At 42.7% G+C, this 115,343-nt stretch carries 98 protein-coding genes, 4 tRNA genes and 1 riboswitch (2 of these 103 cut by a window edge); of the genes, 72 read left to right on the top strand and 30 right to left on the bottom strand.

Features of this window, described 5'->3' with window-relative positions; all coding sequences use genetic code 11:
* Together hutU and hutC are read right to left on the bottom strand one after the other, a co-directional pair.
* Positions 1–398: the start of a urocanate hydratase gene (gene hutU / locus HUZ36_RS07210; RefSeq protein WP_176032453.1), read on the bottom strand. The gene continues 1,282 nt to the left of window position 1, outside the view; 398 of the gene's 1,680 nt are visible here — the first part of the coding sequence; the start codon lies at positions 396–398; the stop codon falls past the left edge of the window.
* A 161-nt stretch (positions 399–559) separates the two neighbouring features.
* A complete protein-coding gene (gene hutC / locus HUZ36_RS07205; RefSeq protein ID WP_176032452.1) occupies positions 560–1,276 on the bottom strand; it encodes a histidine utilization repressor in 717 nt (238 codons plus the stop codon).
* Positions 1,277–1,447: 171 nt separating this feature from the next.
* Between hutC and hutI the strand changes: the two genes are divergently transcribed.
* Together hutI and HUZ36_RS07195 are read left to right on the top strand one after the other, a co-directional pair.
* Positions 1,448–2,671, top strand: a complete 1,224-nt coding sequence (hutI, locus tag HUZ36_RS07200) for an imidazolonepropionase (protein ID WP_147390279.1) — start codon at positions 1,448–1,450, stop codon at positions 2,669–2,671.
* A 24-nt stretch (positions 2,672–2,695) separates the two neighbouring features.
* Positions 2,696–4,474 (top strand): EAL domain-containing protein, encoded by a 1,779-nt coding sequence (locus HUZ36_RS07195; RefSeq protein ID WP_176032451.1) that lies wholly within the window; start codon positions 2,696–2,698, stop codon positions 4,472–4,474.
* A 30-nt stretch (positions 4,475–4,504) separates the two neighbouring features.
* Here HUZ36_RS07195 and HUZ36_RS07190 read toward each other — a convergent pair whose 3' ends face one another.
* Both HUZ36_RS07190 and rraA read right to left on the bottom strand, forming a co-directional pair.
* On the bottom strand, positions 4,505–5,554 hold the full coding sequence (locus HUZ36_RS07190; RefSeq protein ID WP_176032450.1) for a formimidoylglutamase: 1,050 nt from the start codon (positions 5,552–5,554) through the stop codon (positions 4,505–4,507).
* An 18-nt stretch (positions 5,555–5,572) separates the two neighbouring features.
* Complete coding sequence (gene rraA, locus HUZ36_RS07185; RefSeq protein ID WP_125252307.1) at positions 5,573–6,076, bottom strand: ribonuclease E activity regulator RraA; 504 nt, start codon at positions 6,074–6,076, stop codon at positions 5,573–5,575.
* A 161-nt stretch (positions 6,077–6,237) separates the two neighbouring features.
* On the opposite strand from rraA, the gene HUZ36_RS07180 reads away from it, so the two are divergent.
* From HUZ36_RS07180 to HUZ36_RS07170, 3 genes are all read left to right on the top strand, one after another.
* Positions 6,238–6,759, top strand: coding sequence for a phosphatase PAP2 family protein (locus HUZ36_RS07180; protein ID WP_125252321.1), 522 nt, complete (start codon positions 6,238–6,240; stop codon positions 6,757–6,759).
* Complete coding sequence (locus HUZ36_RS07175) at positions 6,756–7,808, top strand: MJ1255/VC2487 family glycosyltransferase (protein WP_147390277.1); 1,053 nt, start codon at positions 6,756–6,758, stop codon at positions 7,806–7,808. Before HUZ36_RS07180 ends, HUZ36_RS07175 begins: the two co-directional genes overlap by 4 nt.
* Before the next feature lie 105 nt (positions 7,809–7,913).
* Positions 7,914–9,794 carry a methyl-accepting chemotaxis protein gene (locus HUZ36_RS07170; protein WP_125252305.1) on the top strand — a complete coding sequence of 627 codons (1,881 nt, stop codon included), beginning with the start codon at positions 7,914–7,916 and terminating at the stop codon, positions 9,792–9,794.
* Here HUZ36_RS07170 and HUZ36_RS07165 read toward each other — a convergent pair.
* The 6 genes from HUZ36_RS07165 to priA form a co-directional block, all read right to left on the bottom strand.
* Positions 9,762–10,028, bottom strand: coding sequence for a hypothetical protein (locus HUZ36_RS07165; RefSeq protein WP_176032403.1), 267 nt, complete (start codon positions 10,026–10,028; stop codon positions 9,762–9,764). The genes HUZ36_RS07170 and HUZ36_RS07165 overlap by 33 nt on opposite strands.
* Before the next feature lie 232 nt (positions 10,029–10,260).
* A complete protein-coding gene (locus HUZ36_RS07160) occupies positions 10,261–10,635 on the bottom strand; it encodes a gamma-butyrobetaine hydroxylase-like domain-containing protein (RefSeq protein ID WP_147390275.1) in 375 nt (124 codons plus the stop codon).
* Between the two features lie 446 nt (positions 10,636–11,081).
* Complete coding sequence (gene hslU, locus HUZ36_RS07155; RefSeq protein ID WP_125252303.1) at positions 11,082–12,410, bottom strand: HslU--HslV peptidase ATPase subunit; 1,329 nt, start codon at positions 12,408–12,410, stop codon at positions 11,082–11,084.
* 11 nt (positions 12,411–12,421) lie between these two features.
* Positions 12,422–12,940 (bottom strand): ATP-dependent protease subunit HslV, encoded by a 519-nt coding sequence (hslV, locus tag HUZ36_RS07150; protein ID WP_125252302.1) that lies wholly within the window; start codon positions 12,938–12,940, stop codon positions 12,422–12,424.
* Between the two features lie 70 nt (positions 12,941–13,010).
* Entirely contained in the window at positions 13,011–13,541 is a 531-nt protein-coding gene (locus HUZ36_RS07145) for an SPOR domain-containing protein (protein ID WP_128731805.1), read from the bottom strand.
* A gap of 13 nt (positions 13,542–13,554) precedes the next feature.
* Positions 13,555–15,726, bottom strand: coding sequence for a primosomal protein N' (priA, locus tag HUZ36_RS07140; RefSeq protein ID WP_176032449.1), 2,172 nt, complete (start codon positions 15,724–15,726; stop codon positions 13,555–13,557).
* 214 nt (positions 15,727–15,940) lie between these two features.
* On the opposite strand from priA, the gene rpmE reads away from it, so the two are divergent.
* Together rpmE and HUZ36_RS07130 are read left to right on the top strand one after the other, a co-directional pair.
* Positions 15,941–16,156 (top strand): 50S ribosomal protein L31, encoded by a 216-nt coding sequence (gene rpmE, locus HUZ36_RS07135; protein WP_010607053.1) that lies wholly within the window; start codon positions 15,941–15,943, stop codon positions 16,154–16,156.
* A gap of 748 nt (positions 16,157–16,904) precedes the next feature.
* On the top strand, positions 16,905–18,146 hold the full coding sequence (locus HUZ36_RS07130; RefSeq protein ID WP_125252319.1) for a malic enzyme-like NAD(P)-binding protein: 1,242 nt from the start codon (positions 16,905–16,907) through the stop codon (positions 18,144–18,146).
* 373 nt (positions 18,147–18,519) lie between these two features.
* Here the strand turns inward: HUZ36_RS07130 and metJ are convergent, their stop codons facing one another.
* Positions 18,520–18,840 (bottom strand): met regulon transcriptional regulator MetJ, encoded by a 321-nt coding sequence (gene metJ / locus HUZ36_RS07125; RefSeq protein ID WP_010368921.1) that lies wholly within the window; start codon positions 18,838–18,840, stop codon positions 18,520–18,522.
* A gap of 344 nt (positions 18,841–19,184) precedes the next feature.
* On the opposite strand from metJ, the gene metB reads away from it, so the two are divergent.
* Together metB and metL are read left to right on the top strand one after the other, a co-directional pair.
* Positions 19,185–20,405: a cystathionine gamma-synthase gene (metB, locus tag HUZ36_RS07120; protein ID WP_147389375.1), complete on the top strand. Its 1,221-nt coding sequence runs from the start codon at positions 19,185–19,187 to the stop codon at positions 20,403–20,405.
* Positions 20,406–20,409: 4 nt separating this feature from the next.
* Positions 20,410–22,758 (top strand): bifunctional aspartate kinase/homoserine dehydrogenase II, encoded by a 2,349-nt coding sequence (gene metL / locus HUZ36_RS07115; protein WP_147389376.1) that lies wholly within the window; start codon positions 20,410–20,412, stop codon positions 22,756–22,758.
* A 171-nt stretch (positions 22,759–22,929) separates the two neighbouring features.
* Here metL and HUZ36_RS07110 read toward each other — a convergent pair whose 3' ends face one another.
* Positions 22,930–25,386 (bottom strand): penicillin-binding protein 1A, encoded by a 2,457-nt coding sequence (locus HUZ36_RS07110; protein WP_176032448.1) that lies wholly within the window; start codon positions 25,384–25,386, stop codon positions 22,930–22,932.
* A gap of 129 nt (positions 25,387–25,515) precedes the next feature.
* Here HUZ36_RS07110 and HUZ36_RS07105 point away from each other — a divergent pair, with 129 nt between their 5' ends.
* From HUZ36_RS07105 to HUZ36_RS07065, 9 genes are all read left to right on the top strand, one after another.
* Complete coding sequence (locus HUZ36_RS07105) at positions 25,516–26,595, top strand: pilus assembly protein PilM (RefSeq protein WP_125252296.1); 1,080 nt, start codon at positions 25,516–25,518, stop codon at positions 26,593–26,595.
* Complete coding sequence (locus tag HUZ36_RS07100) at positions 26,583–27,155, top strand: PilN domain-containing protein (RefSeq protein WP_125252295.1); 573 nt, start codon at positions 26,583–26,585, stop codon at positions 27,153–27,155. Before HUZ36_RS07105 ends, HUZ36_RS07100 begins: the two co-directional genes overlap by 13 nt.
* A gap of 16 nt (positions 27,156–27,171) precedes the next feature.
* On the top strand, positions 27,172–27,777 hold the full coding sequence (locus HUZ36_RS07095) for a type 4a pilus biogenesis protein PilO (protein WP_125252294.1): 606 nt from the start codon (positions 27,172–27,174) through the stop codon (positions 27,775–27,777).
* Positions 27,774–28,316, top strand: a complete 543-nt coding sequence (locus HUZ36_RS07090; protein WP_125252293.1) for a pilus assembly protein PilP — start codon at positions 27,774–27,776, stop codon at positions 28,314–28,316. Before HUZ36_RS07095 ends, HUZ36_RS07090 begins: the two co-directional genes overlap by 4 nt.
* On the top strand, positions 28,306–30,372 hold the full coding sequence (locus HUZ36_RS07085) for a type IV pilus secretin PilQ (RefSeq protein ID WP_125252292.1): 2,067 nt from the start codon (positions 28,306–28,308) through the stop codon (positions 30,370–30,372). The genes HUZ36_RS07090 and HUZ36_RS07085 overlap by 11 nt, the downstream gene beginning before the upstream one ends.
* 149 nt (positions 30,373–30,521) lie before the next feature.
* The gene (gene aroK, locus HUZ36_RS07080; RefSeq protein WP_010607062.1) at positions 30,522–31,040 is read left to right on the top strand and encodes a shikimate kinase AroK; all 519 of its coding nucleotides are present in this window, start codon (positions 30,522–30,524) and stop codon (positions 31,038–31,040) included.
* A gap of 25 nt (positions 31,041–31,065) precedes the next feature.
* Positions 31,066–32,136, top strand: a complete 1,071-nt coding sequence (gene aroB, locus HUZ36_RS07075; protein ID WP_176032447.1) for a 3-dehydroquinate synthase — start codon at positions 31,066–31,068, stop codon at positions 32,134–32,136.
* Complete coding sequence (locus tag HUZ36_RS07070; protein WP_147389378.1) at positions 32,137–33,519, top strand: AAA family ATPase; 1,383 nt, start codon at positions 32,137–32,139, stop codon at positions 33,517–33,519.
* A gap of 47 nt (positions 33,520–33,566) precedes the next feature.
* Positions 33,567–34,406, top strand: a complete 840-nt coding sequence (locus HUZ36_RS07065) for a Dam family site-specific DNA-(adenine-N6)-methyltransferase (RefSeq protein ID WP_125252289.1) — start codon at positions 33,567–33,569, stop codon at positions 34,404–34,406.
* Between the two features lie 9 nt (positions 34,407–34,415).
* Here the strand turns inward: HUZ36_RS07065 and HUZ36_RS07060 are convergent, their stop codons facing one another.
* Together HUZ36_RS07060 and HUZ36_RS07055 are read right to left on the bottom strand one after the other, a co-directional pair.
* Entirely contained in the window at positions 34,416–34,610 is a 195-nt protein-coding gene (locus HUZ36_RS07060; RefSeq protein ID WP_125252288.1) for a DUF2970 domain-containing protein, read from the bottom strand.
* A 28-nt stretch (positions 34,611–34,638) separates the two neighbouring features.
* A complete protein-coding gene (locus tag HUZ36_RS07055) occupies positions 34,639–34,941 on the bottom strand; it encodes a hypothetical protein (RefSeq protein ID WP_176032446.1) in 303 nt (100 codons plus the stop codon).
* A gap of 137 nt (positions 34,942–35,078) precedes the next feature.
* On the opposite strand from HUZ36_RS07055, the gene rpe reads away from it, so the two are divergent.
* From rpe to HUZ36_RS07020, 7 genes are all read left to right on the top strand, one after another.
* Complete coding sequence (gene rpe / locus HUZ36_RS07050; protein ID WP_125252286.1) at positions 35,079–35,750, top strand: ribulose-phosphate 3-epimerase; 672 nt, start codon at positions 35,079–35,081, stop codon at positions 35,748–35,750.
* Positions 35,750–36,415, top strand: coding sequence for an HAD-IA family hydrolase (locus HUZ36_RS07045; protein WP_125252285.1), 666 nt, complete (start codon positions 35,750–35,752; stop codon positions 36,413–36,415). The genes rpe and HUZ36_RS07045 overlap by 1 nt, the downstream gene beginning before the upstream one ends.
* 25 nt (positions 36,416–36,440) lie before the next feature.
* Positions 36,441–37,445, top strand: coding sequence for a tryptophan--tRNA ligase (gene trpS / locus HUZ36_RS07040; RefSeq protein ID WP_128732302.1), 1,005 nt, complete (start codon positions 36,441–36,443; stop codon positions 37,443–37,445).
* A gap of 1,035 nt (positions 37,446–38,480) precedes the next feature.
* Complete coding sequence (locus HUZ36_RS07035; RefSeq protein WP_125252283.1) at positions 38,481–39,335, top strand: hypothetical protein; 855 nt, start codon at positions 38,481–38,483, stop codon at positions 39,333–39,335.
* A gap of 71 nt (positions 39,336–39,406) precedes the next feature.
* Positions 39,407–40,675 (top strand): efflux RND transporter periplasmic adaptor subunit, encoded by a 1,269-nt coding sequence (locus HUZ36_RS07030; RefSeq protein WP_217704613.1) that lies wholly within the window; start codon positions 39,407–39,409, stop codon positions 40,673–40,675.
* 1 nt (position 40,676) lies between these two features.
* Positions 40,677–43,793, top strand: a complete 3,117-nt coding sequence (locus tag HUZ36_RS07025) for an efflux RND transporter permease subunit (protein WP_176032445.1) — start codon at positions 40,677–40,679, stop codon at positions 43,791–43,793.
* On the top strand, positions 43,794–44,684 hold the full coding sequence (locus HUZ36_RS07020; protein ID WP_125252281.1) for an EamA family transporter: 891 nt from the start codon (positions 43,794–43,796) through the stop codon (positions 44,682–44,684).
* A 507-nt stretch (positions 44,685–45,191) separates the two neighbouring features.
* Here HUZ36_RS07020 and HUZ36_RS07015 read toward each other — a convergent pair.
* From HUZ36_RS07015 to HUZ36_RS07005, 3 genes are read right to left on the bottom strand one after another with little or no spacing between them, the layout of a single operon-like run.
* Positions 45,192–46,838, bottom strand: a complete 1,647-nt coding sequence (locus HUZ36_RS07015) for a class I adenylate-forming enzyme family protein (protein WP_176032444.1) — start codon at positions 46,836–46,838, stop codon at positions 45,192–45,194.
* Between the two features lie 10 nt (positions 46,839–46,848).
* Positions 46,849–47,682 (bottom strand): class I fructose-bisphosphate aldolase, encoded by an 834-nt coding sequence (locus HUZ36_RS07010; protein WP_125252279.1) that lies wholly within the window; start codon positions 47,680–47,682, stop codon positions 46,849–46,851.
* 29 nt (positions 47,683–47,711) lie between these two features.
* A complete protein-coding gene (locus HUZ36_RS07005; protein WP_147389386.1) occupies positions 47,712–49,001 on the bottom strand; it encodes a 3-dehydroquinate synthase II in 1,290 nt (429 codons plus the stop codon).
* A gap of 372 nt (positions 49,002–49,373) precedes the next feature.
* Here HUZ36_RS07005 and HUZ36_RS07000 point away from each other — a divergent pair, with 372 nt between their 5' ends.
* Positions 49,374–50,270 carry a LysR family transcriptional regulator gene (locus HUZ36_RS07000; RefSeq protein WP_125252277.1) on the top strand — a complete coding sequence of 299 codons (897 nt, stop codon included), beginning with the start codon at positions 49,374–49,376 and terminating at the stop codon, positions 50,268–50,270.
* Between the two features lie 141 nt (positions 50,271–50,411).
* Here HUZ36_RS07000 and HUZ36_RS06995 read toward each other — a convergent pair whose 3' ends face one another.
* Both HUZ36_RS06995 and HUZ36_RS06990 read right to left on the bottom strand, forming a co-directional pair.
* A complete protein-coding gene (locus tag HUZ36_RS06995; protein ID WP_128732298.1) occupies positions 50,412–51,782 on the bottom strand; it encodes an aspartate kinase in 1,371 nt (456 codons plus the stop codon).
* Between the two features lie 10 nt (positions 51,783–51,792).
* A complete protein-coding gene (locus HUZ36_RS06990) occupies positions 51,793–52,242 on the bottom strand; it encodes a carboxymuconolactone decarboxylase family protein (RefSeq protein WP_125252275.1) in 450 nt (149 codons plus the stop codon).
* Between the two features lie 318 nt (positions 52,243–52,560).
* Here HUZ36_RS06990 and HUZ36_RS06985 point away from each other — a divergent pair, with 318 nt between their 5' ends.
* The 16 genes from HUZ36_RS06985 (at position 52,561) to speD (ending at position 71,472) form a co-directional block, all read left to right on the top strand.
* The gene (locus tag HUZ36_RS06985; protein ID WP_147389388.1) at positions 52,561–53,403 is read left to right on the top strand and encodes an SGNH/GDSL hydrolase family protein; all 843 of its coding nucleotides are present in this window, start codon (positions 52,561–52,563) and stop codon (positions 53,401–53,403) included.
* A gap of 9 nt (positions 53,404–53,412) precedes the next feature.
* Positions 53,413–53,865: a GNAT family N-acetyltransferase gene (locus HUZ36_RS06980; RefSeq protein ID WP_206644516.1), complete on the top strand. Its 453-nt coding sequence runs from the start codon at positions 53,413–53,415 to the stop codon at positions 53,863–53,865.
* A 4-nt stretch (positions 53,866–53,869) separates the two neighbouring features.
* Complete coding sequence (locus tag HUZ36_RS06975) at positions 53,870–54,403, top strand: nitroreductase family protein (RefSeq protein ID WP_128732296.1); 534 nt, start codon at positions 53,870–53,872, stop codon at positions 54,401–54,403.
* Between the two features lie 2 nt (positions 54,404–54,405).
* Positions 54,406–54,951 (top strand): nitroreductase family protein, encoded by a 546-nt coding sequence (locus HUZ36_RS06970; RefSeq protein WP_125252272.1) that lies wholly within the window; start codon positions 54,406–54,408, stop codon positions 54,949–54,951.
* A gap of 12 nt (positions 54,952–54,963) precedes the next feature.
* Positions 54,964–58,290 (top strand): non-ribosomal peptide synthetase, encoded by a 3,327-nt coding sequence (locus tag HUZ36_RS06965; protein WP_176032443.1) that lies wholly within the window; start codon positions 54,964–54,966, stop codon positions 58,288–58,290.
* The gene (locus HUZ36_RS06960) at positions 58,290–59,903 is read left to right on the top strand and encodes an NAD(P)/FAD-dependent oxidoreductase (protein WP_176032442.1); all 1,614 of its coding nucleotides are present in this window, start codon (positions 58,290–58,292) and stop codon (positions 59,901–59,903) included. Before HUZ36_RS06965 ends, HUZ36_RS06960 begins: the two co-directional genes overlap by 1 nt.
* Positions 59,904–59,931: 28 nt before the next feature.
* Positions 59,932–61,110 carry an iron-containing redox enzyme family protein gene (locus HUZ36_RS06955; RefSeq protein ID WP_125252269.1) on the top strand — a complete coding sequence of 393 codons (1,179 nt, stop codon included), beginning with the start codon at positions 59,932–59,934 and terminating at the stop codon, positions 61,108–61,110.
* 627 nt (positions 61,111–61,737) lie between these two features.
* Positions 61,738–62,748, top strand: a complete 1,011-nt coding sequence (locus HUZ36_RS06950) for a sigma-54-dependent transcriptional regulator (protein WP_161972763.1) — start codon at positions 61,738–61,740, stop codon at positions 62,746–62,748.
* A 567-nt stretch (positions 62,749–63,315) separates the two neighbouring features.
* Positions 63,316–63,897 (top strand): anthranilate synthase component II, encoded by a 582-nt coding sequence (locus HUZ36_RS06945; RefSeq protein ID WP_128732293.1) that lies wholly within the window; start codon positions 63,316–63,318, stop codon positions 63,895–63,897.
* A gap of 372 nt (positions 63,898–64,269) precedes the next feature.
* Entirely contained in the window at positions 64,270–65,445 is a 1,176-nt protein-coding gene (locus HUZ36_RS06940) for an HDOD domain-containing protein (protein ID WP_176032441.1), read from the top strand.
* A gap of 356 nt (positions 65,446–65,801) precedes the next feature.
* A complete protein-coding gene (locus tag HUZ36_RS06935) occupies positions 65,802–67,013 on the top strand; it encodes an aspartate aminotransferase family protein (protein WP_176032440.1) in 1,212 nt (403 codons plus the stop codon).
* A 67-nt stretch (positions 67,014–67,080) separates the two neighbouring features.
* Complete coding sequence (gene astA, locus HUZ36_RS06930) at positions 67,081–68,094, top strand: arginine N-succinyltransferase (RefSeq protein ID WP_147391182.1); 1,014 nt, start codon at positions 67,081–67,083, stop codon at positions 68,092–68,094.
* Between the two features lie 15 nt (positions 68,095–68,109).
* Entirely contained in the window at positions 68,110–69,582 is a 1,473-nt protein-coding gene (gene astD / locus HUZ36_RS06925) for a succinylglutamate-semialdehyde dehydrogenase (RefSeq protein ID WP_147391183.1), read from the top strand.
* Positions 69,583–69,721: 139 nt separating this feature from the next.
* A complete protein-coding gene (locus HUZ36_RS06920; protein ID WP_176032459.1) occupies positions 69,722–70,057 on the top strand; it encodes a DUF3802 family protein in 336 nt (111 codons plus the stop codon).
* A gap of 106 nt (positions 70,058–70,163) precedes the next feature.
* Positions 70,164–70,577 (top strand): OsmC family protein, encoded by a 414-nt coding sequence (locus HUZ36_RS06915; RefSeq protein ID WP_125252260.1) that lies wholly within the window; start codon positions 70,164–70,166, stop codon positions 70,575–70,577.
* An 85-nt stretch (positions 70,578–70,662) separates the two neighbouring features.
* Positions 70,663–71,472 carry an adenosylmethionine decarboxylase gene (gene speD / locus HUZ36_RS06910; protein WP_125252259.1) on the top strand — a complete coding sequence of 270 codons (810 nt, stop codon included), beginning with the start codon at positions 70,663–70,665 and terminating at the stop codon, positions 71,470–71,472.
* A 134-nt stretch (positions 71,473–71,606) separates the two neighbouring features.
* Here the strand turns inward: speD and HUZ36_RS06905 are convergent, their stop codons facing one another.
* The 3 genes from HUZ36_RS06905 to HUZ36_RS06895 all read right to left on the bottom strand — a co-directional run bounded on the left by HUZ36_RS06905 (position 71,607) and on the right by HUZ36_RS06895 (position 72,978).
* Positions 71,607–72,263 carry a hypothetical protein gene (locus HUZ36_RS06905; RefSeq protein ID WP_176032439.1) on the bottom strand — a complete coding sequence of 219 codons (657 nt, stop codon included), beginning with the start codon at positions 72,261–72,263 and terminating at the stop codon, positions 71,607–71,609.
* Positions 72,264–72,350: 87 nt separating this feature from the next.
* Positions 72,351–72,518, bottom strand: a complete 168-nt coding sequence (locus tag HUZ36_RS06900) for a hypothetical protein (protein WP_176032438.1) — start codon at positions 72,516–72,518, stop codon at positions 72,351–72,353.
* Positions 72,519–72,672: 154 nt separating this feature from the next.
* A complete protein-coding gene (locus HUZ36_RS06895) occupies positions 72,673–72,978 on the bottom strand; it encodes a helix-turn-helix domain-containing protein (RefSeq protein WP_176032437.1) in 306 nt (101 codons plus the stop codon).
* A gap of 377 nt (positions 72,979–73,355) precedes the next feature.
* Between HUZ36_RS06895 and HUZ36_RS06890 the strand changes: the two genes are divergently transcribed.
* The gene (locus HUZ36_RS06890; RefSeq protein WP_128731284.1) at positions 73,356–73,589 is read left to right on the top strand and encodes a hypothetical protein; all 234 of its coding nucleotides are present in this window, start codon (positions 73,356–73,358) and stop codon (positions 73,587–73,589) included.
* A gap of 265 nt (positions 73,590–73,854) precedes the next feature.
* On the opposite strand, the gene HUZ36_RS06885 is transcribed toward HUZ36_RS06890, so the two are convergent.
* On the bottom strand, positions 73,855–75,933 hold the full coding sequence (locus HUZ36_RS06885) for a TonB-dependent receptor (protein WP_176032436.1): 2,079 nt from the start codon (positions 75,931–75,933) through the stop codon (positions 73,855–73,857).
* 112 nt (positions 75,934–76,045) lie between these two features.
* Here HUZ36_RS06885 and HUZ36_RS06880 point away from each other — a divergent pair, with 112 nt between their 5' ends.
* The 8 genes from HUZ36_RS06880 to HUZ36_RS06845 all read left to right on the top strand — a co-directional run bounded on the left by HUZ36_RS06880 (position 76,046) and on the right by HUZ36_RS06845 (position 83,805).
* Positions 76,046–76,435: an acyl-CoA thioesterase gene (locus tag HUZ36_RS06880; RefSeq protein WP_176032435.1), complete on the top strand. Its 390-nt coding sequence runs from the start codon at positions 76,046–76,048 to the stop codon at positions 76,433–76,435.
* A gap of 96 nt (positions 76,436–76,531) precedes the next feature.
* Positions 76,532–76,951 (top strand): META domain-containing protein, encoded by a 420-nt coding sequence (locus HUZ36_RS06875; RefSeq protein WP_176032434.1) that lies wholly within the window; start codon positions 76,532–76,534, stop codon positions 76,949–76,951.
* Positions 76,952–77,031: 80 nt separating this feature from the next.
* Positions 77,032–77,162, top strand: a riboswitch (TPP riboswitch).
* Between the two features lie 118 nt (positions 77,163–77,280).
* Complete coding sequence (thiC, locus tag HUZ36_RS06870) at positions 77,281–79,233, top strand: phosphomethylpyrimidine synthase ThiC (RefSeq protein WP_176032433.1); 1,953 nt, start codon at positions 77,281–77,283, stop codon at positions 79,231–79,233.
* Positions 79,234–79,501: 268 nt separating this feature from the next.
* A complete protein-coding gene (locus HUZ36_RS06865) occupies positions 79,502–80,515 on the top strand; it encodes an FAD-dependent oxidoreductase (RefSeq protein ID WP_176032432.1) in 1,014 nt (337 codons plus the stop codon).
* On the top strand, positions 80,512–80,709 hold the full coding sequence (gene thiS, locus HUZ36_RS06860; protein WP_176032431.1) for a sulfur carrier protein ThiS: 198 nt from the start codon (positions 80,512–80,514) through the stop codon (positions 80,707–80,709). The genes HUZ36_RS06865 and thiS overlap by 4 nt, the downstream gene beginning before the upstream one ends.
* Positions 80,710–80,712: 3 nt before the next feature.
* Positions 80,713–81,510: a thiazole synthase gene (locus tag HUZ36_RS06855; protein ID WP_176032430.1), complete on the top strand. Its 798-nt coding sequence runs from the start codon at positions 80,713–80,715 to the stop codon at positions 81,508–81,510.
* Between the two features lie 35 nt (positions 81,511–81,545).
* Positions 81,546–83,069, top strand: a complete 1,524-nt coding sequence (gene thiE, locus HUZ36_RS06850) for a thiamine phosphate synthase (RefSeq protein ID WP_176032429.1) — start codon at positions 81,546–81,548, stop codon at positions 83,067–83,069.
* A complete protein-coding gene (locus HUZ36_RS06845; protein ID WP_176032428.1) occupies positions 83,062–83,805 on the top strand; it encodes a HesA/MoeB/ThiF family protein in 744 nt (247 codons plus the stop codon). Before thiE ends, HUZ36_RS06845 begins: the two co-directional genes overlap by 8 nt.
* A 135-nt stretch (positions 83,806–83,940) precedes the next feature.
* Here the strand turns inward: HUZ36_RS06845 and HUZ36_RS06840 are convergent, their stop codons facing one another.
* The 3 genes from HUZ36_RS06840 to rsgA all read right to left on the bottom strand — a co-directional run bounded on the left by HUZ36_RS06840 (position 83,941) and on the right by rsgA (position 86,520).
* Positions 83,941–84,261, bottom strand: a complete 321-nt coding sequence (locus HUZ36_RS06840; RefSeq protein ID WP_176032427.1) for a hypothetical protein — start codon at positions 84,259–84,261, stop codon at positions 83,941–83,943.
* A 253-nt stretch (positions 84,262–84,514) separates the two neighbouring features.
* Positions 84,515–85,381 carry an archaetidylserine decarboxylase gene (asd, locus tag HUZ36_RS06835; protein ID WP_128731277.1) on the bottom strand — a complete coding sequence of 289 codons (867 nt, stop codon included), beginning with the start codon at positions 85,379–85,381 and terminating at the stop codon, positions 84,515–84,517.
* 86 nt (positions 85,382–85,467) lie between these two features.
* Entirely contained in the window at positions 85,468–86,520 is a 1,053-nt protein-coding gene (gene rsgA / locus HUZ36_RS06830; RefSeq protein ID WP_147391243.1) for a small ribosomal subunit biogenesis GTPase RsgA, read from the bottom strand.
* Positions 86,521–86,681: 161 nt separating this feature from the next.
* Between rsgA and orn the strand changes: the two genes are divergently transcribed.
* The 19 genes from orn to alr all read left to right on the top strand — a co-directional run bounded on the left by orn (position 86,682) and on the right by alr (position 98,358).
* Positions 86,682–87,227, top strand: coding sequence for an oligoribonuclease (orn, locus tag HUZ36_RS06825; protein ID WP_125252243.1), 546 nt, complete (start codon positions 86,682–86,684; stop codon positions 87,225–87,227).
* A 162-nt stretch (positions 87,228–87,389) separates the two neighbouring features.
* Positions 87,390–87,465: transfer RNA gene (locus tag HUZ36_RS06820), tRNA-Gly, on the top strand.
* Between the two features lie 48 nt (positions 87,466–87,513).
* Positions 87,514–87,589 (top strand) — tRNA-Gly (locus tag HUZ36_RS06815).
* Between the two features lie 128 nt (positions 87,590–87,717).
* Positions 87,718–87,793 (top strand) — tRNA-Gly (locus HUZ36_RS06810).
* A 206-nt stretch (positions 87,794–87,999) separates the two neighbouring features.
* Positions 88,000–88,075, top strand: a tRNA-Gly gene (locus tag HUZ36_RS06805).
* A 206-nt stretch (positions 88,076–88,281) separates the two neighbouring features.
* The gene (gene rpsF / locus HUZ36_RS06800) at positions 88,282–88,623 is read left to right on the top strand and encodes a 30S ribosomal protein S6 (RefSeq protein ID WP_010368810.1); all 342 of its coding nucleotides are present in this window, start codon (positions 88,282–88,284) and stop codon (positions 88,621–88,623) included.
* Between the two features lie 38 nt (positions 88,624–88,661).
* Positions 88,662–88,991 carry a primosomal replication protein N gene (gene priB / locus HUZ36_RS06795; RefSeq protein WP_088531731.1) on the top strand — a complete coding sequence of 110 codons (330 nt, stop codon included), beginning with the start codon at positions 88,662–88,664 and terminating at the stop codon, positions 88,989–88,991.
* Between the two features lie 11 nt (positions 88,992–89,002).
* Entirely contained in the window at positions 89,003–89,230 is a 228-nt protein-coding gene (gene rpsR / locus HUZ36_RS06790) for a 30S ribosomal protein S18 (RefSeq protein ID WP_002962753.1), read from the top strand.
* A gap of 35 nt (positions 89,231–89,265) precedes the next feature.
* Positions 89,266–89,718: a 50S ribosomal protein L9 gene (gene rplI / locus HUZ36_RS06785; protein WP_099640397.1), complete on the top strand. Its 453-nt coding sequence runs from the start codon at positions 89,266–89,268 to the stop codon at positions 89,716–89,718.
* Positions 89,719–90,043: 325 nt separating this feature from the next.
* Positions 90,044–90,454 carry a type IV pilin protein gene (locus tag HUZ36_RS06780; protein ID WP_125250983.1) on the top strand — a complete coding sequence of 137 codons (411 nt, stop codon included), beginning with the start codon at positions 90,044–90,046 and terminating at the stop codon, positions 90,452–90,454.
* Positions 90,441–90,899, top strand: a complete 459-nt coding sequence (locus HUZ36_RS06775) for a GspH/FimT family pseudopilin (RefSeq protein WP_128731275.1) — start codon at positions 90,441–90,443, stop codon at positions 90,897–90,899. Before HUZ36_RS06780 ends, HUZ36_RS06775 begins: the two co-directional genes overlap by 14 nt.
* Entirely contained in the window at positions 90,890–91,309 is a 420-nt protein-coding gene (locus HUZ36_RS06770) for a type IV pilus modification PilV family protein (protein ID WP_147390762.1), read from the top strand. The genes HUZ36_RS06775 and HUZ36_RS06770 overlap by 10 nt, the downstream gene beginning before the upstream one ends.
* The gene (locus tag HUZ36_RS06765; protein ID WP_176032426.1) at positions 91,309–91,788 is read left to right on the top strand and encodes a PilW family protein; all 480 of its coding nucleotides are present in this window, start codon (positions 91,309–91,311) and stop codon (positions 91,786–91,788) included. The genes HUZ36_RS06770 and HUZ36_RS06765 overlap by 1 nt, the downstream gene beginning before the upstream one ends.
* A 4-nt stretch (positions 91,789–91,792) precedes the next feature.
* Positions 91,793–93,526, top strand: coding sequence for a DUF7305 domain-containing protein (locus HUZ36_RS06760; protein WP_176032425.1), 1,734 nt, complete (start codon positions 91,793–91,795; stop codon positions 93,524–93,526).
* Between the two features lie 257 nt (positions 93,527–93,783).
* Positions 93,784–94,335 carry an RNA polymerase sigma factor gene (locus tag HUZ36_RS06755; protein WP_125250988.1) on the top strand — a complete coding sequence of 184 codons (552 nt, stop codon included), beginning with the start codon at positions 93,784–93,786 and terminating at the stop codon, positions 94,333–94,335.
* Complete coding sequence (locus HUZ36_RS06750; protein ID WP_128732447.1) at positions 94,328–94,807, top strand: hypothetical protein; 480 nt, start codon at positions 94,328–94,330, stop codon at positions 94,805–94,807. The genes HUZ36_RS06755 and HUZ36_RS06750 overlap by 8 nt, the downstream gene beginning before the upstream one ends.
* A gap of 10 nt (positions 94,808–94,817) precedes the next feature.
* Complete coding sequence (locus HUZ36_RS06745; protein WP_128732448.1) at positions 94,818–95,756, top strand: DUF4097 family beta strand repeat-containing protein; 939 nt, start codon at positions 94,818–94,820, stop codon at positions 95,754–95,756.
* Between the two features lie 123 nt (positions 95,757–95,879).
* Entirely contained in the window at positions 95,880–97,259 is a 1,380-nt protein-coding gene (gene dnaB / locus HUZ36_RS06740) for a replicative DNA helicase (protein WP_125250991.1), read from the top strand.
* 19 nt (positions 97,260–97,278) lie between these two features.
* Entirely contained in the window at positions 97,279–98,358 is a 1,080-nt protein-coding gene (gene alr / locus HUZ36_RS06735) for an alanine racemase (RefSeq protein WP_128732449.1), read from the top strand.
* Positions 98,359–98,390: 32 nt separating this feature from the next.
* On the opposite strand, the gene HUZ36_RS06730 is transcribed toward alr, so the two are convergent.
* The 4 genes from HUZ36_RS06730 to HUZ36_RS06715 all read right to left on the bottom strand — a co-directional run bounded on the left by HUZ36_RS06730 (position 98,391) and on the right by HUZ36_RS06715 (position 102,376).
* Positions 98,391–98,819, bottom strand: coding sequence for a secondary thiamine-phosphate synthase enzyme YjbQ (locus HUZ36_RS06730; RefSeq protein WP_176032424.1), 429 nt, complete (start codon positions 98,817–98,819; stop codon positions 98,391–98,393).
* Between the two features lie 22 nt (positions 98,820–98,841).
* Positions 98,842–99,315 carry a chemotaxis protein CheX gene (locus HUZ36_RS06725; protein ID WP_125250994.1) on the bottom strand — a complete coding sequence of 158 codons (474 nt, stop codon included), beginning with the start codon at positions 99,313–99,315 and terminating at the stop codon, positions 98,842–98,844.
* Between the two features lie 79 nt (positions 99,316–99,394).
* Positions 99,395–99,829 (bottom strand): zinc uptake transcriptional repressor Zur, encoded by a 435-nt coding sequence (zur, locus tag HUZ36_RS06720; protein ID WP_125250995.1) that lies wholly within the window; start codon positions 99,827–99,829, stop codon positions 99,395–99,397.
* Between the two features lie 72 nt (positions 99,830–99,901).
* Positions 99,902–102,376, bottom strand: coding sequence for an EAL domain-containing protein (locus HUZ36_RS06715; RefSeq protein ID WP_176032423.1), 2,475 nt, complete (start codon positions 102,374–102,376; stop codon positions 99,902–99,904).
* A gap of 451 nt (positions 102,377–102,827) precedes the next feature.
* Between HUZ36_RS06715 and HUZ36_RS06710 the strand changes: the two genes are divergently transcribed.
* Both HUZ36_RS06710 and HUZ36_RS06705 read left to right on the top strand, forming a co-directional pair.
* Positions 102,828–104,843 (top strand): amidohydrolase family protein, encoded by a 2,016-nt coding sequence (locus HUZ36_RS06710; protein ID WP_176032422.1) that lies wholly within the window; start codon positions 102,828–102,830, stop codon positions 104,841–104,843.
* Positions 104,844–105,829: 986 nt separating this feature from the next.
* Positions 105,830–115,343, top strand: partial view of a non-ribosomal peptide synthetase/type I polyketide synthase gene (locus tag HUZ36_RS06705; protein WP_176032421.1) — the 5' portion only. 413 nt of this gene lie beyond the right edge of the window; only the first 9,514 of its 9,927 coding nucleotides appear in the window; its start codon is at positions 105,830–105,832; its stop codon lies off the right edge, out of view.

Below are 115,343 nucleotides of genomic sequence, written 5' to 3'. Positions count from 1 at the left end.
ATTTGGCCATACATCATCAGACCTTTTTTATCCAGCTCGTTGAAGTGATCCCAGTTCGCCCAATGTGGTACTAAATTTGAGTTAGCAATTAAGACACGAGGCGCATTACTGTGAGTTTTGAATACGCCGACCGGTTTACCTGATTGCACCAGTAAGGTCTCATCTTCTTCTAAGCGGTCTAACGTTTCAACGATTTTATCAAAACATGCCCAGTCGCGAGCGGCACGACCAATACCACCATAAACCACCAGTGCATTAGGGTGCTCAGCCACTTCAGGGTCAAGGTTGTTCATCAACATTCGCTTTGCGGCTTCGGTAAGCCAGCTCTTTGCGGTGATCTCTGTTCCCCGTGGTGCGCGGATCTCGCGATTTGTGTCTAATCTTGGGTTTTCACTCATTCTGCTCTCTCCTGTTGTATATACAACCTAAGTGAGAAGTCTAGTGGAAAGCATAGTTGAACTTCGCTTCGTTAGGTTGTGTGCTTATTTTTTACATAATAAGCGCGTTATTATGTGTGTTGATGATGTTGCCGTAGCGCTTTAGCCACGGCGTATTGTATTTATTGTTTCTGTTTAAAGGTGAGGTGCCCACCTAGTCGGTATTTACTGCCCGGTGAAATGAGGCGTGCAAAGCTGACAATCCCTTTTGCTGACCAGGTTCTGCGGATCATTTGCAGACAGGGTTCCTCATTATACAGTCCAAGCCATTGGCAAACTTCTTGTGATGGCATAATGGCTTCCACCGTATGCCTTGCTTCAGTCAGCGGTGCAACGTGAGATAAATACTCATGTGGTGTGATCTGTTCAAAGTTTTGGTCAAGATATTCAGGCGCTGACAGCGGGTTAACAAAGCGCTCTTCAACTTGCAGCGGTTGCTCATTTTCATTATGAACGATAACGCTTCTATACACAGGTGCATCAGCTTCAACACCAAGAGCGATAGCAATAGGTGCAACGGCTGCAATTAATTCTAGCGTTAATACTGTACAGGTGTACTTGCCATTACGTGCATTCACCTCATCAGCAATGTTTCGGATCTCCAATAGGGAAGACTGAGATTTAAAGCTTGCTACAAAAGTACCTAACCCTTGGCTACGAGTTAAAATTCCAGCTTCAGTGAGCTCGCTTAGTGCACGCCTTGCAGTCATTCTACTCACTGTAAACTGATCCGCTAATTCATTCTCCGAGGGAACCCGGTCGTTCTCGTGCCAACGAGCTGCACGAATGTTGTCGATAATATACTGTTTTATCAACGCAAACTTTGGAAGATCGGCCACTGTTGTTATCTCGAGTTAGTATTTATGTAAATAAAGATGGCACATTTATCTTGTATATACAAGTATGCCTGTTAGACTCAGGGCATAAATTTATGGTCTCTATACTTCTCTTATTGAGCAATTGCGGACTGTTTCACCTCAGAGTATTCAGGTTTAGATAGGAAAACGATAATGTTAGAAGCTGATTTATTGATTATTGATGTTAACCTCGCAACCATGGATCCCGCCCTCGATAACCCTTATGGAGCAATAGAAAACGCGGCTATAGCTATCAAGGACGGTAAAATCAGCTGGCTTGGCCCTCGTTCATCACTGCCTGAAATCGATGCGCTAGCGACGCCCATTCACAAAGCGAATGGCCAATGGTTAACACCAGGGTTAATTGACTGCCATACGCATATTTTATTCTCAGGATCTCGAGCCAACGAATTTGAACAAAGGTTACTAGGCGCATCCTATCAGGAGATTGCAGCGCAAGGTGGAGGGATCGCAAGCACGGTCAAAGCAACGCGTTTAGCCGATAGAGAGTCCTTATTTGTAAATGGCAAAGACCGTCTCAACAGCCTTTTAAGAGAAGGAGTGACCACAGTTGAGAGTAAATCTGGCTACGGTCTTGATGTTGATAATGAACTGAAATTATTGGAAATCAATCAACTACTGAATGATCACCACCCAATTGATGTCCATAGCACATTTTTAGGTGCGCATGCGCTACCGCCGGAATATAAAGATAATAGCCAAGCTTATATTGATTTAGTATGCGATACGATGTTGCCTTTAGTTGCGGAGCGCCAATTGGCAACTGCTGTGGATGTATTTTGCGAGAATGTTGGGTTTTCATATCAGCAAACCAAACAAGTTTTTGAACGAGCACAAGCTCTGGGACTAAAAATAAAGTGTCATGCCGAGCAGCTATCTAATCAGCATGGGAGTGAGCTGGTTGCCGACTTTAAAGGGTTATCTGCTGATCATATTGAGTATCTGGATGAAGCGGGGGTTAAGGCGATGGCGAAAGGTGACGTGACAGCTGTGTTGCTGCCCGGCGCTTTCTATTTCTTGAGAGAAACACAAAAGCCCCCGATTGAATTACTCAGAAAACATCAAGTGGCTATGGCAATAGCCAGTGATTTTAACCCAGGGACTGCACCACTTTGTTCACTTAGGTTAATGCTAAATATGGCCTGTACCTTGTTTAGAATGACGCCAGAAGAATCCCTCTGTGGTGTGACGAGAAATGCAGCCAAAGCACTGGGTCTTAAAGACCGCGGTATTTTAAGGATTGGTATGCGTGCAGATTTAGCGTTATGGAATATTACTCACCCTGCTCAGTTAAGTTATCAATTTGGCATAGCTGACCTGTCAAATTTGTGGATCTTGGGTAAACTTAGTCAGTAATGAAACTTTTATAAGCAGTTAATTATGCTCTCAATTTCAACAGCAAATGGCAGTGTCACAGAAATATTGCTGTCTGAAGGAATCGTGCTACTCATTACGCCATTGACGGCGGGGATCGTTGGCGCAGTGCTAATGGGAGCACTTGCTCTATTACTCACGCGCTCCAGCGCAACGCTAAAAATCGCGCATGTGACAAGCGCGATTGTTGCTGTGTTACTGGCCCTGACTGGTGACACCACTTTTTTATACCTGCTGACTTTGGTATTGCTCTTATATTTGTTCGAAGGCTTACAAACTCACAGAAGCGGCATGCTATTAATTAGTATGACGGCTATCATTGCGCTTATTACATGGGTTGTGTCTGAATATGTGTGGGTTAGTGCTGCTCAATATAGTGCTATTGCTATTGTTGTTATGTACGTTTTGCTGCTGATTTATCAGACATATCAACAAACAGAGATGCTAAGTCGGGAGGAGGAGGATAGCGATGACATTGAGCATGAAAGCTTAGGGTTGCCAGGAAGACAAAGTTTTAAGCGTGCGTTTAATGAATACAGGCAAACGAATGGCCATTCTTGCATGCTTGTACTAGTTCGACTGATGGGCTTTGAACAGGTTAACTTTCACTTAGGTCGTGAGTTTGGCGATCTGCTTTTAGCTCAGTCAGCGAACCGTGTTGCTCAATGTTTGCAGTCCGGCGACGTGATGGCGATCACTCATGGTAATGAAACGGCTAAAATGGCACATTTGGGCGGTCTCAACTTTGCGTTTGTATGCTCTTTGCAACACGGCAATCATTTACACGAGCAGCTTATCGAAGAAATCGCAAACAGCACCTTAAAGCCATTTAATGTTGGTAGTTGTACTTTAGAAATCACAATGAGAGCAAGCTATGTCAATTGTGATGAGGAAATGGGTCAATTAGAGAATTTGATCTCCTGTGTATTTTTGGCACTCGATTCCCAAATTGCAACCCACCAACAAAGCCTTCAACAGGTAGTGCCTTATCAACAACGCATGCAGATCCATCGCCTTGAGCAACAAGTTAGGTTATCGGAGCTTGCTAAGATCAATTTTAGATCTGAGTTTGAGCTTTATTTTCATCCAGTTATTCGCCATGAAGATAATGGGATCGAGTTTGTTGAGTTGTTACTGCGCTGGCAACATCCCAAACAAGGGATCTTAAGTGCACATGAGTTTATTGATGATATTCGTTTAGTCGGGCTTGCCATTCCTGTCGCTCAATATGTATTGGAGCGAGCATGCGAGATAGCATTGGCGCTCAAGATGGAAGGGATCGCTGTACCGATCAGTATTAACGTTTTTGGTGCTGAGCTGTTAAGTGAAAGTTTTATCGAATTTATTGATTATACCTTGCTACATCATCAGTTAAGTCCAGGGGCTATTATTATTGAATGCCCAGCGAATATGCTTGCTGAGTTAAATGAGCAAGAGATTGCGATGATCAGTAGGTTGAAAAACCTTGGCGTAAAAATGTGTGTTGATAGCTTCGGGGATGCTCCGCTTGTTTTGGCTAAGGTACCCGCATTACGATTTGATTATGTGAAACTCTCTCGAAGCATGACTCAGGAGCCTGAGTCGATGGGACATACAAAATCTTTGGTAAAGGGAATTGTTGAAATGCACCAAGAAAAAGACTGTTTAGTCATCGGTGAGGGGATTGAATCTGCGGGGCAGCTAGAGTTTGTTAAGAGCATCGGAACAATCGCAGCTCAAGGTTTTTACTTTTCTAGACCACAAAATAGTAATGTATTGATTAGTTGGCTGAAGCAAAACCTGTAATACCAATTTACTTGCTTCAGCTAATTGGTATTACGTGTGTCGCGTGCTGATGTAGGCGTTAGCAAGACTAGTTAACACTTGGCCACAATGCGCTAACCCAGTACGCTCTCCAAGTGGATGCTGGGCCGGTGCTGCTTCACAGAGGTGGACGTACTTTGTATTCGGATGCTGAGCTAAACGGTAGACAAAATACTCTGCATCATCACAGGTAAAGCCTTGATAAGTAAGTGCACTAGCTGGCATTTCAATAATTGCATCGACATCTAACTCGACACCCAGAGGGGCATGATGAGGAAGTTGTGCGAGTGCTTTGTCTAGCGCCTCAGGCAAGCTCAAAGTTCGCCGTGTTTTTATTGCTTGATAGCTCGAAAAACCAAACCCAGCTTTACCTAACTGCTCCAAAATCGTTTGATTATTTTTATGCTCATGCAAGCCGATAACATGATAACTAGATAAACTGCCTGCTTGGTACGCATAGTTAAAGCCATTTCCGCTATGCCTTCCCTCACATGCTCTAAAATCGGCGTGAGGATCAAAGTTAATAGCGCACGCCGCTTGTTGAGTTGCACCGTGATATGCCTGTAAAATACCATAAGCGTTGTTGTGGCCACCACCTATGATAATAGGCTCCAAACCGGCTGCAAAAATCGGAGTCAGTGCGCTAATCACTTGCTTGTCGACCTCTGAGCACAACTGTCTTAATCTATCTAGCTGTTCAGTATCTTGATTACTTAACTCGCAAGAGGCTGCTTGTATTTCTTCTATATTCACTTCACCGAGTAGAAGAATTTTATCGCCACCAAGAAATTGGTTATTAGGTTGGTTGAGAAAACGTTGGAGGAACGCCTGCCAGCCAAGTGCCGCGCCACCTAAACCGCAATTAGCTCGAGGGCCAATGTCTTCGGGAATACCGAGCAATACGTAGCGGATCCCAAATTGTGCAGCATCTTTTAGTGATGCTGCATAATCATGCTCACATTGTAAAAAGCTGATATTTTGCCAAAGGCGCGTTTCCCCAGCTCTGGCTTTTACAAATTGTGAGATATGGCTTTCATCATATATACGAACTGCAGTATTCATGACTTATTCTTCTGATGTTTAATCTACTTCGTTTTCGTCTTCTAAGACCAGCTCTTCTGCTGAGATGATGATGCCTGTCGAGTCGGCATAGACGAAGTCATCTTCATAAAACGAAACACCAGCAAAGTTTACAGGGATCCCGACTTCACCACTGCCACTACTGTCTGCTGCCACTGGAATAGATGCGATCGCTTGAATGCCAATATCGCTCTCTTCTAATTCATCGACATGGCGAACAGCACCATAGACAATAATACCTTGCCAATTATTCTCAACAGCGAGCTCTGCTAAATCAATATCAATTAAGGCGCGTCTGGTAGAGCCGCCACCGTCAACGAGTAAAACGCGACCTGTGCCATCTTGTTGCAGCACATCTTGGATTTGCTCGTTATTCTCAAAACATTTGACGGTAGTGATTCGACCACAAAATGATATTTGGCCGCCAAAGTTGATGAACATAGGCTCTAGCACGTCCACCACATCGGCAAAGTGGTCGCAAAGATCAGAAGTGCTGTATTCCATATTGGATCCTCGAATATTGATTATCATTACCCAGTATACTCTCATACTTGTGCTTAGCAATGCTTTGATTCAACTTACATATTTGTGTCTTAAAAGTGTCACCGATTTGTTATTTTGCTCTTCTATGCTGATATTGTGAGCAATTAAGCGTGACCCAAGTAATGAAGGCAAAATTAGCAGAGTTAGACACTGCACTTTATTTTGTGGTGTTTTGCCCAAAACCGAGAAATTGGTTTAGGTTAATAGCATTAGGCTTATCGAAAAGTGGTAATGGTGGGCTGTATGTGTTGGTGGCGATTGCATGTGCGCTCTTTTTAGAGCCCCTGGGTCAGCAGTTTGCGCTAACGGTAATGGTGGCTTTTGTAATAGAGAGACCGCTTTACTTTTATTTTAAAAATCGCTTTGCTCGACTGCGCCCCTGTGATTGCTATGCAGTAAAAGCATTACTCACACCAAGCGATAAGTTTAGCTTGCCATCAGGGCACAGTGCAGGTGCTTGGCTATATGCGACTTGTCTAATAGAACATCTTCCTCTGGCTACTTTTCCGTTAATGATATGGGCAACCGGAGTGTCTTTGTCACGAGTGATTGTTGGCGTGCATTACCCGCTTGATGTCGTACTTGGTGCCATAATGGGCATTGCATGTGCAAGTGTAGCGATTTTGATGTTAGGAAGTTTATGAAAATACTATATGGTGTTCAAGGAACAGGTAATGGCCATACCACTCGAGCACGGGTGATGGCGAATTGCTTTCGCGACATGGGTGTGTCAGTGGACTACTTTTTTACCGGTCGCCCGTCGAAGAACTATTTCGATATGCATGACTTTGGAGAATACCGTAGCTGTCGTGGTTTATCGTTTGTGACTGAGCATGGCCAACTGAATCGTTTAAAAACATTGCAATCGCTTAAATTTGGAGAGTTTATTCGTGATGTTAAGCAGCTTGATGTGTCAGGGTATGACCTCATTTTTAATGACTTTGAGCCAGTGAGTGCTTGGGCTGGAAAAATGGCAAAAGTACCTGTTCTTGCGATGAGTCATCAAGCTTCTTATCTATATAGTGCGGTGCCACAATTCGCTATTCAACCTTGGCACCGTGCGTTGATCCGCTATTTTGCACCTGCTGATATCCATTTAGGAGTACATTGGCAGCCTTTTGATAAGCACATTATTCCTCCCTTCATTCCGTACGAAGCAGAGCAAGAGCAATGTGCATCAATCGCCAATAAAGTACTAGTTTACCTTCCATTTGAAGCGCTTGAAAGTGTGATTGAATTGCTAAAAGACTTCCCTGACAAAGAGTTTTATTGTTATCACCCAGAAGCCCAAAATAGCTCACGGCAGCATATTCACCTTAGAAAGCCAAGTAGAGCGGGGTTTATTCAAGACTTAAAAAATACCAGCGGCGTGATTGCGAATGCCGGATTTGAACTTTCAAGTGAAGCGTTAAAGTTAGGCAAAAAACTATTATTAAAACCGCTAGAAGGGCAGTTTGAACAACAAAATAATGCCCAGACTTTAGCCTCGCTTGGGTTGGCGCAAGTGATGAATTATTTAAATGCTGGCGCCTTGGAAGAATGGCTGAACTCATCAATGGAGCATTCGATTTTCTTTCCATCAGATCCTCACTTCCTAGTTGAGTGGTTGGTAAAAGGACAATGGCATGACGTCGCATCGCTACATCAGCATTTATGGCGCGATGTTAATTTAATGTTTAAAAAGGTGGCTTGAATATATTATTTTGTAATATCAGCCCAGAATAACTAATTAGAATGAGGTAATCCGTTTCGGCTTCAACTATACTGACTGTGATCATTTCATATTGTAGGTAAGCCAATGGCGGTATTAGAAAATCTAACTATCAGACGTCGTTTGCAATTGAATGCATTAGTGGTAGGGATGGCCTTAATCGTAATGTTATTTATGATCATGTTCGAAGCTCGAACTATGCTCAAATTGAATGAGTCAATTCAATATGCAGAAGAGCTCGAAATTCATGAATTAGCAATGCGTAAGCATGAGAAAAACTTCCTGTTCTATAAAGAGGAAGAAGCGCTAGAAAAGTTTGAGGCAGAATATCGCCTACTACAGACAAAACTTGATTTACTTCAAACTACTTTTACTGAGTTTGGTATTGATTTAAGTGAAACCAATCAGCTTGAGGCGATTACGAAAAGTTACTTTACCGACTTTCAAAAGGTTGTAGAGCTTCAAAGAACGATAGGTTTGCACCCAAAAGATGCGCTATATGGCGAGCTCAGGGGAGCAGTGCATGAAGTCGAAACTTTGCTAAAAGAGCAGCAAAATTATCAGTTGCTTGCGACTATGCTGCAACTTCGCAGAGCCGAAAAAGACTTTATGCTTCGCCTCGACACGAAATATTTGACACGATTTAATGACCTAGTCACCCAGTTTGCTAAAGAGATCCGTGCAGCTGGCTTTAGCTCGCAATATCAATCTCAGCTACTTACTCTCCTTAATACTTATCAAGTTAAATTTGCAGGTTTAGTCGCAGCTCAAGAAAGGCTTGGTTTAGATCTGGATAGTGGGGCATTAGGGAAGATGAAGGCAATCGTTGAGAGAAGCGATGCGATTGTGAATGCTGTGGTGGAGCAAGCCAAAAGCGCGATTAAGGAAAACGTCGATCAAACACAAATGGTTGCGATAGGTGTGTTTATAGTTGCCAGTATCATTGTAATGACATTGGTGCTTTCAACCAGCCGCTCCATCATTCAACCAGTTGAACGGGTGTATCAGACGATTGAGCGGATCCGTCGAGATAATAATTTAAGTTTGCAGATCGAGCAAAGTGGTAACGATGAAATCACAATTATGACGCGAGACTTCAATAGCTTAATAACGGACTTTAGACATTTAATCGCGGATGTAAACGGTGCGTTGGCGACAATAAATGAAGCCACCAATCACCTCACCGAGACGACGGCACAGACCAGCGCTGGTATGTCTGAGCAACTTCATGAAGCTGATATGGTGGCAACCGCAGCAACTGAAATGCAAGCGACAATTCAAGATATCTCTCATAATACAGGTGAGGCCGCACATAAAGCAGAAACCACAAACGAAAATGCCCAGCAAGGCCGTCGTGAAGTGACTGCTACAATTGAGCATATTATGCAGTTATCTGAGTCACTCGGGGGGGCTTCAAGCGTTGTTGCTCAACTTGAGCGTGATGGTGAGACTATTGGCTCTGTACTGGATGTTATTCGTGGTATTGCCGAACAAACTAATTTACTTGCACTCAATGCTGCCATTGAGGCTGCGCGAGCTGGCGAGCAGGGGCGAGGCTTTGCGGTTGTTGCAGATGAAGTTCGCTCTCTTGCTCAGCGTACCCAAGATTCAACACAAGAGATTGAAAGTATTATCTCCACGTTGCAGCAGCGCACACGAGAGGTAGTTAACATCATGGATCAGTGCCGTGAACAGGGTAATGAGAGTGTTTCTCAAGCTGAAAAGGCCGGCGAGCTACTTAGTATGATCACGCAAGATGTGCAAACGATCATGGAAATGAGTACGCATATCGCCACTGCTATTGATGAACAAAATCAAGTTGCTTCTGAAGTGAATAAGAATGTCGTTAAAATTAGAGATATTGCACAGAGCGCTTCCGAGCATGCACATTCTAATGCACAAAGTAGTGAAGAAGTGGCAGAGCAAGCGCGCGTGTTACATGAGGCGGTTGCGAAGTACACAGTATAAACGCTGAAACCACAGCTTATTTATACCAAATCCCCACTTATTGATAGTGGGGATTTTTGTTTTTGACTCTAAGGTATAACCTGAGCTGCGGATAATTAATGCCTTTTTAGCAGCCAGTTTTAGCGTTAACTGCGTTGAGCTCACTTCCAATAGCCATAAACTGGTGTGTAAATTCGCCTTGTCTACAGGATGAGGTACCATAGCGAGAGCAGGACGCGGAAGCGGTGTTTCCACTAAAACTCTCTAGCTACACAAGGTGGTAAGTTAAGCTGTACTTTAACAACAAAGAGCTAGAGCATTCCTTATCCAAACCTCAGGTTAATTACATTTTCAGATATTGCGAGGCAATATGCTAGGGTAAAGCAAGAAGTTGTATACGTCTGTAATCAAAATATGGAGACGTACATTGTATTTCAGAAGACTTTACTCAGTACCATGAGCTGCAGGCATTGTTATGGAAGTTTGATTAAGGCACAAACTTGATAGGTACGCTGTCCTTTTTGGCGTGATGCTTTTCTACCGCATCCAAGTATTCCTGCCATAATTTATCGTGTTGTGTGGCTATGGTATGTAGGTATTGCCAACTAAAGAGCCCTGATTCATGACCATCATCAAAAATAAGCCGTGCGGCATAATGGCCAATGGGTTCAATCGCTTTGATGCTCACACTTTGTTTGTTTAGTACCAACTGTTTTTGTGCAGGAGTGTGCCCTTGAACTTCTGCAGATGGGGAATGTGTTCGTAAGTATTCGGCTTTTAGGCAGTAGTAGCTGCCATCCTCAAAATAAACGTCGAGTACTTTGCTTAGCGTGTGATAGTGAAGTTTAGTTACCTGATACATACTGTTCCATACCAATGAAATTAACTCTTCAAGCAATATGAAGGGTAGTGCATTATACAGCCATTCCTGAACCAAAATAGCTGCTACCAATTTACTCAATACTTGTTTAATTTGAAGGCGTAAGTCTGACGCTAACTACGTTGAATTCACTTCCAATAGCCATGCCTTGCCTACAGGATGTAGATACCTTAGCGAGAGCAGGACGCGGAAACGGTGTTTTCCCTAAAACTTTCTGGGTAGACAAGGGAAAAACTAAGTTGTGCTTTAGCAACAATGAGTTGAAACACTCCCTATCCAAGCCTCAGACTAAATAGAGAAATTCTCCCTAGTTATTGAGAAGGTTTTCTCGCCTCAAAATAGGCCAATCAATTAAGATAATCGGTATAACTTAACCTGTCTTTATTCATAAAAAAAGCGGAGCTTTGCTCCGCCTTTTTGACTTTCTTTTACAAGATGAAGCGGCTTAGGTCTTCGTCTTGAACAAGCATATCTAAATGTTGTTCAACATAAGCAGCATCAATCGTTAAGGTGTCACCGGCCTTTTCACTGGCATCGAATGAAATCTCTTCCATCAGCTTTTCCATCACAGTGTGAAGGCGACGTGCACCGATGTTTTCAGTTTTCTCGTTGACCTGATATGCAGCTTCAGCCAGTTTGGTGATGGCATCATCGGTAAAGTCGATAGTAACGTCTTCAGTTTTAAGTAGTGCCTGTTGCTGCTCTGTAAGAGAAGCATTTGGCTCAGTTAGAATACGTTTGAAGTCACCAGCAGTAAGCGCTTCTAGCTCAACGCGAATGGGTAAACGACCTTGTAGTTCAGGGATTAAGTCCGACGGCTTAGCCATTTGGAAAGCACCTGATGCGATAAACAAAATATGGTCAGTTTTTACCATACCGTGCTTTGTATTAACCGTAGAACCTTCGATAAGTGGTAGCAAGTCACGTTGTACACCTTCACGGCTAACATCAGGCCCTGAAGACTCTCCGCGCTTACAAATCTTATCGATTTCATCAATAAACACGATACCGTTTTGTTCAACCGATTCAATAGCTTGCTCTTTAAGCTCCTCTGGATTAACCAGCTTTGCAGCTTCTTCTTCAATTAGTAGCTTAAGTGCTTCTTTGATTTTTAGCTTGCGGCTCTTTTTCTTATCACCTGACATATTTTGGAACATGCTCTGTAGCTGATTGGTCATCTCTTCCATACCAGGAGGTGACATAATTTCAACGTGAGGAGCCGTTTCAGCGATGTCTATCTCAATCTCTTTATCATCTAACTGTCCTTCGCGTAGTTTCTTGCGAAATACTTGACGTGTCGATGAGTTTTCATTTGGTTGAGACTCACCCCAGGCATCTTTTGCAGGTGGTAAAAGTGCATCTAAAATACGCTCTTCTGCTGCTTCTTCTGCGCGAAACTTAAACTTTTTGGTTTGCTGTTCACGGGTCAGTTTAAAAGACACTTCAACCAAGTCACGAATGATGGTTTCAACTTCTTTACCAACATAGCCCACTTCAGTGAATTTGGTGGCCTCGACTTTAATAAATGGTGCATTTGCCAGCTTTGCTAAACGGCGGGCGATTTCAGTCTTACCAACACCGGTTGGGCCAATCATCAGAATATTTTTTGGTGTAACTTCTGCACGCAACTCTTCATCAAGCTGCATACGACGCCAGCGGTTACGTAGTGCAATCGCAACGGCTTTTTTAGCTTTATCCTGACCAATAATATGTTGATCAAGCTCGTGCACAATCTCTCTTGGAGTCATAGCTGTCATGACGAGTCCTATTACAATTCTTCGATAGTTTGGAAATTATTAGTAAATACGCAGATGTCGCCTGCAATCTTTAGGCTCTTTTCTACGATCTCTTTCGCACTCAAGTCTGTATTCTCAATTAGTGCAGTTGCTGCCGCTTGTGCGAAATTACCACCACTGCCGATAGCAATAAGGTCATGCTCAGGCTGGACAACATCACCGTTACCAGTGATGATAAGTGAGGCGGTTTCATCGGCTACTGCAAGCAAAGCTTCAAGCTTTCTCAGTGCTCTATCTGTGCGCCAATCTTTTGCCATTTCTACGGCTGCTTTGGTGAGATGGCCTTGGTGCATCTCAAGCTTAGCTTCAAAGCGTTCAAATAATGTAAATGCGTCTGCTGTACCGCCAGCGAAACCAGCTAGTACCTTACCATTGTATAGGCGGCGTACTTTACGCGCGTTGCCCTTCATAACTGTGTTACCAAGTGAAACTTGGCCATCACCGCCGATAACCACTTTGTCATCTCGACGAACGCTAACGATGGTAGTCATAGTAATCCTTATCCGGGTTTGTACCCGTGTAACTCAAGATTAGTAAGAAATATGGGTAGACTGATAAAAATCAAGTCCAGCCCCAAATCCCACAGCCAAATATCCCGACTCGCTGTAGCTTGTTTTTGTCACTTTCAGCCAAACGCTTAGTATCATAAGGCCCTAAACGAACGCGATACCACACACCATTGCTGCCTTCGGTACGGCGGATCTCAGCGATTAGACCCGCAAATGCCACTTTAGCCTTCATTGCTTCAGCTTGAGCATGGGTCTTAAATGACCCGCATTGCATTTGATAGGGGCCTTTACTTTCGATTTCTTTGACTTCTACCTTGATTTCATGATTTTTGATTTCTTCGATGAACTCAGGTGGGCGCGGTTTTGGTTTAACCACGGTTTGCTCTTGAGCAGGGTGTGGATTTTTAGCTTGCTCTACTTCTTTAGGATCCGCATTGGTCTTGATAAACCATAGACCATAAGCAAAGCCACCAATTAACAGTAATGCAGCGATAGTTGCTACAACAGGAAATTTTGTGGTTTTCTCGGGTTTTGTTTTGCCTTTCCCTTTGGGTTTTTTATTGATGTAATCGTGCTGTGCCATGAGTCATTGGTTTCTAATAGCTATCCATTGGATCTACATCTATGCTCCAGCGAACTCGGTTGGCAGACTCGTGCGTTGAAATATAGCGCGCAAGTTGCGAAAGATAGTTGCGAAGCACAGTGCGTTGTTGTGCGTGTATATGTAACTGATACCTGAACTTTCCTGCAATTCTTTCAAGCGGCGCAGGAATTGGACCTAGCAATTGTATACCAGGATAGGGGGTAGCTGGAACCAAATCTGATAAAAACTGCAACACAGTGTTGATGTTTGTGGCTTCGGCGCGAATGATAGCCAGGTGTGCAAAAGGAGGGAGCATGGCTTCTTCACGCTCTTTTAGTGCATATCTTGCAAAGTCACCGTAACCATTGTTGATTAAATCTTGTAATAGTGGGTGCTCTGGAAAATGGGTTTGTAGTAGCACGGTTCCTGCTTCACCGGCTCGACCTGCACGTCCTGCAACTTGCGTGATTAATTGAGCCATCTGCTCAGTCGCTCTGAAATCACAAGAATACAAACCAGAATCTACATCTAAGATCACGACAAGGCTGACATCGGCAAAGTGGTGCCCTTTGGCTAGCATTTGCGTGCCAACTAATATACGTGCCCCTCCTTGGTTTATGTCTTCTAGTGCACTTTCAAGGCTACCTTTGCGGCGTGTCGAATCGCGATCAATCCGAGTGACGGGAATATCCGCAAAGCGTTCGGTTAAAAAGCTTTCTAGCTGCTCAGTACCTAGCCCAGTAGGCATAATTTGAGTACTACCACAGTCAGGGCATTGCCTTGGCACAAAATCTTGTTCACCGCAGTGATGACATACCAAGCGATTCATATTTTTATGATATGTGGCGCTGGTGGAGCAGTGTTTGCAGGTGTTAAGCCATCCACACTCATGACACATTAATGTTGGGGCGAAGCCGCGTCGATTTAAAAACACCATCACTTGCTTTGCGCGGTTAAGTGTTTTTTCTATCCAATGTAAACTCATTGGTGAAAACCCGCCTTGCTCTGGTTGACCTTTCATATCGACTAGGTGAAACTGGTTATCATGTTGAGTTTGTGCGCGTTTACTTAGCGTCACCAATTGATATTTGTTATTAATGGCTTTGTGTAGCGTTTCCAATGCGGGCGTTGCTGTTCCTAAAAGCAGAGGGCAGTTTATTTGGTGAGCACGAAATGCAGCGAGATCTCTGGCGTGGTAACGAAGACCTTCTTGTTGTTTAAAAGAGTTGTCATGTTCTTCATCAACGATGATCATACCAAGACTCTTAAACGGTAAGAAAATGGCTGAACGAGTGCCGATTACTAATGCGCTTAATCCCTTTTCGGCGCGTCGCCACGTATGTAGACGTTCGTTATCGGTTAAATTGGAGTGCCATAGATCGATAGGAAGATCAGTAAAACGCTTCTTAAAACGGTTAACGGTTTGCGGTGTGAGGCCAATTTCTGGGACCAATACCAGCGCTTGTTTTCCAGCCTTAAGTATATTTTCAAGACTTTGCAAATACACTTCGGTTTTCCCGCTGCCCGTTACCCCTTCTATTAAGAAAGTCCGGTAGCCAACTTGTGCATTAATTGCACTGCAAATGGTAGCCTGTTGATCGTTTAGGCGTGGCTTGTCACCTAGGTGCAATTCGTTTTGTGCCCAGTCGCTGTCATGTTCAATAGACTGTACTATTAGTGCTTTGGTCTCGAGCGCTTTGATGGTTTGACTCGCAAACCCAAGTGCCTTGAGTTCGCTTAACTTTATTGCGCCACCTTCATATAACTGAGAAAGCAAAGCTTGTTGTTTTTTGGCGCGTAGTGTAGGGAGTGTTTGCCCTTTTTCCGTTAATCTTACCACAGGGATCTGGGTTTTATCTGGGTGGCCACCATCTCTTAACACGGCAGGGAGTGCTGTGAATAATGTATCACCAATCGGATGGCAATAGTACTGTGAGACAAAATGCAAAAAATGTAATTGTGCCTGATTTAAAACAGGCTGTTCGTCGAGTACTGCGATAACCTGTTTAAGTTTCTCTTGTGGCACATCAGTGCGCTCTTTTATATTGAGTGCGATAGCAGTACAGCGACGGTTAGAAAAATTAACTGTTACTCTCATCCCAGTTACAACGTGCATCGTTGCTGGTAGCAAATAATCGAATGTGCGGTGTAATGGTAGCTTCAAAGCTACTTCAAGAATGAGCATATATTTCAATCCCATAAAGTGAGCGCAGGCTCGAAGTATATACCTAAGATTATGGTATTGGAAAACAGCCCCAGCAATGACGATAAAAAACTCTGAAATATTGCTTGTAGATTGTCCAGTTAACCACTAAAATACGCCTCCACAATTTTGTATAACTACGTATGGTGCCAGACTTCGGGTTTGGAGAGCGATACGGCCTTAACTAGAGGTTGCTATGAAAGAAGGTATTCACCCTAATTACGAGACGATCACAGCATCGTGCTCTTGCGGTAACAAGTTCGAAACTCGTTCAACGCTTTGTAAAGATATTCACCTAGACGTATGTTCTGCGTGTCACCCGTTCTATACAGGTAAGCAGAAGATCCTTGATACAGGTGGCCGTGTTGATCGCTTCAACAAGCGTTTCGGTGCACTTAGCAGCAAGAAGTAATCTTGCTGGTCTAGTCGAAAAAAGCACCCTAGGGTGCTTTTTTTGTGCCTACGGTTCAATAGCAATTATAATAATGTATACAAATAGGCAGTGTTTGATTGCTTGTGCTTGGTACACCCCCGCCTTTTAAATCTTAAAATCAACTGATTTGGCAGCAAATCTTTACTGTAACCTAGAATAGAGTAATAGCTCTATTTCGCATGTTAATATTGGCTATTAATGAGCTTAAGTTGTGCCTAGGCAGAAAACGAATATATTTAATTATATTACTAGACACTATGCTTCGTAGTGGTAAATCGTGCTTTGTGCTTCTAAATGTCTCAATTGTGCAGTTAAATTTAGTAATAATTATAAATATTGCTCTTTAGTCATGGTATTTTACGCTAGTGCTATTTTTCATCACTTTGACTTGTCTTTAACCACTTACTTGCTTACTTTTGCAGGTCTAAATTGTGAAATTTTTCTTAAAATTGAAGAGAACGTCGAAGAAAATACGAATAAATACCGTGTAAGTGGATAGACCTGATTTTACTTGAATAATGAAGAAAACTCGGTATTGTGTGATGACGGTCGATTACCTATATGTCCTATTGACATCTGCTTAAAGCACTGTGCTTTTGAGTACTTTTATGTCGTCGCTCATATAGTTAATCGCACTGTTTGTGGTTGTAAATATGGAAGCAACCGACACTCAGAATGCGAATGTTTAGCACACTCTCACATTAACTTCGTAGGAAAATATCGCGCCATGACAGATTTTCGTCAACAAGCTCTAGATTATCACGAGAAGCCCGTTCCAGGTAAAATCAGCGTAGAGCTGACTAAGCCTGCCGAGACCGTAAAAGACCTAGCACTCGCATACAGCCCTGGTGTTGCCGAGCCAGTACGTGAAATCGCGGCAGATCCTGCGAATGCCTATCGTTATACAGGTAAAGGGAACATGGTAGCTGTGATCAGTAATGGTACTGCTATTTTAGGACTAGGTAATTTAGGTCCTTTGGCTTCGAAACCAGTTATGGAAGGTAAGGCTCTGTTATTTAAACGCTTTGCTGGACTGGACTCGATTGATATTGAAGTTAAACATAACACCACTGAAGACTTCATCAATACAGTAGCGAATATTGCAGATACTTTTGGCGGGATTAACCTTGAAGATATCAAAGCGCCTGAGTGCTTTGAAATTGAGCGCGCGCTTATTGAACGCTGTGATATACCCGTTTTCCATGATGATCAACACGGTACTGCAATTGTGACTGCGGCTGGTATGCTCAATGCACTTGAGATCCAAGGTAAAGATATTCATGATGCGATCATCGTGTGTTTAGGAGCAGGTGCCGCTGCAATAGCGTGTATGGAGCTACTTATAAAATGTGGTGCACAAAGAGAGCATATTTATATGCTAGATAGAAAAGGCGTGATCCATACTCGTCGTGACGATCTTAACGAATACAAAGAGCTGTTTGCAAATAATACGGATAAGCGCACGTTACAGGATGTGATTGCAGAGGCTGACGTATTTGTTGGCGTTTCAGGCCCAGATCTTCTATCTGCTGAAGATTTAAAATTAATGGCTGATAAGCCAGTTGTATTTGCATGTTCGAACCCAGATCCTGAGATCAGCCCCGATGTTGCACATGGTGCTCGTGATGATTTGATTATGGCAACAGGTCGTTCTGATTATCCAAACCAAGTGAACAATGTGCTATGTTTTCCGTTCATCTTCCGTGGTGCACTAGATGTACGTGCTACAGCGATCAATGACGAAATGAAGATTGCGGCAGTTGAGGCTATTAGAAGTATTGCAAAAGAGCCAGTACCTGCAGAGGTGTTAAAAGCAGCTGATGTCGACAGCCTTGAGTTTGGTCCGCAATACATTATCCCTAAACCGATGGATCCTCGCTTGTTACCTCGAATAGCAAAAGCGGTTGCTACTGCTGCGGTTGAATCTGGCGTAGCGCAAATCGAGATGCCCTTGGGTTATATGGAATAAAATAACCTAAACTGGGTTAATAATTTGTTCTCTAGCAGTTGTTATCCCTTACTTCTGCGGTAAATTTGTTTGTAATAGGCCAGCTATTGACGCACAAATTTGCCTTGTATTAAGAAATAACTGCTTGTAGCGATTCCAGCTTAAGTATGAAAAAAGCCTCGATTGAGGCTTTTTTGTGTCTTTATTTCCGTGAAAAATGAAGAGTCGATATTATACCAATTTGACTTAATACTTGCTCAATTTGAAGGAGTAAATCTGACGCTAACAGCGTTAAAAATTTCTCATTTAGAACAACTAAATAGCAAAATTTTTGCCTAGTTATCGACAAGATTTTCTCGCCTCAAAATAAACCACTTAATTAAGAAAATTGGTATTATTCTTCGTTTATTTCAGGGATCTCTAAACCACGCTCTTCCATTATTTGTCTTACTTCTAACGGAATACGTTCTGGGTTGTCTTTTCTCAGGTCTTCATCACTTGGAAGTGGTTGACCCGTGAAAGCATGTAAAAAGGCTTCACATAATAGCTCGCTGTTTGTTGCATGGCGCAAGTTATTTACTTGACGACGCGTACGTTCATCAGTAAGTACTTTGAGCACGTTCAAAGGGATACTCACTGTGATTTTTTTTACTTGCTCTGCTTTTTTACCGTGTTCTGCATATGGGTGAATATACTCACCATTCCATTTTGCCATAATTGTGTACTTGCCTCAGTTACATCAATGCCAATATGACTGGGTTCTGATTGATATTGTTCAGCTAAGCATGTGGAGCAGGGAAATCTTTAAAGAGTAAAGATAAAACCTGAACTTGAATAGTTGAGCAAATTAATCCGCTATGGCGAGAACTATAGATCTCTGCCATAGTTTTCAATAACTCAGTCGTATTAGCAACGCCTTAAGTGGCGAAATTTTATCGGTTTAAAAAAGATAGTCAAATACTAGTTATTTAGCCATTTAGCAGTATAAATGTTTTGACTTCTAGTTGTCGTTGCTCTAACCTTTTAGACGTCTAAACATCCAACTATCTAGGTGACCCTATGAGTCAAATTAACAAATCGACGGTTGCAGTGCGTCACGGTATAGAAGCTGATAAAGCACATGGTGCAGTGGTTCCGCCCCTTTATCTGTCGACGACCTATTCATTTGCAGATTTTGATACCAAGCGTGATTATGACTATGGCCGCAGTGGTAACTTTAATCGTGATGTGTTGGCACAAGCGTTAACCGAACTTGAAGGAGGTCAACGTGGCATTATTACCGCAACAGGTATGTCGGCTATTCACCTAGTAACTCAATTATTAAACCATGACGACACTTTAGTGATCCCCCACGATTGCTATGGTGGCAGTTATCGTTTATTTACGTCATTGGCAAAGCGTGGGCTACTCAAAGTAGAAGTAGTGGATTTAACCCAGCCAGAAAGCCTTGAGAAACTAGAAAAAATCCAGCCTAAACTTGTGTGGATAGAAACACCAAGTAATCCAATTTTACGATTAACCGATATTGAAGCAGTTGTAACCGCTGCGCATGCGGTCGGTGCTTTAGTTGCGGCAGACAATACCTTCTTGTCACCAGCATTACAAAACCCTATCGCTTTTGGAGTCGATATTGTTGTTCACTCAACCACTAAATATATTAACGGTCACTCCGATGTGGTAGGTGGTGCAGTGATAGCGCGCACGCAAGAGCTAGGAGATGAGTTGGCTTGGTGGGCAAATAACATTGGTATTACGGGCGCGCCTTTTGATAGTTATCTGACATTGCGTGGACTGCGCACACTTAACGTACGCTTACGCCAACATCAAGAGAATGCGCAACAGATTGCTGAATACTTAGAGAAGTCGCCATATGTGAGTCAAGTATACTATCCCGGTCTCAAGTCGCATCCACAGCATGAGCTAGCAAAAAAACAACAACTAGGCTTTGGTGGTATGGTGAGCTTTGATATTAAGGGTGATCTACAGACATCGGCTAAATTTTTAACTTCGTTAAAGCAGTTCTCGCTCGCCGAATCACTAGGTGGAGTTGAAAGTTTAATCTGCCATCCTGCGACCATGACACACGCAGGAATGGAACCTCAGGCACGTCTCGAAGCTGGGGTTGGCGATACCTTAATTCGCATTTCAGTGGGCATTGAAGATGTGCAAGACTTAATCGCAGATCTTGAAGCCGGATTTTCCAGTATTGATGACAGCCAGGCAAGTGATGACGCGAAGTCATTTAAGCTTACGCCTGCACATACCGTTGCGTTGTGGTGAGTAAATGGCAAAAGTAGTACATAAGTTTGGTGGTTCTAGTTTAAGCTCTGCAGAGCGCTATCAGGCTGTTGCTAAGATAATATTAGAGCAGTGTCAGTTAGGTGATAGCGTAGTGGTTTCAGCTGCGGGAAAAACAACCAATACTTTGGTGAAGCTATGGCAGAGTTTTGAGCAGCAAGATGTGCGCGCTTTTAACGACGTCTTGTTACAAGTTGAAAACCATCAACGTGAATTAATAGATGCGTTGTTTACCGGCGATAGGCATGCTGCTTTGCTCAAGCAGCTCGTGAACGAATTGCAGGCCCTTGCGCAAGCGCGTGAAGCACGCACACTTCACTATGCCAGTCTACTGGCGCATGGGGAGTTGTGGTCGGCTCGTGTCCTAGCCAATTACTTAAGCTCACAAGGTATTGAAGCTCGGGATATTGACGCTAGAAAACTATTTGTGCAACAGGATGGTGTATTATTACATGCGTTGAATAAAGAGGTGTGTTACAGCGCAATTGGTGACAATGCTGTGCATATTGTTACCGGCTTTATTGCAGCAGATAGTCAAGGTGAAACTGTGACTTTGGGGCGCAATGGAAGCGATTACAGTGCGACTTTACTGGCCAATTATATTGATGCCACTCAGGTATCGATTTGGACAGATACCACAGGCGTATTTAGTACCGATCCACGTAAAGTCAGTAGTGCAATAAAATACGCTAAAGTATGTCGAAGTCAGGCTGAATTATTAGCACGTTTGGGGAACCCTGTCCTGCATGCAAAAACACTCTCTCCCTTGAAAGGTACTGATATAAAACTACAAGTGCGAAGTAGTTTTGACTCAGACGCACTAGGCACTGAAATTGTTAAAGCAGGTTATAGTAAAGAGAAGCGCTTTATCACTACTTTTGGACAACTAGATTTACTGCGTGTTGAAAAATTAAATAGTGGTGAAGTAAAACAGCTTAGCCAACTAATACAGCATAGTATTCATCATTTTATCAAAGGTGGAGAGGCGCATTTATTGGTGCCATCCGAGTTTAGCCATCTGGTTATCAATGCCTTAGAGCCTCGTGCAAATATCATTGAATCACAAGTGCAAGGCTTTGCTGTCGTTGCGCCAAGCCAAGATATCGCAGGGTTACATCTGCAAGCTTTAGAATTGCTAGACGACAATGCGATAGTGACCCGTTTTGTATTACAAGCACAAAACTATAGTTTAGTGCTGACTGATCAGTCTATTGATAGTGATGTTTTGGCAGTATTACATGAACGGCTTGTCAATAAAGGCAGAGAGCTCGCGGTCATCGTTGCAGGTGTTGGCAATGTGGGTGAGGTTTTTATTGAGCAGTGTAAAGATCAGTTTGACAAACTGAGTGAGCACTTTGATCTGAAGTTGGTAGGATTGTTGCGCTCAAAACAAATGTTGTTTTGTCCAAGCGGATTAAACTTAGCCCAATGGCAGCAGCAATGGCAAAATGAAGCCATAGAATATAACGAAGCTGAATTATTTACTCGCATCAAAGAGCTTGATTACGAACATAAAGTAATTATTGATATTACCGCAAGCGAGCGCTTTAGTGCATTATATCCACAGTTTGTAGAACATGACTGTCATCTGATCAGCGCCAATAAATACGCTGGTACAGCGAAGCACAGCTGGTACACACAACTACGGCAAAAACTGCAAGAACGTAACTTATTATGGCGTTATAACACCAGTGTTGGAGCTGGGTTGCCTGTTAACTTTGCCTTAGCGGATCTGCAAAATAGCGGCGACGAAATTGTGAGAATCGAGGGGGTTTTCTCTGGTACTCTATCTTGGCTGTGCAGTCGTTATGACGGCTCTGAGGCTTTTTCTGAGTTAGTACTGGGCGCACAAGCGCTTGGGTTTACCGAACCTGATCCAAGAGAAGACCTGTCTGGTCGTGATATGCAGAGAAAGTTGCTAATTTTGGCAAGAGAGTTGGGTATTGAACTTGAGTTAGATGAGATTGAACTAGAACCATTAATGCCAGATAACCTGGCGCAAGGCTCGTGGTTACAATTTTTGGAAAATCGCCAACAGCTTGATGACTTTTACGCTGAACACGACGCCAAAGCCCGTGAAAATGACGCTGTACTACGTTACACAGGGGCGCTGGAAATTGCGAACAATGGTCATGTCTGTGCAAAAGTTGGGATTGCACATGTACCCAATGGTGCCGCCATTGCTAATTTAACGCCCGGTGACAATATTTTTGTGATCCACACAAAATGGTATGAGCAAAACCCGCTGGTGATCCAAGGCCCTGGTGCCGGTAAAGAAGTGACCGCTGCTGGGATCCATTCAGATTTGTTCTGGTTGACGCAAAATTTGAAATAACCTGAACTTCAGCTAGTTATACCAATTTGCTTAATTAAGTGGTCTATTTTCTCGTCTTATAATAGACCAATTGATTAAGATAGTTGGTTCTAAATGTAATCCGTCAGTCCACTCTGTATCCTGGTCTTAACTACTAACAAAAATGCCGATACAGGCATCGGCATTTTTTGTTTAGAACAATTCTTCGTGTGTTGGTAGCGGCGCACTATTGTCAAATGGTGTGCTGCTATCAGTATCTAACACGTACTTAGTGGGAGCTGTACCTTGCTCGAAATATTCAAAGCGAGAGGTATGATCGTTCTTGCGAGACAAAAGCCCAGTTTTTAAATCAATGCGGGTTGAAATAAGACCCGGTGGCGGCTCTATTGGTGCTAAAGGTTCATCTTTGAGTGCTTCGCGCATAAAGTTTATCCAAGCCGGCTGCGCTGAAATCGCCCCAGCTTCGGCACCAACGAGCTGGTTTTTACCCAGATTAGCATTATACGCAGCGCGACCTAGTGATTTGCTAGCATCATCAAATCCAACCCATACTGTGGTGAGAACATTTCGATTAAAGCCGGTAAACCATGTATCAACTGAGTCATTCGTTGTACCTGTTTTGCCTGCAAGATCACGGCGCTTTAGCCACTGACCACGCCAACCTGTACCACTCCATCCGGTCTTGTGTTTCCAGCTACCACCGCCCCAAATTGCACTGTGTAAGGCATCAGCAATCAAAAAAGCATTTTGTTCAGAAATAATTTGTGGCGCACAGCGCTCAGGCTGCTCTTCTAGTTGTTGCTCATCACAAACAATCAGTGGTACTGCAGAGCCTAATTCAGTTCCAAATGAATCTGTGATCTTATCAATAAAATACGGTTCAATCAGATGCCCACCGTTAGCAAAAGTTGCCATTCCTCTTGCCATTTCAATGGGAGTGAGTGCTGCGCTGCCGAGCGCTAACGACTCGCTACGATTAATATCAGCATCTTGAAACCCAAATTTGAGTAGATGGTCTGCGGCCGTATTGATCCCAACACCTTTGATGAGACGCACCGAGACAACGTTTTTGGATTGAGCCAAAGCACGGCGGATCCGAATAGGTCCATTGTAGACCTCCGGGCTATTTTTTGGTCTCCACGCGACACCAACACTCTTATCCCAATGGTTAATTGGCGCATCATTGATAATAGTAGCAAGAGTGTAGCCCTGCTCTAATGCTGACGAGTAGATAAAAGGTTTAATATTTGAGCCAACTTGTCGTTTAGCTTGGGTTGCTCGGTTGTATTGGCTAAGTTCAAAACTATAGCCACCGACGATGGCTTTTACACGGCCATCATTAGGGTCGAGCGATACAAGCGCACTGGAAGCTTGAGGCAACTGACTTAGCATCCAAAGATTGTCTTGCTTGCGCACAAATACTTGCATACCAGGTGCAAGAATATCCGCTGTCGTTTTTGGTGGTAAACTTTGTCGTGTCTCGCTGATGTATTGTCGTGCCCAGCTTAAGCCTGGCCATGTTAGAGTTATTTGTTCACCACTTTTAAGCAGGACTTCAGCGCTTTGTTCAGTAATACTTAACACCACCGCAGCTTTTAATGATCCGATTTCATTGACTTTTCTGAGGCGGCTTACAATTCCTCCATGGCTTAACGGTGATTCACTCTGTGCGTTCCAGTAAATGGCTTCTGGGCCTCGAAAGCCATGACGCATGTCATACGCATGTAAGTTGTCGACTAACGCATGCTGCGCTGCTAGTTGTACTTCTGATTCAACACTTGTGTACACTCTCATGCCCGAGTTATAGGCTTTGTCTGTCCCGTAGCGCTCTACCATGTACGCGCGAACCATCTCTGAAATATAAGGGGCATACAGCTCGATTTCTGCACCATGAAATTTTGCCGTGATAGGGGCTTGAGTCGCTGCATGATATTCTGCTTGGGTAATATATTTTTCAGCTAACATACGGCCTAGTACAACATTGCGACGACTTTTTGCGCGCTCTGGATTACGAATGGGGTTCAGTGCCGAAGGTGCTTTGGGTAACCCTGCTATCATGGCCATTTCAGGTAGAGTTAGTTCAGAAAGTGTGCGGCCATAATAAACTTGGGCTGCCGCACCAATACCAAAAGCACGATTTCCCAGCTCGATTTTGTTCAAATACAGCTCGAAAATTTCATCTTTTGTTAATAACTGCTCAATATGCAACGCAATAAAGATTTCCTTAACTTTACGAATATAGGCTTTCTCTCGTGTTAAGAAAAAGTTTCTCGCAAGTTGCATGGTCAATGTGCTTGCCCCTTGTTTCTTTTGACCGGTTGTGATCAGTACTAATGCTGATCTGACAATTCCTATTGGGTCTATTCCGAAATGATCATAAAAACGGTTATCTTCTGTGGCCAAAAAAGCGTTACGCATCGGTTCAGGAACATCTTGTAGACGTACAGGTATTCTGCGCTTCTCACCGAATTGATTGATTAATTTGCCGTCCCGTGTGAAGACTTGCATAGGGGTTTGTAATTGAACATCCTTCAAAACCTCTACACTTGGTATGTCAGATTTGACATAATAATAAAGGCTGATAAGTGTCAATACGCCTAAAAGGGTACAAACAAAAGCGAATTGTAAAAATCTTTTCAATAATTTCACGGAATTATCCCTAGTTAGACTCCCAATTACAGGTAGACACTGCTAGTATATCTTGATTAAAAAACGATTAATATTTTTGTGTGCTAAATTTTTATAGAACACAAACTGAAAAGGAAACGAGCGCTTCACATGCTGAGCAAACTACTAAAAAAACAAGCACCTCTGATGATTGGGATCGACATTGGTTCTCATTGTGTCAAAGCGGTGTTGCTGTCTAAAACCAGTTCCAGCTATCGTGTCGAAGCCGTTGCCATTGAGCCTATTCCTAAAGGCGCAGTAAATGAAAGAGCCATTCAAGATATTGAGGCTATTGGCAATGCGATCACTAAAATGAAGCGGCGCATTCCAAAACTTACACAATCTGCTGCAGTTGCTGTATCTGGTCAGACTGTCATTACCAAAGTGATCTTTATGGACGTGTCATTAACTGATGCTGAACTTGAGTCTCAGATAGCAATTGAAGCAGATAGCTTAATTCCATACCCATTAGACGAAGTAAGTCTAGACTTTGAAAAGATAGGTGTAAACGAAGCGGATCCCTCTAAGGTAAATGTCTTGTTATCAGCAGCACGAACTGAGAGTGTGCAGGCACGAGTTGGTGCTTTGGAGGAGGCTGGATATAAAGCGAAAGTCGTGGACGTTGAAAACTATGCGTTGAGTCGAGCGATGGATGTAATTTACCCTGAGTTACCAAACGATGCTTTTGATAAAGTCGTGGCGATGATAGACATTGGTGCTGTACTTACGCTCATCAGCGTTATTCAATCAGGAAAAACGATTTATACCCGAGATCAAGTGTTTGGCGGAGAACAGTATACCAATAGTATCGTGGCTTATTATAATAAGACATACGATGAAGCTGAACTTGCGAAAACGACAGGGGATTTGCCTCCTAACTATACGTTCGAGGTTCTGGCCCCTTTTCAAACCTCATTACTTCAACAGATACGTCGCGCAGTTCAGATGTTTATGACCACTAGTGGTAAAGATCACATTGATTATATTGTGTTAACTGGGGGGACGGCGCTGGTGGAAGGGCTAGATAAACTATTGATCGATGAGTTAGGTATCCACACGATTGTGGCTGATCCATTCACAGAAATGGAGATCGCACCTAAAGTGGACAGGCATGTTCTACAAAAGCACAAGGCTCAATTTGCGTTGGCTACGGGCTTGGCACTACGGAGCTTTTCATCATGCCACATATAAATCTACTTCCCTGGCGAGAGCAACAAAGACAAGCATCTCAGCAGATCTTTTTGACCATTATTGCGGCGATTATTGCAACTTGTTTACTTTTTATGTATCTAGCCGGTAGCTTCTATGATGGTTTAAAAACAGGACAAGAAATAAAAAACCGTTATCTAGAAAGTGAAATATCATTATTGGATACGCGTATTGTAGAAATTAATGATCTAAACAAGCAAAAAGAAAACTTGCAACGCCGTATTAGACTAATCGAAGAGTTGCAGCTAAATCGCAGCTTAGGGACACAAATCATAGATGAAATTGCTCGGGTTGTGCCCGCTGGGGTCTACCTCACTAGTCTTGATAGGCAAGGTAATATGATTAAAGTGATAGGTCGCAGTGAGTCTAACAACCGTTTGTCACAAATGTTAAGACAAGTTGAATCATCATACTTGCTTGAACGGCCAGTGATCCAAGGGATTGTAGCTGGCGAGCAGAGTTCAAAACTATTAAGTGATTTTACGATGCACTTTTATGTCAAATCTCATGATGACATTAGCCTAGCTGATAAAGCGAAATAGGGTGGAGGGTAAGTAGATGAGCTTTGACTTAAATAGTTTAAAAGAAATAGATTGGAATGAATTAGAGCTTGATAATATCGGTCACTGGCCGTTTCCTGTTAAAGTTTTATGTTCTATTTTGGTGGTCATTTTGATGATCATTCTAGGGTATAACTTGATGGTCTCAAGCTCCATTGATCGATATGAACAAGCGCTGAAAAAAGAGCAAGAGCTTAGAACGAGTTATCGTATCAAGTATGCAAGAGCAAATAACTTAGAGTTATATAAACAGCAAATGATTGATATGGAGGCGCAATTTACTGAGTTGTTACGACGCTTACCAAGTTCAAATGAAACCCCAGGATTACTTGACGATTTAACTTATGTTGGCACTTCTAGCGGTTTAACGTTTTTAAAAATCGGCTGGATGCCTGAAATACGTAAAGAGTTTTACACCGAATTACCCATTAAATTAGAAGTTATTGGTAAATACCATGAGTTTGGTGAATTTGTCAGTAAAGTGTCAGAATTACCTCGAATTGTTAGCTTACATGACTTTAGAATTGAGAATGCTGGCAATGGGGAGCTGGTTTTTAGCGTGGTGGCTAAGACGTACCGCTATGAACAAGGAGGCCAGAGATGATCCGACTGTTGCTCTGTACATTGTCGGTGTTGTTCATGTCAGGATGCAACGATAGCACTGCTGAACAAAAGGAGTTTATCGACCAAGTTAAGGCCAGCTCGATACCAAAGATAGAGCCTATTCCTGAAATGCAAAACTACGAGCCTTTTAAATATAGTGCATCTCAATTACGTAGCCCATTTGTAGCGCCGCAACCAGAAGTGATTGAGAACAAGATGGTTCAGGTCAAAAACTGTTTACATCCAGATCCTGATAGAAATAGATACCCACTAGAAAAGTATCCTTTAGACAATTTAAGAATGAAAGGGATAATTGCAAAAGAGAATGGTCGTTGGGCGCTAATCGAAGCGGCAACACAAGGCTTATATAGAATACAGCGCGGTGAATATATGGGACTTTACCATGGTAAAGTGCTCAGTGTACAAGCGGATCATTTAGAGCTGTTAGAATTAATTCCTGATGGAACGGGATGTTGGAAAGAACGACTAACCAAAGTGGAAATGTTAGAGGCAGAACAAGGTGGCTCGAGTGAATACTAACAATAATCAAAGAACATTAACGTATAGAGGCACTCGAACGATAATTCAGTCAGTGCTAGGAGCTGCATTTGTTGGCCTGTCATCAATTGCTCAGGCTATTCCAATGTTATATGACATTCGCTATAACCCGGTTCCAACTGGGGAAACTCAGCTTCAGCTGGTATTTGATGAAAAGCTGAGCGGTGAACCGAGTGTGAGTGTTAATGGTGAAAACACAAGTCTTGAACTGTTCTTTCAGCAAGCTGAATTTGAAGAAAGCTTAAAGATGCTGGAAATTAACAAAGCAGGTATCAAAGGTATCACCAGTCAACTGCGCGATGGCGGATTTACTGTTGCGATTAATATGGACGAACTCAAGCTCTACAAGACGGAAGTGAAAAATAATTTGGTGATTGTAGAGGTTTCTGGTCAACCTATTGTTTCAGAGCAAGATCAAAGCGAAAAAGTAACCTCTTTTATCAATCAAATTCAAGCGATTGACTTTCGCCGTGGTGAACAAGGCGAAGGTAAAATTTTAGCTTTTCTTGAACATAATCAAGCCGCTATTGATGTCCAAGAGCGTGGTGGCAAAATTATCGCTGATTTCCATCATATTGATATTGCAGAGGATCTGTTATACGAACTAGATGTATTAGACTTCGGTACTGTGGTGTCGCGCATTGAGACTTTCAAAGAAGAGAATAAAAGCCGCATCGTCATTGAACCAAATGCGGCATTTAAGTTCTCATATCAGCAGCTTGATAATATCTTTACATTGGCCGTAGAAAAAGATGAAGGTAACAAAACGTTTGGAGATCAGAAAGAGTATAAAGGTCAACCTATTACTTTGAATTTTCAAGATATTCCTATTCGTTCTGTGCTACAAATTATCGCCGACACTAATAACTTTAACTTAGTCACCAGTGATACTGTTTCTGGGAACATCACACTGCGCTTAGATGGGGTACCATGGGACCAGGCGCTTGATGTGGTGTTGCGGGTAAAAGGGTTAGATAAACGCATGGACGGCTCGATCTTAATGGTGGCACCATCGGAAGAGCTAGCTGCGAGAGAGGCGAAAGAGTTACAAGCACGTCAGCAAGTTGAAGAGCTGGAGCCATTATATAGCGAATATATTCAGCTCAATTACGCAAAAGCGGAAGAATTTGCTGATTTGCTGAAAACCGACATTAACTCTATTATTAGCCATCGAGGCAGTGTCTCTGTGGATAAGCGTACCAACACCCTATTGATAAAAGACACATCGCGTAGTATTGAAAGCATCCGCCGTATGGTTGAAACTCTGGATGTACCTGTGAAGCAAGTGCGGATTGAATCGCGAATGGTGACGGTGGATGATACCGTACAAGAAGATTTAGGCGTACGTTGGGGGTTCAGCGATCAGCAAGGGAGTGATGCTATCTCCGGTACACTCGAAGGGGCCAACTCACTTTCTAATGGCATTATTCCTTCGTTAGATAACCGCCTAAATGTAAACTTGGGGGTTAAGGGGGTACCTGCAGGTAGTATCGGTATGCATATCGCAAAGCTTGCTGATGGCACCTTGATTGATTTAGAGCTGTCAGCCCTAGAACAAGAAAATAAAGGTGAGATAATCGCAACCCCAAGCATTACAACGGCGAACCAGAAAAAAGCGCGGATTGAGCAGGGAACAGAAATACCCTATGTGGAGGCATCTTCTAGTGGAGCGACCACGGTTAGCTTTAAAAAAGCGGTACTCAGCTTAGAGGTAACACCACAAATTACCCCTGACAACAAAATAATTCTCGACTTAGTGATTACACAAGATACTAAAGGTGATACTGTGCAGACGCCAAATGGCCCAGCAACAGCAATCAATACCCAAGAGATCCAAACACAAGTTCTGGTTGAAAATGGTCAAACTATCGTTCTTGGTGGTATTTATCAGCAAGAGGTAAAAACAGCAGTAAGTAAGATCCCGGTGTTGGGCGATATTCCATATTTAGGTCTATTGTTTAAGAATTCTCGTGATATTAACGAGAAGCGGGAACTGTTGATATTTGTAACACCTAAGATCATTCAAGACAGTTTATAGGCCCGTAACAATAAAAGTATTGCGCTTTTTGCGCAGTTTGACTTGAAATTGTTCACGGATTACTGAGATAATCCCCTCCTTAATTTTGGGGCCAGGTCGTTAGGCGGGGTTTTATTTCAAATTTTAGAGTTCGTTTGTACTAAAAAGATATGGCTGAGAAACGTAATATATTTCTAGTAGGCCCGATGGGGGCTGGTAAAAGCACGATTGGTCGTCACATTGCAGATCAATTACACCTTGAATTTTTCGATTCAGATCAGGAGATAGAGCGTCGTACTGGTGCAGATATTTCTTGGGTTTTTGATATCGAAGGTGAAGAAGGGTTCCGCAAGCGTGAAGAAAGCGTCATCTCTGATCTGACAGAAATGCAAGGCATTGTGTTAGCGACAGGTGGCGGTTCAGTGATCAGCAAAGAAGTGCGCAACAAATTGTCTGCGCGTGGTATTGTTGTTTACCTAGAAACGCCAATCGAAAAACAGGTAGCTCGTACTCAGCGTGATAAGCGTCGTCCATTACTACAAACCAGTGAAGACTCACGTGACGTACTAGAGCGCTTAGCCGATGAGCGTGAACCACTTTATAGAGAAGTGGCCGATCACGTTGTTCGAACGGATGAGCAAAGCGCGAAAGTAGTTGCAAACCAAATTATTGAAAAGTTAGATTTCTAATTAAAACACCGTAGGAGGGGAAGCCATGCTTGAATTAAAGGTTGATTTAAACGAGCGCAGCTACCCCATCTTTATTGGTGAACACCTCTTATCTGACGAAGTGCGACTTAAGCAATATGTCGGTCAAAATCGTCCTGTTATTATCACTAACTCTACTGTTGCTCCTATATATTTGGACAAGCTACTTGGTGTTTTTGATACACAATCTCCGCTGCACTTCATTATTCCGGATGGCGAGCAGTTTAAATCGCTTGAGTGGTTTGAAAAGATTTCCGCTTTTTTACTCGAGCACAATTGTGGACGAGATACGTGTTTAATTGCACTCGGTGGTGGTGTCGTTGGTGATTTAACGGGCTTTGTTGCCGCTTGTTATCAACGTGGAGTCGCGTTTATACAAATACCAACGACGTTATTATCACAAGTCGACTCTTCTGTCGGTGGCAAAACAGCAGTAAACCATCCTCTTGGTAAAAATATGATTGGCGCTTTCTATCAGCCAAAAGCTGTTTTTATTGATACCAAGACGTTATCTACTTTGCCTGCAAGAGAATTTGCTGCGGGTATGGCTGAAGTCATCAAATATGCGTTGATTTACGATGCTGCGTTCCTTGATACGTTAGCTGCGCAGCATAGCCAGTTAAACGCATTGGATACAGAAACCCTACAGCAAGTGATTTATAAATGCTGTGCAATAAAAGCTGAAATTGTAGCCAAAGATGAAACAGAGGCAGGGCTTCGCGCATTACTAAACTTAGGTCATACCTTCGGTCATGCGATTGAAGCGCAAATGGGTTATGGAAAATGGTTACATGGCGAAGCGGTTGCTGCAGGCATGATGATAGCTTCACGATTGGCATGTCGACGAGACTGGTTGAACAGTGAAGAGGTAGAAAAAATCGCTCAGGTCATTGCCTTATATCAGTTGCCAATAGAGCCACCAAGCGAAATGACCGCAGAGCAGTTTTTACTCCACATGCGTAAAGATAAGAAGAATAAACAAGGTAAAATTCGCTTTATACTGCCAACACAGCTGGGACAATGCGCTTTGGTTGATGACGTAAGCGATGAAGATGTGGTCACTCTGATAGGGCGTTAAATGCAGTCGCAAATTTTACCAAGCAGATCTGCGTTGGTAGATAGAATTGCTATGCAGTTCGATTATGGGCAAAACCTGATAACCTTAGTCGGGTCGTCTGGTCTTGGCAAAAGCTATCTTGCTGAGTCATTTCTTACTGATAAATACCCAGAGTTTAATAAAGCTTTTGTAAAACTCTCTGCCAATACCAAAGAGTTTGATGTTATACATCAGCTACTTGAGCATAGTTTTCGCAGTCCTCTTATCGATCAAAAACTTTCTCTTAGCGAAAACTTTATGTTGCTTCATGACGAGCAGCCTTGTGGGCCATGCTTATGGGTTTTAGACAATGCTCGGCATTTGACTGAAGAGTTGGCGCTACAGTTACAAAAACTAGCAACAACAGCCCGAGAAACTATTTATATTTTAGCGACAGCACAGCAACCACAACTCCTTCCAGGTAGCCTAGACATTCATATAGAGCCACTTTCATTACTTGAGAGTAAGCGCCTGATGACGATGTTTTACAAAGATCTTCCACCTGATGAAGATCCTATTTTCAACACCTTTGTAGCAGAAGCACGGGGTAACCCCAGTGTTTTGTTATCGTGGCAACCGGAATCGCAGCGTTTGGATCTACGTGAGACGGGGTCAAAAGATCGCGTAAAAACACAGTGGCAGTGGTATATCATCGCACTATGCTTAGTGTTGACAGCTTCTATGGTCGCTTTGGTCTATCAACAAGAAATAAAGCAATATTGGGCACCGACGCAAACGAACACGCAAAGCGTCGCAACAGCGCTCAATGCACAATCTGTTTTTGAACCGTCGAATACGTCTCAAAAGGAAAGTGAAGTGCCAGGCACGACATTACAGGAGCAACCACCGGCTGCCCTTAATACTGATGAAGGGGAAATCGCTGCCGTTGGGAGTATATTGTCGGCGTTAATGGAAGCTGAGAAGAAAGAGAAAAAAATGCTACACAATGAGGCGCAAGTTAACCAAAGTATGGAGCCTCAAGATGATGAGCTCAAGGTTGGCACCTCTGAAAATACCACCGCTATTGTTAGTGCTGAGCGCCAACCGGTAGCATCTGAGCCTATTTCAGGTAATGAATGGTATAGCAATCGAACGGATGAAGAGTGGGTCATACAACTACTTGCAGTGACTGAGGTTGGGATAGCCGCTGCATTCATGGCGGAGCATAATGATGTGGTTATGCGGCAGTTTTCAGTGATAAGAAATGGGCGAACTTGGTTTGTTGTTACATCAGATGTGTATCCTAATTTAGACATGGCAAAGCAAGCGAAGGCTGAATTGCCCGAAGCATTGCGTAAAGGGCAACCGTTTTTTAAAAGAGTCAGTAAAATTAAGCAAGAAATTGCTCAGTCTCTCGGTAATTAGCCACATTTAGTGTAAAATCGCGCAACCACTCACGACATAGAACGAGCATGCAACAAAAGACTAGAGCCTTCTTAAAATGGGCAGGCGGAAAATACAGCTTAGTAGAAGATATTTCTAAGCGCTTACAATTAGCCAGTTATGAAGCTGATACACTAGTTGAGCCTTTTGTTGGAGCGGGATCTGTTTTTTTGAATACGCAGTTTAAACACTATGTACTCAACGACATTAACGCAGATCTGATTAATCTCTATAAAGAGTTAAAGCGAATTCCAGATGAGTTTATTGCTGATGCTAAACGTTTATTTGTCGATCTAAATAATCATCCAGATGCGTATTACGCCTATCGTCAACAGTTCAACGAAAGCATTGATGTATATGAGCGTGCAATCTTATTTTTGTATATGAATCGCCATGGCTATAATGGTTTGTGCCGCTATAACCTTAAAGGTATTTTTAACGTACCCTTTGGTAAGTATAAAAAACCTTATTTTCCAGAGCATGAACTATACGTGTTTGCTGAGAAGGCGCAGCGTGCGACTTTTACTTGTAAGAGCTACAGTCAAGTATTTGAGAATATACCCAAAAATGCGGTAGTGTATTGTGATCCCCCGTATGTTCCATTGAGTAAGACGGCTTCTTTTACGAGTTACGCAAAAGGTGGATTTAATTTGGACGATCAGGCTGAGCTTGCAAACTTAGCGGAAACAGCGGCTTTTGAGCAGCAAACGCCTGTGCTCATATCAAATCATGATACAGTGTGGACTCGGAAGATTTATAATCAGGCCAGTTTAGATGTGATTAAAGTAAAACGAACCATCAGCCCCAAAGGCAATGGGCGTAATAAGGTCAACGAGCTAATGGCGCTGTATCACCAACCAAAAAAATAAGCCGGTCAGCTAGGCTAAAACCACGCCATTAACAAACCAAATAAGACCTACCACAAACAAAAAGACAAACAAAACACCAGCCAAAGCAAATGGCCAAAAGCGCTTTTTACTAAAGTCATACTCTTGTTTTTGGCCACTCTGCACACCAAACATTGCTGCGCATACACTTTGGACTAGTGCGAGTTTATTAGTAGAAGAAGCCATAGTGTTTACCTCTCAGACCAATGGTCGATTAATAAGGAGATGAAACTTTACTACTGCTTTGATTGTCCTTAGAACCAATTAATAGCTCTAACAGATCTAAGTAATGAAATTGACCATTGGCACTGCCACCTGTCAGCCACGCAGCCCAACTTGTATGTGCTTCACGTTGACACTCTGAAGTACTAACACGTTGGCTTAAACTATTTGAATTACATACACATGCGTTGTAGTTGGTGGCAAACTCTTGGCTATTATCAAAAGAAAGTACCCCTGCTGATACGGCGAGCACTGCCGACAGCAGAGCAATCCGTGCTTTATATCTAGAAACCATAACCCTATCCCCAGAAAATAGATATTGGATAATAATACACAATGTTCGTTTATTGCACAATCTTAAAAGGTCGTAATTCGCAGACTTTCTAGCCAATTTACGGTACAGTATCGGGGTCTTACGTTTAGGGGTAAAGTATGTCTGATTTTTTAATTGCACCGTCGATTCTATCCGCAGATTTTGCAAGGCTTGGAGAGGATGTTGAAAAGGTATTGGCAGCAGGCGCTGATGTTGTCCATTTTGATGTGATGGATAACCACTATGTACCTAACTTAACTTTTGGTCCAATGATTTGTGAGGCACTGAGAAATTACGGTGTGACTGCGCCAATTGATGTGCACTTGATGATTAAACCTGTCGACAGTTTGATCCCTGAGTTTGCCAAAGCAGGTGCAAGTATTATCACTTTTCATCCTGAAGCAAGTGATCATATTGATCGCAGCCTAGCATTGATCAAAGAATCTGGATGTAAAGCGGGCTTGGTGTTTAACCCAGGTACGCCGCTTCATTATCTCGATCATGTTATGGATAAAATAGATCAGATCTTATTGATGTCGGTAAATCCAGGTTTTGGTGGGCAAAGCTTTATCCCGCACACGCTAGAAAAGTTAAAAGAAGCGAGGGCACGTATCGAGTCTTCTGGTCGTGATATTCGTCTTGAAGTTGATGGTGGCATTAAAGTCGATAACATTGCTGAGGTTGCGGCTGCAGGTGCTGACATGTTTGTTGCTGGTTCTGCGATTTTTAACCAGCCCGACTATAAAGCCGTTATCGATGCAATGCGTCAAGAACTGGCAAAGGTAAAATAATGCGTTTTGAGGGGATTCTATTTGATCTCGATGGCACACTAGTTGATAGCGTCGAGGATATGTACATGGCGCTCAATTTAACGCTTTCTGAGCTTGCCCATCCTATTGTTAGCCATGCGCTGGTTCGTGAATGGGTCGGCAATGGTATCGATATGTTGGTAAAAAGAGGTCTCAGCGGTAGTAATGAGGTCAGTGAAAACTTATCGGAAAGTTTGGTGCACACCGCCGTTGAGCGTTTTAAAGTACACTATGATGAATTAGTGGGTCAGTATGCTGGATTATATCCACATGTTGAAACGGGACTATCTGCATTTGCGAATGTGCCAAAAGCCGTAGTGACCAATAAAAACCGCGCATTTACATTAAAACTGCTGGATAAATTAAACCTCACATCGCACTTTACTTGTATTGTGTGTGGTGATGATACAGACAAAAAGCCCTCACCAGCACCACTAATGCTGGCAGCAGAACGCTTAGGGATACCGACAGATAAGTTGATTATGGTAGGCGATTCCAAAAGCGATATTTTAGCGGCACAGGGTGCCAACATACCTGTGATTGCGCTTAATTATGGGTATAATCAAGGATTCGATTTGAAAGAGTTCAATCCACAGTACCTTTGTGATGGATTCTTAGATATTATTCCCATTATCAATCAACGTTAATTCAATGAAAAAATAAAGGAACGACATGAGTAAACCTGTAGTATTAAGTGGTATTCAGCCAACCGGTGGTATGACAATAGGCAATTACGTAGGTGCCATAAACCAGTGGCTTAAACTACAAAATGACCATGATTGTCACTTTATGCTAGTTGATTTACATGCTATTACTGTGCGTCAAGACCCTGCTCAATTACGCGAGCGTGTACTTGATGGTGTTGCGCTTTATACCGCATGTGGAATAGATCCAGATAAATCAGCGCTGTTCGTACAGTCACAGGTACCAGAGCATGCGCAGTTGGGTTGGGTGTTAAACTGCTATGCCCAGATGGGCGAGTTAAACCGTATGACGCAGTTTAAAGATAAGTCAGCAAAACACTCAAACAACGTTAATGTAGGATTATTTGCATATCCTGTTCTACAAGCGGCAGATATTTTATTGTATCAAGCTGATCAAGTGCCTGTGGGCGAGGATCAAAAGCAACATCTTGAACTGACACGTGATATTGCGACGCGCTTTAATAACCTATACGGTGATGTGTTTAAGGTACCTGAACCTTATATTCCTGAGGTTGGCGCGCGAGTGATGAGCCTGCAAGATCCGTTGAAAAAGATGTCAAAATCGGACGATAATCCAAACGCTTTTGTGATGCTGCTTGATGAGCCGAAAAAAATTGAGAAAAAGCTGAAAAAGGCTGTCACCGATTCTGATGAACAAGCGCGTATCTACTTTGATCGTACTGAAAAGCCGGGTGTATCTAATTTATTAACTTTGCTGAGTGTTGCAACTAAACGTTCTGTTGAGGAATTAGTTCCGGAGTACGAAGACAAAATGTATGGACACTTGAAAAAAGATACAGCAGAAGCCGTTGTTAATATGCTAAACCCAATACAAGCCCGCTTTAAAGAAATCCGTGAAGATCGTGCTTTGTTGGACGAAATTATGCGTAAAGGTGCTGAGAAAGCAGGCGCTCGTGCAGAGCAAACGTTAAAAGCGGTATATAACGCGGTCGGGTTTATTCCAAGAGGCTAAACCTATTTTCACAATGGTGTGATTGGTATTGAGAGAAGCTAGGGTCTGCTTAATGTAGGGCTTACTGTACATGAGGGTACAATTCTACTGCAATACCAATCATATACTACCTTGTATGCTTAGTGCATTTACATTTACTATATTTAATCAATACTTGTTTGTTGTTTTAGTTGTAGGGGTGCTTGCGACTAACAATGAAATAGTAAACTTACCCTCATCAAGAATTATTCTAAAAAAATACATAAAATCACCTGTAAAGGACTAAATCCTTAATTTTTCATTAACTTTTAATTTGTATTAACAATTAAAATAATTTGAAATTTTGTATTTTTAATAATGTCTATTAGCAATAAGTCTTATATAAATTTATGGTTTTTATATAGTGATAATCTTATCCTTTCAGTTATAAAACTTTATATTACATAGCTATTTTTATTCTTTTATACAATAAAAATATATCAAAAAGTTCTTATCCTTTTCTATCAGGCTATGGCTAAAGAAGTTCGCTATACTCTATGGCCGACAATACGAAATCCCCAAAGTGCACTTACAGCATAGCTCCTCTTGCTTTTTCAATTGATATTCACGTGCAGCCACTCTATCAAATTAATAAAAACTCAAAAAGCAAATAATAATTATTACTAATTGAGACTTGTTTAGTCTTTTTTAGAAAGCGCTGTATAACCTGAGAAATAAATACTCTGGATTAATAAAGTATTCCAAATTTTACCTCATGTACCAGAAATATTTCACTATGTACTACTTTTGGTACATCACTGAGAGGGATATGAATAATTTGCTATCTACAACGTGAGGAAATTTTAAAAAGTGCTAATAAAGTCTTAAGAATGACTCTTAAAGTTAATAGAGTAAGGTGGTCATTTATGTCGGATTTCATAAGTAATTCAATATTTAAATAGATAAATTTTCTCCGTTAAGAATGAATAATAGCTAACAAAAATTAGTTTTTTATTTACATGGCGTGGTTTTTGCTGCGGCGAGGTTGGTTTTAACCAAAAATAAGGAAAATTCAGAATGAATTTAAAATCTCTAGCATTAATCGGACTAATCTCAACTTCTGCTTCAGCAGCAACTCAGTTAGTCGAAAATAAATATCCAGTAACAAACCCTGAAGTATTCGGGAAGCAAGTCTTCGATGATGGCATGCATACTCTACGAGTATATGGTGAAGTGATGCACCTTGGTGGTGGTACTGTTAATACATGGATTTCTCTTGCAGCAGGTGGATACTATAAAATTGGTATGACTTTCTCACCAGAAATTCTTGATATTAATAATCTGCCTACTGAAGCGACGCACCATGATGCTTACTTAGACTTTCCTCGTCTAGCTGGAAGCCCATTCAAGCATTCTTATTTCTCATGGAATCCAGCGGGTCACGCGCCAACCAACATCTATGACATTGCACACTTTGATATTCACTTATCATTCTTTGAAAAAGAAGAGTTAGCAGCTATTCAGTTTGCAGATCCGGAAGGTCAAATTCTGCCTCCAGCAGAATACATGCCACCAACATCAATTGCGCAAACTTTCCCTGACGGCAGCTATATCAACGTGCCAAGTCAAGGTGTTCACTGGTATTACGAAGATACACCTGAATACAACGGTGGCGTATTTACAGAAACTATGTTGTGGGGTTCGTACAACGGCAAGCTTAGCTTTGTTGAGCCAATGATCACGTTCGACACAATTATGACTGAAACGTTCTTTGAAAAAGAGATCGATATGCCATTGTGTGTAGAAGCTACAGGCTTCTATCCAAAAGTGTACGGTTGGCAGCATAAGCAAAATGCGGAAGGACAAACATACATTGACGTGTATATGAAGGACTTCGTATTTATGCGTGCTAACGCACCTGGTTGTAGATAATAGGTGTAAAGGTGGCCGTTAGGTCACCTATTTTCACTTCAATGTTCCATCTTGATTAAAGTGCAGTTTTTATGAACAAAATATTCCATTGGATAGTCGTGATCTTAGTATTTATTTTAATAATGAGTACTTCATTCTTAGTTTATGCTTTTTATTCCGATACTTCAGATATTGATGAGACACTATCTACTCCAAAAGTTGCTAATAACGTTGTAACAAAGCAACCCGTGTATATCTGTCCGATGCACAGTCACATAATAAAAAACCATCAAGGTGAATGCCCGGTATGCGGCATGAAGCTAGAAGCTGTAACTCATCAACACGCAGAGGCTGATGCAAAAGCTGAAATTACCCTCTCAGGTTTAATGCAAGCCAATGTTTCTCTCTCTACCTCCAGTGTAGAACGTTCCACTCTATGGAAATATATCGAGACACTTGGTCAGGTGGATTATGACCGCAATCGTGTACTTGACCTACACACTAAAGCGAAAGGTTGGATTGAAGCTTTAGCAGTAAACACAGCGGGGGAGAGAGTTTCCAAAGGACAGTTGCTGTATAAAATCTATTCGCCCGATTTAGTGGCTGCTCAGGATTATTATCTCGGTATTTTTAATAGTACCCGAATGAATAAGAAGCTACTTGAGCGCGCGTATTCTCGTCTGCTTTTATTGGGGATCACTGAAGATATAATCAAAGAAATAGAAAAGCTTGGTGACTCTATCGATATTTTACCGTTTTATGCGCCTTTTGACGGTGTCGTTTCTTCAATGAATATGCAAGAAGGCTCTTACGTTATCCCAGAACAAAAAATGATGACACTCTCTGATGCCTCAAATGTATGGGTAGTCGCTAATGTCTACGAACATCAAATCGACTGGGTGCGCTCAGGCAAGTGGGCAGAGGTTGATATACCAGCGTTAGGTATCGAAAAGCTAGAAGCTAAAATTGAGCACATCTATCCTGAATTAGACCCTGTTACTCGAACGCTGCGTGTGCATCTCTCGTTGGATAACGCCGAGAATATTATCAAAAAAAATATGATAGCGAATGTTCGTATCTATGGCGGTGGTAAAAAAGACGCAATCCATGTTCCTGAAAGTGCAGTGATCCGAACTGAGCATGAAAATAGAGTCATAGTTAAAGAAGGTGATAATCGTTTCATTCCCAAAGTCGTTAAAGTTGGCATTAGTACCCAAGGAAGAGTAGAGATATTACATGGGTTACAAGACGGAGAAAAAGTCGTTACCTCAGGGCAGTTTTTAATTGACTCGGAGTCTAGTATCAAAGAAGCCATATTACAAATGGCTCAAAGAGACGATTTAAGTAGTAACGAGAACTAACATGTTAGCGCAAATAATAATTCAAAGTTTAAAAAATAAATTTCTTGTTATGCTGGTGTTTTTGGGGCTGGGCTTAATGGGCTTTCGTGCACTAGATAAAATCCCATTGGACGCAATCCCTGACCTTACTGATGTTCAAGTCATCATTAAAACTTCTTATCCAGGTCAAGCTTCCGAAATTGTTGAGCAACAAGTGACTTATCCACTGTCAACTTGGTTACTGTCTGTGGCTAAAGTGAAGGCTGTGAGAGGATGGTCATTCTTCGGTGACTCCTATGTCTATGTGATCTTTGAAGATGGAACGGATCCTTATTGGGCAAGAACGCGGGTACAGGAATATTTAAGCCGTGCAGAAACCATTTTACCTGACGCTGCAAAACCTAGTATGGGGCCTGATGCTTCAGGTGTAGGTTGGATCTTTCAATATGTACTAAAAGACACAACAAACTCTCGTGACCTTAGTGAAATGAGAGAGTTGCAAGATTGGTTTTTAAAATTTGAACTGCAATCTGTGCCTGGTGTAAGTGAAGTTGCCACCGTTGGTGGCATGGAAAAGACCTATCAAGTTGTGCTTGATCCACTTAAATTGATGCAATATGGGCTCACCATAGCGCAAGTAAGAAGTGCAATTCATAATGCCAACAGTGAGCAGGGTGGCTCTGTGATGGAGATCGCTGAGGCGGAATACATGATCCGCGGCCGAGGATATTTAAGCACATTAGATGATTTCGATAACATTGCATTGGGCATTGTAAATGATGAAGGTATGCCGCTGACTTTGAAGCATGTGGCCACGATAAAAACAGGCCCACAGTTGCGTAGAGGAATTGCAGATCTTAACGGGCTAGGGGAAGTGGTTGGTGGTATTGTTATCATGCGAGATGGTGAAAATGCCTTAACGACCATCAATCATGTAAAAGCAAAGATTGCACAGTTAAGCTCAGCGTTACCTGATGGCGTTGAGTTTGAAGTGGTGTATGACAGAAGTAAGTTAATCACAGCCTCGGTCGATAATTTACAATCCAAAATACTTATAGAAATGGCTGTAGTCGCGGTTGTTTGTTTTGCCTTTTTACTACACATCCGCTCGACCTTAGTAGTGGTGCTGTCTATTCCCTTTTCGTTATTAATTGGCTTTTTAGCGATGCAGTGGTCAGGATTAAATGCAAATATCATGAGCCTTGGCGGGATCGCGATTGCCGTAGGTGCCTTGGTCGATTCGGCCATTGTGATGGTTGAAAATGTGAATAGACATCTACTAAATCATCAAAAGCGTACAGGCATACAACCTTCAAATCGAGAGAAATACAAAATAATTGAAACCGCAGCGACAGAAGTCGGGCCTGTTTTATTTATTTCACTGCTGATTATTACAATTGGTTTTTTTCCGGTGTTTGCCTTAGAAGGTCAAGAAGGGAAGCTATTTACGCCATTGGCACTGACGAAAACATTTGTGATGGCAGCTACCGCATTGCTCAGCGTCACTTTAGTGCCGGTATTAATGAGCTTGTTGATCAAAGGGCAGATCCCAGATGAAACTCGCAATCCACTGAATGCCATACTGATCCGCGGTTATACGCCGTTTATTAATTTTGCTTTGGCATCTCCCAAGCTTGTGATGTTTATTGGCGGAGTAGTAGCAGTATCAATGGTATATCCATTGATGAAAATGGATAGCGAATTTATGCCTGATCTATACGAAGGAGACTTGCTGTATATGCCCTCGACATTACCAGGGGTATCTATCGCCGAAGCGGGATCTATCTTACAAAAAACAGATCAACTGATAAAAACTGTCCCTGAGGTTGAGTCTGTTTTCGGTAAAGTTGGCCGTGCAGATACCGCAACCGATCCTGCACCACTCACTATGCTAGAAACGACAATTCAATTAAAACCTGTAGAGCAATGGCGTGCAGGTATGACACTTGAAAAGATCATTGCAGAGCTGGAGAGCAAAGTTAAGTTGCCTGGCGTGACAAACACTTGGGTACAACCGATTAAAACTAGAATTGATATGTTGTCTACTGGCGTGAAAACTCAGCTTGGTATAAAAATATCCGGTGAGAGTCTGACCGAGCTTACCGCGCTTGGTGAGCAGATAGAAGGGCTACTCAATCAGCTTGAAAGCACAGGATCTGTGTATGCAGAACGTACTCAATCTGGCAGGTATATAGATATTGAGCCAAATAGAGTCGAAGCTGCGAAATATGGCTTAATGATCTCAGATATTCAAGATGTCGTTAAATTTGCCTTAGGAGGCGCGAATATTTCAGAAGTAGTCGATGGACGCACGCGTTTTCCAATTAATCTGAGATACCCAAGAGTCTATAGAGATAATATAGATGCCTTAGAAACGGTGCCATTTCTGACTCCAACTGGGGCTTGGGTGACTCTCGGGCAGGTTGCAAGCATTGAGGTCAAAGACGGACCTGCGGTAATAAAAAGTGAAAATGGCTTAATGAGCGCATGGGTGTTTATTTCTGTTACCCCGGACGTTGCTATTAGCGATTATGTCGATGAAGCAAGTGCTCTATTGGCAAGTAACATTGATTTACCTGAACGTTATACATACACGTTTACAGGCCAATACGAGCACATTGAACGACTAGAGAAAAAGTTACTAGAAGTTATCCCTCTGACGGTATTGGTTATCTTCGTGTTGCTTTACATTGCGTTTCGTTCGAGCGCGCAGGCTTTGCTGGTGCTCTGTACATTGCCTATCGCAATTTCAGGTGCACTTTGGTTTGTTTACTTTTGTGGTTATCCAATATCTGGCGCGGTCGTTGTCGGAATGATTGCACTAGGCGGTGTTGCAGCTGAGTTTGGTGTGGTGATCACCTTGTATTTAAATCAGGCTCGCGCAGAGCAAAGTAACCTGGTTGAAGCTGTTAGAGAAGGTGCATTATTGCGCATACGGCCAAAAGCGATGACTGTTTTCACTATTGTTGCAGGGTTGATCCCCATTATGTTTAGTATGGGAAGTGGGGATCAAATTATGCAGAAAATTGCTGCGCCAATGATAGGTGGAATGTTGGTCAGCCCAATCATGTCTATGTTGGTTATTCCTGCGGGATACCTAGTTTTATATAGATATAAACAAAGGAAATTGGAGGAATAAATGAAACTAAAAGACTTTGCATTGGCCATTCTCGTCACTGCGATTTGGGGCTGGAACTTTTCCATTATTAAGTTGGGACTAGATACTTTAGACCCGTTCATGCTGGCAGGACTGAGGTTTTTATTTTGTGCTATCCCATTGATTTTTTTCATTGAAAGACCGAATACCTCAATAAAGGCCATTGCTTTTTATGGGCTGTTATTTGGCACCGGCGTTTGGGGAATGGTGAATCTAGGGGTTTACCTTGGCGTCTCGGCAGGTGTTGCTTCATTGTTGTTACAGTTTAGTGCTTTCTTTACGGTCTTCTTTGGGATGATCTTTTTTAAAGAAAAAGTTGGATTACAACAATGGATAGGTTTCTCGTTAGCAATGCTAGGTTTGCTGTTGGTATTAAACTTGACCGATGGCAGTGTTTCATACCTTGGTGTCGCTTTTGTGTTACTGGGTGCGCTGTGTTGGGCGTTAACGAATGTAGTGGTGAAGCAAGTGAAACCGAACAATGTGTTTTCATTTGTAGTGTGGGCGTGTCTGTTTTCTGCTTTCCCGCTATTTTTGTTAGGTTATTTTGTCAATGGTGCAGAGGCAATGCTATTAATGACCAAAAATATCAATAGCATGGCGCTATTTTCTATTTTCTTCCAAATATATCCAGCCACGCTGTTTAGCTTCTGGATCTGGAGTTCATTAATGAAACAATATCCTATTTCTACGGTTGCACCGATCTCTTTGGTTGTACCTTTATTTGGATTGATGGGGTCAATGGTGATCTTTAATGAAGAGATAAATGCGGAAAAGATCATCGCATTTGCCTTGATCTTGACAGGATTGATCGTTGGACTATTCGGTAACAAGTTTTATCGCATGTTGGTGCCAGCACCAAAACAAGCATAAGCTTCACAAGAAGCTTTCACACTATGAAAAACCTTTGAAACAGTATGCTAGGCAGCTTAAATAAGGTTTTCAAGCTACCTTTTAAAAGCCATTGATCCGATAAGCATCAATGGCTTTTTAGTTTTTATTAATTCGTACTTTATCGTTGCTGGCGCGAATGACCCCGTACTCGCGTAGTCTTCACTCGATAAAAGTGGGTATCGGATAATCATGAGCATGCGCTGAGTTTAATTGGCTGTGTAACTCCCCCAAAAATGAAACGGTTCATAAGTAGAATTTTCTATTACCTAATATAAGAAAGAGCCGGGAATTCAACTCCGAAGTACACCCCCGTTAAAGTTGGCTGTCTGAGAGTATCAATTATCCGATGCTCAGGTTTTATAGGTGTAGGTACTTTAGTGAATGTAGGGCGCGGGTAACTTTGATGGATTAAAGGCTGATATTATAAGCGAAAAAGCCACAGCAAAGAGTAGGCTTTGTTGTGGCTTCAGCAGTTAGAACTTAAAATTAAATAAAGACTTTTATTTCACTTTGGTCGTCATGACGAAGTACACGTTTAAGTACTTTGCCAGTTACCCCTTCTGGCGCATAGGCATTAGCGTTGGATACCACAGAGATACTGTTGAGTGATATCACGTTGTGCGCTTGTAACCAGGCATTTATTTGGGCTAACAAATCATACAAGTATGATTCTTGCGTATTTTCAGTGACCAAATCAACTCGGATTGCGACCTTAGTTGCTTGTTTGTCATCTAAGTATGTATAGATTGAGCAGTCAAAGATCTCATCAAAACGTTTGAGGATCAGCTCTTCTGTTAATAAGCTATACAGTGTTCCATCTTGGGTTTCAATTTTGTCGGTGATCCTATCTAAATGATAGAAATAACCAAGTGTATCCTTACGCACCAGATCGCCCGTGATCCAGTAGCCATTGACACGTGATTTCTCACTGATCAACGAGCTATTCCAATATCCAGGTGTAAGCGAAGGAGATTTAATACCAAGCCGGCCAACTTGACCTGCTGGAAGTAAATTACCATCATCATCCAATACCTGTGCATCAACCCAAGGTTGTGGCTTACCAACGCAACGATCATAGTCGCGCTTACCGCGGTAATGATTTACGGTGAAAAGGGAAGATCCCATTTCTGATGAACCCAAGCCGTCAATGTAAACAGAGCCAGGCTTTCGCTCTGCATTGTTAAAGTGGCTGCCCCATTCAGTTAAATGCTTTACATGTCTCTCATGTGCGGCATCTCCTGTACTACGCCAGTAATTAACGCTTTGTAGCAACTCAGGGTTGGGCTCATCTCTTACTAGTTCAACGAAAATCTTTGGAAATGCAACAACAAAGTTTGGCTTAAAGCTATCAATTTGCGCCGCTAAGCTCTTTGGTGATTTATCGCTCAGTACCAAAGTTGGACAACCGCGCATGCTGGCTTCCATTAGGTATGCCAATCCCGAATTATGGGAGTGTGGCAACGCCGTTAAGTAACGGTCCAAATTGTCGATTGGATTACCCAACCTGAATCGAATACCATGAAAATATGGCTTATGTGCAGCGATAACAGCCTTTGGAATACCAGTCGTACCTGAGGTATGAGTTAGGAGTACAGGATCTAACGCATTGTGTACAAAAGGATAAACCGTAGGCAATTGTGTTGTCGCTTTTTGTTTGACTACTTCATCAATGATGAAAAACTGAATATCATCATGTTTATCAACAGCTGTGAGCTCTGATAATCGATTCTCAGTAGTTAACACAAGTTTTGCTTCAATATGTTGAATGTATTGAATGGCAATACTTGGTGCAAGCTTACTGTTGATCAGTGCTGGAACCGCACCTAAGCTTGATAGCGCAATAAACTGGATGAAATAGTCTATCGTATCATCAATAAATACCGCAATTACATCTTTAGCAGTAACCCCTTGTGCATGATAAAAAGCAGACCACTGCTTTGCAGTATTAAGCAAACTCTGATGTGAGAAGCTAAAAATTTGCGTATTATCAAAACCAATAATTGGTCGCTCTAAAAAGATATAATCATGATCTTTATAGCTGTTTTCTCGCAGTAAATAGTGCAGGAAATTACCTGCACCTAACTGATCATTTTGAAGTAATTTGCAAAGTTCAAAAGGATCTATTTGGCTCATTGATTACTCCTTAACCGGCATAACTAACAGACTCTTGCTCATCCACAACGCTCATAGATGGTTGTGAAGCGCAAGGAGTGTTACGCAATACTTTTGCGAGGCGAGAGAGTAAAAAGTCTTTGTTATCGCTTTGGAATACACCTCTACCAATACATAGACCTTTCGCACCATATTCCATCGCTGATTGTGCCTTATGCAATAGAATATTTTCGTCACCTTTCTCGCCGCCGGCAAAAAATATTGGTGTGCCATCGTCAGAAGCACTCAGAAGATCAGGAAGGTACTCATCTTTCTCAGGAAAGCCAATTTTGAGTGCATCACTACCAAGCTCAACACCCATGCGGATAAATGAGCGCATGCGATCAACAGCCTCAAGACCTTGAGCATTTGCTTTGTCATATACCATGCTTAGCAAAGGGATCCCAAGGGCGTGTGCTTTATCAGCAACAGCGCCGAGTAATCGCGTATTATGTGCAGCGTTGCTTTCGGTAAAGTTAACCTGGATTGATACCGCATCTGCTCCCAATTGAACCGCATAGGCCAAATCAGTAACTAGTTGCTTAGTATCAGCATCCTCAAATAGGCTATTCATACCATTCAAGTGAACCATCACTCCCGTTGAGGAGGGGATTGCATCCGCTAAGATTAGCTTCTCAATCATCCCTTTATGCGCGATGATTGCACTAATATTTGCATTGCTTACCCAGCTTTGAATTGCTTGAGTAGACTCAATTCCTTTGATAGGACCTACAGTAAGGCCGTGATCAATGGGCACAATAAGCCCCGCAGATTGCTCTGGATAGAGCAGTCTGCTTAAACGTAACTTTCTTCCAAAATAACTCATATTGACTAATCCTTTGAGTTGAGCTGTGATTACTTCTCTATGATGTTTTCATCTATTTTGATACCAACGTGACGACCAACTTCAGTGGTGTAGCCCAGTACTTTGTCACCAGCTTTTAGTTCAGAAATGTTCAGTGGTTTAGCATCTGCAGAGAAGATACGAACATGCCAGTCATCCTGCATGATGACGTTCACTTGTTCACCATTAGGGAACTCGACTTCAATGATACGTAGTGGGCGTTTTTCGATTTTTACACGACCTACAGGTGCTGTTCTTACGCGACCTTTAGAATTTACTAGCATGACATTAGAGCCTGCTTTTAGCTCTGACATGTAATCTGTTCTGTCGTTGGTGTTATAGACATAGCTGTGTACGGCACCAGCATTAACTCTAAATGGACGTAGCTCCATATATGGTAGGAAGTAAACTTCAGGACAACATAAAATACCGCCTTGAGATGTTGAGCCAACTAACATACCTTCATCATCATCAAATAACGTACCAGTGTCGATACATGCGCGGTAACCCATACCTACCGGGTAGCTTGCTTTTACAGTACCAACTTGGATAGGTAGATTATCTTGCTCACGATGTTCAATACGAGAGATAAACTCGTCTAAATACGAGTGTTCTTCAGGTGAGTAAATAACACCTTCTGCACCGTATTCCATTACACCTAATGTAACAATTGCGTCATCAACATCTCTTGGCGATGAGATTTGCTTCATTAGAATAGTGTTGGTTTTTTGCAAAGATGCGATCACAAGTTCGAGTGGAATATTCGTTGGATCTTTAAATAGGATACTTAAATAATCTGCCTTTAAACCATCATATACTGAACTGTGTAGGCTATCGTTGTCATCTACATAACAGTGATAACATACTGAAAAACCCTCTTCTTTTAGAGGTAGAATCATCTGGTTATCAGTGTAGCTAACGACCAATCTTTTTGACTTATCTTCTTTAAACTGTTTACAAAGCTTGCTCTTCTTAAATTGCTCAAGCTCTTTTTTATCAGATAGCTTTAAGATAACTAACATTCTGTTAGGAATGTACTTAATTAAATTCTCGATATTATTTAAATAAGTAATAATACCTGAATACTGTAAATTAATTATTCTTGCAAACATGTCGTCATCCGGAGACTGTTGCTTTAGATTTTTTGTATCAAACCAGATGATAGGTCCATTCAGCTCGGCTCTTTTATCATTTTTACCTTCGCCGATATTGCTTAATTTAATCGCATTACGGCGATTAATATTTTCAGCTGTTTCATACTGTTCAGTTACCTGTTCATCTTTTTTGACGGTAGCTTCCATTTTCTTGTCCTTAAATTATTGAGTAGTTGATTTGGTCGACATAGGTAGAGCAAGAAACGAACCATAATAAAACTTCTTTTAAATCATGCGCTTGATTGTTCGTCTAATAGGGGCGGGATAGAAAAAAGTACATGGTGTATTTTTTTTGTTACTGATCTATTAGATAATTTACAATGTAACATATTGTTAAAGGTTTTTAGTTGATTTAGCAGTCTGGATGGTTGCTTATATATGTAAATGTTGTGTTTCTTTTGTTTTTAAGTGGTATATGTATTTAGTGTTTTACATATATGTATACAAATGTATTGTTTTTGTTTTGTTTGAAGTGGTGTATCTTCCTCAATTAGGAATGGATAACAACAGGTGGTAGTAATGCTGAAAAAGGTATCGACATTTTTAAAAGTCGTAGAGTGTGGAAGTTTTAGTAAAGCAGCCGATGTATTAGGAGTTAGCCCTTCATCTATTTCACGTCAGATCAGTCAACTTGAGGATCAAGTAAAAGGTAAACTACTTAAAAGGACTGCAAGGTCTATCGCATTAACAGAAGTAGGGAGAGAGTATTATAAACAGGCTGCTAAAATCATTCAGGACATTGAAAGTTTAAATTCAATAGGTCAATCTCAGTGTTCTGAGGTTGAGGGTACGCTTAATATATCAGTATTTGAATCATTCGGTCTCAAGTATATCGCTCCATTATTACCTAAGTTTTTACAACAGCATCCTAATTTATCTGTGGAGTTAGACCTGAGTAATGATGTCGTCGATTTATATCGAGAACGTTTTGATGTAGGTATTCGTTTGGGCGTGCCAAAAGACTCTCGTCTTGTTGTTAGGCCGTTGCTCAAAAATAATATGGTGTTGTGTGCATCACCTGAATACCTAAAACAGCACGGTACCATTAAACATCCTAACGAGTTGACGCTACACAATTGTTTGTCACTATGTCGCAATGGTAAGGGCGTAAAATGGAGTTTTTGCCATGAAGGAGAAAAAATTAATGTTGATGTAAAAGGAAACCTTATTTCTGCTGGTGGCCAGGTGTTAATTGAAGCGGCTAAGCAGGGGCTTGGGTATGTTCTATTGCCTGAATGGGCATTACTAAAAGATTTACAAAGTGGTAATTTAGTTCAGTGTTTAGATAACTGGGAAGCGGATATTGGTCGAACACAAATTTATGTGTTTTATTTAAAAGATAATTTTACTCAAAATAATATTCAGGCGTTTTTTAATTTTCTCAAACAAGAATTACCAAGTCAATTTATCATTTAACCTGCTAACCTATTACACATAAATTTGACGTAGTGGTTAGGGATAACCGTCGCTAGAGAGCAAGTTATTATCTTTAGTTCAGGTTATTTAATCTACACCACATATTGGAAGCAGGAGCAATTGCCCCTGCTTTTATGGCTACTATAGCTGAGTCACGCTTTCTGTGGCGATAGCCAGATGCAGCTCTTGTAGCAATGCCAACAAGTGTTGAGGTTCGACGACAAAGCTCATCACGCTCTCATGACCAAGGCCAAAGGTTCTAATCACTGGGTGCTCATCAAGCAAGTTAGTTACGTAGGTGGTAAAGCGGCTGGCTTGATTTAATTGACTACCCACGATAGAAGCTAAAGATAAGTCTTGTTCACATTGGATCAAAATATCTTCAAAACCGTTAGAGATCAGGTATTGATCAATTTCATTGAGGCGTGCTTCGTCCATATTTTGGGTGATCAACACAATGCTATTTGCATGTAACTCGCAGACTTGAAAATGAAGTCCCAATTGTGTGATCAATGCAAGTAGTAATTGGATCCGTGTTAGCTCTGCAAGACCGCTTTGATTGATCGTTAACAATGATACATTATTCAAATAAGTGACAGAGTATGCACCTGTTGGTTCATTGATATTATGGATCAACGTATGCTTCCCTGAGGGTTTAAAAGTAGAAGCTACTTTAATAGGAATACATCCTTGCATTGCCGGTTCAATAGACTTTCTGTGAAGCACTTTTGCTCCCAAGTTTGCCAGCATAGCAGTAGCACGATAGCTCAACTCCTCAATCGCAAACGTATCAGCAATAATACGCGGATCTCCTGAATATACACCTTCGACATCAGTCCAAATTTGTAACTCTGTTGCTTGGCTTGCTTGGGCGATGATTGCTGCACTAAAATCACTGCCGCCACGACCCAAAGTAACGAGTTCGTCAGTCTCGATGTGTTTTGCAATAAATCCCTGAGTAACGATAAGTTGCTCTGAAGGAAGTAACTCAAGTTGTTGCTGACAAGCTTGAGTGCACAATGCAATATCGACTTGATAGTCATCATACTCATCACCGCTAACAGAAATGAGTTCTAACGCACTGCGCTCTTGATTTTGCAAGCGACAGCTGGCAAAAATCATTGAGACTAGCTTTGAGGAAATGATTTCGCCCATCGAAATAATCGTGTGATAGTCGCTGTTATTTCGAGTGTGAAAGAAGCGGGAGGCTTTCCTTGCCAATTGTTCAAGCCATATTGAGATCGCTTCATTACATACCTGTTGCAGTGGTAAGCCGTACATTGGTAGTGTGAAGTTTTCATAAAATTGGGTGATCTCAGAATGGATCAAGCTGATGTGCTCTAAAGAACGAGAACGGGTCAAAGCAACCAGTTTTTCAGTGATCCCTGCTTGGGCACTGACTACAACCACTTTCACTGATTTATCATTTTTGACTATATTGGCGCACTGCAAAATAGATTCAAAAGAAGCTACACTTGTTCCGCCGAATTTCGCAACCTTTAAAGCACTCATGGAATTATCCTTATACGTTATATGTTCCTGCAACAGTTCCAATTGACAATACCAAGCGGTTCCAGCTATTGATACCGATCACAGCCAAGCTTAGCTCACCAATTTCACTGTTTGAGAAATAGGCTCTGACTTCTTCATACACGTGGTTTGGTACCTGTTCTGTTGAGATGTTAGTGAGCGTTTCTGTCCATAATAAAACCGCACGCTCTTTCTCATCAAAGTAAGGCGTTTCTCTCCAATTTTGCACATTGATTAATTCATGAACATCAAGCCCATCTTTTTGCGCATTTTTGAAGTGCATATCAACACAAAATGCACAACCGTTAATCTGCGAAGCATACAATTTGATCAGGTGTAGTAATTTCTTATCAATTGAGCTTGACTGGATATTCTGCTCCATATTCATAAGAGAATTGAAGACAAACTCAGGCATATCTTTATAAGTCATTCTTTCTTTCACGGTTGTTCTCCTTACATTTAGTATGTTAACCAGAATGAACAAGGCAAAATTTAAGCCAAGGTTAATTTGTTTTTTTAATATTATGATATTTATAGGTTTTTTGTTGGTTTTTGCTGGGAGGCATGGTTCCAGCATGGAGAAAGATGAAATTATGTTTTGCTCTGAGTACCCAATGTAATCAATCTAGTACTTCGCGCCACTGAATAGCTAAGTGAAAGTTTAAAAATCCATAGTTATCAATGTGTTGGATGTTTGGCATGGAATTTGGTTATTACCCTGTAACACGAGAGGATTTGAATTTTATTTGAGGGTGTGGCCATGTCACAAGACGATTTAGAAAAAGCGAAAAGGATTATACGATTTTTTCATCCGGAAAAACGTTTCAGTTTTATGTCGGGTGCGAATGACCCTGCGGTATTAGCAGCAATGTTTGGTGTACCCCAAGACACCTACCTTGCGATCCGAAACGAGTTTGAACTTAACGTCAACCTTGCTGCGCGAGAGCTGCTTAATGAACCTGATTACCTAAAAAGCATTCAACAGATCCCGCTTGTAGATAATGCCACTATTGCAGTGATCGGTGATAGTTTGACGGATGATTATCAATCTTGGTTTGAAATCTTGCAAAAAAGTTTTCAGATTGCCCGTCCTGAAGCCAATATCACTTGGGTAAACACGGCATTGTCTGGTGATACCACAATGCAGCTATTTTCAACATTAACTCAAATAGAAGCGGTAAAACCTGATTACCTATTTTGCTTGATTGGTACCAACGATGGCCGAGTTCATGGTGATGGCAAAAAGTCATGCACTGGATTTAGAGAGGTGATTGATAACCTGTCTGAAATCGCTACGCGTGCTGAATCTTGTGTGCAAAAAGAGTTTATCTGGATCACTCCTGTAGGTGTTCAAGAAGATTGGATCAAAGAAGATTGGCTACTGAATAAGTTTAACGCTTCTTGGAGTCATCAACAGATCTTACAAACCGCTGAGCTGATCCGTACTCGCCCAGAAAAACACATCGATATTACCGAGATTTTTGCAGGTGAAAGGCGTGACGCCATGTTCCTTGAAGATGGCTTACATTGGAGCCTACAAGGACAGAAATCGGTAGCTAGAAGTGTTGTCACAGGTTTCCATCGCATTTTGATGCAGCGCTAAGGAGTGCCCGTGAGTATTAACATAAAAGTAGCTAGCCTCGAAGACAATGCCCAAGTTGCAAACTTGTTTGATTTATATCGTCAGTTTTATAAACAAGATAGCGATCTAGATGGTGCTGCGAGCTTTATTCATCAGCGCTTGATGAAAAAAGACTCAACTATTTTTCTCGCAACGTCAGAGGAAAGCGAACTGGGATTCCTACAGGTTTATCCAACATTTTCTTCCATTTCAATGGCTAATGTATGGCTTATTAATGATCTGTATGTATGCAGTCGTGCTCGAGGCCAGGGAGTTGCAAAACAGTTATTGCAGCAATGTGTTGAACAAGCTGAGCAACTGCAAGTTAAGTTAATTCGCATCTCAACTGAGTTTAGCAATACCGCAGCGGCGCAGCTATACGAGCAATTTGGCTTCGAAAAAGATACTCGCTTTCAACATTATAACTATTTCTTAAAAGGATAATGAGATGGATAGACAAGAAACGTTACATCAGCTTATTAGCGCTGCTTTTCTAGCGCCAACGTCTTTCAACTTGCAGCACTTTAGGTTTATTGATGTGCAAGACAAAGATAAGCAACAAACACTACTTAGTGCAGCTGCTAACTGGGCTGATGAAGGTGAACCTGAGTTTGTTATTGCACTTTGTGGTGATAACAACAGTTGGCAAGAGGCAGCGAATTTTGCCAAGCACGTAAGTGATGAATTTGTCGAAATGTCGCAGCAAAAAGCCACTATGGTTTATAGCAGCAACGAAGTAACACGACGTGATGAAGTTAACCGCACCAATGGCTTTGCATTTACCAACATGTTGGTGAAAGCACATCAATTGGGGTTAGGTTCTCGTGTACTTGAGATAGACAGTCCATCTTCAGTCACTGATTTATTGAATATATCTGACGCCTATTCGCTGTCGGCTGTGGTGGTGTTTGACAAAGCATTAGCCAAGCCACTACTTAAATGCCAACCGGATTTAAACCTAATCTCTGAAGATGGATTTTAATTATGAATATGTTTTCTAACGAAAGACTGGCTGTTGCCATGCGTGAGCGCCGCGCAATCAAGCACTTTGAACCAAGCTTTGTTATTCCTGAAGGTGATAGAAAGCACATCCTTTCATTCGCTACGGAGTTAGACCTTGGCTTTAATATGCCACCACTTAGGATCTGTCGTGTATCAGACATGGCATTAAGAGAGCAAATTAAAGAAGTCGGCTTTCAGCAGCCACAACACACCGGTGCAAGTGAGCTTTGGGTTGTATGTATTGATACTAAAGCGCTTTCAACTAAAGAAGCAGAGCACGCAAGAACGCAAGCGATGTTTTATGGTGCTGCATATTCACAAGCCTTGATGCTTGGCGCAGCTAGCCTAGGTTATGACTCATGCCCAATGATAGGTTTCCAGTTTGGCCCTGTTGGTGAGTTGATCTCGCTGCCAGAGTCTTACGTGCTGTGTAACTTTGTGGTGATGGGTAAGCGCAAAAAAGCCCCGCTTACACGCGGCTCAAAACTCGCTATCGAAGATGTTTTATTTACTGATGAATTAGTGTAAGGCGGCAGTAAGATGGCTTTATCCTCGTTAAGTTTTCCAGTTTCAGCTGAACTACAACCGGTAGCTAGTACAGGTTTTGTAGCCGCATTGGCACAAATATTACAACGTGTACTAAAAGTAGAACAGTTGGCGATTACACTAGATGAGTGTTATCGGTTGATAGCGCTCAATGCAGAAAGTGAACGTCGCGATATTGAGCTGCAACTTAACGAGGTATTTACGGATCAAAACTGCTTTTCTCAGCTAACGATTGAGCCGCGGACAGCTGAGCATGGTGGTGCGACAGCACAGTTAGTTTTGGCGCTAGGCGACGGGCAAATCAACATTACATTTGATGACTCGATTTTTCCAGAAGCGCTACTTAACACCATACTTGAAAGCGCCTTAACCCAGTTAATGGACGCTCAAACAAGAGCCACGGCTGCGCTACATATACAGCGTCAACATTTTTCGGGTACTGAAGCGGCATGCTTAGCTGATATTAATCAGCAGTTTCTGCATATAGTTGATCAATATCCAATGCGACAAGCCATTACTGATGGTGATATTTGCCTCACTTATGGTGAGCTAGCGCAACAAGTAAGCATACTTGCATCTCGCTTGGCTAACCTTTCAGTGCAAGGTAAACGAGTTGCAGTGGTATTGCCTCGCGGCCATAAAACCGTTATTTCAATGCTTGCAATTAGCTTTGTTGGGGCAACGTATGTCCCGATAGAGACGTTAAACCCAGTTTCTTATATTTGCGAGCAGATCAATCATATTGCAGCGGCGGTGGTTATCTGTGATAAGACTGATGATAGTTATCAAGACTTACCAAATAGCCATCATTGGGACTCACTGATTGCCTCAGCTGGTACAGAGTTTGTTCCAGAGGTGATGCACCCAGACAGGGAATTTACGGTGTTGTTCACCTCTGGATCAACCGGTAAATCTAAAGCTGTGGTTCATGCAGAGCGCTCTTTTTTAGCCCGATTTGATTGGCAATGGCAAGTCTCGCCAATTACCGCTGAGGATGTTGTCGGACAAAGAACCAATGTTGGCTTTGGGCCACACATTTGGGAAATCTTAGGAGCCATCTTAAAGGGGGCGCACCTGGTTATCTTGACTGATGCTATTGTGGCAAATCCAAAGCAGTTAATTAGTTATATTCAGCAATATGAAATAACTCGGCTTGCTCTAGTGCCTTCGATAGCGAAATTGTTGGTTGAGACCAAAGGGGTGCAAGCAAATTGTCGCTCTTTACAAGTTTGCTCGTTAGCGGGTGAAGAATTTGGCATGCAGTTAGTTGAAAAACTAAGGAACACATTTGTAGGTTGTCAGATATTTAATGACTTCGGCTCTACTGAGTGTAATTGCATGTTCTTCCATCCAATCAGCAATGAAGTCACCTTGGGTAGACCTTCTAGTGCCGCATCGTTAACTATTATCAATGATGCTGGTGAGCCTTGTTTACCATTTGAAGCCGGCATGCTGCATGTAAATGGAAAGACGTTGGCCAAAGGGTATGTCAACGAGCAAGGAGAAATTACTGAGCTGCCACAATCACAATATGGGTATGTCACAGGAGACAATGTTTTTTTTGACGAAAAAGGCTATTTGTATTCTCAAGGACGCAAGAATAATGTGGTTAAAGTGCGGGGAATGCGTGTCGACATCGTGAATGTTGAACAGCAATTACAAACATTATTAGAGATAGACAAACTCAAGTTAGTCGCTCGCAAAAAGTCAGATGGTGAAACCCAGCTGATCGCTTTTTACCAGTCTTCGCATCTTGCTGTTGAATTGCTACGACGTTGTAAAGATAAATTACCAGTGCATTACTGTCCGGCATTTTTCTTTTCAGTCAGCTCTTTTCCGCGTTTACCAAACGGCAAGTTAGATCGAATGCAGCTGTTGAAAAAATTACAAACGCACGCTGACCATAACCAAAGTACAGCCAAAGATAAGCTTATCAAGATCCTTGCCGATATTACGGAGCTGCCGTTATCAAGTCTTGATATTGAAGCTTATTCACTGGTTGAACTAGGCGTGGATTCATTAGGACTAGTGAAAGTCGCGCATGCTATAGAATCGGTGTTCTCGCGCTCTGTTTCTTTGGCGCAGGTGGCTGCAATTACTTGCTTTTCTGAGCTAGTGGAGTTAGCGCAAGGGCGCTTTGTCACACCAACACAGAAATTAGTACATCAAGATGTAGATCATTTATTGACTTACTTTACGACGTTGCAGCCACAGTCTAACCCCGCAGGTAACAGTGTATTGCTCACCGGTGCCAGTGGGTTTATCGGGGCATTTATGCTAGCCGAATTAACTAAGCATCATATCGTTTATTGCCCGGTTAGAGCGCAAAACTCACAGCATGCACAAGCCAAAGTTCAGCAAAATCTACAAAAATATGGTTTATCGGTTGAAGTACCTGAAAACCTTCGCGTAGTGGCTGGTGATATTACCAAACCCAACTTTGCCTTATCAAAAGTACACTTTGAGCAACTCATTGACGAGGTTGGCACTGTGTATCACTTAGCGGCAAATGTGAACCATGTACAAAGTTATGCAAACTTACGTATTGAAGTGCTGCAAACATGGGAAAACTTACTGCCATTTATCAACCGTGCTGGTAGTCAGTTTCATTTTTTCTCCTCAATTGCGGTATGTAAATTAATTGATGGGCATTGGCGTGATGAGGCTGTGCCTGAAAACCCAGACTCGATAGCTTCTGGCTACGGTCAAAGTAAGTGGCTCGCAGAGCAGTTACTTACAAGCTGCCAAGCTGCAGCATCCATCAACATTTATCGACTTGGTGAAATAGGTGGCTGTCGAACGACAGGGCAAGGCCGAAGCGACGACTTTGTACATAATTTATTGGCTGTGATGTCGGCTATTCCTTTTTACCCAGCAGAATTGGCGGAGTCGACTCTGGTGGTGGATGTGTTGCCTGTGGATTGGTTGGTGCAATTTACTCAGCTGGCGATGGCGCAACAAAAAGTGACCTTGTTTAATTTGCAAAACCCAAGTCCTACGCCGCTTAGTCGCGTATTGGACGATTTGGGGTGTAAGCCATCAACAGAGGTCAGTTGGCAACAATGGCTAACAGAAATTCACCAATGCGTAATCGACAACGCCGATAGTTTACTAAATGTTTTACCTTTTTATACCACACCTAATGATCCTAGTTGGCTCAATTACTTTTCATCTTTGGAAATGGACTGTAGTGCAATGACGCAGATCTTAGGTGATCGTCTAGGAACACCTGAGATCGCTCAATTGCAGTGGCGCGCGTATGCGCAAAATTGGCGTAAACACGGATTAGATTTTAACAAAAACAAAGGAGCACAGTTCTAATGAACGGAGCAGACAATACCATAGTGATTCTGGGTGGGGGGCTTGCAGGATCAACATTAGCTAAACAGCTGATCATGATGTATCCCAACTTAGATATTAAGATCTTAGAGTTTAACTCTTACCCAGTACCACTGGCTAAATTTAAAGTTGGTGAGTCAACTGTAGATATGGCAGGGCACTATCTTAGAAATGTATTGCAACTTGAAGCACATTTAGAACAAGAGCAATTACCTAAATATGGGTTACGGTTTTTCTTACCTGATAGTGACAATACGGATATTACCACTCGCGTAGAAGTTGGTAATGGTCAGCGTCCTGTATCCAAAAGCTACCAGCTAGATCGCGGTAAATTTGAAAACTTTATGCATGCGACGTTGCTTGAGCAAGGCGTTGATTTTATTGACTCTGCAAAAGTGGTCAACATTGCTATCAATGAATCATCTCACCGTGTCACCTATGTTAAGGACAGTGGTTCAGAACATACGATAGAAGCTCGTTGGGTGTTAGACGCAAGTGGTGGTGCGCGACTATTGCAAAAAACACTTAACCTTGAAGCGGTGCATACCAAAAGTCACCACTCAGCATGGTTTAGGGTTGCTGGCAAAGTGGAGATCAACGATCTATCCACCGATCCACAATGGTTAGCACGAGTTCCTGAAGTTGCTCGTCAATTATGTACTAACCACCTGATTGGCAAAGGTTACTGGGTGTGGATCATTCCACTATCAGGAGATAACACCAGTATTGGTGTGGTGGTTGACCCTGAGTACCACGATGTGGAACAGCTTAAGACATTAGAGTCTACGCACGCTTGGTTAAGCCAGCACGAGCCACAATTGGCAGCGCTATTACAAGCTAAACAGTTTGAGGTTATGGATTACAAAGCGATGGGCAACTTTACTTATCGTTGTGAATCATTGTTTAGTCCAAATCGCTGGGCGTTGACCGGTATTTGTGGTTCGTTCACAGATCCATTCTATTCACCAGGCACTGACTTTATTGCCATTGCAAACACACTGATTTGTAAATTGGTTGGTGAAGATCTTGCTGGAAACGATCTTAAAGCGCCATGTATGGCTTCCGAGCAGATGTACTTTGCTGGCTACGACTCATTAATCAGCACAGTAGAGAATCAATACGGCATCTTTGCACATAATTTGGCAACCAGCTGTAAGCTGCTGTGGGATGGCACATTAGCATGGTCAGGCGCAGGCTTGATGTTTTGTAATGACCGATTTACAGATGCAAAAATTGCCATGGAAGTATCAGATGAACTGATGCTAATGGGCAAACTGCATACCACAATGCAGCAAGTATTCCGTCGCTGGAGTACCTCAATTCCTGACCGCGAGCTGCGCAAAGACATTATTGTCGACCAGCTAGATAATTTTGGCCAACGAGCACAAAGAGCGTTAGTGCAAGATTATTCAGATGAAGCGTTAGTGGCGCAGGTCAAACAGAACTTCAATACGTTGTGCACATTGGCTGTCGCAATGTTCAAACTAGTAGAAGATAAACCCGTTACAGATTCAGAAGTGGCTTTATTGGTATCCGGTTACCGTCATGAGCCTGAGGTAGAGACTGAGCTGAACAATTTACTTTTCAATCATTAATATTAAATAATAAAACTTGGAGTATATCATGCAAGGAACAGTAACTAGCGTATCAAAAGCTCGAGTTGGTGAGCGTTTTGAAGAACTAGTCTCAAAACATCCACTGTGGCAAAACCCACTTCTAGTGGCATGTTCTAAGAACGAATTAAGTCTTAAAGACTATGGCTACTTAATTGCTCAACACTTTTACTATTCAAGAGGGTTTACACGACTATTGTCAGCCCTAATGATGCAGTGTGACGATGATAAGTTCAGAGCTGAGCTTTCTCATAACTTATGGGAAGAAGCTGGCGAAGAAAATATGGAAGAGCGCCATTCAAATTTACTACGTAAAATGATGAATGATGTTTTTGATATTGCAAATCCAGACGGAACCGATTTTAAAACCTACACCGTGACGTATTTTGACGAGTGCCTACGTTTTCTTAAAAACACGAATAGCATCGGTGCTGCGGCATTCCTTGGTTGGGGTACTGAAGGGGTTGTTGCCAATATTTATGAATATTGGTTCGAAGGCCTAAAAGGTTTAGGTGTAGAAGAAGAAGCGCTACGTTATCTAAGTCTACACATGGAGTGTGATGATGAGCACGCAGAAGTTATTGAAAATATCGCACTATCACAGTGCAATGATGATGTGTCTTCACATGCACAAGAGATTGAGGCAGCGATCAACAAAGCGCTCGATTTGCGTGACGAGTATTTCCGTGCAATCTACCAAGATATTACGACAGCGAAGATTGAACCGCTAGTATCGGCTATTTGTGGTAAGCAACCGTACTATAAAGTTGAAGATGTGCCTTCGTTTAGTAGCTCATTAACGCAAAATAGCGGTGTGAAGTTATATAGCAACCAACAACAAGATGATGGCATTAACTTTGAAGTAAGCCGTTTTAATATTGGTTGTGAAGTGATGGACCCAAGGTTACTTGAGATCCCTGAAGGCTGTCGCAACGAGTGTCATAAGCATGCTCACGAATCAATGTTCTATGTTGTATCAGGCGAGGGTCGAGTGCATATTGCTGATGAGCATATTGAAGTGTCAGCAGGTCAACTTGTTTACGTACCACGCTGGGTTGATCACTATAGTGAAAACACCGGAGAGGGTAAACTGACTATTCTTGCAATCACCGACTTTGGTTTGACTAAACACTTTCCAAATAACACTGACTTTAGCTATAGAAAAAAGCAACAAGAACAAGTTGCTTAATTATTCCAAGTTCTGGTTAGTTAGGCTCAGAGTCAAGGGTGCTTGCACTCTGAGCTACTCATCCTTTCGTTTTTTGACTATTTATTACTGTTGACTTGCAGTTTTTTCAACTTCTCACTCATTCAAGTACATATATAACGTTGCACGTTGTTTGTAGCTTTTTGATTATTATTAATTTTTTCTTTTTCTCTTCACATTCTCATGACTTTTTTTAGCGTGCAATTAAGGTTGCATCTGATGCAATCATAGTTTGACGTATTTTGTATTTTAATCATTGTTAAACTGGTTAATAATGTGTTTTAAGGAATGTTCATAATGTTACAACAAGGTTGCATTTCGCTATTTTATCTTATGGTTTTCTCTATTTTATTGAGTATTTTAAAACACTCAATAGGTGGTAAATAGCAGCGTAAAACCCCGTGTAATAACTAATACCAACAGTTCTTTATAAGGCAAAAAACGAAATAACAAAGTAAGGAGATGTTTTTGTTATTACTTTTTTACCTTTCTCGTCACACAAAGAAAGTTGGAGCCATGGTGCACTGGGTGGGCAATACCATTGCAGTAAATGATTAATGAGCGTTTTCCTGTAGTAAGTTGCGTCGGATGTTCATAAAGAGGGGAAGTATGGATAAGTATAATAAAGTACTAAACGGGGTCGGAGCTGAAAATCTAATTATTGATAGAGATGAAGACTTCAAAGCCTGCATCTTAGCTAAAAATGAAGAGCTTGCGAGTATTATTCAAGGTGAAACGGGAACAGGTAAAGAAGAGTTTGCTAAATTAGTGCATCGCAAACGTATTTATCTGCAAGGAGAAGAGGTTCCTTTCGTTTCTGTTAACTGTGCAAACTTTAATAACGAATTATCGTTATCGCTTTTATTTGGTCATGTGAAAGGTGCCTTCTCAGGGGCTGAAAAGAGCACAGATGGCTTTATCGCAGAAGCAAACGGTGGGATTTTATTTTTAGACGAGATCCACACCTTGTCTATCGAGACCCAGCAAAAATTACTGCGGGTACTCAATGATGGTTCTTATAGCCGTCTAGGAGATACCAAAACGCTCTACTCTAAATTCCAAGTTATCGCTGCGACGACTAAAGACTTGGATGAAGAAGTTGAAAAGGGCACTTTTTTAATGGATTTAAGGTTTCGGTTACTGGGCATCGAGTTAACCATGAAGCCACTGCGTGAACGCAAAGACGATATTCCTAAACTGATTGATGTTTTCCTTAAAAATAAGGACATTATGCTCAGTCCTGCACAATATACTGAGTTAGTCAGCTTATGTAAGAAGTATTATTGGCAAGGCAACATTAGACAGCTTTTTGGGGTTTTGAACGCCTGGATTGCGATGTGCGATGGTAAAGTGAATATTGCTTATTTTCCACAATATAACAACATGCTAAAACCATCAGCAGTGTCTAAAAGTGACAAAGGTGGGTATGGCAAAGTCATGTCGGTATTAGAGCGTGCTATTAGCCTAGATATCTCCTTTTCCGAAGCAATAGAAGAAGTTGAATGCTTCATTATCGAAGAAGCAATGGGTCTCAATCCCAGCGTTTCTGACGTTTATCAAGGTTTACAGCTAAGTAGAAATAATTTTTACGTAAAAAGACGAAAGTACGGCTTAACGTAATAAAAGACCAATCAGCCTTAATACTTGCTCAATTTGAAGGAGTAAATCTGACGCTAACAGCGTGCTCGACAAGATTTTCTCGCCTCAAAATAGACTACTTACTTAAGACAATTGGTATAAATCACTTTCTGAGGTGGCAGACAGTTACGCCGCCTCTGCACTTCTTTATAACCGCTGTTCTTTGGCTTAAATACGCGCTATCACTTTTACCAAATTCGTTTTAAGGCTGCTGTATCTTTGCAGTCCGTGCTACACTCCTGCCGTTTGTAATTTGGCCGTCGTGATTTGCCCATCATCGTACTGAGTGAGTTTTACTCATTATCTCGATGTACAAAGTCGATGCTCAAATTTAAGAGCCTGATATTCGTATAATGAACGCTAACCCATTTTGTCTGATGCTTGCTCAACTTGAGGGCGTAAAATAGTCGCTAATGATGTAAAAAGTTGCTTATTTGGCATAACCAAATAGTCAAACTTTTGCTGTGTTATCGATAAAATTGTCTTACCTCAAAATAGAGCAGTTAATGAGGCAAATTGGCATAAGCTATGGTGTGGAGTAAAGCTTATATGCTGTTAATGATCGATAACTACGATTCTTTTACGTACAATTTAGTACAGTACTTTCAACGTTTGAATATTGAAGTATTGGTTAAGCGTAATGATGAACTTAGCATCGCTCAAATTAAGCAGCTTCGACCAAAGTATCTAGTGTTGTCTCCAGGACCTTGTACGCCGAATGAAGCAGGTATATCACTGCAAGTAGTGGAACAGCTTCAGGGCAGTTTGCCTATTCTGGGGATCTGTTTAGGTCATCAGACAATTGCGCAAGCGCTAGGAGGTAATGTGCGCCGTGCCAGACAAGTCATGCACGGTAAAACTTCTCTTGTATATCACAATAATAAAGGGGCATTTAACGGGCTTCCTTCGCCTTATGAAGTCTGCCGATACCATTCACTTATTGTAGAAAAAAACGCCTTGCCAGCAACGCTTGAAGTGAGCGCATGGACACAGTCCCCAGAGGGTAAGTTTGATGAAATTATGGGACTTGTCGCACCAGATAGGGCGCTTGAAGGAATACAATTTCATCCTGAAGCAATCTTGACCGAGCATGGGTTGGCATTACTTGATAACTTCCTAAAACGCTTCTAAAGTTTAAACAAAACCAGCTCTGTTTTGTAATTGTGCAAATAATCTGCACGCTTGAGGTCGTGTGGGTATAATACCAATTTGACTTAATACTTGCTAAATTTGAAGGAGTAAATCTGACGCTAACAGCGTTAAAAATTTCTTATTTAGAACAACTAAATAGCAAAATTTTTGCCTTGTTATCGACAAGATTTTCTCGCCTCAAAATAGACCACTTAATTAAGAAAATTGGTATAAGCTTGGAGATGATGTTTCTGTCAGTGCTTTAAGATACGCACAATAAAACTTTAATATTGCCTTTAGTGGTATAATATCGAACAATACGACTATCTGTTGAGTGCTAAACTCATTGTTTCCTTTAGATAAGTAGCATGCATGACGCAAGAAAATAAGCAAATTAGAATGGCACAAGCGCTTTCTGAGCGCGCCCATGACCTTCTTATCAGCCTTAACTTTGCCCAAAAGCAAATCGGCTATATCCATACTTTTGATATTAGTTATGGAGAAAATATTGCCCAGCGTACCATGCTTGAGGTGGAGATTGCTGCGGCTGCAAAACGACAGGAAAGCAGTACGACTCATCATAAATACATAGCTAAAGCAAGTAAGCACTTACATTCAGTTATTGAAGAGGCAATTGCAAAACAATTACATGATCTTGATACCATTTACCATGAAGTGGTTGGCATTCAAGATTCGGTTCCTGCCATTTTTGATATTTTGGCCGTGCGTTCAGCGTCAGTAGGGCGATTAGAACCACTCGTAAATGATCTCAGTTGGTTAGGGCGAGAGCTTGTATCTTTGGTGAATTTGCCGCAGTATCGCAAGAAAAATAGCAAAGGCACATCGATTAAAGTCGATACCCCTGCGCTGGCACTGAGGTATTTGGGCTTAGAAAACCTGCAAATGGTGATCCCGACGATGGCGGTGAGGCACTGGATGCCCCATGCAACAGAACCGTTTGGCTTAATGAAGCGTAAAATGCGGGAGCTAAGTATGAGCACTGCAATTGCAGCAAAGGAGCTTGCCCCATTTTTTGGTGTTAAAGAACAACATGCCTTTACCTTGGGAATGCTACTTGAACTGGGCAAAATTGCGTTAGTCAGACTGTATTTACGTACTTTTGAAAGAGTATGGCAAGCCAAAGTACAAATTGCCCGTGATAAAAAGCAAAAAGATCTACATACCGCGCTAATGGAGCTATCTCCAGATCCCCTATTTTTGCGTAACTTGCTGTTAGAACACTCCGCAGATATATCTCGAAAACTAATAGAGAAAATGGAGCTGCGTTACCTTCCCTTTAATGCGGTAATGGAAGAGTATTCGCAAACTTATTTACCAAAATCGCATAAAAAAATAGCGGATCCGTTACCACTGACACAAGTGATGCAAAAAGCCTATGGCTATGCTCAAATGCTTGTTTTAAAAGACAGTCAGTTGATAGAAGATGACGAAGCTGAGATTTTACTCAGTCACCTAGAACTCACTGAAGAAATGCGTCAGCAATTGGCAAAATGTGCATTCCATAACCTTCAGTTGACGATTTTGTAAAAAAAAACGGAATTTTTTTTGCGACTATTCATTCAGAACCTAACCTTTAATGATCAGTGCAAGGCTGCATCATGCTTGCTTTGCCCTGAATATCAGCCCTAAATAGTTATTCACTTGAGTTGAGAATATATGTTAAACCCTTGAATGCAAAGGGCTGGGAACATGCTATAAGTGAGACAAATGGCGCTTTTTCTGAAATAATGAGCGTATGAATTTTGTGCCATCAAGGGGCGGGTCAAAATACATAGCACCTAATTGGTGTGAATAAATATCCTATCAAGCGGTGGCAATGCGCCAACCTTCAAACGGAATGACTCCTTGTTTGCACTTTCACTCACCAAATATGAGGAAATAAAATGACTATCAATCGTGAATTGTTTGACGACGTAATGGTACCTAACTACGCACCTTCTGCTGTGATCCCAGTAAAAGGCGAGGGCTCTCGCGTGTGGGATCAAGAAGGTCGTGAATACATCGACTTTGCTGGTGGTATCGCAGTTAACTGTTTAGGTCATTGTCACCCAGCTTTGGTGGGCGCATTAAAAGAGCAAGGCGAAAAAATCTGGCATTTGTCTAATGTAATGACTAATGAGCCTGCACTACGTCTTGCGAAAAAGCTTACTGATGCAACATTTGCAGAAAAGGTCTACTTCGCCAACTCTGGTGCAGAAGCGAACGAAGCGGCACTAAAACTTGCGCGCCGTTGGGCACTTGACAAGTTCGGTGCTGAAAAATCGCAAATCATTTCATTTAATCAAGGTTTCCACGGCCGTACATTCTTTACGGTTACTGTGGGTGGTCAAGCTGCGTATTCGGATGGTTTTGGTCCAAAGCCTGGCGATGTAGTTCACACAAACTACAACGACTTAGCAGCGTTTGAAGCTCTTATCTCTGACAATACTTGTGCAGTGATGATGGAACCGCTACAAGGTGAAGGTGGCATTATTTCACCAACCGCTGAGTTTGTTAAAGGTGTGCGTGAACTATGTGATAAACACAACGCGCTACTTATTTTTGACGAAGTACAAACTGGTGTTGGTCGTACAGGTGAACTATACGCATACCAAGGCTTAGGGGTAACACCAGACATTCTAACCACAGCTAAAGCACTAGGTGGTGGTTTCCCTATCGGGGCAATGATCACGACCACTGAAATTGCAGTGCACCTAAAAGTAGGTACTCACGGTTCAACATACGGTGGTAATCCATTAGCTTGTGCGGTTGCTGAAGCTGCATTTGATACCGTTAACACAACAGAAGTGCTTGACGGTGTAAAAGCAAAAGAACAGCTTTTCCGTGAATTACTTAATGACATCAACGAAAAGTACAACGTATTTAGTGAAGTACGTGGTAAAGGTCTATTGCTTGGTGGCGTAGTTACTGAAAAGTATCAAGGCAAAGCAAAAGAGTTCTTGGTTGAAGGTATCAAACAAGGCGTGATGTCACTTGTGGCTGGTGCAAACGTGGTACGTTTTACTCCATCTTTAGTTATTCCTGATGCTGACATTCGCGAAGGAATGGCACGCTTTGAAAAAGCGGTTGCTGCGGTAGTTGCTAACAACGCCTAATACTGATTGCAAGGTCACCTTTTGGTGGCCTTGTTGTTATCCACATTTTTGAGGAGTAAGCGGGCTCATGATGATCCTTCGCCCAATCCAAGAAAGCGATTATCCAGCGCTTTTAAACATTGCTCATGAATCAGGCCACGGTTTTACCTCTTTGCCTGTTAACGAAGAGCTATTACAGAAGAAGATTGCACGTTCAGTTGCTTCATTTGGTAAGCAAGCAGACAAGCCTTTTGATGAAGGGTATTTATTTGTATTAGAAGATACAGAAACTGGCGAGGTGGTTGGTACCAGTGGTATCGAAGCTGCGGTTGGTTTGGATGATGCGTTTTATCATTACCATCTGAGCAAAGTGATCCACTCTTCTCGCACGCTGAATGTTTACAAAGCAGTGGATATTTTAACGCTATGTAATGATTACACTGGCGCAACGGAACTATGCACGCTGTTCTTAAAGGATGGTTATCGTAAGGGAAGCAACGGCAAACTCTTATCTCGCTCTCGCTTTATGTTTATTAATCAACATCGTGCGCGCTTTGCCGAAACCGTGATTGCAGAAATGCGCGGCGTGTCGAATGAACAAGGTGAAAGTCCATTTTGGCAGTGGCTTGAAGAGCATTTCTTCTCTATGGACTTCCCAACTGCTGATTACCTCACGGGTATTGGCCAAAAGGTCTTTATTGCAGAGCTAATGCCAAAATACCCAATCTACGTCAACCTGCTCAGTGAAGAAGCACAAGCGGTGATTGGTGAGGTACATGACAATACTCGCCCTGCGATTGAGCTATTAAAGAGTGAAGGTTTCACCTTTAACGGTTACGTTGATATTTTTGACGCAGGCCCTACTGTTGAAGCCAAAGTGAGCAATATTCGCACGGTATGCAATAGCGAAAAGCGCACAGTGAAAATAGGCGATAGTCAAGGTGGATTCCCTGTTATGGTCGCAAATGATAAACTTGTGGACTATCGCGCAGCGGTCATAGAGTTAACTTTGTCTGATGACAATGAGATAACGCTTGCTCCACATGTTGCTGCGGCGCTAAAAGTAGAAGAAGGCGATCAAGTAAGCCTAGTGAAGATTTAAGATTGGGAACAGATTATGACAACACATGCAGCACAACTAATTAACGGTGAGTGGATTGCAGGACAAGGCGAAAGCTTTAGCTCTGTAAACCCAGCAAACAACGACGTAATTTGGACAGCAAACGCAGCAACAGCAGCGCAAGTTGATAGCGCAGTAAAAGCAGCACGTGAAGCTTTCTATTCATGGAGCGACATGAGCTTTGCAGCGCGCTTAGAAATTGTTAAGCGTTTTGCTGAAGTACTAAAAGAAAATAGCGAAGAGTTGGCTATCGCAATTGCTAAAGAAACGGGCAAACCACTTTGGGAAACTCGCACCGAAGCGGGCGCTATGGTAGGTAAAATCGCAATTTCTGAGAAAGCTTATCAAGAGCGTACTGGCGTGGTTGAAAATCCAATGCCTGTTGGTCGTGCAGTTATTCGTCATAAAGCGCACGGCGTGGTTGCGGTGTTTGGCCCATATAACTTCCCAGGCCATCTACCTAATGGTCACATTGTACCTGCGCTACTGGCTGGTAACACGGTTATTTTCAAGCCGTCTGAACTCACACCATACGTTGCTGAGTTAACACTTAAGTACTGGCAACAAGCAGGTCTTCCTGCGGGCGTGATTAACTTAGTTCAAGGTGAAGTTGAAACTGGTAAGGCACTTGCGTCACATGCTGGTATCGATGGCTTATTCTTTACTGGTTCTTCTCGTACTGGTCATTTATTACATGAGCAATATGCAGGCCAACCAGGTAAGATCTTAGCGCTTGAAATGGGTGGCAATAACCCACTCATCGTAAAAGACGTAGCGGATACCAAAGCGGCAGTGCATGACATTATTCAATCAGCGTTTATTTCAAGCGGTCAGCGTTGTACTTGTGCTCGTAAGCTATTCCTTCCGGCAGGTGAGCAAGGTGACATCATCCTTGAGCAACTGATCAAAGCGACTAAAGCGATTAAGGTTGGCAACTTTGATGATGCAGAACAACCATTTATGGGTTCAATGATCTCAAATGCAGCTGCAGCCGGTATGGTAAAAGCACAGCAACAGCTTGTTGAGTTAGGTGGTGAGTCGCTTATTGAGCTGACGCACACAGAAGGCACAGGCTTTGTGACGCCAGGTATCATCGAATGTACTAACATTGCAGACTTCCCTGATGAAGAACACTTTGGCCCGTTATTAAAAGTATTCCGCTACACAGACTTTGACGCGGCAATTGAAAAAGCAAATGAAACAAGCTTTGGTCTTTCAGCGGGTCTACTCGGTGACAACGAAGCGGATTACGACCGCTTCTTACGCCGTATTCGCGCTGGTATTGTTAACTGGAACCGTCCAATCACAGGTGCGTCAAGCGCTGCGCCATTTGGTGGTATTGGTGCTTCAGGTAACCACCGTGCAAGTGCTTATTATGCAGCAGATTACTGTGCATACCCAGTTGCTTCAGTAGAATTAGAGAAGGTAACATTACCTGCAAGCTTGAGCCCAGGTTTATCTTTAGATTAAAATAGCACTATCAATTTTATTGATAAAAAAGCAGCTTCGGCTGCTTTTTTGTGTCTAGTTGTCTACAAAAGTAGCAATCGAAAAAACTTTCTGCTTAAATCAATAGGAGATGTCTTTGATAGGTTCAGGTGAGCAAAGTATGGTTTTAGATAAACAAGGATATGATGATTTAGTCATGTATTTGACGCAAAATTTAGCCTTGTTTGAGAAGTCCGGGACGGTAGAGCCTGGTGCTCCAACAGTCTTGGAATTGATCGAAGATGTGATTGCTGAAAATGTTATCCGTATTTGCGAGCAACACAGTGAGCTTTCTACAGAGCAGCGTAGCATGATTGTGCGCGAGGTAGACGGCATTGTGTATGACTTGCAAGAGGTACTGTCGAGCGTTGTTGATAGACGTGTCACCATAGAGCAAAAAGAGTTTATTGAGGAATTTGCCGGCTTGGTGAAAAACCTGTTTGACTCAGCGGTATAGGTTGGCACAATTATCGTTAATAGAACCACACTACACTGTAAAGTGAAAAGTGGAATATAAAATACACCGCCTCGTGGCGGTGTTATTGCTTTTATAAAGGATAACTATGTTAGCTTGCGTTAAATGGGTTGAAGGCGATACCTTCATTGGGCGCTCAGCGTCAGGGCACAACGTGGTATTTGATACCGGCGCCGACAGTGCAGCACCAAGCCCAATGGAAATGGTGTTGATGTCAGCTGGCTGCTGCTCGTCGGTTGATGTGGTCAGTATTTTACAAAAAGCGCGTCAGGATGTTACTGACGTCGAGGTAAAGCTTACCGCAGAGCGCGCTCCAAGTGCGCCACGGGTTTTTACAAAAATTAATTTACACTTTGTGGTAACGGGACGAAATGTCTCTGAAAAACACCTAGCAAGAGCCATTAGTTTGTCAGCTGAAAAGTACTGCTCCGTGGCTTTAATGCTTGAAAAAGCAGTAGAAATTACGCATAGCCATGAAGTGATTGAAATTGACGCGAAATAACGCTTTTTCATGGCGTTATTTTCGTATAAAATCCGCGAACTTTTGTTTCTGCAACGCAGATTTTTTGTATTAAGGTGGGTCTATCGTGAACAAGCCCTTTGATAAAATTAAACTCCATGGCTTTAACAACTTAACTAAGAGTTTAAGCTTTAGCATTTACGATATTTGCTACGCCAAGACCGAGCAGCAACGTAAAGAGTATCTAGAATATATTGATGAGCAGTACAGTGCTGATCGTTTGACGGATATTCTCAAAGACGTGACAGATATTATTGGTGCAAACGTATTAAATATTGCACGTCAAGACTATGAGCCACAAGGGGCAAGTGTGACGATTCTAGTATCAGAAGAGCCTGTTGAACAACAGACTTTTGATAGCAACGAAGCACCAGGTCCATTACCTGATTCGGTGGTTGCACACTTAGATAAGAGCCACATTTGCGTGCATACTTATCCTGAAGCACACCCTCATGATGGTATTTGTACGTTCCGAGCAGATATTGAAGTATCAACGTGCGGTATTATTTCACCACTTAAAGCACTGAACTTCTTGATTCACTCGCTAGAGTCAGACGTAGTAACAATCGATTACCGCGTACGTGGTTTTACTCGTGACGTAAATGGCGTGAAGCACTATATTGACCACGCTATTCACTCTATCCAGAATTACATGACGGAAGACACTAAAGATGCCTACCACATGGTAGATGTAAACGTGTATCAAGAGAACTTATTCCACACTAAGATGATGCTTAAGGAAACAGATTTAAATGCGTATCTGTTTGGATTGAGCACCGATGATTTAGACCAAGACGAAGAAGAAGAAATTCGACAAAAGCTAAATCGTGAAATTCAGGAAGTGTTCTACGGTCGTAATTTACCTGAGACGGAATAATCCGTAGTATCAGGATAAGTAACAGTAAAAGGCGCTTTGGCGCCTTTTTTAATGTCTGAAATTCCTTGTTAAGTCATCATATAAGCGCATAGAGCACGACTGTGCCCGCTTATAAGGTGACAATTATAAAATCACTAAGATTCGCTTTCTAATTCCTCATCTGGCGTATCAGGACGCTGACGTTCAACAAAGATAGTGGCCAGTAGGGTGGTGATGACGCAAGCTAAGAGAATAGACTTCAAGTACTCATAACTTTTATAGACCCAGCCCCAACTCCAAAAGGTTTTCGAAGCTTCTTCTGAAACACCAAAAAAAAGATCCATATTGCGAATCAGGTTTTCACCAAATGCTGCTAAATCAACAATAATAAAGGCGAAGAAAATACCATAAAGAATGGGATCTGCATGGGTCATGTAAATAGATTGCCAATTCTCTGGGGTTGTTTTTCGTATATACTTAAGGGATAAACGCACACGATACTTTAGCAATATCATAGTTACTAAGTCCAAAATAAAGTGAGTACCAAAGATAAAGGCGTTATTAAGATATGGAGGGAACTCATTAGGATTATACTTAAGTAAGTAAAGGATCGCCAAGTATTCAACCAATATCATGAATAACAAAATAAAAGTGATGTGCTTAATATTCTCAAGGTTCTTACCAAAAATACTTATGATAAAAATGCTGATTAACCAAATACTATTAATATATAGTTCAAAGCGTATGTATGCTGCTGAAAGCAAAATAGCTGTCACAACTCCAAATAATAAAAAAATCCATGATAACTTCATTGCTTTTCCTGATATCTCCAGCGTTTAGCCTACGCACTCAAGAGTCGGCAGCATGACTCTCAGCTGCCGGTGAGTATATTTGCTCGCCTAGTTGTAAGGCGGCTTTTTATAAACTGCAGTTCGTTTCTCTGTTTCTATTTTGGGGTCTTTGTCTTTATTTGGACCGCTGCCACCCGAAACCATTTTTGTTTCTTTGAGGTGAAGCTGGTAAGTATCTGAAAGTTTATTAGTGGTCTTTTTTAGTAAAAAGCGCATAATGATGTCCTTTCTAAGTTAAGTTTTGCGGTGTTTTGATTACACCCTACTTTACTCTTTAATAAACAAGTTGAAAACATCGTGCAGTAAATATACGTGATACGTAACGTGATTGTTTGATATATGTGATTATAAGGACAAAAGGCTTGGGCATTCATTTGCGGCTACCTTCTTTACTTGGTTTGTCACGTGGGGTTGGGGATTTACGCCAAAGTTTAGCATCATCAATTTTATCTCTAAGCGCTAAAATTTGTTCCCTTAATGGGTTTAGGTTAATCCCACAAGCGTCACACCACACTTCAAAATACTCGTAAGGGAATTTACTGACTCCCTTTTCATAGTTTTCATAAGTGCCGCGCTCTACACCGACTAATTTAGCCATTTCGAGTGTTGTTTTACCGGCCACTTTGCGCATACGGCGCAAGTCATCTGCGGTAAAGCGCTTGTCAAATTTACCCACCAACTCAATCCTTTTTGTTTGCCGCTTGTGCGTTACAAATAGCGCAACGTGCTTTTGCGCTGATTGGTTATATTTATTAGCTTAACCAGGTTGCATTTTTGTATCTAAACAGTAAACGCGAGTTTATCTTAGAAAATTTATTTTTCAAGCTTTGTCAGACCAAAAATGTATATTTTGTTTCACTGTTATTTGCTTCGCATAATTTTTGTGCGAAGCACATCAAGTTTATTTTAATTCAGCACCGCTATGTTGTTATTTAGCTTGTGTGTTTACTGATAAATTTAACAGTAAATTTAAAAAATTTTTCTTCGCGCAGATTTTTGCTCAAAGCTTTTGTTACTTTAGTGTGAAATAAAGTGAACATGTTAGAGAGCAATATGGATTATCTACGCCAATATCATGACTTAACAATTTATTACGACGCACTAAAAAAAGCATCAAAACAGTGCAATAACGTACCAGATACTACCACCAAGTGGTTATCGTTAGTGGAGTCAACCTTGTTTGAATTACAAGAGCTTGCTCACATGGAAAAAGCGTATATGCAGAAGTCAAAAACCATGAATAACTTGGTTGAGCTAGTATATTCCAGCGCGCCCAGTATGGAATAGCATAGCGCGTTTAGGTTTTGCGGTGAGGGGGAGCGTTTTACTCTAATTTTACGCTTCCCCCTTTTTATTATTTAGTATTAACTGCTGTGACAATACTGTAATGTACGGTGCGACGTTATCGTATAGTCATGCTGGTAGATATAGCAATTAATTAAGATAATTGGCCTGTTTTTTTTCATAGTTATTTGAAGATAAATAGAATATAAAAAAGGGGTAGCGTATAGAATATACTTCCCCTTTTTTAATAAGTATAAACGTAAGTTGATTACAGTTCGTAGGTAAAACTTAATCCGTATACGCGTGGTTCACCGTACTGCACGTAGGTATGTGGCTGCCAACCGTCTAATGGGTTGTTACCAAATCTAAAGCCGCGTACCACAATATCTTCATCCGCTAGGTTTCTGCCCCAAGCTGTGAGTGACCAGTTATCACCGTAATAGCTTAAGCTGGCATTGATCAGGTTATGATTACCGGCTTGCTCGTTGTGACTATCCGAGAGGTAATAGTTGTCTTTACCTTCAACGCCAAGCGCTACTACTAGGTTATTCATTAGCTCGTAATTAACAGCAAATGAGTATTGATAGTTTGGTGCTTGTGCTTGATCGCGGCCGTCTAAGCTAATGCCACTTGCTGCAACAAAATCTTCTATTTCTGTTTCCAAATAGCCAGCGCTATAGGTAAAGCCAAGGCGCTCGTTGTAACTAAAGGTGCCTTCTAGCTCTAGTCCATAGTTGCTGCCTTCACTGGCGTTATCGATATAGCCTGCAAATTGCTGGTTAGATACTTGCCACTGCTTTAGTTGAATGTCATCACGCTGCATATAAAATGCAGTAACACGTACAAGGTGACGCTTATCTTCAGATTGCCCTTTCACGCCGAACTCGGCATTCCAGACATACTCTGGGTCAAAATAATGGTGCTCTGTGGGAATGTTTAACCCTTCGTCTTTGGCCTTTGCTAATGCTTCACCATTTACGCCACCAACCTTGTAACCACGAGATAAGCTGGTGTAGATCATAGTACGAGGGACAGCTTGGTATTCAAGTGCGACTTTACCGCCCCACATCAAGTCATCGGTTGCGATGGTAAAGCCATTGCTGTCTAAGTAATCAGCGTCGTATTGTTCTGCGCGTAGGCCGCCAATCAAGCGAGTTTTATCTGATAGGTGATGCACGTACTGGCCAAATATAGCTTTGCTTTCGATTGAATAGGCAGAAGTAAACGGTGTAGCAAGCCAAGTATAGTGGCGGGTTAGATCAACGTCGTTACGCTTGGCATACATGCCAACTACCCAGTCGCTCTGCTTATCTTTGATTAAAAACTCAATATCGCCTTTTTCATAATTACGGGCATAAACATCGGTTGAGCTATATCCTTCAGGGTGTAATCCCGCGCCGCAGAGTTCAGGTTTACTTGGATCGTTACACACCCAGTCTTCATCAAAACTATAGAGGGCATCAGCGTCTAATCCTGATACTTTAAACTCAACATCAAACAAGTCTGAGCGTGTATATTTGCCACGAAAAGCAAAAGCGTCAGACTCTAGGTTATCTTGCCCAGGTTCATCAGCGACACTATTGCGTGAATTATCTAAGGTAAAGCCATCATAACCGTTGTCAGTATCGATATGATGGAAAGTAAACTCTAGGGCAAGATTGTCGCTGACCTGAGAGTTAAGTTTTAGTCTAGCGGCTTGCTCATCTTGCGTCTGCGTGGGCTTATTGAGATAAAGATTATCAACATAGCCGTCGGATTCTCGTTGATATAAGCTCACTCGTGCAGCAGTGTTATCGCTGAGCCCAGCGCCTGCGGCAATACCAGCTTCATAACTGCCATAGTTGCCTGCGCCAAGTTTTAGTTTTAGTGAGGGTGCAGTTGTTGCCATTTGAGTATTTACTTCAACAATACCTGCCAAGGCATCAGAGCCAAACTTGGTACCTTGAGGGCCGCGATACACAACGACTGATTCGGTATCAAATAGTAGCGCGCTGCCACCTAATCCCGAGTAGTTAATGCCGTCAATCAATAAACCGACGCTAGGATAAATAGGATCAACAAATTGTGAACGCAAACCCACGCCACGAATTTGCATAAAACGGCCACGAGACGCGCCTGCGGTAAAGTTAACATTGGCAGTTGCACCAAGGATCTCATCTAAGTATTGGGCACCACGCTTGGTGATGGTTAGTTCATCAACAACCGAAGCGCTAGCACTGAGTGTTTGGATGGTTTCATTTTGAAAGTCACCAGTAACAACGATGGTTTCCAAGTCATCATCGGCAAGTACATGATGAGAGAAAAGTGGCAATAGTGCCAACGTGATCGTAGAGAGTTTTAACTTCATGCTTAATCTTTGTCCCATTTTTAATTGGGCACAGTTTAGCAAAAGCCAGACCAGTTAACAGTGAAATTATGTTATATCTTAGCCCATTAATTTTAATGCAATAGGTGTTGATATGAGTTTTAAGCTTGATTTTAAAGTGCGTGACTATGAATGCGATTTACAAGGTATCGTCAATAATAGTGTGTATTTTAATTATTTAGAACATGCAAGGCATGAGTTTTTGTTGGCCCATAACGTTGACTTTGCAGCACTTGCTGAGCAAAAAGTGAACTTGGTGGTGATCCGCAGTGAAATGAATTACAAAGATTCATTGCGCCCAGGCGATGACTTTTACGTTGAAGTAAGCCTTGAGCGAGAAAGTAGGGTGAAGTTTGCGTTTAAGCAAAAAATAATCAGAACCCATGATAATAAGTTGATGTTAGATGCGCTAATCACTGGCACTTCAGTTAACGAACGTGGCAGACCTTTTTTACCGGATGCTATCACTCACTTATTTGATTAAATTAATGCCGAAAAAGTCATTTTTACAGAATTTTACTGCAATTATTGCCCAATGAAACGTTATAATAAGTATTGGGCATAAAATAGATGGTTTACCATGAAATTCATCAGCATAATTTGCGCAGTTATTGCGCTTAGTGGATGTGTCTCAACAGGGAAGGTAGACACGCAAGCGCTTAAGTATTCTAGTTGGCAGCTTCGCAGCATAAATGGCCAGCCACTTACACAATCACAGGACGCATCTTCAGAGAGTATGCAAGCGATTGACATTCGTTTTATAGACGCGTTGCAAGTCAATGGGTTTGCTGGATGTAATCGCTTTTTTGGTGAAGGTGAAATTGTTGATGGGCAATTAATCGTCAAAAATCTAGGGATGACCCGTAAGTACTGTGGTGAGGATGTGGCTAAAGTTGAGTCACAGCTGATTAATCAGTTACAAATCGGCGTATTACTTGAGGTTAAGGCTAATATACTGACCTTAAAGGGAAAACCTGAATTTACTTTTGTTAAACAATAAGCCAAAACCCCACATACCAGTGTGAATGCTGGCGACAATACTTGCGAGCGTTGATGTAAGTAAGTAGACTGGCGCTAATTCGTTACTTGTCGGAGTGCCTCGAATTTTTACAGCAAGCCAGCTGCTAATCATTCAGGCTGAGATCGCATTTTGCGGGATCCGTGGACCTGATCAGGTTAATGCCTGCGTAGGGAACAAGACAGCAAACGTGTTGCGTTTGTCTGTAGCAATAGTGGTATATTGCTATCCACCTTACCCGAGGACTATCCTCGTCTCCTCCTTTTTTGGAGATCTGACAAGACACCTTTGATGAAAGTAAGAGGAACGTCATGTCAAACAATAGTAGCAAGTTAAGTCGTCGTGAAGCACGAGCAGCTGCGGCAGAATTTATCCATAATCTTAAAGGTCAACCTTTCCCCAATTCTCATAAAGTCTATGTCGACGGCGACCAAGCCGGTGTGCGCGTTGGTATGCGTGAAATCACGCTAAGTGATTCGTTTGTTGGTGGCACCGAAGACAATCCGGTATTTGAATCAAACGACCCTATTCGTGTTTATGATACTTCAGGTCCATACACAGACCCTGAAGTACCGGTTGACGTTCGTGCTGGTCTTCCTAAATTTAGAGAGCAGTGGATAGTTGAGCGCGATGATACCGAAATGCTAGAGTCGGTGACGTCACAGTTTTCCCAGCAGCGTATGGCGGATGAAGGGCTTGATCATATTCGCTTTGAACACCTACCTAAAATTCGTCGTGCCAAGGCGGGTAAAAATGTCACACAAATGCACTACGCACGCCAAGGTATCGTGACACCAGAAATGGAATATGTGGCCATCCGTGAAAATATGGGGCGTGCTAAATTACGAGATGAGTTATTAGCACAGCAGCACAAAGGGCAATCGTTTGGAGCCAGTATTCCTGAGTTTATCACGCCTGAATTTGTCCGTGATGAAATTGCTCGTGGCCGTGCTGTACTGCCAAACAATATCAATCACCCTGAGACTGAACCGATGATCATCGGACGTAATTTCTTAGTTAAAGTTAACGCCAATATCGGTAACTCATCAGTGAGCTCTTCTATCGAAGAAGAAGTCGAAAAGATGGTATGGTCGACTCGCTGGGGGGCAGACACGGTGATGGATCTATCGACAGGGCGCTACATTCATGAAACTCGTGAGTGGGTGGTACGTAACTCGCCTGTGCCAATTGGTACGGTACCAATCTATCAAGCACTAGAAAAAGTCAATGGCGTTGCCGAAGACTTAACGTGGGAAATCTTCCGCGATACGCTAATTGAACAAGCTGAACAAGGGGTGGATTACTTTACCATCCATGCTGGCGTACTGCTGCGTTATGTACCAATGACGGCAAAACGCGTCACCGGTATTGTGTCTCGCGGCGGTTCAATTATGGCGAAGTGGTGCCTAGCGCACCACAAAGAAAACTTCCTCTACACGCATTTTGAAGAGATCTGCGAGATCTTAAAGCAATACGATGTTTGCTTTTCATTAGGCGATGGCTTGCGCCCAGGCTCTATTGCCGATGCCAATGACGAAGCACAATTTAGTGAGCTACGCACTCTTGGTGAATTGACTAAGTTGGCGTGGAAGCATGACGTACAAGTATTTATTGAAGGCCCAGGCCATGTACCGATGCACATGATCAAAGAGAATATGGAAGAGCAGCTAAAGCATTGCGATGAAGCGCCATTTTACACGCTTGGTCCGCTTACCACAGATATTGCTCCGGGTTATGATCACTTCACTTCAGGGATCGGTGCGGCGCAAATTGCTTGGTATGGCTGTGCGATGCTGTGCTATGTGACACCAAAAGAACACTTAGGCTTACCGAATAAAGAAGATGTAAAAGAAGGTTTGATCACCTACAAGATAGCAGCACATGCAGCGGATTTGGCAAAAGGCCATCCGGGTGCTCAAGTTCGTGACAATGCGTTGTCTAAAGCGCGCTTTGAGTTCCGCTGGCATGATCAATTTAATCTTGGTCTAGATCCTGACCGCGCCCGTGAATATCACGACGAAACATTGCCGCAAGAGTCGGGTAAAGTTGCGCATTTTTGCTCTATGTGTGGGCCAAAATTCTGCTCAATGAAGATCACGCAGGATGTACGTGACTACGCAAAAGCGCTAGAAGCACGAGGGATTGATCCGAATAATGTAGGTGAAGAGATCAGCATTAAAATGGTGGATGTTGAAGCTGAGATGAAAGCAAAGTCTGAAGAATTTAAGCAATCAGGCTCAGAGCTTTATCACAAAGCGATATGATACCACTTTGTCTTAATACTTGCTCAATTTGAGGGAGTAAATCTGACGCTAACTGCGTTAAAAGTTTCTTATTTAGAACAACTAAATAGCAAAACTTTTGCCTTGCCTACAGGACGTAGGTACCTCGGCGTGAGCAGGACGCGGAAGCGGTGTTATCGACAAGATTTTCTTGCCTCAAAATAGATCACTTAATAAAGCAAATTGGTATCACTCATCCCATCGTAGCCACTTTGATGTCTGTGAGGTGGCTCATTTTAGGAGTGTAGCGATGTCTACTCAAGCACGTGTTGCTATCTTGGGTTTTGGTTTAACTGGGCGTATCGCCGCATTGATGCTTGCAAAGCGCTATCAGATCAGCGTATTTGAGCAAGCAGAGCAAGGTGCTGAGTCTTCAGCTGGGAGTGTCGCAGCGGCTATGTTAGCGCCGTTGGCTGAGTCTGTGATATGTACTGAAGCTTTGGCGTTACAAGGGCTTGAGTCGATGAGGTTATGGCCGCAAATACTTGCTAAACTCGACAGCCCAGTCTTTTTTCAACAGCAAGGCTCACTAATTGTTGCCCATGCGCAAGATCGTGGTGACTTGGTGAGTTTTCAGCAGCGCTTAAAGCCGTTAAAAGAGCATCGTGCGGAAACGGTGAATGGTGCTCAAATAGCCGAACTTGAGCCGGAGTTGGGGGGCGTGTTCCACCAAGGCTTGTATTTACCTTGCGAAGGCCAACTGGATAATCAGGCGTTTTATCAAAGTAGTACTACAACACTACTGAAGCAAGGTGTAGAAATTAATTACGGGGTTCATTGTGATGAGGCGAAAAAAGCGCAGCTGAGTCACTCGTATGATTGGGTTATTGATTGTCGCGGTCTTGGTGCAAAAGTAAAATGTGAAGGGCTTCGTGGCGTGCGTGGAGAAGTAGCGAGAATTTTTGCCCCTGAAGTGACCTTGACTCGACCTGTGCGTTTGATGCACCCAAGGTATCCTATTTATATTGCACCAAAGCCGGATCATCAGTTCGTGATTGGTGCGACGGAAATTGAGTCGCAAGACAGTGCAGAGATCACTGTGCGCTCTACACTTGAACTACTCTCTGCTGCTTATTCAGTGCATCGTGGATTTGCTGAAGCGCGAGTATTGTCCTTATTAGCCGGACTTAGGCCCGCATTTAAAGATAATCACCCCAAAATTGACCAACAAGGCAATGTGATCAGTATCAATGGTCTTTATCGGCACGGCTATCTGCTGGCACCACTTATTGTGCAACAAGCACTATCTAAGGAGTTATTATGAAAGTCGAATTTAATGGCGAAACGATTAATATCGACCACGAGCAAACTATTCAGGAGTTTATCACAGCCAAAGGTGCGAGGCCGCCTTTTGCCGTGGCACTCAATGGTACCTTTGTTTCTCGCACAGAGCTGCCAGGCGTGACACTGAACGACGGTGATAAGGTTGAGCTTTTATCACCAATTCAAGGAGGGTGATTTATGCAGTCTTTGGCTGATACGCCACTTACCATTTATGGTGAACAATTTACGAGTCGAATGCTAATTGGCTCAGCGCTTTATCCTTCTCCTGAAGTCATGCAGGCGGCTATCGCCACCTCGGGTGCTGAAATTGTTACTGTGTCGCTGAGACGCCAGCAAACAAAGCAGGCTGGTGATGACTTTTGGTCGCTAATCAAGGAGATAGGACTACGCGTCTTGCCGAACACCGCAGGTTGTCACAGCGTAAAAGAAGCGGTGACACTGGCACAGATGTGTCGAGAAGTGTTTGCCACTGATTGGATTAAACTTGAACTTATTGGCGATGAATATAACCTGCAACCAGATCCAATTGCATTACTCGAAGCCACCGAAATCTTATTAAAAGACGGTTTTAAAGTGTTGCCTTATTGCACTGATGATTTGGTGTTGTGTCAGCGCTTGGATGCGTTAGGCTGCGAGGTTTTAATGCCTTGGGGCGCACCAATTGGTACAGGGAAAGGGCTGTTAAACCCATATAACTTGCAAACTATCCGCACACGTTTGCCTCATCAAACCTTGATTGTCGATGCCGGGCTTGGCCTGCCGTCTCATGCTTGTCAGGCACTTGAGTTGGGTTATGATGCGGTATTACTTAATTCGGCGGTGGCTGGGGCGGGTTGTCCTATTACTATGGCAAAAGCATTTGAAGCCAGCACAGTCGCAGGGCGTCTATCTTATTTAGCAAAAGCAATGCCGCAAAAAGAGGTGGCATCGCCCTCTACACCAACCCTTGGGATGCCTTTTTGGCATGCAAATTAACTTGAGTTGCGGATAACTACATAGGGAGCTTTTTTATGTCACATATTGTTTGGAGTATAGCAGGCTCTGATTCTGGTGGTGGCGCAGGCATTCAGGCTGATCTCAAAGCAACGCAGAGCTTTAATGTCCATTGCTGTACAGTAATAACGGCGCTAACCGCGCAAAATAGTTTAGGAGTTGAGGCGTTAAATCCTGTTTCTACTACAGTTATCGAATCTCAACTAACAGCACTTTCGCAAGATATGCCTGCGACAGTGATAAAAATTGGCATGCTTGCCAATGTGCAACAAATCCAACTTATTGCTGAGCATTTAACACATTACAAAGCAACATGGGTAAAGCCGCCAATCGTGGTTTACGACCCTGTTGCCATTGCGACCAGTGGGGACGCGTTAACGGAAGAGGATACGGTTGATGCGTTAAAAACCCACTTGTTACCGCTGGTGGATGTTATAACGCCCAATACGCATGAAACTCAGCTGCTGACTGGCGTGTATTTAATTGGCCCGGAGGCGGTAAAAGAGGCGGCTGCCAAACTGCGAGAGTTCGGTGTAAAGTCGGTGATCATTAAAGGGGGACATTGGGATTACCCGAAAGGTTACTGCATTGATTATGGCGTAGAAGCGGATACTGAATATTGGCTCGGAAACGAAAAAATTCAAACCCCACATAGTCATGGCACGGGGTGTAGTTTATCGTCAGTTATGGCATCTTGTATCGCTAAGGGCTACCCGTTTAAAGATGCCTTTATTCTTGGTAAAGCCTATATCAATGCGGGATTAAAAGCGGCAATACGATATGGGGAAGGGGTGGGACCTGTAGCGCACACGGGATTCCCTGTGACGCTCAATGATTACCCTCAAGTGGTTGAAGCGGGATCTTGGCTTGCGGACGAATTAGAGTTTACCTTACCAGAGGAGTTTAACTTTGCCGCAGGTTTTGCCAGCATTGACGACCCCATTGGACTTTATGCTGTGGTAGATAGCACGGATTGGGTGGAAAAGTGCCTCGCGATGGGGGTCGATACGGTTCAGCTGCGGATTAAAGACCCAGAGCAAGCCAATCTTGAAGCAGAAATACAAACTGCCATAGCACTTGGACAAAAGTACGGTGCAAAGGTGTTTATTAATGACTATTGGCAGTTAGCAATTAAACACGGTGCGTATGGCATTCATTTAGGCCAAGAGGATATTGATAAAGCAAACCTAGCTGCTATTCAAGAAGCGGGGCTGCGCTTAGGTATTTCTACCCATGGTTTTTATGAAATGCTCCGAGCGCATAACTATCGTCCCAGTTATTTGGCTTTTGGTGCAATTTATCCAACGACAACCAAAGACATGACAGGTCAAATCCAAGGGCTTGAAAAGCTGACGCACTTTGTTCCTTTGATGGAGCCTGTCTATCCAACCGTCGCCATTGGTGGTATTGATCTTAGCCGAGCACAGGAAGTGGTTGCAACAGGCGTCTCTAGTATTGCGGTGGTCAGAGCAATTACTGAAGCCCAAGACCCACAGCAAGCTGTACTTGAACTAAAACAGGCGATGACACAGCATGACTGAGCTGAGTGACAAAGAGCGGCTAAGATACAGTCGCCATTTGCTATTAAAAGAGGTCGGCGAACAAGGACAGTTGGCTTTAAAGCAGGCACATGTTGCCGTTGTTGGGTGCGGCGGGCTGGGAAGTCCAGCGCTGTTTTATCTTGCTGCCAGTGGCATTGGTAAGCTTACATTTATTGATCACGATGAAGTTGAGTTGTCTAACCTACAGCGGCAAATTTTGTATAAAGTGAATCACTTAGGCCAGCAAAAGGCTAAAGCTGCGGCAAAGGTGCTGGCGAGTCTCAATAACGACATAACACTTACACCGATTAATGCACGCTTGACCCAAGAAAATATAGCTGAGTTGCTTAGTGAGGCCGATGTTATATTAGATTGTAGTGATAACTTTACTACCCGTTATTTGCTCAATAAGTACTGTTATCAAACAAATAAGGTGCTGATAGCAGGCGCAGCTATTGCCACCCAAGGGCAATTAATGTGCTTTGATTTTAGAGCCAAGTCACCTTGCTATGCTTGTATTTTCCCAACAGACTCACAAGCTCCAACGGAAAACTGCGGTAACTTTGGCGTATTGAGTCCAATACTTGGGATCATTGGCGCGCAGCAGGCATTACTTGCTGTAAACGTGCTACTTGGACATCATCAAGGGAGTTACTTTTCTTACATAGATGCGCTGACACTAGTTCAGCACCAATTACTACTAGTCAAGGAAGATAGCTGTAGCGAGTGCAGCTAATCATAACCGTTGTATAAGGTTAAATAGTAATACATAAAGCCAAAAAAACCCCAATTATTAAAATTCATTTAATGATTGGGGTTTATTTAAAAATGAAGTTTATTCTAAGCTAAAGCAATTTTACTTTGAACGGAGCTATTTCCGAAGCCAAACTGTGCCATTACTAAATTCAATTTGCTGGCAATTGTTCGTAATCTTAAAGGTAATATTGTTAGCAGTGCCCTCTAGCTTAGATATAACCCCAGGTGTTTTTTCTAAAGCTTCATTAATGAATAAAAGCTTTTCTCCTTTTTGTGTGACATAAGCTTCCTTTCCTTCACTTTGACAAACGCTAGTACAGATGTAACTACCTGAAACATTGGCATAACCTTGCTCATTCATAATACATTGAGCAACAGAGCCTGTAGCAGTAAAAAGTGAAACAAGAGTGAGCACTGATTGTAGAGTACTTTTCATTTAACTATCCTTTTATAGGTCAAAACCTATAACTACGAAGTTATTTCAACGTTGTCAATGCTACTTTCTCTGTGCTGTGGAGTTACTTTAGATAAGGGGAAAAGTTAAAATTTAATATTGTTTCTAAGTACCGCACTTTAATTATTAGCTGCCCAAATATTTGAGTTCTAAAAAGTGGTCTAAACGACATCTTTGAAAACTTAAATATGGAAGCCTGTAGTGAGGAAAAACAGGCCGCCACATTCACAGTAATTTACTCTGCTATTTTTGCAAACGGTGTACCCATACGTGTTACTGTTTCTGGGTTTTGACCGTCAAGGAAGTCCGCTTTTTCAGCGCCCCACGCTAAGATCACTGTTGAGCCGAGCTTAAAGCGACCCATTTCTTCGCCTTTTTTCAGCTTAATTGCATTGTCACCAGTCTCTGGATATGTCCAAGTAAACACATCTCTACCCGCAGGCGGAGTGACGGTCCCTGCCCAAATAGTTTCAATACTGGCAACTATGGTTGCACCTACCAATACCATAGAAAGAGGTCCAATTTCAGTATCAAAAATGGCAACTACACGTTCGTTGCGCGCAAATAAGTTAGGCACATTTTGTGCAGTCAAAGGATTTACCGAAAATAAATCACCAGGCACATAAATCATCTTGCGCAGTGTGCCATCAATTGGCATATGAATACGGTGGTAATCTTTTGGTGCAAGATAGATAGTGGCAAACTTACCACCTATATAAGGGGTAAAATCTTCCTCTTTGCCGCCAAGTAAAGTTTGCAGGCTATAGTTGTGGCCTTTAGCTTGGATGATTTGACCATCGACAACGTCACCTAACTGGCTAATCGCACCATCAACAGGGTGAGCTAAAATATTGCTTTCTTCAGCAAGAGGACGGATCCCTGGTTTCAAAGGGCGAGTGAAAAACTCGTTGAAGGTTTTGTAGTGAGCTGGATCTTCGTGCAGAGCTTCACTCATGTCGATTTTATATTGTTTGATAAATAGCTTAATAAGCTTTGTTGTTAATGCACCGGCTTCTGCTGCTGCAAGCTTACCAACCAAACGAGAAACCGCATGTTTAGGTAATGCATACTGCATGGCAATTTTTAGTTTATCCAAATTCACTTTTAACAGTTCCTAATTGTAGTCTTGCCACTAAGGTACTTAGTAGCCGTTGGGCTCAACGGGTTGAGCCAATTTAGCAAATATTATCAGACTCTCGGAGCTCGCGCACCTGCGCGACCATCTGCCATAGACTCTAAAATGCGGTGGTAGCTTTCAAAGCGCAGTTCGCTGATTTTTCCTTCATCGACGGCTTCTTGGATAAGGCACCCGGGATCATTGAGGTGTTTGCAGTCTCTAAAACGACAACCTCCAATAAATTCTCTAAACTCTTTAAAACACCAAGTCACTCGCTCAACTTCTAGATGCCATAAGCCAAACTCACGGATCCCCGGGCTATCAATTAAGTTTCCGCCAGAGGGGAGGTGATGTAAGCGTGATACTGTTGTTGTATGTTGCCCTAAGCCGCTATTTTCGGAGACTTCTTTGGTCAGGATATCGGCATTTGGGAGTACAGTATTAACGAGCGTCGATTTACCCACACCAGATTGACCAACAAAAATATTATTTTTGTCTTCTAAGATATGTTTCAGCTCATCTATGCCTTCACCTGATTTGGTGCTGACTAACAGCACGCGATAACCAAGCTCACGATAGATATCTAACACTTCATCAACGTAATCCAAGCTTTCTTGGTCGAGCAAGTCAATTTTGTTTAGTAACAAAATTGGCTCAATCCCCATGTCTTCACAAGCAACCAAATAGCGGTCAATGATCTGTGGGGTAAACTCAGGCACAACTGCTGATACCATCAATATCTGGTCGATATTGGCAGCGACGACTTTTACACCATCATAAAAGTCGGGGCGAGTAAGTTGTGTACGTCTTTCATGTACAGCCTCAATGACTCCGGCTAGGTCGCCATCACTGACCTTGGCACGACGAAAAATAACTTCGTCACCGCAAACCAAGCTGCTCACGGTGCGGCGTATATTACAACGCAAAATCTCTTGCTCTGTGGTTTCTATATCTGCATGTTGCCCGAAGCGGCTGATCACCACTGCCGCTTCTGTTGGTCCTAGGTTGTCATTTTGCCATGAAACATCAGACACTTCTGTCCCTTTCGCTTTATCGATACGCTTCTGATGATTAGCTCTAATCCGTCGGGATTGGCCTTTACTGAGTTTCTTTTTCTTTGCCATGTCTATAATCTGTTTAAGCTTGAGCGTGCAGAGCGTTTAAATTTAGGCTATAAATCAATAAAACGCCGTGCATGGTAAAAAAAGCTTTAGGTCGAGTGTTTAAACTAATATGATATATCTAATTGCATTGGATCTAAAGGAAAGTACCGCTAAGGTAATGTATGTCTTTTCATGAATCAAACTTGATCTGGCTCGATCTCGAGATGACGGGGCTGGAACCAAAAACAGATAAAATCTTAGAAATCGCGACGGTGATAACAGATGGTGATCTCAATATTTTAGCTGAAGGTCCTGTAGTGGCAATTCATCAAAGTAATGAGCTCCTTGATGGAATGGATGAGTGGTGTACTAATCAACACGGTCGTTCAGGTCTTACCGATCGCTGTAAAGCCAGTAAATACACAGAAGCCGATGCAATCAAGCAGACGTTGGACTTTTTGAAAGAGTGGGTACCACCAGGTGCTTCACCAATGTGCGGTAATTCGATTGGGCAAGACCGTCGATTCCTCAACAAATACATGCCAGAGCTAGAAGCTTACTTCCACTATCGCAACCTAGATGTAAGTACAATAAAAGAGCTAGCAAGACGTTGGAAACCTGAGTTATTAGGTGAAATTAAAAAGAAAAGCTCCCATTTAGCCTTAGATGACATCAAAGATTCCATTATGGAATTAAAGGTGTATCAAGAAAAATTCTTCAAAGTTTAAAAAAATACTTGCAAAGCAAATTTTATCTTGTAGAATCCTGCCCCGCTTGAGACGACAAGCTCTGCGGGGTTTTTAGCCCAAGCGTGGCACTAGCTCAGCTGCTGTAGGTAATCAACGCGACCTAGCGTGGTTATCAACAAATCCAGAGCTAAACATTGTGATGCGGCACTAGCTCAGCTGGTAGAGCGCGACCTTGCCAAGGTCGAGGTCACGAGTTCGAACCTCGTGTGCCGCTCCAAACTTCTCAGTTTATATTCGACTGAAAAAATAAAGAATATAATGTGATGCGGCACTAGCTCAGCTGGTAGAGCGCGACCTTGCCAAGGTCGAGGTCACGAGTTCGAACCTCGTGTGCCGCTCCAAACCTCTCAGTTTGTATTCGACTGTAAAAATTAAAGAGTATATTGTGATGCGGCACTAGCTCAGCTGCAGTAGGTAATCAACGCGACCTTGCGGAGTTACCAACAAATCCAGAGCTAAAAGTTGTGATGCGGCACTAGCTCAGCTGGTAGAGCGCGACCTTGCCAAGGTCGAGGTCACGAGTTCGAACCTCGTGTGCCGCTCCAAACCTCTCAGTTTATATTCGACTGTAAAAATAAAGAATATATTGTGATGCGGCACTAGCTTAGCTGCAGTAGGTAATCAACGCGACCTTGCGTAGTTACCAAAAAATCCAGAGCTAAATATTGTAATGCGGCACTAGCTCAGCTGCAGTAGGTAATCAACGCGACCTTGCGTAGTTACCAATAAATCCAGAGCTAAATATTGTGATGCGGCACTAGCTCAGCTGGTAGAGCGCGACCTTGCCAAGGTCGAGGTCACGAGTTCGAACCTCGTGTGCCGCTCCAACTCTTCTAAATTTCTATATTCATCAAACACTTCCTATTCGCTTTTAAAATACACCCATATTCCACCAAATTTTTGCAATAAACTGATTGCTTAATTTTAGTTCGGCACGTAAAATACGCGCTCTTTCGGCCCTACTATTATCGTTCCTTGCCTTACCCCGACTGGCCGAAACGGGACAAGGCTATACTAACCGTAAGGAATATCCATGCGTCATTACGAAATCGTATTCATGGTTCACCCAGATCAAAGTGAGCAAGTACCTGGTATGATCGAGCGTTATACTGGTGCTATCACTGAAGCTGGCGGTACTATCCACCGTCTAGAAGACTGGGGTCGTCGTCAACTGGCTTACCCAATCGAAAAGCTTCACAAAGCACACTATGTTCTATTGAACGTTGAAGCACCAACTGAAGTAATCAACGAGCTTGAAACTTCTTTCCGCTACAACGATGCAGTGCTTCGTAACCTAGTTATGCGTACTAAAAATGCAGTAACTGAAGCATCTCCTCTTGCAAAAGAAGAGAAAAAAGAAGCAGCTTCTGCTTAATCGTTGTTGATTTCGGATTTGACTAACCTTTCGAGGTAATGGTGAGTACTCAGGTTGACCTGTATACCAATCAATATCTGCTCTCGGGCGTGATTTGTAAAACACCTAAATTTAGTCAAAGCCCAGCTGGGATCCCGCACTGTATATTTGTACTTGAGCACAAATCAATGCAGCTAGAGGCTGACCTAACTCGAAATGCCTACGTGCGTATTCAAGTGGTTGCCAGTGGAGAACAGTTCCGAAACCAAACTGAGCATTTATACGTTGGGCAAGCATTACAAGTTCGCGGTTTTATAAATCGCCACGAGAGCCGAAATGGCTTAAGTCAGCTAGTATTGCACGCACAACATATTGAAAGAATTAATTGAGGAAATTACTCATGGCACGTTATTTCAGACGTCGTAAGTTCTGCCGTTTCAAAGCGGAAGGCGTACAACAAATTGATTACAAAGATCTGGCTACTCTTAGAAACTACGTAACAGAAAGTGGCAAAATCGTACCTAGCCGTATCACAGGTACTAGCGCTAAATACCAGCGTCAGCTAGCAACTGCTATTAAGCGTGCTCGCTACCTAGCCCTTCTTCCATACACTGACTTACACAAGTAAGCAGCTGATTACTAGTTTTTAAAAGGTGTAGAGACATGCAAGTTATTCTACTAGACAAAATTGCAAACCTAGGTAGCCTAGGTGATCAGGTTAATGTTAAATCTGGCTTCGCACGTAACTTCTTATTCCCTAAGGGTAAAGCAGTTCCTGCAACTAAAGCTAACATTGAAACTTTCGAAGCACGTCGCGCTGAGCTTGAAGCGAAAATCGCTGAAGAGCTAGTTGCTGCACAGGCACGCGCTGAAAAACTAGAAGCACTAGCTGAAGTAACTCTAGTTTCTAAAGCGGGTGACGAAGGTAAGCTATTCGGTTCTATCGGTACTCGCGATATTGCTGATGCTATCTCTGCAGTAGGTGTTGAGGTATCTAAGTCAGAAGTTCGTCTACCTCTTGGTACTATCCGTGAGACTGGCGAGTTCGACGTAGCTATCCAAGTACACTCTGACGTTACAGCTACGATCAAAGTAATCGTAATCGCTGAAGCTTAATTTTTAATTAAGCCCAAAAAAGCCGTGTGTTTTTATACACGGCTTTTTATCACTTAATTGACCTATATTAAGTGCCCCTTCAAAAAAAATCATAATAATAATCTTATTCATACCAATTTCAGGTATGACATGGATGATCCTCTCGCTAACGGATACCTCGAAAAACGAGGTAGTTCAGTTGTAATATGGTGTAATAGGTTTCCTTTCTAGAAACTTTTGCTTCATGTTATGTTTACATATTATAGGCTTGTCCTTTTCTTTGTCTTTTGTCTGTCATAAAGTAAGTCTAATGACAGCGCTATCAAATTGGTGGTGGAATATATAAATGCCTGTGAATAAAGGTTTTACATTAACTGAGTTGTTAATAGCAGTGGCTATCGTGACGATTACAGCAAGCTTTGCATATCCGTCGTATGTGCAATACGTTCAAGATGCAAATCGTTCTCAAGCACAGCAACAATTGCTAGAAACTGCTGCTGTGATAGAGCGCATTTATAGTCGCAATGGTGGCTACCCTGATGCGGACTTGATGCCTAATTTGCCACAATCAGATCTGTATTCCTTTGCTTACATTCCACTAGATAAACCTAATGGTGCTGTTGGTCAGTACCGAAACTTAAGCTATCGGCTCACTGCCACACCAATAGCAGGTAAAGCACAAGCAGCAGATAGATGTGGTGTGTTAAGTATTAACCATCAGGGAAACCAAGGAGCAAATAATAATGACTGTTGGTAAGTGTCGCCGCGGCTTTACCTTGCTTGAGCTGTTAATCTCTATGGCCATTTTAGCCATTTTGGCTTCAGTAGCTGCACCTAGTTTTATTAAGCAAATTCAGCAAGATAGAGTGACTACTCATGCCAATGAATTACAGGCCATCTTTCGTTTAGCTAGGAGCGAAGCCGTCAGACGTGAACAACAAGTTGCTTTGGTTATTGAAAGTGGTGATTGGGTAATTAAAACGACAGAAAATGGTCAGTTAACAGAAGTGGGCCGTTTTACGATTAAACACAGCTCAATAGAAGTGGCATTGGCAGACCAAATAGTACGCGAAAGTGGTGAAGTATTAGCGACAAATAATATACTTATTACAGATAACCTGACAAATACGCAGGACTACCGGTTGTGCGTACTGGTGAGCGGTCAGAGTTGGTTAGGTGAGGCAGAGCAAAATTGCAGCTAAATAAAGGGTTTTCACTTATTGAGGTTGTGGTGTCGATGTTAGTGGCGGGGTTGATGCTGCTAGGCCTTGCTGCAACACAATTAAAGTCACTGCAGTTTGCATCCAATAGTTTTCAATACACTATGGCATTAATACATGGGCAAAACGCGATTGAAAGAATGTGGCCTTTGCTGTGTGAGTTACAGCACAATAATGGTGATATGACTGCGGCAAACCCTTTGATCCAGCAACTACATCCAATTGATGATCGTTTTACGCTAATTCTGCCTGCGATTTATAGTAACAAAATGCAGATTACGGTGAGCTGGCAGGATAACAGAGTAGACAATCCTGCAGAAAATCAAGTTTCTTTAACTGCTAGCTATCCAAATGTTGCGAATACATGCCCACCACCGCCAGGAGGTAGCTGATGAGCCATAAAGGATATACTTTGCTTGAGCTGATGATTGCTATGGTGGTTGGCCTGATATTAGTTACAGGAATAGCGGCGTCTTACACGTCAATTAAAGAGACTGTAACAACAAGCCAGGGACTTGCTGCTTCACAAGAAATCATTCGCTATACCAATCGGGTAATGATGCGCAGCATTAAACAGACACAAAGTATCCCTACAGTGTCCGCGACAGATATTCGTATCGATCAGTTAGCTGGTGTCCCTGCTTGTGATGGTAGCGTTCCATCAACTGATTATACTGAGCGTTACTTTTTACAAGGTGAGTATTTAGTATGTGACCGTGGCAGCGGAGATGTGAATTTATTAAAAGGCGTGACAGGGTTGGCATTTACCATCAATGGCCAGCTGATCACGGTGACAATCCAAGGTAATCGTTTTCCTTTGCAGTATGGTGCAGGCATACAAATGAATTTTTACGCTGGATTAGGTAGCTAATACAATGAAACAACAACAAGGTTTTACACTAGTAAAGGTGATGCTGCTTGGTGGCATGGCGAGTGTTGTCGTATTTGCTTCTCTCAAGGAAGGTGTTGTACAAGAGAGATTAAGCGGTAATTTCCAAAAAGATATTAATGCCCGATTAGTAGCTGAGCAGGGGATAAGAGAATACCGCCAGCGATTGGAGCAGTCATTAATAAATAACCCGACGAGTGTTGCTCAATTGGTTGCTGGCGTTAGTACAACAGGTGATGGTGCCATCAATGACTCGCGTTTTAATATATCGGTAACCACAAGTGGTAATGAGTTCAGCGTTGAAAGTTTAGGTCAACGCTATGGTGAACATGCCAATCATAGATTGGTTGCACGCTTTGAGCTACAGCCAGCCCCAAAGGCATCTATTTTTCAAAATGCGGTAACAGGCTGTAAAGGTGTTAACCTATCAGGTAGTGGCGCAGTAGACAGCTATGATTCATCAAAAGGCACTTACGAAGAAACCAAAAGCAACGATGGCGATGTGCATACTGTAGTTGGTGATGCTGATGTAGTGCTGTCTGGACATTCGCCAATTAAAGGTGATGTGCAAGCATCCGGGATAGTCTATTTAAAAGGTTCATCCCCGATCCTTGGCGATGTAAGATCGAATACTGGGGTGGATATTTCGCCTTCATCCAGTGGTATTCGAGTTGAGGGAAATGTCTATAGCCGTGGCTTTTTCAAACATAGAGGTGGAAAAATAACTGGCTATGTTCGCGCAATGGGAGATGCGCAAATGGAGTGGGGCGCTGAGATACTTAATCAGCAGGGGGATGCTTTTGACATCCAGTATGCCGGTAGTGGTCAATTTAAAGATACAGGGCTACAGCTACAAGATGGAGTGCATTACTCGGATCCTAGGTTTAGGGTGCAAGATTTAGTGGTTGAGCCGGTAAAAGTCTATGATCCAGATTCTCCAGATTATGATCCGGCTAAGCCCAATAAAGAATGTGATCCGCTCGCTTTGCCGTTCAACATGAATAGTATTATCGATCCTAATAATCAATATACAGATTTACAGGTTGGCGCCCGACAGATCTTACACTTTAAGCCAAAGCAGGCGGTGTATGAGCGTAATGGCACTCATGTTTATGTCGCCAAAGAAAAAGCAATTTACTTATTTCAAGGCATCGATCAAAACTTAGGAGCTGCAACAGAACGCACTCAGCTAGCATTTCCATTTAAAAGTTTAAAGCTTGGTTCTGATGGTCAAATAAAGGTCTCTGGCGGTGATGTGATCTGGCTGGTTGATGGTGACATGACATTATCGGGGAACACCCAAATTTGGATCGAAAAAGGCAGCTCGCTCACTGTTTTTACTACGGGAAAAGTGTCAATTGGTGCAAGTGCAAAAGTAGTCGCAGAGCAAGAGGGGTTGACTGAGAGCGGATTACCAGTATTTAGTGTTTACTCCTCTTTTGATGAGCCAAATGGATTTGTGTTTAGCGGGGCCTCTTCTTTGTACGCTGCAATTTACTCGCCTTTGACTACTATCTTACTAAATGGCAGTGGACAATTTTATGGGACAGTTCGAGGCGCTTCAATTACTGGTACTGGCGGCACTGGGATTCACTTTGACCAAGCACTGAAAAATGCAGGAATTGGTGTGCAGCCACCATCAGGTGGAAAGCCGAAGTTGATCTTCAAAGGCTGGCACTACAAACCGTATGAGGTTGAAGAGCAAGAAGCATCAAATTGATACCATTCATTCGCATAAGCAAATTGGTATTATTTGAGTTGTTGCACATTTTTTTATCTTTCTTTAAACCATTTCTCATTTAGCTTGCGTCTAAACCTGTACTTATACCAATTAGTCTTGATACTTGCTCAAAATAGAAAGTTTAGTTAAGCAATTTGGTATTAAAGAAAAAGCTGAAATGAGTAATTGGGCGTTGGTGGCTTTGTTTGTTTCATGTGATATGCGAAGATGAAGTATCAACCCAAAGGAACAAACGCATGATAATTAATGCCAAAGCGGCATTTTCACAAGAACAAACTGATGCGCTAGTGGCTAGATGTCAACAGGGGGATCAAGGTGCATTCCGTGAGCTATTTGAACAGCACCACCGTCGAGTTTATGCATTATGCCTGAGATTGTTAGCTGAGCCTGCTCACGCGGAAGATGCTTGTCAGGAAGTTTTTGTGCAAGTGTGGCAAAAGATTGATCAATTTAAAGGGCAATCACAATTTTCGACCTGGCTCCACAGTGTGGCGAGTAATATTGCTATCAGCTACCTTCGAAAGCAAAAAAACTGGTTTCAAAAGGTGGTGAGCTTTGAACAATCGGGGCTTGATGAACAAGGTGCTGAGCAGCTTGGAGAGCTCAACGGATTGGACAAACTGATTGTGAGATTACCTGAGCGTGCGCGATTGGTTTTTGTATTACATGCCGTTGAAGGGTATCGCCACGAGGAAATTGCCAATATGTTGAATATGGCTGTAGGTTCGAGTAAATCGCAATATCACAGAGCCAGAAATCTATTACAGGAGTGGTACAACAATGACTAAACCATCATTTGATGAATTTATGCATACCGCACTGAATGATGAGCAGTCGCAGCCAGCACCGCAGCGCGATTTATGGCAAGGTGTTGAGCGCGCGATTAATCAAGCGCAGCCTGTGCAGTCGCCAAAACAAAGTAATTGGCAAAAGCTTTCTGGTATTGCCGCTTGCACTTTTGCGGGTCTTCTTGCTTGGCAAGTAATAATGAGTCAACCAAAACAGGATTCATTGGCAAATATCAGTGCTTTTTTTGAGCAGCAAAAACAATCTTTGCTTGTGCAGTATGAGACGCAACCAGCCCTAACCTCAGATTGGCAAACTCAGTTGCAAGAACTTGAACAAGCTGAGCAGGCAGTAAAGCTTGCGTTAAAGCAAGACCCTGAAAACGCTGCACTACTAAATATGCTTGCTCAGGTTTATCAACAGCAACTCGATTTAATTAATAAGGTTCATGAACCTCGTTGGCAACAAATTTAGGAGAACTAAAATGAAAGCATTAATTTTTGGCCTTGCAGCACTGCCAACATTGGTATTGGCTGGAGAATCTATCGATAAAGAACTGTCCATCCCTGCTAACGGCAAAGTTATTATTGAGAACCAACGTGGTGATGTCATCATTAAAACATGGGATAAAAACCTGTTTAAGGTGAGCGGCAAGCTTGATGATAAGGCCGAAGGCTATAAGTTAGAGACCTCGGGTGAGATCACAGAGTTTATCGTAGAAATGCCAAAACGCTACAATAGCTGGGGAACAGGTGGTGGCTCGAATTTAACGATTTATATGCCGAGTACCAGCGAGCTTGATTTTGAAGGTGTTATTGTTGATGTCGAAGCGGCGGAGTTAACCGCAGGAGCCAGTATCAAAACAGTGAACGGTAATATCAAAGTCAATAAGATCAGCGGTAAGATCTCACTAGAAACTGTAAATGGCGACATAGATAGCCAAGAGTTAAATGGTAATATTCAGTTTGAAACAGTAAATGGTGATATTGACGATGTAGCCTCCAATGGGAAACTACGATTTAACGCCGTGAACGGTGAAATTAAAACGCAAACTACAGCAACGGAGTTACGTCTAGAAAACGTAAATGGTGAAGTTGAGCTAAAAATGGCGGAGCTGAAAGATTTACGTTTATCGACCGTAAATGGTGAGATTGAACTCTACACCAACAAGCTTTTAGATAATGCGGCAATTAACATGGAGAGTGTGAGCGGAGACATTGCACTATATTTCCCGAGTGATGTGTCAGCTCGATTTGAAATAAATGCTCATTCAGGTGGACGCATAACCAACGAATTAAGCGATGATGAGACAAAAAAAGCCAAATATGGCCCAGCCCGCTCTCTTGAGTTTGTATTAAACGGTGGTAATGCTGATGTTGAAATCGACACTGTCAGTGGCAATATTGAATTAAAACGAAAATAATCACGCATGATGGATACAAGCACCACAAAAGGCCAGAGTTTAACTAAACTCTGGCCTTTTGTGGTTTGCACTTGTAAGTAGACCAGATACAATAGAGGGCCTTCTCTTTTTCAATGTTGTGATATGGCTAAATCAGATCTACAAGTCGATACCTTAAAAGTTCCTCCGCACTCAATTGAAGCCGAGCAGTCCGTGTTGGGCGGTTTGATGCTCGATAATGAAGCGTTTGACCGTGTTGCGGAATTGGTGGTTTCCCATGACTTTTATACCAGAACCCACAAACTGATTTTTGAGGCTATGGAGAAGTTGGTAGAGTTAGGTCAACCTATCGATTTAATCACGATTTCTGAAAACCTTGAGAAAAACAACCAGCTAGAAACCATAGGTGGTTTTTCTTATCTTGCTGAAATTGCAAAAAATACCCCCAGTGCAGCAAATATCGACGCCTATGCGAGTATCGTACGTGAACGTGCGGTAGTACGTGAAATGATAGGGGTAGCCAATGAAATCGCAGAGGCTGGTTTCAACCCTGAAGGACGCGACAGTCACGAGCTCTTAGATTTAGCAGAAAGCAAGGTGTTCAAGATTGCTGAGCAGCGCACCAAGAGCACTGAGGGACCACAAAGCATTCATAACATCTTAGAAAAAACTGTAGATAAAATTGAAGAGCTATACCAGTCTCCTCAAGACGGTGTTACAGGAGTGAGTACTGGATATGGTGATCTGGATAAGATGACTGCGGGTATGCAGCCTTCAGATCTTATTATCGTTGCCGCGCGTCCATCGATGGGTAAAACCACATTTGCGATGAACCTCGCTGAACATGCTGCGATGACGCAGGATAAACCTGTACTGATCTACTCGCTAGAGATGCCCTCAGAACAAATCATGATGAGGATGCTTGCTTCTTTAGGTCGTATCAACCAAACCAAAGTACGTACAGGGCAATTAGATGATGATGATTGGGCTCGTCTATCATCAACCATGGGGCTGCTAATGGAAAAGGGCAAGATGTATATTGATGATGCGTCGGGTCTTACCCCCACTGATGTACGCTCAAGAGCAAGACGTATTGCCCGCGATCATGGTGGGATCAGTATGATCATGGTGGATTATCTCCAGCTTATGCGCGTGCCTAGCTTATCTGACAATCGTACACTTGAAATTGCAGAGATCTCACGTTCACTAAAAGCCCTTGCCAAAGAACTCCAGTGCCCAGTTATTGCGCTCTCTCAGCTTAACCGTACACTAGAACAGCGTGCTGACAAGCGCCCAGTAAACTCTGACCTCCGTGAATCTGGCTCCATCGAGCAGGATGCCGACTTAATCATGTTTATTTATCGCGATGAGGTTTACAACGACGATAGTCCCGACAAGGGAACCGCGGAGATCATTATAGGTAAGCAGCGTAACGGTCCAATTGGTAAGGTTAGGTTAACTTTCCAAGGTCAATACTCTCGATTTGATAACTATGCAGGCCCTGCAATAGACGACGAATATTAATCTTCAATTGAGTAGTAATATGCGATTAGCAAGTGCTGAGATAAATTTAACCGCGCTAAAAGAGAACTTGAAGTTAACACAACAGTTAGCACCAAACAGTAAAGTCATGGCTGTACTTAAAGCCAATGCTTATGGGCATGGACTTGTTAAAATAGCACAGCACCTCCAAGATGCAGATGCCTTTGCTGTGGCTAGAGTGGACGAGGCGTTAGCACTGAGAACGGGTGGGATCACAAAGCCAATTGTGCTGTTAGAGGGTTTTTTTGATCCCTCAGATTTACCTATTTTACTAGCCAATAACTTGCAAACCATTGTTCATGACATTTCTCAGCTCGAAGCCATTGAGCAGGCAAACCTAGATGCACCGCTTACGGTCTGGCTAAAAATCGATACTGGCATGCACCGCTTAGGGGTGGAGCCAGAAGAGTTTGAACACTTTTACTCTCGTCTTAAACGCTCTAAAAATGTGGCCGAACAAATCCATCTCATGACGCATTTTGCCTGTGCTGATGATACAAAAGATAGTAAAACACAAGAGCAGCAAACGCTGTTTGATACGTTAGTGTCTGGTAACAGCGCGCCACTATGCTTGGCAAACTCAGCTGGTATAATTGGTTGGCCCAGCTCTCACGGGAACTGGATCCGTCCAGGACTTATGCTTTATGGCGTATCTCCGATGCTAGATTGCGTTGGTAACCAACATGGTTTACAACCCGTGATGCGATTGACCACCAAAGTTATCGCGATTAAGCGCGTTAAAGCCCATCAGGCAGTAGGCTACGGTGGACGTTGGCAAAGTGAGCAGGATACCTACCTTGCAGTAATAGGAATGGGCTACGGAGATGGTTATCCTCGTCATGCAAAGCAAGGTACACCTGTGGTGATCAGAAATAAACGTTACGGTATTGTCGGCTCTGTATCTATGGATATGATCAGTGTGAATATCGGTAACAACTTAGATGATATTGCTGTCGGGGATGAAGTCGAGATGTGGGGGCCTCACTTACCGGTGGAAGAAATTGCACAATGTGCGGATACTATCGCTTATGAATTACTCTGTAATGTCACGCCCAGAGTCAGTTATGAATATATCACCTAAGCGATATTGAAGAGTAGGAGTTAAACTGGGTTTTAACTCCTTTGCCCCTGTAATGTGGCTACGATGCGTCTTGCACCACCGTAGTCGCGATGTTCCCCTAAATAGATACCCTGCCAAGTACCTAACCGCAAACAACCTTGATAAATTGGGAGCGTCATTTCGCAACCTAAGGTGCTCGACTTAATATGTGCCGGCATGTCGTCATCACCTTCGTAGTCATGGCGATAATAACTCTGTTTCTGCGGTACAAAGTGATTAAAGTGGCTCTCCATGTCCATACGCACTGTAGGATCTGCATTTTCGTTCACCGTCAGGCTGGCTGAGGTATGCTGAATAAATAGATGCAGCAACCCCACCTCATAATGATGTAATTCTGGTAGCTGGCTGATGATTTCATCATCAATTAAATGGAAGCCTCGATTACGAGGCTTTAGAGTTATTTGTTTTTGGATCCAACTCATAGACTACACAAACATCTTTTCGTCACTGAGCGAGCTTATCGAAGCTGACTTCAATATTGGCATTACCGTCAGCAGAGGTAAAAGGCATAATGAGTTTAGGGCCATCACACTTATGGGTGATAGTATGCCCTGCACCAGAAACAACAATAGGGGTTGCCATATCAAACTCATAACCCTTTTCGCCAAGTAAATTTTTGGCACCGCCAGTAACCATATTGGTGATTTCGCCAACCATATCAGTGACGTCTTCGTTTATTGAATCAGGTCGTTCACCAAGCATCCGCTCCATAATAGTCAATGCTAGGTTTTCTTCAAATGTGATGGAAAATGAGCCTTTTGTTTGTGGGCCAACCATACCAATTACACCCGAGACATCACCCTGTGCTACCTCATCTTTTTTGACTTTTGGCTTACCAGGGGTTAGCTCAGTTTGTGCCATAGTAGCTAATACATTGATAAGAGATGATAAAAAGGGGTTGATGAATTCTACATTCATATGGATTTTCCCTTACGCATTTTAAATAAATTTGTGTTGCTGTTTTTATTAAGTGTAGTGTTTTTTTACTCCACTGCACTTAATCTTTACAATTTTCGCAACGGCCATGAGCTTCTATGGTCTGCTCGGTGACTATAAACCCCGTTTCAGCTGCTAGGTTGTTTAGTTCATGAGAAATCGTATTAGAGTGTAACTCTTGAACGTTTCCACAGCTGTCACAGATCAGTAATTGCACGGGGTGCATATGGTCGAAATGATGGCAAAGCATAAACGCATTGGTACTTTCGATTTTATGGATAAAGCCCAACTCAGAAAGGAAATCCAGTGCGCGATAGACGGTTGCAGGCTTTGCTGCGGGCTCTGTCAGCTTTAGCTCTTCAAGGAGATCATAAGCACCTACACCACCTTGCTTTGAGGCTAGTAGTCGAAACACTTTCTCTCTAATTGGGGTAAAACGTGCACCACGGTTATCACATACTTGCTTGGCTTTGCTAACTAGTAACTCTATATTCATGATTTCAAATCCTTACACTGCCTTGCAATACTAACATATTATTTTTATTAGTCTTGTCTTTGCCCTGATAAATTATAACCGAGAATGTGCGATGACTTTTTTGTTGGTATTTTGGGTGCGAAAAAAAGCTTCAAATTGCTGTGCCGTTAATGGTTTACTAACTAAGTAACCTTGTCCAAAATCGCATGCCAAATGTTGCAATATTTTTAGTTGTGTTGACGTTTCAACTCCCTCTGCAACGACTTTCATTGATAGGCTATGCGCCATGTTAATAATAGTAGTGACCAATGCCTGCGACTCTGTTGAGACGAGCATATCAGCAATAAAGCTTTGATCTATTTTAAGTACATCAAACGGATAATGACGCAGGTAATTAAGAGAAGAGTAGCCGGTGCCAAAATCATCAAGAGCAAGTTTAAACCCGAGTTCATGAAGCTGATCCAATGCTTGTTTTACTTGTGCCTGTCCAGAAATAAGCACTCCTTCGGTTATTTCTAATTCAATATCGTGACTGGCTATAGACCGATCATCAACAAGGAGGGCTATTTTTTGAATTAAATTTGGGTCTTTGAACTGCCTAGGCGAGAGGTTAATAGCCACTTTTAGGTTCGCCTGTAAACTCTTTTGCCACTGATTAACCTGTTGTATAGTCGTTGCCAGTACGAATAAACCAATATCTATGATGAGCCCATTTTGTTCGGCAATCGGGATAAATTCCGCAGGAGATACCGAGCCGAGGGTTTTACTATGCCAACGTAACAGCGCCTCTGCACCGAATAATTCACCATTATTAATGTTAAATTGAGGCTGGTAAAAAACTTCGAGCTCATCCTCTGCTAGTGCGATTCTTAGTGCTTCTTCGATGGCAATTTGTCGTGATAGCTTCAGACTCATCTCTTGGTTGTAAAAACAATAGCCATTACGACCGTTATTCTTTGCATTGTACATCGCGGTGTCTGCACAACTTAGCAATTCAGCTGGAGTGTCAGCATCAAGAGGATAGACAGCAACGCCAATACTGATTGAAATATTAAAGTCCCTATCATTGAGCTCAATGGGTTCATGGAACAACTTAACCAGCATATCGGCGACACACGTAATATCAGAGACATGATCAAAACCATTCATCAATATAATAAATTCATCACCTCCCAGCCGGGCAACAGTATCCTGCTCCCGTATTGAGAGGGTAAACCTTTCTCCTGCTGCGACGAGAACTTGATCTCCGATTTCATGACCTAGGGTGTCATTGATCCGCTTAAAGTCATCTAAGTCTATAAAAAATACAACAGCCAGTGCTTCACTGCGCTGTGCCGTAGACAGCTGTTGCGTTAATCGCTCCATGGCTAAAAAACGATTTGGGAGATCTGTGAGTGAGTCATAAAAGGCATGATGTAAAATGACTTCTTCTTGCTTTTTCTTTTCGGTAATGTCACGAACTACAATAACGAGCTGCTCGCTGTTTGGGATTGGAGAAAGCCGCGCTTCAAATAGCTTGTTCTGACCGTCAATAGTCAATGGATATTCTATTTGTGTTAACTGATGCTGTTGAGTTGCAGAATTTATTGCTTGGTTAAACTGTCGAGCAGCATGATGAGGTAAAACATCAGCCATCTTTTTGTGAATGAACTGTTCTGGTGAAAGATACAGATCATCTTTTTTACCAGTGTGACACTCAACAATAGTGCTATCCGAATTGATAATAAAAAACAAGTCAGGTAAGGCATGGAAGACGCTTGTCATCAGTGCATGGCGACGCGCCAGTTCTTGGTTGGTTTGCAGTTGTTGTTGCCAGTTTTGCTCCAGTGTTTGCGCGGTTTTATTCAGTTGCTCAGCAAGTACTGCAAACTCACCTTGCCCAGTTATCTGCACACGGCTGGTGAGTGATTTGGTTGAAAGGTCGTGTCCAACATCAATCAGCCTTTTGATTGGTCTATGAATAAAGTAATGGGTAAAGCTTAATAAACCTGCGGTTAACAACACCAAAAACGCAATGAGTATAGCTGCTTTGGCGGTAAATTGCTGTTTTAGAGAAGTGTAGATCTGGCTGACATCATAGAGTGCAACCAGTCGGATCAAATCATCAGAATGAATAACCGGGAGGGTGGGGGATACGGGAATAACGGTAACAAAATACTGCTTTTCGGGAATATACACCGTAAAGAGGTCAAGCGCGTGTAACGCAGAAGCCAAATTATGTTCCTTGATGACGCGAGTAAATAAGTTAAAACCAGCTTCTGACTGTGGATCCAGTTTCATTACCAAGTCATTTTTAATTATAAAGAGGGCTGCATATTTATCATCTGAGTAGTAATCCTCAAGGGTTAAGCTAACCTGACTGATATTGCCCTTGGCAAATTCAGTGGATAGGTGTTTACCTAAATGCCTCATGCTCTGTGTGAGTTGTGCTTGATATGTACTAAGTAACATATCTCTTTGGGTTACATAAGAATAAGCAATGATAAGAGAGGAGATCAGCAAGCCACAGAGTACGGTACCCCAAGTCAGAGTTTGTTTTAAGTTAATGGCAATAGCTTTGTTATTCATATGTCTCGTTATGAAACGTCCAATGCGCGTAATCCTCTACCGTAGCCAAGCCAAACAGGTGTTATGTCTGTGGGGCTTTCAGGTGAGCTACACTCTAGCTTATTTTATGCTGATTGATGAATCGTCAACAATCAAAGATAGTGTAGTTCACTAACTCAAGGCTGTATCACATTTCAGTAATAATTATAGCAACTGGCTCTTCAGAATTAGGCGCGAAACCAAAACTAAAATCATTTTTCAAGAAGCCTATCAAGGAGAGGAGGATAAAGTCGTCATGACTATAAAAGGTGGCTAAAGTAAGAGCAAATAAATGCGTAGTTCTCTGTAATTACACATGAATTGTAACAGTTCTCATGCTTTGATTTTAGCGAGTGTGGGGGTAACATGAGGGTCAGAACTCTACCCCAAAATAGAGCAGAATAATAGCAAACGGAAATTCAGGAATAATAAAATGACAAAAACTATAATAAAAAAACGTACCTTATCACTGCTAGTGGCAAGTGCGCTTGCAGCACAAAGCTGGGCAGCACTGGCTGAAACTATCACGAATAACGTTTACTCGGAAAAAGGATTGGCGGGAACGCTTACACAAGAAAAAATCGATGACCAAAACTACAAAGCAAAAATTGAATTTGGTTGGAATAACCGCCGTATCTTAATCGATGAAAACCTCACACTGAATGAGCAAGGCTTACCTATCAAGCTCAGCCTTCAAGGGCGTTCTGCATTTGGCTCAAAAATTGATGAGACATTTAGTTATAACCGTGGAATTGCGCAGTGGAAAAGTGTCAATGAATCCGGTATCAAAGCTGATGCAACGTTAGATTTTTACGTGCCATCTAATCTCCATCTAGCACTAGACAACGCCACAATGCGTTATGTGCTTAAAAACAATCAATATGAATTAGATGTATACCCCCAAGGTAAAATGTTGATTGAGAAGTTAAAAACACTCAAACTTGGAGAGCAAACTGTGCACTTATTAGTGACCAGTGGTCTTAGTCTTACACCAAACTTTGCTTGGTACGACGATGATGGTAATTATTTTGCACAAACTTGGGGAGCAATGTATGTATTACGTGATGGTTTTAGTAAAGCACAGTTTGAGCAGCTTGAGACCATCCAAAAGCAAGCTGAACAGCAGCACCTTGAAAATCTTGCTAAGAAACTGACGCACCAAGTTCCTGAGCTTTTCATCGAAAATGTTGCAGTGTTTGATAGTGAACAAAAAAAGCTGCTGAAAAAACAAGATGTATTGATCCAAGATGGCAAAATTGTAGAAGTCGCTAATCATATTAAGAAGCCAAAAGGGGTGGCTAGTATTGATGGCAAAGGAAAGACTTTGATCCCAGGGCTTTGGGATATGCACGGTCATTTATCAAAAGAAAACGGCATCCTTAATATTGCCAATGGCGTGACCAGTGTTAGAGATATGGGTAATGAGCACGACAACATTATGGAGATTGAAGCGCTCTTTAATACTAATCAAGTATTAGGATCTCGCGTATATCGTGCGGGTTTTATGGATAAATACAGTGAAAACTCAGCGGGGTTGAGCGTTAAGTCGTTGCAAGAGGCGCTGGATACCATCGACTTTTTCGCAGACAATGGCTATGTTCAAGTCAAACTGTACTCTTCAATAGATCCAAGTTGGGTGAAGCCTATTTCTGAGCGAGCACATAGCCGAGGGTTAAGGCTTAGCGGCCATGTTCCCGCCTTTATGACAGCTGAGCAAGCAATTGCAAATGGATATGATGAAATCCAGCACATCAATATGCTTTTCCTTAACTTTTTAGCGGGTGAAGAGGTCGACACCAGAACACAAAAACGCTTTTCACTAATGGGAGAGCAGGCTTCAGGTTTATCACTAGATAGCCCTGAGATGAATGCGTTCATCAAGCTGCTCAGTGATAAGAAGGTGGTTGTTGATCCGACGGTATCGACGTTCAGAAGTTTATTGATGTCAGAAGATCAAAAAGTCAATCCTGAATTTGCCGCTATCTCCGAGCATATGCCAATTGCATTTGCTCGCGGCTTGAAAGGGGCTGAGATGCATGTTGATGAGCAGTTTAAACTCAGTTATCAAGAGTCAGGCGAAGCGATGCAGAAAATGCTGAAAAAACTCTATGATGCCGGTGTGCCTATGGTACCTGGTACCGATAACATAGCTGGTTTTACCCTGATCCGAGAACTAGAGCTTTATGTTGATGCGGGGATCCCAGCTGCGGAGGTGCTGAATATGGCCAGTATCGAGAGCGCTAAATTGATGGGGGTTGCACATCAAACAGGCTCTATTGCCAAAGGTAAAGTAGCTGATTTAGTGTTGGTGGACGGCGATCCACTCAAGGACATTACAGCATTGCAAAAGGTAGCTTTGGTGATCAAAGGCGAGCAAGCCTTTAAACCTGCTGAAATCTACCGAGCGATTGGAGTGAAGCCATTTACTAGCGCGCCCTCACTAAAGTAGATAGTAATACCAATTTGACTTAATAGTTGCTCAATTTGAAGGAGTAAATCTGAGGCTAACAGCGTTAAAAATTTCTTATTTAGAACAATTAAATAGCAGAATTTTTGCCTTGCCTACAGGACGTAGGTACCTCGGCGTGAGCAGGGCGCGGAAGCGGTGTTATCGACAAGATTTTCTCGCCTCAAAATAGACCACTTAATTAAGAGAATTGGTATAACCCAACGACTAAATAAACCAAGGCCAGTACAAAGATATGTGCTGGTCTTTTTATTTACTCCTTCAACTTGAACAAGTGTTACGACTAGATGGCATTCGTTAATCCTTCTGTTAGTTCCTCTTAATACGCTTTAGCTATAACGTGCGACTGACCGCCGAGTAATCCTAGTTGAGTGTTTGATAGACTTTTCTATTGCAAAAATAAACCTCAAAGCGCAATAGCCTTTAAATATGTCATACAAAAATCTTAAAATTAACTGAGTGTAATCTAGTGTAATGAATAAATTTACTTTTTTGTTAATATATTGCTTTATTTATCAGTTTCTTGTGCTAGCCTTTTTTACTGATCACTCGTAGTTGGTGTGAAACCGCAGTCGTTTTCTCGTTGTGTTTGTTTTACCTGCTGTTGAAAGGTCTCATTTTTAAACTCTATTTGATTCTCTGAAGTCGTCAGTCTTTCTTGCTACTAGTAGTAAAAAAGTTGCCATATTGGTGTGTTAAAATGACAGTGAGTAATTACAGCGATGTTGTTGTGCTGCAAGCAAATAGCAAAAGGTGCTGTTGATTAACTTGGCTCGCGGTTTTAGCGGTTAGTTAACCTTTATAAATATACCCCACAAACGCTTCCCTGCTTATGTTAGGTACTGTGTTTGTTGTGGTTAAGTAATTGATTGGTTTTTTACAACGTTACTGATGGTTAACTGTCGCAAGCCAAATAGATATTGCTCGCGCTGTTGCCAAAGGAATCCCAACCAAGTTATGGGGATGGCATGAATACAAATATTGTTACTATACTCGCGGGTTTAGCGCGTACTCGATCTCAAGATATTGCCTATCAGTATTTTTACGATGAGGCACTACCAAGTAAAACCATTTCCTACCAAGAATTGCATGCACGCGCAGCATCCATTGCTGAGGTATTGAGTGAATATTTTGAGCCGGGTGACAGAGCATTATTACTATACAACTCCGGATTTGAATTTATAGAAGCATTTTTTGGATGTTTATACGCTGGGATCATTGCGGTACCGGTTTATCCTCCTAAGAAGAATCAAAACGTTGATCGTCTGCGTGCCATCATTGAAGACGCAGGTGCCAAAGGCGCGCTTACCAGTGAAAAAATCAATGAAATCGCCAAGCCATTGCTTGATGCAGAGCCTAGCCTAGCGAAATTAGCACTATTTACTACTGATAACATTGCTCTTAAATCGACCACCCAACAGTGGCCTCGTGCAGACATTCATGGTGAGCAACTGGCATTTTTGCAATATACCTCAGGCTCGACGGGCACGCCCAAGGGCGTGATGGTAACCCACAATAATATTCTTGATAATCAGGCGCTAATGAAAGAAGCGTTTGGTCATGATAACAACTCGTCGGTCGTAAGTTGGTTGCCTCATTTCCATGATATGGGGCTCATTTTTGGCATTATGCACCCAATTTACATCGGTGCGACAGCCGCGCTGATGAATCCGGCTTATTTCCTGCAAAAACCACTGCGTTGGTTAAAGCTGCTTTCCCAAACCAAAGCTTTAACGTCAAGCGCGCCAAACTTTGCCTACGATCTGTGTGTGGACACTGTTAAAGACGAAGATCTTAAAGACTTAGATTTGTCTCATTGGCGTTCGGCATTAAACGGCGCAGAACCAGTGCGTGCCAGCACGTTAGAGCGCTTTTATCAAAAGTTTAAAGTATGTGGTTTACAAAGAGCGAGTATCGCACCTTGTTACGGCATGGCAGAAACCACCTTATTTGCAACCGGAGGGCGGCTTCTAGAAAAACCAAGGATATTACGTATAGATGCGGCCAAGTTACAACAGGGTAAAGCCGAACAAGTCGCAGATGAAGGTACAATAGATGCGTTTTATGCGCTAGGTGAGGCTGATGATCAGCAGCCTTATTACGCCGTATCTTCTGGTGTGAGTTGGGGCGAGCATCGCATTGCGATAGTTAATCCAGAGTCTTGTGAAGCCCGCGATGATGGTGAAACCGGAGAGATTTGGGTAACTGGCCCAAGTGTAGCAAAAGGGTATTGGAATAACCCCGCGGCAACCGAGGCTACGTTTCATGCCAGAATTAAAGGTGCTGACCAACGGGATTATCTGCGTACTGGTGATTTAGGCTTTATCCAGCGTGGGGAATTGTTCGTGACAGGACGCGCCAAAGACGTACTTATCTTCCGTGGTAAAAACTACTACCCGCAAGATATAGAGCTGACGGTGACAGAAGCAAGTGACAGCTTAGAACAAAATGGTGGCGCGGCGTTTTCGGTCGCCGCTAATGGCGATGAAGAACGTTTGGTGATAGTACAACAAGTAAAACGTACCGCGCTTAGGAAGTTAAATGCTGAGCAGGTACTGCAGCAGATCACCGCAGCGATCGTTGAGCACCACGGCATTATGCCTTATGACATTGTATTGATAAAGCCCGGTCGCATTCACAAAACATCGAGCGGTAAAATTCAGCGCCAAGAGAACAAGCGTAGTTACTTAGCAGGTAACGTTGAAGCAATTGCGCGCGCCCGTGAAGCTGCTGTGTTACAGCAAGCTGAGACGCCATCGTCCTCATCGTCACTACAACAAATTCAGCGGTTATTACAAGAGTTAGTCGCACAAGAAATAGATAAGCCCGCGCGTAGTTTGGATATCGACGCGCCATTCTTAGCATTAGGTGTAGATTCGATGAAAGCGGTGCGGATCTCAGGGGAGTTAATGGAAGTACACCAGCTAGACCTTGAGCCTACGGTACTTTACGAATATCCTTCAATTCGCGAACTCGCCCAGTATTTAAGTCAGTTTAGTACGTTTGCTCAAGCTCTAGGGCAGACTGAGCTTAACGAGTCGAAAGGTACCACTCAGCAAGCGAATAAGAAGCAAGCCTCTCGCCGAACTGCACATATTGCGGATACAGATATTGCCGTGATTGGCTTGGCCTGTCGTTATCCTTTGGCGAATGGACTTGAGGCATTTTGGCAGCTGTTATGTCAGCAAGGCGATGGGATCACCACGCCAGATCCGAAGCGCCAGCAGCTTTGTCCTAACCTTGAAGCTGATCGACTCGGAGGTTATCTAGAGTGTATTGATGAGTTTGACGCTGCATTATTCGGGATCTCGCCACTTGAGGCCAAGCATATTGACCCCCAACATCGATTACTGCTTCAAACGGCTTATCACGCCATACAACATGCCGGTTACCAACCCGCCACGCTCGCAGGTAGCGATATTGGCGTCTATGTTGGTATATCGCAAAATGACTACTTTTTATTGTCGCAACAACAGCAAAAAAGTACCGCGTATTTAGGCACGGGCACAGCACTGAGCATTGCTGCAAACCGCATTTCTTATAGTTTTAATTTTACCGGCCCAAGTGTGGTGATTGACACTGCGTGCTCGTCATCGCTGGTGGCGCTTCATCATGCAATTCAAGCACTAAGAAATGGAGAAACAAACGCGGCATTGGTGGCGGGCGTTAATCTTATTCTGAGCGATGATGTGACCAAGGCCTGTGAAAACGCACAGATGTTAGCAGCAGACGGTCATTGCAAAACCTTTTCACAAGCAGCGGATGGCTATGTGCGAAGTGAAGGAGTTGGGGTGGTGATGCTAAAGCCGCTACAACAAGCCATGGCAGACAACGACCCGATTGTTGGTGTACTCAAAGGCAGTGCAATTAATCAAGACGGTCGCAGCAATGGTATTACCGCGCCAAATAGTGCCGCGCAACAGGCGGTGATCAATGCCGCCCTTGATAATGCCAAGATGCAGGCGGGAGATATCCACTATGTGGAAACCCATGGTACGGGGACGGAGCTTGGCGATCCTATCGAGATCACAGCATTAAATCGCACGTACGGAGAGCACCATAGTCGTCATAATCCGGTTATTCTCGGTGCGGTAAAAGCGAATATTGGTCACCTTGAGTCCGGTGCGGGTATTGCTGGGCTTATCAAAACGCTACTGTGTTTACAGCATGGGCAAATTCCTGCGCAGCGTTATAGTGAGGCGTTAAATCCGCACATTCCATGGCAAAAGCTCCCGTTTATTGTGCCGCAAAGCACGCAGGCATGGTCTGTACAACAAGGGGAAATAAGAGCTGCTGGATTAAGCTCTTTTGGCTTTGGTGGTACTAATGCCCATGTGATCTGCGCACAAGCGCCAGCGTCTAAACCCTATACGCAAGCTGAAGTAACACCGCCTTCGTGTTATCTATTGCCCCTGGCTGCTAAATCGAAAGCGGCATTGCAACAACTCGTGGGTCACTATAGTGAGCGATTGTCGAGTTTGACTCCTCAAGCATTTGATGACTTCTGCGCACAAAGTGCTGAGCAAGTACCGCTTAAAGGTGTGCATAAAACGTTTAGTGGTGTGAGTAGAGAGGCACTTATTGCGCAACTGAATAGTCCCATTATTGCTGAACAGTCCTCGGCAAACACTCCACCAGAAGTCGCGTTTTTGTTCACCGGACAAGGTTCGCAATACCCCTTGATGGCTCACTCTTTATATCAACACCTCGCAGTGTTTCGCAGGCACTTAGATGACATTGACAGGTTGGTTGGGGAACGTTTTGGTGCACGCCTGTTGGATGTGTTATTCGATGAAAAGCATAGTGAACTACTGGCACAAACACGTTGGACGCAAGTGAGCTTGTTTGCCGTCGAATACAGTGTGGCAAACTTATTGATACATTTTGGGGTAAAGCCATCTCAGCTGCTCAGTCATAGCGTTGGTGAGTATGCGGCTGCTTGTATTGCGGGTGTGTTTTCGCTTCGTGACAGCGTTGAGTTGATTGCAGCGCGTGGTCAGCTAATGCATGAATTACCGATAAAAGGCAGTATGATCGCCGCAAGGTGTGATGAAGTAGCCGCACGTAATTGCTTGAACGAGATTCAGGGGCAAGTGGTTATTTCAGCCTTTCATGGTGAGGCTGGGGTGGTATTCTCCGGTGCTGAGGAAGCAATCTCAGCCCTCAGTGACGTACTTGCAGCACAGCAAATTAAAGTAACATCTCTGCATACGGCAAACGCTTTCCATTCTCCACTGATGAGCCCTATGCTAGACGCCTTTAGGGAAGTCGCTGAACAGGTTAGCTTTCAACAGCCTAAATTGCCTTTTGTTTCATCCATGACGGGGCAAGTAGAGACCGCACGCATTGCAACAGCTGAGTATTGGGTTGAACAAATTATGGCACCGGTTCGCTTTGCTGACTGTGTAACCGAGCTTGAGTCACTAGAGCATGGCTTAGCTTTTGAGCTTGGTCCCAAACCTATTTTGAGTGGCTTAATACAAGAAAACAGTAATAACAAAGCGCTCAATTATGCCCATGTATTGCACCCCAAAGGCGATGACTGCATGAGGTTCGCCGAGTGTTTAGGCACATACCTCGATTTAGGCGGGGCGCTCAAATGGCTACAGGTGTATGGCAATCGTCCGAACGCTAGAGTGAGTTTGCCGCAATACCCATTTGATTGCAGCTCATACTGGGTTTTTGGTACTGAACAATCACAGCCCGAAGCTCTGACTGTGGTGGATACAAGTGACCGTGATGCACAAATTCGCAGCTTTGTGCTCAGTACCTTAGCGGGACTCTTGTCGATGCCCGCTGATGCTATCCAAACTAACCTCCCGTTGCTAGAAATGGGGGTTGATTCGTTGATGATCATGCAGGCCGTTAGAGTATATGAGCGGGAATTCGGTTTAGAGTTTAGTGTTCGTCAATTTTATCAAGAGCTCAGCGATGTCGATAAGTTAGTGGCCTATATTCAACGCCATAGTGACTATCTCAAAGCGCCGCAAAACCCTCAACAAGCTGGCAGTTCGCCATCACCTGTATCGGTAACGACGGATACGCCAAAAGGTAGCGCTGTAGAGGCTGACAGCCACACACTCGTTGCCATTTGTCAGGCGCAATTACAGGCGGCAAGCACAGTGACCAACGCTGAAGCAAGAGCTGCGTTAGAGGTCGTGGTGGGTCAGCAGTTACGCCATATTCAGGGCGTAAAAATTGAAAACAGTGCAGTCACCACAACAGCAACTGTGGTATCAAAGCCCCAGCCAAGCAGCGCTCAATCTGTGCTGCCAGGCGCACAGCAAAAACAAGTGCAGCATGCCAATAGCAGCCCAGCCATACGTCAACACCTTGCTACATTGAGTGACTCTTACATTGCGAAAACGCACAGTTCAAAAGCGCTAGTGAGCGAATATCGCGCACGCCTTGCGGATTGCCGTGCGTCGGCGGGTTTTAGACTGTCGAGCAAAGAGCTACTTTATCCGGTGTTTTCTAAGCGCTGTGAGGGCGCATATATCTGGGATATCGACGACAATCGCTATATTGATATCACTATGGACTTTGGTACTAACTTATTTGGTCATAATCCTGACTTTATCAAAGCTGCACTGGCGCAGCAGCTTGAAGCAGGGATGCAGCTGGGACTGGCAAGTCCCGATGCGCCAGAGGTCGCCGCACTTATCTGTGAGCTGACTGGGCTTGAGCGGGTATCGTTTTGTAACTCTGGTACAGAGGCGGTAATGACAGCGCTACGCCTAGCAAGAACAGTGACCAAGCGCGATAAAATTGTTCAGTTCTCAGATGCGTACCATGGTCACTATGATGGTACTTTAGCAACTGAATCGCCAGAGCACGGCGTAGAGGCAATGTGTGCTGGAGTGCGCTACGGCGCAATCGCCGATAATCTTGTTTTACCTTATGGTGATAATGAAGCGCTTGAGATCATTACCCGAGAGGCACAACATATTGCCGCGGTGATTGTTGAACCGGTACAAAGCCGTCATCCTGAAAATCAGCCTTGGGCGTTTTTACGTAAACTTCGTACGCTCACTGAAGCACACGGTATTGCCCTTATTTTTGATGAAATGATCACAGGCTTTAGAGCACATCCCGGTGGCGTTCAAGGTTTGCTTGGTATTAAGGCCGACATGGCAACCTACGGCAAAATCGTCGGTGGAGGTATGCCTATCGGTGTGGTCGCGGGGGCAGCCACCTATCTTGATGCCATTGACGGCGGCAATTGGCAATACGGAGATGATTCTTACCCTTTGACCGATACCACCTTCTTCGCCGGAACTTTTTGTAAACACCCAATGACCATGGCAAGCGCCAAAGCGGTGTTGCAAGCGATTAAGTCGCAAGGTCCAGCGTTACAACAAGGGATCAACGACAAAACCGCGGCATTTAAAGCACATCTCAATGCGTTTTTTGAAACCCATGATGTACCCATTCGAATAGAAGCGTTTGCCTCATTATTCCGTTTTCGCTTTTCGCAAAATCTTGATGTGTTCTTTTATGAAATGCTAGAGCGCGGTGTGTTTATCTGGGAAGGGCGTAACTGCTTTTTCAGCGCTGCCCATACAGATGAAGACATTGCTGCGGTGATAAACGCAGTTGAAGCCAGTGTACTTAGCTTAAAACGTGCGGGTTATTTTGGTGAAGCGAGCCAAAGTGATGACGCCGCTGCATTTCCACTTAGCCATAGCCAGCAACAGCTATTAGCGCTGGCATTGACCTCAAGCGATGGAGCGAGCGCATATCAATTACAAGCGACGGTAAAGCTCTCCGGTAAGCTCGACTTAGCGCGGTTGCAGCAAGCCGTTACTGCGCTCTGCCGCGACTTCACAATCTTGCGTTTTGGTGTTGATAGTGAGCGCTTAATGCAATATTGTCGAGTGGAAAAAGCCGAGCTGCATGTTGAATCATGGAGCGAAGACGACCAAGCAGCATTGCAGGCGCGGTTATCTGCACTGCGTTATCAACCGTTTGACTTTGCAAAAGACCCACTTAGTAGAGTGGCATTGTTGAGTGATGGCAAAGCGCAGCACTATTTAAGTGTGGTGGCCCATCATGTGATCTGCGATGGGCTGTCACTACAAATGGCGTTAGCAGCGATTGCTGAGCGCTACAATCAAGATGTAAAGCAAAATGAGGCGGCAAGCCGAGCGGTTTCCTTTAGCCACTACGTTGATAGCTTGCAGGCATATTCACATTCACCGGAAGCTGCCAAAAACCAAGCTTTTTGGCACCACTGCTTAGCCAGTTCAACTCCGCTTGAGCTGCCAAAATCAATGGCGGTGAGTACGGCTTCATTCCAAGTTAATCAACTTACATTACCCATTTCATCGAATGCAATCCGCAACACTGAGATCCTTGCCCAGTCTTTACGCTGTGGGCAATTTGCAACCATGCTTGCACTTTATTGCTTGTGGCTACACAAGTTAAGCGGCCAGACGGTAATAAGTGTCGGTGTGCCGGTATCAGATAGGCAGCGACTGGCATCACAGTTTGAGCCTGAGTTGCTCGACCAAGCGTTACTGGGCTATTGCACCAATATCTTACCCATTGTGGTTGATATAGCAGGCCTTAGCACTATCGGTGAGCTAGTACAGCGGGTGCAAAATATTTTACTTGATGCCTTTGATCATCAAACTCATCCATATGCAAGCCTTGCTGATGACCAGCTTATTCTACCTAGCACCTTGTTTAATCTAGATAAAGTTACCACTTTGCCGAGCTTTAACGGGCTGCAAGTTGAGGTGCAACCAAGTGTCGCTAAATTTGGCCAATTTGAACTGACGACAAATATGACCTGTATTGCGGGGCAGTGGTCACTGTTAGTGGAATATCACACTGCGCAATTTGATACTGAATTAATGACTCAGTATGTGGCTAAGTTTGTCCATTTGCTGTCGCAAGTTCAGAGTAGTACACCGATAGGGGCTCAAAATGAGCTGATGCAAAGTAGCGATGATGTGTATCGATTGGTTGAGTTGCCACTGCAACAAGAAAAATCGGTCAAAGTCGCGACGAGTTTCATTGAAACGTGGCAGCACAATGTGTCGCGTTGCAGCAAGCGTACAGCATTGGTAACGGATGATGTGAGTCTCAGTTATGAAGCGCTAGATGCGCGTGTTAATCAGCTCGCTCACTACTTGATGAAGCAACAGGTAACGCCTAATAGTATCGTGGCAGTAGCATTACCACGCAGGGCGGAGCTATTGATAGCACTTATGGCGGTGATGAAAGTAGGGGCGGCATTTTTACCACTTGACCTTACCTTTCCTGACGAGCGCATCGCGCATATTTTGCATGATGCCAAAGTGAAAGTTGTGCTGTGTGATGCCACCGGTGCGGAGTCTGCGTTATTCAACCATGGTGGTTTAAAGCGAGTCTGCATGGATAGCGATGCGGAAGAAATTGCCAAAAGTGCGACTCGCAGCCCAAGCTTACTAATTCAAGCTCAGCAGCGAGCGTATGTGATTTATACCTCTGGCTCTACGGGGTTACCCAAAGGCGTTGAGGTCAATCACGGGGCATTTGCTAATTTGCTTGCATCTATGTGTCGTGAGCCGGGGCTGGTGGCAGATGACCGCTTATTGGCTATCACCACGGTGGCATTTGATATTGCCTTGCTAGAATTGTTTGGGCCATTACTGGTTGGTGCGTCTGTGGTGCTGGCAAGTGATGAAAGTATTAGCGATCCTGCTGTGCTTGGCGCGCTTATCGAGCAGCAACAAGTAACTGTAATGCAGGCAACGCCAACGTTATGGCAATTACTGCTAAATGCGGCGCCAGCATGTACCTCTGGCATCAAAGTGTGGAGTGGTGGTGAGCCTTTACCTCAGGCATTAGCCGAGCAGCTACTCAGCAACAGTAAAGCGCTTTATAACTTATACGGGCCAACCGAAACCACTATTTGGTCGGCGGTGGCACATATCGATAATGCCGCAGAGGTAACCATTGATAAAGCGATACAAAATACCAGCTTATTTGTGCTCCCAACCGAGGGTCATGGTGAAGGGCTACCTTTACCCGATGGCGTATGGGGCGAGTTATACATTGGTGGTAGTGGCGTTGCTATGGGCTATTTACATCAAGCGGATCTGACCCAGCAGCGCTTTATCAATCATCAATTTACAGCTTCTATTAGCCGCCGTTTATACAAAACGGGAGACAAAGCGAGGCGTTTGGCTGATGGTCGTTTTGAAGTAAAAGGGCGCTTAGATAACCAAATTAAGCTTCATGGTCACCGCATAGAGCTTGGTGATATTAGCCATCACTTGGGGCGGATACTCAATAGCGGTGAAGTCGATGTTTGTGTGCAAACACTAGCAACAGGCTCTTGTCTATGTGGGTATATCTTTGATGATGGTGAGTTATCTACCGAGTGGTCTTCACCTCGGTTGCGCCAAGCGCTTGGTGAGTGGTTACCAAGTTACATGGTGCCTGAGCATTTTGTCTGGTTAAGTCAGTGGCCGATGACGCCAAATGGTAAGC

The sequence above is a fragment of the Pseudoalteromonas sp. McH1-7 genome (genome assembly GCF_013366255.1).
GTDB lineage: Bacteria > Pseudomonadota > Gammaproteobacteria > Enterobacterales > Alteromonadaceae > Pseudoalteromonas > Pseudoalteromonas peptidolytica.
Note: the sequence above shows the minus strand (reverse complement) of the source record. Positions and strands in the feature narration are given on the sequence as shown.

Coding starts and splice junctions, on each gene's coding strand:
- hutI (WP_147390279.1), top strand. CDS start 1,448: ATGTTAGAAGCTGATTTATTGATTATTGATGTTAACCTCGCAACCATG.
- HUZ36_RS07195 (WP_176032451.1), top strand. CDS start 2,696: ATGCTCTCAATTTCAACAGCAAATGGCAGTGTCACAGAAATATTGCTG.
- HUZ36_RS07190 (WP_176032450.1), bottom strand. CDS start 5,554: ATGAATACTGCAGTTCGTATATATGATGAAAGCCATATCTCACAATTT.
- rraA (WP_125252307.1), bottom strand. CDS start 6,076: ATGGAATACAGCACTTCTGATCTTTGCGACCACTTTGCCGATGTGGTG.
- HUZ36_RS07180 (WP_125252321.1), top strand. CDS start 6,238: ATGAAGGCAAAATTAGCAGAGTTAGACACTGCACTTTATTTTGTGGTG.
- HUZ36_RS07175 (WP_147390277.1), top strand. CDS start 6,756: ATGAAAATACTATATGGTGTTCAAGGAACAGGTAATGGCCATACCACT.
- HUZ36_RS07170 (WP_125252305.1), top strand. CDS start 7,914: ATGGCGGTATTAGAAAATCTAACTATCAGACGTCGTTTGCAATTGAAT.
- HUZ36_RS07160 (WP_147390275.1), bottom strand. CDS start 10,635: ATGTATCAGGTAACTAAACTTCACTATCACACGCTAAGCAAAGTACTC.
- hslU (WP_125252303.1), bottom strand. CDS start 12,410: ATGACAGCTATGACTCCAAGAGAGATTGTGCACGAGCTTGATCAACAT.
- hslV (WP_125252302.1), bottom strand. CDS start 12,940: ATGACTACCATCGTTAGCGTTCGTCGAGATGACAAAGTGGTTATCGGC.
- HUZ36_RS07145 (WP_128731805.1), bottom strand. CDS start 13,541: ATGGCACAGCACGATTACATCAATAAAAAACCCAAAGGGAAAGGCAAA.
- priA (WP_176032449.1), bottom strand. CDS start 15,726: ATGCTCATTCTTGAAGTAGCTTTGAAGCTACCATTACACCGCACATTC.
- rpmE (WP_010607053.1), top strand. CDS start 15,941: ATGAAAGAAGGTATTCACCCTAATTACGAGACGATCACAGCATCGTGC.
- HUZ36_RS07130 (WP_125252319.1), top strand. CDS start 16,905: ATGACAGATTTTCGTCAACAAGCTCTAGATTATCACGAGAAGCCCGTT.
- metJ (WP_010368921.1), bottom strand. CDS start 18,840: ATGGCAAAATGGAATGGTGAGTATATTCACCCATATGCAGAACACGGT.
- metB (WP_147389375.1), top strand. CDS start 19,185: ATGAGTCAAATTAACAAATCGACGGTTGCAGTGCGTCACGGTATAGAA.
- metL (WP_147389376.1), top strand. CDS start 20,410: ATGGCAAAAGTAGTACATAAGTTTGGTGGTTCTAGTTTAAGCTCTGCA.
- HUZ36_RS07105 (WP_125252296.1), top strand. CDS start 25,516: ATGCTGAGCAAACTACTAAAAAAACAAGCACCTCTGATGATTGGGATC.
- HUZ36_RS07100 (WP_125252295.1), top strand. CDS start 26,583: ATGCCACATATAAATCTACTTCCCTGGCGAGAGCAACAAAGACAAGCA.
- HUZ36_RS07095 (WP_125252294.1), top strand. CDS start 27,172: ATGAGCTTTGACTTAAATAGTTTAAAAGAAATAGATTGGAATGAATTA.
- HUZ36_RS07090 (WP_125252293.1), top strand. CDS start 27,774: ATGATCCGACTGTTGCTCTGTACATTGTCGGTGTTGTTCATGTCAGGA.
- aroK (WP_010607062.1), top strand. CDS start 30,522: ATGGCTGAGAAACGTAATATATTTCTAGTAGGCCCGATGGGGGCTGGT.
- aroB (WP_176032447.1), top strand. CDS start 31,066: ATGCTTGAATTAAAGGTTGATTTAAACGAGCGCAGCTACCCCATCTTT.
- HUZ36_RS07070 (WP_147389378.1), top strand. CDS start 32,137: ATGCAGTCGCAAATTTTACCAAGCAGATCTGCGTTGGTAGATAGAATT.
- HUZ36_RS07065 (WP_125252289.1), top strand. CDS start 33,567: ATGCAACAAAAGACTAGAGCCTTCTTAAAATGGGCAGGCGGAAAATAC.
- HUZ36_RS07060 (WP_125252288.1), bottom strand. CDS start 34,610: ATGGCTTCTTCTACTAATAAACTCGCACTAGTCCAAAGTGTATGCGCA.
- HUZ36_RS07055 (WP_176032446.1), bottom strand. CDS start 34,941: ATGGTTTCTAGATATAAAGCACGGATTGCTCTGCTGTCGGCAGTGCTC.
- rpe (WP_125252286.1), top strand. CDS start 35,079: ATGTCTGATTTTTTAATTGCACCGTCGATTCTATCCGCAGATTTTGCA.
- HUZ36_RS07045 (WP_125252285.1), top strand. CDS start 35,750: ATGCGTTTTGAGGGGATTCTATTTGATCTCGATGGCACACTAGTTGAT.
- trpS (WP_128732302.1), top strand. CDS start 36,441: ATGAGTAAACCTGTAGTATTAAGTGGTATTCAGCCAACCGGTGGTATG.
- HUZ36_RS07035 (WP_125252283.1), top strand. CDS start 38,481: ATGAATTTAAAATCTCTAGCATTAATCGGACTAATCTCAACTTCTGCT.
- HUZ36_RS07030 (WP_217704613.1), top strand. CDS start 39,407: ATGAACAAAATATTCCATTGGATAGTCGTGATCTTAGTATTTATTTTA.
- HUZ36_RS07025 (WP_176032445.1), top strand. CDS start 40,677: ATGTTAGCGCAAATAATAATTCAAAGTTTAAAAAATAAATTTCTTGTT.
- HUZ36_RS07020 (WP_125252281.1), top strand. CDS start 43,794: ATGAAACTAAAAGACTTTGCATTGGCCATTCTCGTCACTGCGATTTGG.
- HUZ36_RS07015 (WP_176032444.1), bottom strand. CDS start 46,838: ATGAGCCAAATAGATCCTTTTGAACTTTGCAAATTACTTCAAAATGAT.
- HUZ36_RS07010 (WP_125252279.1), bottom strand. CDS start 47,682: ATGAGTTATTTTGGAAGAAAGTTACGTTTAAGCAGACTGCTCTATCCA.
- HUZ36_RS07005 (WP_147389386.1), bottom strand. CDS start 49,001: ATGGAAGCTACCGTCAAAAAAGATGAACAGGTAACTGAACAGTATGAA.
- HUZ36_RS07000 (WP_125252277.1), top strand. CDS start 49,374: ATGCTGAAAAAGGTATCGACATTTTTAAAAGTCGTAGAGTGTGGAAGT.
- HUZ36_RS06995 (WP_128732298.1), bottom strand. CDS start 51,782: ATGAGTGCTTTAAAGGTTGCGAAATTCGGCGGAACAAGTGTAGCTTCT.
- HUZ36_RS06985 (WP_147389388.1), top strand. CDS start 52,561: ATGTCACAAGACGATTTAGAAAAAGCGAAAAGGATTATACGATTTTTT.
- HUZ36_RS06975 (WP_128732296.1), top strand. CDS start 53,870: ATGGATAGACAAGAAACGTTACATCAGCTTATTAGCGCTGCTTTTCTA.
- HUZ36_RS06970 (WP_125252272.1), top strand. CDS start 54,406: ATGAATATGTTTTCTAACGAAAGACTGGCTGTTGCCATGCGTGAGCGC.
- HUZ36_RS06965 (WP_176032443.1), top strand. CDS start 54,964: ATGGCTTTATCCTCGTTAAGTTTTCCAGTTTCAGCTGAACTACAACCG.
- HUZ36_RS06960 (WP_176032442.1), top strand. CDS start 58,290: ATGAACGGAGCAGACAATACCATAGTGATTCTGGGTGGGGGGCTTGCA.
- HUZ36_RS06955 (WP_125252269.1), top strand. CDS start 59,932: ATGCAAGGAACAGTAACTAGCGTATCAAAAGCTCGAGTTGGTGAGCGT.
- HUZ36_RS06950 (WP_161972763.1), top strand. CDS start 61,738: ATGGATAAGTATAATAAAGTACTAAACGGGGTCGGAGCTGAAAATCTA.
- HUZ36_RS06945 (WP_128732293.1), top strand. CDS start 63,316: ATGCTGTTAATGATCGATAACTACGATTCTTTTACGTACAATTTAGTA.
- HUZ36_RS06940 (WP_176032441.1), top strand. CDS start 64,270: ATGACGCAAGAAAATAAGCAAATTAGAATGGCACAAGCGCTTTCTGAG.
- HUZ36_RS06935 (WP_176032440.1), top strand. CDS start 65,802: ATGACTATCAATCGTGAATTGTTTGACGACGTAATGGTACCTAACTAC.
- astA (WP_147391182.1), top strand. CDS start 67,081: ATGATGATCCTTCGCCCAATCCAAGAAAGCGATTATCCAGCGCTTTTA.
- astD (WP_147391183.1), top strand. CDS start 68,110: ATGACAACACATGCAGCACAACTAATTAACGGTGAGTGGATTGCAGGA.
- HUZ36_RS06920 (WP_176032459.1), top strand. CDS start 69,722: ATGGTTTTAGATAAACAAGGATATGATGATTTAGTCATGTATTTGACG.
- HUZ36_RS06915 (WP_125252260.1), top strand. CDS start 70,164: ATGTTAGCTTGCGTTAAATGGGTTGAAGGCGATACCTTCATTGGGCGC.
- HUZ36_RS06905 (WP_176032439.1), bottom strand. CDS start 72,263: ATGAAGTTATCATGGATTTTTTTATTATTTGGAGTTGTGACAGCTATT.
- HUZ36_RS06900 (WP_176032438.1), bottom strand. CDS start 72,518: ATGCGCTTTTTACTAAAAAAGACCACTAATAAACTTTCAGATACTTAC.
- HUZ36_RS06890 (WP_128731284.1), top strand. CDS start 73,356: ATGGATTATCTACGCCAATATCATGACTTAACAATTTATTACGACGCA.
- HUZ36_RS06885 (WP_176032436.1), bottom strand. CDS start 75,933: ATGAAGTTAAAACTCTCTACGATCACGTTGGCACTATTGCCACTTTTC.
- HUZ36_RS06880 (WP_176032435.1), top strand. CDS start 76,046: ATGAGTTTTAAGCTTGATTTTAAAGTGCGTGACTATGAATGCGATTTA.
- HUZ36_RS06875 (WP_176032434.1), top strand. CDS start 76,532: ATGAAATTCATCAGCATAATTTGCGCAGTTATTGCGCTTAGTGGATGT.
- thiC (WP_176032433.1), top strand. CDS start 77,281: ATGTCAAACAATAGTAGCAAGTTAAGTCGTCGTGAAGCACGAGCAGCT.
- HUZ36_RS06865 (WP_176032432.1), top strand. CDS start 79,502: ATGTCTACTCAAGCACGTGTTGCTATCTTGGGTTTTGGTTTAACTGGG.
- thiS (WP_176032431.1), top strand. CDS start 80,512: ATGAAAGTCGAATTTAATGGCGAAACGATTAATATCGACCACGAGCAA.
- HUZ36_RS06855 (WP_176032430.1), top strand. CDS start 80,713: ATGCAGTCTTTGGCTGATACGCCACTTACCATTTATGGTGAACAATTT.
- thiE (WP_176032429.1), top strand. CDS start 81,546: ATGTCACATATTGTTTGGAGTATAGCAGGCTCTGATTCTGGTGGTGGC.
- HUZ36_RS06845 (WP_176032428.1), top strand. CDS start 83,062: ATGACTGAGCTGAGTGACAAAGAGCGGCTAAGATACAGTCGCCATTTG.
- HUZ36_RS06840 (WP_176032427.1), bottom strand. CDS start 84,261: ATGAAAAGTACTCTACAATCAGTGCTCACTCTTGTTTCACTTTTTACT.
- rsgA (WP_147391243.1), bottom strand. CDS start 86,520: ATGGCAAAGAAAAAGAAACTCAGTAAAGGCCAATCCCGACGGATTAGA.
- orn (WP_125252243.1), top strand. CDS start 86,682: ATGTCTTTTCATGAATCAAACTTGATCTGGCTCGATCTCGAGATGACG.
- rpsF (WP_010368810.1), top strand. CDS start 88,282: ATGCGTCATTACGAAATCGTATTCATGGTTCACCCAGATCAAAGTGAG.
- priB (WP_088531731.1), top strand. CDS start 88,662: ATGGTGAGTACTCAGGTTGACCTGTATACCAATCAATATCTGCTCTCG.
- rpsR (WP_002962753.1), top strand. CDS start 89,003: ATGGCACGTTATTTCAGACGTCGTAAGTTCTGCCGTTTCAAAGCGGAA.
- rplI (WP_099640397.1), top strand. CDS start 89,266: ATGCAAGTTATTCTACTAGACAAAATTGCAAACCTAGGTAGCCTAGGT.
- HUZ36_RS06780 (WP_125250983.1), top strand. CDS start 90,044: ATGCCTGTGAATAAAGGTTTTACATTAACTGAGTTGTTAATAGCAGTG.
- HUZ36_RS06775 (WP_128731275.1), top strand. CDS start 90,441: ATGACTGTTGGTAAGTGTCGCCGCGGCTTTACCTTGCTTGAGCTGTTA.
- HUZ36_RS06765 (WP_176032426.1), top strand. CDS start 91,309: ATGAGCCATAAAGGATATACTTTGCTTGAGCTGATGATTGCTATGGTG.
- HUZ36_RS06760 (WP_176032425.1), top strand. CDS start 91,793: ATGAAACAACAACAAGGTTTTACACTAGTAAAGGTGATGCTGCTTGGT.
- HUZ36_RS06755 (WP_125250988.1), top strand. CDS start 93,784: ATGATAATTAATGCCAAAGCGGCATTTTCACAAGAACAAACTGATGCG.
- HUZ36_RS06750 (WP_128732447.1), top strand. CDS start 94,328: ATGACTAAACCATCATTTGATGAATTTATGCATACCGCACTGAATGAT.
- HUZ36_RS06745 (WP_128732448.1), top strand. CDS start 94,818: ATGAAAGCATTAATTTTTGGCCTTGCAGCACTGCCAACATTGGTATTG.
- dnaB (WP_125250991.1), top strand. CDS start 95,880: ATGGCTAAATCAGATCTACAAGTCGATACCTTAAAAGTTCCTCCGCAC.
- alr (WP_128732449.1), top strand. CDS start 97,279: ATGCGATTAGCAAGTGCTGAGATAAATTTAACCGCGCTAAAAGAGAAC.
- HUZ36_RS06730 (WP_176032424.1), bottom strand. CDS start 98,819: ATGAGTTGGATCCAAAAACAAATAACTCTAAAGCCTCGTAATCGAGGC.
- HUZ36_RS06725 (WP_125250994.1), bottom strand. CDS start 99,315: ATGAATGTAGAATTCATCAACCCCTTTTTATCATCTCTTATCAATGTA.
- zur (WP_125250995.1), bottom strand. CDS start 99,829: ATGAATATAGAGTTACTAGTTAGCAAAGCCAAGCAAGTATGTGATAAC.
- HUZ36_RS06715 (WP_176032423.1), bottom strand. CDS start 102,376: ATGAATAACAAAGCTATTGCCATTAACTTAAAACAAACTCTGACTTGG.
- HUZ36_RS06710 (WP_176032422.1), top strand. CDS start 102,828: ATGACAAAAACTATAATAAAAAAACGTACCTTATCACTGCTAGTGGCA.